Source organism: Parendozoicomonas sp. 209JJ7-1, from assembly GCF_058147085.1.
Genome location: NZ_JBYVJU010000006.1, coordinates 115,344 through 230,686 on the forward strand (window position 1 = coordinate 115,344; position 115,343 = coordinate 230,686).

Annotated in this window: 109 protein-coding genes and 1 pseudogene (2 of these 110 cut by a window edge); 56 read left to right on the top strand and 54 right to left on the bottom strand. The window is 49.9% G+C overall.

From position 1 onward, the window contains the following. Both hemB and ppk1 read left to right on the top strand, forming a co-directional pair. Positions 1-206: the end of a porphobilinogen synthase gene (gene hemB, locus ACY2RQ_RS07795; RefSeq protein ID WP_490112398.1), read on the top strand. Its footprint begins 802 nt before the window's first position; 206 of the gene's 1,008 nt are visible here — the last part of the coding sequence; its start codon lies off the left edge, out of view; its stop codon occupies positions 204-206. Between the two features lie 59 nt (positions 207-265). Then, positions 266-2,389, top strand: coding sequence for a polyphosphate kinase 1 (gene ppk1, locus ACY2RQ_RS07800; protein ID WP_490112399.1), 2,124 nt, complete (start codon positions 266-268; stop codon positions 2,387-2,389). An 18-nt stretch (positions 2,390-2,407) separates the two neighbouring features. Here the strand turns inward: ppk1 and ACY2RQ_RS07805 are convergent, their stop codons facing one another. After that, positions 2,408-3,262, bottom strand: a complete 855-nt coding sequence (locus ACY2RQ_RS07805) for a hypothetical protein (RefSeq protein WP_490112400.1) — start codon at positions 3,260-3,262, stop codon at positions 2,408-2,410. Between the two features lie 19 nt (positions 3,263-3,281). Further along, positions 3,282-4,769, bottom strand: coding sequence for a YifB family Mg chelatase-like AAA ATPase (locus tag ACY2RQ_RS07810; protein ID WP_490112401.1), 1,488 nt, complete (start codon positions 4,767-4,769; stop codon positions 3,282-3,284). 76 nt (positions 4,770-4,845) lie between these two features. Between ACY2RQ_RS07810 and ACY2RQ_RS07815 the strand changes: the two genes are divergently transcribed. Genes ACY2RQ_RS07815 through ACY2RQ_RS07830 form a run of 4 tightly spaced genes read left to right on the top strand, consistent with a single transcriptional unit; the run spans position 4,846 to position 9,968 of the window. After that, entirely contained in the window at positions 4,846-5,985 is a 1,140-nt protein-coding gene (locus tag ACY2RQ_RS07815) for a hypothetical protein (RefSeq protein ID WP_490112402.1), read from the top strand. Positions 5,986-5,994: 9 nt separating this feature from the next. Beyond that, positions 5,995-7,626: a hypothetical protein gene (locus ACY2RQ_RS07820; protein WP_490112403.1), complete on the top strand. Its 1,632-nt coding sequence runs from the start codon at positions 5,995-5,997 to the stop codon at positions 7,624-7,626. 51 nt (positions 7,627-7,677) lie between these two features. Then, positions 7,678-9,579 carry a hypothetical protein gene (locus tag ACY2RQ_RS07825; protein WP_490112404.1) on the top strand — a complete coding sequence of 634 codons (1,902 nt, stop codon included), beginning with the start codon at positions 7,678-7,680 and terminating at the stop codon, positions 9,577-9,579. Positions 9,580-9,593: 14 nt separating this feature from the next. Continuing rightward, positions 9,594-9,968, top strand: a complete 375-nt coding sequence (locus tag ACY2RQ_RS07830; protein WP_490112405.1) for a hypothetical protein — start codon at positions 9,594-9,596, stop codon at positions 9,966-9,968. Positions 9,969-9,992: 24 nt separating this feature from the next. On the opposite strand, the gene mltA is transcribed toward ACY2RQ_RS07830, so the two are convergent. Together mltA and ACY2RQ_RS07840 are read right to left on the bottom strand one after the other, a co-directional pair. Continuing rightward, positions 9,993-11,186 carry a murein transglycosylase A gene (mltA, locus tag ACY2RQ_RS07835; protein WP_490112406.1) on the bottom strand — a complete coding sequence of 398 codons (1,194 nt, stop codon included), beginning with the start codon at positions 11,184-11,186 and terminating at the stop codon, positions 9,993-9,995. Positions 11,187-11,400: 214 nt separating this feature from the next. Further along, positions 11,401-11,979 (bottom strand): hypothetical protein, encoded by a 579-nt coding sequence (locus tag ACY2RQ_RS07840; RefSeq protein WP_490112407.1) that lies wholly within the window; start codon positions 11,977-11,979, stop codon positions 11,401-11,403. 527 nt (positions 11,980-12,506) lie between these two features. Here ACY2RQ_RS07840 and ACY2RQ_RS07845 point away from each other — a divergent pair. Further along, entirely contained in the window at positions 12,507-12,995 is a 489-nt protein-coding gene (locus ACY2RQ_RS07845) for a glutathione peroxidase (protein ID WP_490112408.1), read from the top strand. A gap of 77 nt (positions 12,996-13,072) precedes the next feature. Here ACY2RQ_RS07845 and ftnA read toward each other — a convergent pair whose 3' ends face one another. Continuing rightward, the gene (gene ftnA / locus ACY2RQ_RS07850) at positions 13,073-13,597 is read right to left on the bottom strand and encodes a non-heme ferritin (RefSeq protein WP_490112409.1); all 525 of its coding nucleotides are present in this window, start codon (positions 13,595-13,597) and stop codon (positions 13,073-13,075) included. Positions 13,598-13,854: 257 nt separating this feature from the next. Between ftnA and ACY2RQ_RS07855 the strand changes: the two genes are divergently transcribed. Beyond that, positions 13,855-14,508, top strand: a complete 654-nt coding sequence (locus ACY2RQ_RS07855) for an OmpW/AlkL family protein (protein WP_490112410.1) — start codon at positions 13,855-13,857, stop codon at positions 14,506-14,508. A gap of 74 nt (positions 14,509-14,582) precedes the next feature. On the opposite strand, the gene mutL is transcribed toward ACY2RQ_RS07855, so the two are convergent. The 4 genes from mutL to ACY2RQ_RS07875 all read right to left on the bottom strand — a co-directional run bounded on the left by mutL (position 14,583) and on the right by ACY2RQ_RS07875 (position 18,444). Further along, positions 14,583-16,496: a DNA mismatch repair endonuclease MutL gene (gene mutL / locus ACY2RQ_RS07860; protein ID WP_490112411.1), complete on the bottom strand. Its 1,914-nt coding sequence runs from the start codon at positions 16,494-16,496 to the stop codon at positions 14,583-14,585. A 177-nt stretch (positions 16,497-16,673) separates the two neighbouring features. Then, positions 16,674-17,375, bottom strand: coding sequence for a DNA-3-methyladenine glycosylase I (locus ACY2RQ_RS07865; protein WP_490112412.1), 702 nt, complete (start codon positions 17,373-17,375; stop codon positions 16,674-16,676). Positions 17,376-17,595: 220 nt separating this feature from the next. After that, a complete protein-coding gene (locus ACY2RQ_RS07870; protein ID WP_490112413.1) occupies positions 17,596-18,258 on the bottom strand; it encodes a bifunctional 4-hydroxy-2-oxoglutarate aldolase/2-dehydro-3-deoxy-phosphogluconate aldolase in 663 nt (220 codons plus the stop codon). Positions 18,259-18,291: 33 nt separating this feature from the next. After that, positions 18,292-18,444 (bottom strand): hypothetical protein, encoded by a 153-nt coding sequence (locus tag ACY2RQ_RS07875; protein WP_490112414.1) that lies wholly within the window; start codon positions 18,442-18,444, stop codon positions 18,292-18,294. 464 nt (positions 18,445-18,908) lie between these two features. Between ACY2RQ_RS07875 and ACY2RQ_RS07880 the strand changes: the two genes are divergently transcribed. Next, a complete protein-coding gene (locus ACY2RQ_RS07880) occupies positions 18,909-21,362 on the top strand; it encodes a hypothetical protein (protein WP_490112415.1) in 2,454 nt (817 codons plus the stop codon). A gap of 215 nt (positions 21,363-21,577) precedes the next feature. On the opposite strand, the gene ACY2RQ_RS07885 is transcribed toward ACY2RQ_RS07880, so the two are convergent. Continuing rightward, entirely contained in the window at positions 21,578-22,111 is a 534-nt protein-coding gene (locus ACY2RQ_RS07885; RefSeq protein ID WP_490112416.1) for a hypothetical protein, read from the bottom strand. Positions 22,112-22,650: 539 nt separating this feature from the next. After that, a complete protein-coding gene (cyaY, locus tag ACY2RQ_RS07890) occupies positions 22,651-22,974 on the bottom strand; it encodes an iron donor protein CyaY (protein WP_490112417.1) in 324 nt (107 codons plus the stop codon). A 190-nt stretch (positions 22,975-23,164) separates the two neighbouring features. Here cyaY and lptM point away from each other — a divergent pair, with 190 nt between their 5' ends. Genes lptM through xerC form a run of 5 tightly spaced genes read left to right on the top strand, consistent with a single transcriptional unit; the run spans position 23,165 to position 27,073 of the window. After that, a complete protein-coding gene (gene lptM / locus ACY2RQ_RS07895) occupies positions 23,165-23,347 on the top strand; it encodes an LPS translocon maturation chaperone LptM (RefSeq protein WP_490112418.1) in 183 nt (60 codons plus the stop codon). Continuing rightward, entirely contained in the window at positions 23,347-24,624 is a 1,278-nt protein-coding gene (gene lysA, locus ACY2RQ_RS07900) for a diaminopimelate decarboxylase (protein WP_490112419.1), read from the top strand. Before lptM ends, lysA begins: the two co-directional genes overlap by 1 nt. Next, the gene (gene dapF, locus ACY2RQ_RS07905) at positions 24,615-25,445 is read left to right on the top strand and encodes a diaminopimelate epimerase (protein ID WP_490112420.1); all 831 of its coding nucleotides are present in this window, start codon (positions 24,615-24,617) and stop codon (positions 25,443-25,445) included. The genes lysA and dapF overlap by 10 nt, the downstream gene beginning before the upstream one ends. After that, entirely contained in the window at positions 25,442-26,146 is a 705-nt protein-coding gene (locus tag ACY2RQ_RS07910; RefSeq protein WP_490112421.1) for a DUF484 family protein, read from the top strand. Before dapF ends, ACY2RQ_RS07910 begins: the two co-directional genes overlap by 4 nt. Before the next feature lie 24 nt (positions 26,147-26,170). Continuing rightward, entirely contained in the window at positions 26,171-27,073 is a 903-nt protein-coding gene (gene xerC / locus ACY2RQ_RS07915; protein ID WP_490112422.1) for a tyrosine recombinase XerC, read from the top strand. A gap of 20 nt (positions 27,074-27,093) precedes the next feature. Here xerC and ACY2RQ_RS07920 read toward each other — a convergent pair whose 3' ends face one another. From ACY2RQ_RS07920 to ACY2RQ_RS07940, 5 genes are all read right to left on the bottom strand, one after another. Next, a complete protein-coding gene (locus ACY2RQ_RS07920) occupies positions 27,094-29,118 on the bottom strand; it encodes a M13 family metallopeptidase (protein ID WP_490112423.1) in 2,025 nt (674 codons plus the stop codon). Between the two features lie 105 nt (positions 29,119-29,223). Beyond that, the gene (locus ACY2RQ_RS07925) at positions 29,224-29,688 is read right to left on the bottom strand and encodes a DoxX family protein (protein ID WP_490112424.1); all 465 of its coding nucleotides are present in this window, start codon (positions 29,686-29,688) and stop codon (positions 29,224-29,226) included. Positions 29,689-29,702: 14 nt separating this feature from the next. After that, complete coding sequence (locus ACY2RQ_RS07930; protein WP_490112425.1) at positions 29,703-30,494, bottom strand: HvfC/BufC family peptide modification chaperone; 792 nt, start codon at positions 30,492-30,494, stop codon at positions 29,703-29,705. After that, entirely contained in the window at positions 30,491-31,393 is a 903-nt protein-coding gene (locus ACY2RQ_RS07935; RefSeq protein ID WP_490112426.1) for an MbnB/TglH/ChrH family RiPP precursor modification enzyme, read from the bottom strand. The genes ACY2RQ_RS07930 and ACY2RQ_RS07935 overlap by 4 nt, the downstream gene beginning before the upstream one ends. A gap of 27 nt (positions 31,394-31,420) precedes the next feature. After that, positions 31,421-31,699 carry a BufA1 family periplasmic bufferin-type metallophore gene (locus ACY2RQ_RS07940; RefSeq protein WP_490112427.1) on the bottom strand — a complete coding sequence of 93 codons (279 nt, stop codon included), beginning with the start codon at positions 31,697-31,699 and terminating at the stop codon, positions 31,421-31,423. 451 nt (positions 31,700-32,150) lie between these two features. On the opposite strand from ACY2RQ_RS07940, the gene ACY2RQ_RS07945 reads away from it, so the two are divergent. Beyond that, on the top strand, positions 32,151-32,309 hold the full coding sequence (locus tag ACY2RQ_RS07945) for a hypothetical protein (RefSeq protein ID WP_490112428.1): 159 nt from the start codon (positions 32,151-32,153) through the stop codon (positions 32,307-32,309). A 169-nt stretch (positions 32,310-32,478) separates the two neighbouring features. Then, positions 32,479-33,216 carry an HAD family hydrolase gene (locus tag ACY2RQ_RS07950; RefSeq protein WP_490112429.1) on the top strand — a complete coding sequence of 246 codons (738 nt, stop codon included), beginning with the start codon at positions 32,479-32,481 and terminating at the stop codon, positions 33,214-33,216. 410 nt (positions 33,217-33,626) lie between these two features. On the opposite strand, the gene ACY2RQ_RS07955 is transcribed toward ACY2RQ_RS07950, so the two are convergent. Both ACY2RQ_RS07955 and ACY2RQ_RS07960 read right to left on the bottom strand, forming a co-directional pair. After that, the gene (locus ACY2RQ_RS07955) at positions 33,627-35,216 is read right to left on the bottom strand and encodes a flavin-containing monooxygenase (protein ID WP_490112430.1); all 1,590 of its coding nucleotides are present in this window, start codon (positions 35,214-35,216) and stop codon (positions 33,627-33,629) included. A gap of 448 nt (positions 35,217-35,664) precedes the next feature. Next, on the bottom strand, positions 35,665-36,831 hold the full coding sequence (locus ACY2RQ_RS07960) for a hypothetical protein (protein WP_490112431.1): 1,167 nt from the start codon (positions 36,829-36,831) through the stop codon (positions 35,665-35,667). 202 nt (positions 36,832-37,033) lie between these two features. Between ACY2RQ_RS07960 and ACY2RQ_RS07965 the strand changes: the two genes are divergently transcribed. Continuing rightward, a complete protein-coding gene (locus tag ACY2RQ_RS07965) occupies positions 37,034-37,546 on the top strand; it encodes a hypothetical protein (protein WP_490112432.1) in 513 nt (170 codons plus the stop codon). 230 nt (positions 37,547-37,776) lie between these two features. Continuing rightward, on the top strand, positions 37,777-38,559 hold the full coding sequence (locus ACY2RQ_RS07970) for a hypothetical protein (RefSeq protein WP_490112433.1): 783 nt from the start codon (positions 37,777-37,779) through the stop codon (positions 38,557-38,559). Between the two features lie 130 nt (positions 38,560-38,689). Here ACY2RQ_RS07970 and ACY2RQ_RS07975 read toward each other — a convergent pair whose 3' ends face one another. Then, complete coding sequence (locus ACY2RQ_RS07975) at positions 38,690-38,965, bottom strand: hypothetical protein (protein WP_490112434.1); 276 nt, start codon at positions 38,963-38,965, stop codon at positions 38,690-38,692. Here ACY2RQ_RS07975 and ACY2RQ_RS07980 point away from each other — a divergent pair. Then, the gene (locus ACY2RQ_RS07980; RefSeq protein ID WP_490112435.1) at positions 38,952-39,443 is read left to right on the top strand and encodes a hypothetical protein; all 492 of its coding nucleotides are present in this window, start codon (positions 38,952-38,954) and stop codon (positions 39,441-39,443) included. The genes ACY2RQ_RS07975 and ACY2RQ_RS07980 overlap by 14 nt on opposite strands. Before the next feature lie 160 nt (positions 39,444-39,603). On the opposite strand, the gene thiD is transcribed toward ACY2RQ_RS07980, so the two are convergent. Next, complete coding sequence (gene thiD / locus ACY2RQ_RS07985; RefSeq protein WP_490112436.1) at positions 39,604-40,419, bottom strand: bifunctional hydroxymethylpyrimidine kinase/phosphomethylpyrimidine kinase; 816 nt, start codon at positions 40,417-40,419, stop codon at positions 39,604-39,606. A 304-nt stretch (positions 40,420-40,723) separates the two neighbouring features. Between thiD and ACY2RQ_RS07990 the strand changes: the two genes are divergently transcribed. From ACY2RQ_RS07990 to ACY2RQ_RS08005, 4 genes are all read left to right on the top strand, one after another. Then, positions 40,724-40,816, top strand: a complete 93-nt coding sequence (locus ACY2RQ_RS07990) for a DUF7687 domain-containing protein (protein WP_490112509.1) — start codon at positions 40,724-40,726, stop codon at positions 40,814-40,816. Between the two features lie 68 nt (positions 40,817-40,884). Continuing rightward, entirely contained in the window at positions 40,885-41,622 is a 738-nt protein-coding gene (gene nfsA / locus ACY2RQ_RS07995) for an oxygen-insensitive NADPH nitroreductase (RefSeq protein ID WP_490112437.1), read from the top strand. A gap of 107 nt (positions 41,623-41,729) precedes the next feature. Continuing rightward, positions 41,730-42,869, top strand: a complete 1,140-nt coding sequence (locus tag ACY2RQ_RS08000; protein ID WP_490112438.1) for a glycerate kinase — start codon at positions 41,730-41,732, stop codon at positions 42,867-42,869. Positions 42,870-42,969: 100 nt separating this feature from the next. Continuing rightward, positions 42,970-43,617: a potassium channel family protein gene (locus ACY2RQ_RS08005; RefSeq protein ID WP_490112439.1), complete on the top strand. Its 648-nt coding sequence runs from the start codon at positions 42,970-42,972 to the stop codon at positions 43,615-43,617. Between the two features lie 249 nt (positions 43,618-43,866). On the opposite strand, the gene ACY2RQ_RS08010 is transcribed toward ACY2RQ_RS08005, so the two are convergent. The 8 genes from ACY2RQ_RS08010 to ACY2RQ_RS08045 form a co-directional block, all read right to left on the bottom strand. Then, positions 43,867-44,781, bottom strand: coding sequence for an N-acetylmuramoyl-L-alanine amidase (locus ACY2RQ_RS08010; RefSeq protein ID WP_490112440.1), 915 nt, complete (start codon positions 44,779-44,781; stop codon positions 43,867-43,869). A 106-nt stretch (positions 44,782-44,887) separates the two neighbouring features. Beyond that, positions 44,888-46,231: a DUF58 domain-containing protein gene (locus ACY2RQ_RS08015; protein WP_490112441.1), complete on the bottom strand. Its 1,344-nt coding sequence runs from the start codon at positions 46,229-46,231 to the stop codon at positions 44,888-44,890. A 27-nt stretch (positions 46,232-46,258) separates the two neighbouring features. After that, positions 46,259-47,221: an AAA family ATPase gene (locus tag ACY2RQ_RS08020; RefSeq protein ID WP_490112442.1), complete on the bottom strand. Its 963-nt coding sequence runs from the start codon at positions 47,219-47,221 to the stop codon at positions 46,259-46,261. Beyond that, a complete protein-coding gene (locus ACY2RQ_RS08025; protein WP_490112443.1) occupies positions 47,218-48,552 on the bottom strand; it encodes a DUF4350 domain-containing protein in 1,335 nt (444 codons plus the stop codon). The genes ACY2RQ_RS08020 and ACY2RQ_RS08025 overlap by 4 nt, the downstream gene beginning before the upstream one ends. After that, positions 48,549-50,093, bottom strand: coding sequence for a DUF4129 domain-containing protein (locus tag ACY2RQ_RS08030; protein ID WP_490112444.1), 1,545 nt, complete (start codon positions 50,091-50,093; stop codon positions 48,549-48,551). Before ACY2RQ_RS08030 ends, ACY2RQ_RS08025 begins: the two co-directional genes overlap by 4 nt. Then, complete coding sequence (locus ACY2RQ_RS08035) at positions 50,090-51,076, bottom strand: stage II sporulation protein M (RefSeq protein WP_490112445.1); 987 nt, start codon at positions 51,074-51,076, stop codon at positions 50,090-50,092. Before ACY2RQ_RS08035 ends, ACY2RQ_RS08030 begins: the two co-directional genes overlap by 4 nt. Further along, complete coding sequence (locus ACY2RQ_RS08040; RefSeq protein WP_490112446.1) at positions 51,073-51,810, bottom strand: RDD family protein; 738 nt, start codon at positions 51,808-51,810, stop codon at positions 51,073-51,075. The genes ACY2RQ_RS08035 and ACY2RQ_RS08040 overlap by 4 nt, the downstream gene beginning before the upstream one ends. Positions 51,811-51,818: 8 nt before the next feature. After that, on the bottom strand, positions 51,819-52,577 hold the full coding sequence (locus ACY2RQ_RS08045) for a hypothetical protein (protein WP_490112447.1): 759 nt from the start codon (positions 52,575-52,577) through the stop codon (positions 51,819-51,821). 528 nt (positions 52,578-53,105) lie between these two features. Between ACY2RQ_RS08045 and ACY2RQ_RS08050 the strand changes: the two genes are divergently transcribed. Further along, positions 53,106-53,921 (top strand): isochorismatase family protein, encoded by an 816-nt coding sequence (locus ACY2RQ_RS08050; protein ID WP_490112448.1) that lies wholly within the window; start codon positions 53,106-53,108, stop codon positions 53,919-53,921. Positions 53,922-53,994: 73 nt separating this feature from the next. On the opposite strand, the gene ACY2RQ_RS08055 is transcribed toward ACY2RQ_RS08050, so the two are convergent. The 4 genes from ACY2RQ_RS08055 to ACY2RQ_RS08070 form a co-directional block, all read right to left on the bottom strand. Then, positions 53,995-54,354 (bottom strand): hypothetical protein, encoded by a 360-nt coding sequence (locus tag ACY2RQ_RS08055; protein WP_490112449.1) that lies wholly within the window; start codon positions 54,352-54,354, stop codon positions 53,995-53,997. A gap of 45 nt (positions 54,355-54,399) precedes the next feature. Next, entirely contained in the window at positions 54,400-55,971 is a 1,572-nt protein-coding gene (locus tag ACY2RQ_RS08060) for a hypothetical protein (RefSeq protein WP_490112450.1), read from the bottom strand. Positions 55,972-56,040: 69 nt separating this feature from the next. Continuing rightward, entirely contained in the window at positions 56,041-56,856 is an 816-nt protein-coding gene (mutM, locus tag ACY2RQ_RS08065; RefSeq protein WP_490112451.1) for a bifunctional DNA-formamidopyrimidine glycosylase/DNA-(apurinic or apyrimidinic site) lyase, read from the bottom strand. A gap of 93 nt (positions 56,857-56,949) precedes the next feature. Beyond that, a complete protein-coding gene (locus ACY2RQ_RS08070) occupies positions 56,950-57,525 on the bottom strand; it encodes a hypothetical protein (RefSeq protein ID WP_490112452.1) in 576 nt (191 codons plus the stop codon). A gap of 172 nt (positions 57,526-57,697) precedes the next feature. On the opposite strand from ACY2RQ_RS08070, the gene trpS reads away from it, so the two are divergent. Then, positions 57,698-58,711: a tryptophan--tRNA ligase gene (gene trpS / locus ACY2RQ_RS08075; RefSeq protein WP_490112453.1), complete on the top strand. Its 1,014-nt coding sequence runs from the start codon at positions 57,698-57,700 to the stop codon at positions 58,709-58,711. Positions 58,712-58,797: 86 nt separating this feature from the next. Here trpS and ACY2RQ_RS08080 read toward each other — a convergent pair whose 3' ends face one another. Continuing rightward, positions 58,798-59,541: a hypothetical protein gene (locus ACY2RQ_RS08080; RefSeq protein ID WP_490112454.1), complete on the bottom strand. Its 744-nt coding sequence runs from the start codon at positions 59,539-59,541 to the stop codon at positions 58,798-58,800. 306 nt (positions 59,542-59,847) lie between these two features. Between ACY2RQ_RS08080 and ACY2RQ_RS08085 the strand changes: the two genes are divergently transcribed. The 8 genes and pseudogenes from ACY2RQ_RS08085 (at position 59,848) to ACY2RQ_RS08120 (ending at position 64,731) form a co-directional block, all read left to right on the top strand. Further along, positions 59,848-60,690 (top strand): hypothetical protein, encoded by an 843-nt coding sequence (locus ACY2RQ_RS08085; protein WP_490112455.1) that lies wholly within the window; start codon positions 59,848-59,850, stop codon positions 60,688-60,690. 99 nt (positions 60,691-60,789) lie between these two features. After that, a complete protein-coding gene (locus ACY2RQ_RS08090; protein ID WP_490112456.1) occupies positions 60,790-61,644 on the top strand; it encodes a hypothetical protein in 855 nt (284 codons plus the stop codon). A 113-nt stretch (positions 61,645-61,757) separates the two neighbouring features. Beyond that, a complete protein-coding gene (locus ACY2RQ_RS08095; protein ID WP_490112457.1) occupies positions 61,758-62,615 on the top strand; it encodes a hypothetical protein in 858 nt (285 codons plus the stop codon). A gap of 113 nt (positions 62,616-62,728) precedes the next feature. Beyond that, positions 62,729-63,439: a hypothetical protein gene (locus ACY2RQ_RS08100; RefSeq protein ID WP_490112458.1), complete on the top strand. Its 711-nt coding sequence runs from the start codon at positions 62,729-62,731 to the stop codon at positions 63,437-63,439. Between the two features lie 272 nt (positions 63,440-63,711). Beyond that, positions 63,712-63,888: pseudogene (locus ACY2RQ_RS08105) on the top strand (hypothetical protein); the annotation flags it as partial. 54 nt (positions 63,889-63,942) lie between these two features. After that, the gene (locus ACY2RQ_RS08110; protein WP_490112459.1) at positions 63,943-64,191 is read left to right on the top strand and encodes a CopG family ribbon-helix-helix protein; all 249 of its coding nucleotides are present in this window, start codon (positions 63,943-63,945) and stop codon (positions 64,189-64,191) included. Then, positions 64,188-64,457, top strand: a complete 270-nt coding sequence (locus ACY2RQ_RS08115) for a type II toxin-antitoxin system RelE/ParE family toxin (protein ID WP_490112460.1) — start codon at positions 64,188-64,190, stop codon at positions 64,455-64,457. The genes ACY2RQ_RS08110 and ACY2RQ_RS08115 overlap by 4 nt, the downstream gene beginning before the upstream one ends. A 10-nt stretch (positions 64,458-64,467) precedes the next feature. Then, on the top strand, positions 64,468-64,731 hold the full coding sequence (locus tag ACY2RQ_RS08120) for a hypothetical protein (protein ID WP_490112461.1): 264 nt from the start codon (positions 64,468-64,470) through the stop codon (positions 64,729-64,731). On the opposite strand, the gene ACY2RQ_RS08125 is transcribed toward ACY2RQ_RS08120, so the two are convergent. After that, positions 64,712-65,317, bottom strand: a complete 606-nt coding sequence (locus ACY2RQ_RS08125) for a hypothetical protein (RefSeq protein ID WP_490112462.1) — start codon at positions 65,315-65,317, stop codon at positions 64,712-64,714. The genes ACY2RQ_RS08120 and ACY2RQ_RS08125 overlap by 20 nt on opposite strands. A gap of 193 nt (positions 65,318-65,510) precedes the next feature. Between ACY2RQ_RS08125 and ACY2RQ_RS08130 the strand changes: the two genes are divergently transcribed. The 7 genes from ACY2RQ_RS08130 to ACY2RQ_RS08160 all read left to right on the top strand — a co-directional run bounded on the left by ACY2RQ_RS08130 (position 65,511) and on the right by ACY2RQ_RS08160 (position 73,507). After that, positions 65,511-66,338 carry an inositol monophosphatase family protein gene (locus ACY2RQ_RS08130; protein ID WP_490112463.1) on the top strand — a complete coding sequence of 276 codons (828 nt, stop codon included), beginning with the start codon at positions 65,511-65,513 and terminating at the stop codon, positions 66,336-66,338. Positions 66,339-66,448: 110 nt separating this feature from the next. Beyond that, complete coding sequence (gene dbpA / locus ACY2RQ_RS08135) at positions 66,449-67,828, top strand: ATP-dependent RNA helicase DbpA (protein ID WP_490112464.1); 1,380 nt, start codon at positions 66,449-66,451, stop codon at positions 67,826-67,828. A gap of 68 nt (positions 67,829-67,896) precedes the next feature. After that, the gene (locus ACY2RQ_RS08140) at positions 67,897-69,414 is read left to right on the top strand and encodes a hypothetical protein (RefSeq protein WP_490112465.1); all 1,518 of its coding nucleotides are present in this window, start codon (positions 67,897-67,899) and stop codon (positions 69,412-69,414) included. An 85-nt stretch (positions 69,415-69,499) separates the two neighbouring features. Beyond that, positions 69,500-69,721: a DUF2835 family protein gene (locus ACY2RQ_RS08145; protein WP_490112466.1), complete on the top strand. Its 222-nt coding sequence runs from the start codon at positions 69,500-69,502 to the stop codon at positions 69,719-69,721. A gap of 132 nt (positions 69,722-69,853) precedes the next feature. Beyond that, positions 69,854-70,732: a phospholipase A gene (locus ACY2RQ_RS08150; RefSeq protein WP_490112467.1), complete on the top strand. Its 879-nt coding sequence runs from the start codon at positions 69,854-69,856 to the stop codon at positions 70,730-70,732. Positions 70,733-70,873: 141 nt separating this feature from the next. Beyond that, a complete protein-coding gene (gene speB / locus ACY2RQ_RS08155; RefSeq protein ID WP_490112468.1) occupies positions 70,874-71,836 on the top strand; it encodes an agmatinase in 963 nt (320 codons plus the stop codon). Positions 71,837-71,935: 99 nt separating this feature from the next. Continuing rightward, positions 71,936-73,507, top strand: a complete 1,572-nt coding sequence (locus ACY2RQ_RS08160; RefSeq protein WP_490112469.1) for a BCCT family transporter — start codon at positions 71,936-71,938, stop codon at positions 73,505-73,507. A gap of 99 nt (positions 73,508-73,606) precedes the next feature. Here ACY2RQ_RS08160 and ACY2RQ_RS08165 read toward each other — a convergent pair whose 3' ends face one another. From ACY2RQ_RS08165 to ACY2RQ_RS08185, 5 genes are all read right to left on the bottom strand, one after another. Then, entirely contained in the window at positions 73,607-73,882 is a 276-nt protein-coding gene (locus ACY2RQ_RS08165; RefSeq protein ID WP_490112470.1) for a nitroreductase family protein, read from the bottom strand. Positions 73,883-73,939: 57 nt separating this feature from the next. Continuing rightward, on the bottom strand, positions 73,940-74,191 hold the full coding sequence (locus ACY2RQ_RS08170; protein WP_490112471.1) for a YfhL family 4Fe-4S dicluster ferredoxin: 252 nt from the start codon (positions 74,189-74,191) through the stop codon (positions 73,940-73,942). Positions 74,192-74,335: 144 nt separating this feature from the next. Beyond that, positions 74,336-74,815: a pantetheine-phosphate adenylyltransferase gene (gene coaD / locus ACY2RQ_RS08175; protein ID WP_490112472.1), complete on the bottom strand. Its 480-nt coding sequence runs from the start codon at positions 74,813-74,815 to the stop codon at positions 74,336-74,338. Positions 74,816-74,926: 111 nt separating this feature from the next. Continuing rightward, a complete protein-coding gene (locus tag ACY2RQ_RS08180) occupies positions 74,927-76,543 on the bottom strand; it encodes a GMC family oxidoreductase (protein WP_490112473.1) in 1,617 nt (538 codons plus the stop codon). Positions 76,544-76,577: 34 nt separating this feature from the next. Next, the gene (locus tag ACY2RQ_RS08185; RefSeq protein WP_490112474.1) at positions 76,578-77,183 is read right to left on the bottom strand and encodes a hypothetical protein; all 606 of its coding nucleotides are present in this window, start codon (positions 77,181-77,183) and stop codon (positions 76,578-76,580) included. Between the two features lie 271 nt (positions 77,184-77,454). Here ACY2RQ_RS08185 and ACY2RQ_RS08190 point away from each other — a divergent pair, with 271 nt between their 5' ends. Further along, positions 77,455-78,174: an isochorismatase family protein gene (locus tag ACY2RQ_RS08190; protein ID WP_490112475.1), complete on the top strand. Its 720-nt coding sequence runs from the start codon at positions 77,455-77,457 to the stop codon at positions 78,172-78,174. A gap of 180 nt (positions 78,175-78,354) precedes the next feature. Here the strand turns inward: ACY2RQ_RS08190 and ACY2RQ_RS08195 are convergent, their stop codons facing one another. After that, entirely contained in the window at positions 78,355-79,809 is a 1,455-nt protein-coding gene (locus tag ACY2RQ_RS08195) for a coniferyl aldehyde dehydrogenase (RefSeq protein WP_490112476.1), read from the bottom strand. A gap of 174 nt (positions 79,810-79,983) precedes the next feature. Between ACY2RQ_RS08195 and ACY2RQ_RS08200 the strand changes: the two genes are divergently transcribed. Further along, complete coding sequence (locus ACY2RQ_RS08200) at positions 79,984-80,682, top strand: TetR/AcrR family transcriptional regulator (RefSeq protein ID WP_490112477.1); 699 nt, start codon at positions 79,984-79,986, stop codon at positions 80,680-80,682. A gap of 47 nt (positions 80,683-80,729) precedes the next feature. On the opposite strand, the gene ACY2RQ_RS08205 is transcribed toward ACY2RQ_RS08200, so the two are convergent. The 4 genes from ACY2RQ_RS08205 to ACY2RQ_RS08220 all read right to left on the bottom strand — a co-directional run bounded on the left by ACY2RQ_RS08205 (position 80,730) and on the right by ACY2RQ_RS08220 (position 85,771). Beyond that, entirely contained in the window at positions 80,730-81,725 is a 996-nt protein-coding gene (locus ACY2RQ_RS08205) for a hydrolase (RefSeq protein ID WP_490112478.1), read from the bottom strand. After that, the gene (gene rsmD / locus ACY2RQ_RS08210; protein ID WP_490112479.1) at positions 81,722-82,360 is read right to left on the bottom strand and encodes a 16S rRNA (guanine(966)-N(2))-methyltransferase RsmD; all 639 of its coding nucleotides are present in this window, start codon (positions 82,358-82,360) and stop codon (positions 81,722-81,724) included. The genes ACY2RQ_RS08205 and rsmD overlap by 4 nt, the downstream gene beginning before the upstream one ends. Positions 82,361-82,453: 93 nt before the next feature. Further along, entirely contained in the window at positions 82,454-84,313 is a 1,860-nt protein-coding gene (locus ACY2RQ_RS08215; RefSeq protein WP_490112480.1) for a hypothetical protein, read from the bottom strand. A 204-nt stretch (positions 84,314-84,517) separates the two neighbouring features. Next, positions 84,518-85,771, bottom strand: coding sequence for a cation:proton antiporter (locus ACY2RQ_RS08220; RefSeq protein WP_490112481.1), 1,254 nt, complete (start codon positions 85,769-85,771; stop codon positions 84,518-84,520). 245 nt (positions 85,772-86,016) lie between these two features. On the opposite strand from ACY2RQ_RS08220, the gene ftsY reads away from it, so the two are divergent. From ftsY to rpoH, 4 genes are all read left to right on the top strand, one after another. Beyond that, positions 86,017-87,180: a signal recognition particle-docking protein FtsY gene (ftsY, locus tag ACY2RQ_RS08225; protein ID WP_490112482.1), complete on the top strand. Its 1,164-nt coding sequence runs from the start codon at positions 86,017-86,019 to the stop codon at positions 87,178-87,180. Positions 87,181-87,209: 29 nt separating this feature from the next. Beyond that, positions 87,210-87,875: a cell division ATP-binding protein FtsE gene (gene ftsE / locus ACY2RQ_RS08230; RefSeq protein WP_490112483.1), complete on the top strand. Its 666-nt coding sequence runs from the start codon at positions 87,210-87,212 to the stop codon at positions 87,873-87,875. Then, positions 87,872-88,951 (top strand): permease-like cell division protein FtsX, encoded by a 1,080-nt coding sequence (gene ftsX, locus ACY2RQ_RS08235; RefSeq protein ID WP_490112484.1) that lies wholly within the window; start codon positions 87,872-87,874, stop codon positions 88,949-88,951. Before ftsE ends, ftsX begins: the two co-directional genes overlap by 4 nt. 365 nt (positions 88,952-89,316) lie before the next feature. After that, entirely contained in the window at positions 89,317-90,174 is an 858-nt protein-coding gene (gene rpoH / locus ACY2RQ_RS08240; RefSeq protein ID WP_490112485.1) for an RNA polymerase sigma factor RpoH, read from the top strand. Between the two features lie 88 nt (positions 90,175-90,262). Here the strand turns inward: rpoH and ACY2RQ_RS08245 are convergent, their stop codons facing one another. From ACY2RQ_RS08245 to rep, 7 genes are all read right to left on the bottom strand, one after another. Next, positions 90,263-90,667: a type IV pilin protein gene (locus ACY2RQ_RS08245; protein ID WP_490112486.1), complete on the bottom strand. Its 405-nt coding sequence runs from the start codon at positions 90,665-90,667 to the stop codon at positions 90,263-90,265. Between the two features lie 60 nt (positions 90,668-90,727). Beyond that, the gene (locus tag ACY2RQ_RS08250; RefSeq protein WP_490112487.1) at positions 90,728-95,443 is read right to left on the bottom strand and encodes a pilus assembly protein; all 4,716 of its coding nucleotides are present in this window, start codon (positions 95,441-95,443) and stop codon (positions 90,728-90,730) included. 21 nt (positions 95,444-95,464) lie between these two features. Beyond that, positions 95,465-95,923, bottom strand: coding sequence for a pilus assembly PilX family protein (locus ACY2RQ_RS08255; protein ID WP_490112488.1), 459 nt, complete (start codon positions 95,921-95,923; stop codon positions 95,465-95,467). Continuing rightward, positions 95,920-96,846: a PilW family protein gene (locus tag ACY2RQ_RS08260; protein WP_490112489.1), complete on the bottom strand. Its 927-nt coding sequence runs from the start codon at positions 96,844-96,846 to the stop codon at positions 95,920-95,922. Before ACY2RQ_RS08260 ends, ACY2RQ_RS08255 begins: the two co-directional genes overlap by 4 nt. Further along, on the bottom strand, positions 96,843-97,277 hold the full coding sequence (locus tag ACY2RQ_RS08265) for a type IV pilus modification PilV family protein (protein WP_490112490.1): 435 nt from the start codon (positions 97,275-97,277) through the stop codon (positions 96,843-96,845). The genes ACY2RQ_RS08260 and ACY2RQ_RS08265 overlap by 4 nt, the downstream gene beginning before the upstream one ends. Next, positions 97,274-97,783 (bottom strand): GspH/FimT family pseudopilin, encoded by a 510-nt coding sequence (locus ACY2RQ_RS08270; RefSeq protein WP_490112491.1) that lies wholly within the window; start codon positions 97,781-97,783, stop codon positions 97,274-97,276. The genes ACY2RQ_RS08265 and ACY2RQ_RS08270 overlap by 4 nt, the downstream gene beginning before the upstream one ends. Positions 97,784-97,922: 139 nt before the next feature. After that, a complete protein-coding gene (gene rep, locus ACY2RQ_RS08275) occupies positions 97,923-99,929 on the bottom strand; it encodes a DNA helicase Rep (protein WP_490112492.1) in 2,007 nt (668 codons plus the stop codon). Positions 99,930-100,236: 307 nt separating this feature from the next. Between rep and ACY2RQ_RS08280 the strand changes: the two genes are divergently transcribed. After that, on the top strand, positions 100,237-101,625 hold the full coding sequence (locus ACY2RQ_RS08280) for an MFS transporter (RefSeq protein WP_490112493.1): 1,389 nt from the start codon (positions 100,237-100,239) through the stop codon (positions 101,623-101,625). A gap of 12 nt (positions 101,626-101,637) precedes the next feature. Here the strand turns inward: ACY2RQ_RS08280 and ppx are convergent, their stop codons facing one another. Then, entirely contained in the window at positions 101,638-103,158 is a 1,521-nt protein-coding gene (gene ppx, locus ACY2RQ_RS08285; protein WP_490112494.1) for an exopolyphosphatase, read from the bottom strand. A 204-nt stretch (positions 103,159-103,362) separates the two neighbouring features. Here ppx and trxA point away from each other — a divergent pair, with 204 nt between their 5' ends. Beyond that, positions 103,363-103,686 carry a thioredoxin TrxA gene (gene trxA / locus ACY2RQ_RS08290; protein WP_490112495.1) on the top strand — a complete coding sequence of 108 codons (324 nt, stop codon included), beginning with the start codon at positions 103,363-103,365 and terminating at the stop codon, positions 103,684-103,686. Positions 103,687-104,224: 538 nt separating this feature from the next. Further along, positions 104,225-105,484, top strand: a complete 1,260-nt coding sequence (gene rho / locus ACY2RQ_RS08295) for a transcription termination factor Rho (RefSeq protein WP_490112496.1) — start codon at positions 104,225-104,227, stop codon at positions 105,482-105,484. Positions 105,485-105,569: 85 nt separating this feature from the next. On the opposite strand, the gene ACY2RQ_RS08300 is transcribed toward rho, so the two are convergent. Further along, a complete protein-coding gene (locus tag ACY2RQ_RS08300) occupies positions 105,570-106,370 on the bottom strand; it encodes a class I SAM-dependent methyltransferase (RefSeq protein ID WP_490112497.1) in 801 nt (266 codons plus the stop codon). Positions 106,371-106,484: 114 nt separating this feature from the next. On the opposite strand from ACY2RQ_RS08300, the gene ubiD reads away from it, so the two are divergent. The 7 genes from ubiD (at position 106,485) to ACY2RQ_RS08335 (ending at position 114,333) form a co-directional block, all read left to right on the top strand. Continuing rightward, the gene (gene ubiD / locus ACY2RQ_RS08305) at positions 106,485-107,951 is read left to right on the top strand and encodes a 4-hydroxy-3-polyprenylbenzoate decarboxylase (RefSeq protein WP_490112498.1); all 1,467 of its coding nucleotides are present in this window, start codon (positions 106,485-106,487) and stop codon (positions 107,949-107,951) included. A gap of 179 nt (positions 107,952-108,130) precedes the next feature. Then, positions 108,131-108,844, top strand: a complete 714-nt coding sequence (locus tag ACY2RQ_RS08310) for a hypothetical protein (RefSeq protein WP_490112499.1) — start codon at positions 108,131-108,133, stop codon at positions 108,842-108,844. A 105-nt stretch (positions 108,845-108,949) separates the two neighbouring features. Then, on the top strand, positions 108,950-110,245 hold the full coding sequence (locus tag ACY2RQ_RS08315) for a CinA family nicotinamide mononucleotide deamidase-related protein (RefSeq protein WP_490112500.1): 1,296 nt from the start codon (positions 108,950-108,952) through the stop codon (positions 110,243-110,245). A 147-nt stretch (positions 110,246-110,392) separates the two neighbouring features. After that, entirely contained in the window at positions 110,393-111,226 is an 834-nt protein-coding gene (locus ACY2RQ_RS08320) for a hypothetical protein (RefSeq protein ID WP_490112501.1), read from the top strand. 201 nt (positions 111,227-111,427) lie between these two features. Beyond that, complete coding sequence (locus tag ACY2RQ_RS08325) at positions 111,428-112,261, top strand: hypothetical protein (RefSeq protein ID WP_490112502.1); 834 nt, start codon at positions 111,428-111,430, stop codon at positions 112,259-112,261. 202 nt (positions 112,262-112,463) lie between these two features. After that, on the top strand, positions 112,464-113,297 hold the full coding sequence (locus ACY2RQ_RS08330; protein ID WP_490112503.1) for a hypothetical protein: 834 nt from the start codon (positions 112,464-112,466) through the stop codon (positions 113,295-113,297). A gap of 202 nt (positions 113,298-113,499) precedes the next feature. Continuing rightward, a complete protein-coding gene (locus ACY2RQ_RS08335) occupies positions 113,500-114,333 on the top strand; it encodes a hypothetical protein (RefSeq protein WP_490112504.1) in 834 nt (277 codons plus the stop codon). A 181-nt stretch (positions 114,334-114,514) separates the two neighbouring features. Here ACY2RQ_RS08335 and parC read toward each other — a convergent pair whose 3' ends face one another. Then, positions 114,515-115,343, bottom strand: partial view of a DNA topoisomerase IV subunit A gene (gene parC / locus ACY2RQ_RS08340; RefSeq protein WP_490112510.1) — the 3' portion only. It continues 1,424 nt past the right edge of the window; the window shows 829 of its 2,253 coding nt (coding positions 1,425-2,253); its start codon lies beyond the right edge, outside the window — the gene reads right to left on this strand; its stop codon occupies positions 114,515-114,517.

A 115,343-nucleotide genomic window follows, 5' to 3' on the forward strand; every position in this document is an offset into this window, starting at 1 on the left:
GCCTGGTAAAAGACGGTTTTAAGGTACCGACTTTCGTGTACCAGGTCAGCGGTGAATACGCGATGCATATGGCCGCGGCGGATAATGGCTGGCTGGATGGCGACGCCGTGATGATGGAAAGCCTGACAGCTATGCGCAGGGCGGGTGCTGATGCGATTCTGACGTACTTCGCCCCCCGGGCTGCCCGTTTGATGAAGGGAGCCTGATAAAATCAACGGAATGGGGCAGCATGGAAAAAAAATTAGAGTCTGTGAGCGGGAGTATTATGGAAAAGTCAGCAGAGGCTGTAGAACGGGATATCGTGGAACCGGTTAAGCTCCTTACGGATTACAATAACCCTGATTACTATTTGAACCGTGAACTCAGTCATCTGCAGTTCAATATCAGGGTGCTTGATCAGGCTTTAAATGAAGAGCACCAGCTCCTTGAAAGGCTGCGTTTCCTGCTGATTTTTTCCAGTAACATGGATGAGTTTTTTGAGATTCGGGTATCCGGTCTCAAGCAGCAGATTGAATTTGCCCGGGAGCAGGTTGGTCTGGATGGTATGCGCCCGGAAGAGGTGCTGAAAGAAATCAGCCGGGTGACTCACCAGCAGGTTGAGAAGCAGTACAACATCTTGAATGAAGTACTGCTCCCCACTCTGCGAGAGCAGGGCATACGCTTTCTGCGCAGAAATGAGCTGACCGATGCCCAGAGAAGCTGGATTCGCACCTTCTTCTTCCAGGAAGTGATGCCGATTATCAGCCCTATCGGGCTGGACCCGGCTCACCCCTTCCCACGACTGGCCAACAAAATACTCAACTTTATTGTTCAGCTGGATGGTAAGGATGCTTTTGGCCGGGAAACCGGTATGGCTATTATTCCTGCTCCCCGTTCATTACCGCGCATTGTTCGTTTGCCCAGACATGTATGTAAAGGCGACGGAGATGATTATGTATTCCTGTCGTCCATTATCCACGCCCATGCGGAAGATCTGTTCCCGGGCATGAGAATTATGGGTTGTTACCAGTTCCGCCTGACCCGGAACAGTGACCTCAGCCTGGAAGACGACGATGTTGAAGATCTGGCAACGGCTCTGCAGGGTGAACTGCACTCCCGTCGTTACGGTGATGCCGTACGCCTGGAAGTGGTGGATAACTGTCCCCGTTATTTGTCCGACTTTCTGTTGAATCAGTTTGGCCTGACGGAAGATGAGCGTTACGAGATAAATGGCCCGGTCAACCTGACCCGGCTTATGGATGTCTGTGACAGTGACAATCATGCTGACCTGCGCTTTACACCCATAGTGCCCGGCTATCCCAAAGGGTTGCCGACCAAGAGTGACCGGCTGCTGGAAGCTATTCGCAAGCATGATGTTCTGCTGCTGCATCCGTTCCAGTCATTTACCCCTGTTGTGGATATGTTGCGCCAGTCGGCTAAAGATCCCCAGGTTCTTGCGATCAAGCAGACCCTTTACCGAACCGGTTCCCGCTCTCCCATGGTGGATGCGCTGGTGGACGCGGCCCGTCATGGTAAAGAAGTGACCGTTGTCGTAGAAATTCGGGCCCGCTTTGATGAGGAAGAGAACCTGATTCTCGCCCGTCGTTTGCAGGAAGCCGGAGCGGTAGTCGTGTATGGTGTGGTTGGCTATAAGTGTCACGCCAAGATGATGCTGGTGGTGCGTCGGGAAGGCCGTAAGGTTGAGCGTTATGCTCACCTCGGAACCGGTAACTATCACCAGGGTAATGCCCGCCTGTATACCGATTACAGTCTGTTGACCTGTGACCCGGCTATTACCAGCGATGTTCACAAGGTGTTCCAGCAGCTTACTGGCATGGGTAAGGCTCTGCGGGTGAAGAAGCTGTTCCATGCTCCGTTCACTTTGAAGAAAAACCTGATTGAGCTGATCGGTAAAGAAGCTGAACGTGCCCGCAATGGTGAGAAAGCCCACATCATAATCAAGGTGAACTCGGTGACAGAGCCGGTCACTATCAAAGCCCTTTACAAAGCCTCCCAGGCGGGCGTGAAGGTCGATATGGTGGTGCGTGGTATCTGTTGTCTGCAGCCGGGTATTCCCGGCCTTTCTGAGAATATCAAGGTACGTTCCATTGTGGGCCGCTTTCTGGAACATACCCGTGTCTTCTATTTCTACAATGGTGGCGAAGAGCAGGTTTACTGTGCCAGTGCGGATCTGATGATCCGTAATCTGGATAAGCGTGTGGAAACCTGTTTCCCCATCAGCAACAGCAAACTGGTTATCCGGATACGCAAGGAGCTGGAAGTTTATCTTACGGATAATACTCGCAGCTGGTCTCTGGGGGCTGAGGGCGTTTATACCAGGAACCGGCCGGTGCGTAATCAAAAAGAGCGTAATGCTCAGCAGTTCCTGAGGGAGACTCTGTCTAACTGATCAGGGTAGCGACAGCTGTCAGACAGTTGTTTCAACGGAAGAGTCTCCGCTATTTGGCGGGGGCTTTTTACCATGTGTTGCTGGAAATTCAGAAGCGGATGAAGGGGCTTCTTCCAAAGGTTGGTTCTCAGGGTACTTATCTTCTTTTGGCCGTGGAGGTGCAGGCTGGGGAAACAGATAGACCTGAAGTTCAGAATTTTCTGTGCACCACTCTTGATATATATCCGGAAGTCTTTGAAAACCCGCTTCTGAGGCTACAGCGCCCAGGCTTTTCAGCATTCTGCACTGGCCATCTGTTTTTTCAGGCATATATATGGGATTAAGGCCCGAAGATTTGTGCTGTGTCGCTTTTTCAGTCATCCAGCGTTTTAAAGCATTTGCATGAGATGGGGAGACTATTTTTACAAGCTCACTTCTTCCGTCATCTTCCACAATGGCCAGAATACATTCCAGGCGACGGAGAATATCTTCACATGGAATGGGGTTAACCGGGTTTTCCAGATGTACTATTTTTTCCCGAAAGCAGTCTTCCGGTGTTTTCCCCCCTGAAGGAAATTTGAGGGATAGCAGTATAGTTTTGGCTTTTTCCAGAATTCCGTGAGCGAAATAGTCGGTGGAAGTAAAGTGAACCTTTCTGTTTTGGAGAATCTTTTTTGCCTGGGAGACAGTCAATTGTTCAGGGAGGTTAGAAGAATATTTCTCTATAAATTTCCGGGCGCGGTTGATACCTGCCACCGCTGATTTTGAGAACTGTGCAGAACGTCCGGTGCTTCCTGGATTGCCGGAATTGTCGAGGGTAAGAAACTCATTACTGTCTGGAAGATTTAATATTTGAGTCCTTGATGAGTTTGCTGCCTGGGATGATGGGTTCATAGAGGTAAAATGTACCTTATCAGCGAAAACTTATGGCTTCCATAATATGCGTGCAGGAAACCCCTTCCTTTTCCTCCATATCGGCGATTGTCCGTGAAACCCGAATCAGCCTGTGCAGGCTGCGTCCGGAAAGGTGCAGTTTTGTGGCAGCTGTATCCAGAAGACTTTTTTCCTTATCCCCCAGCCCCGCGTTGTCCATCAGCTGGCTTGCGGGAAGATGGGCGTTCAGGCAGGTCTGTCTTTGCTGGATAAACCGTCTGGTTTGCAGAACCCGCTCTCTTATCTGTTCCGAGCCTTCCGGTGGTGTTGGTGTGGGGTCCAGCAGTGTTTTGATGGGTAGTCGTGAAACTTCTAACTTCATATCTATGCGATCCAGCAATGGTCCGGAGAGTTTACGCTGGTAGCGCTGGACCTGTTCCTGGGTGCAGCTACAGGTTTTCTCCTTATCCCCAAGAAAGCCGCAGGGGCAGGGGTTCATTGCGGCAATAAGCTGGAACCGGGCGGGAAAGGTGGTTTGTTGTTTGGAGCGGGAAATCAGGATTTCCCCTGACTCCATAGGTTGGCGAAGAATTTCCAGGCTGCGGCGGTCAAATTCCGGAAGTTCATCAAGGAACAGCACTCCTCTATGGGCCAGGCTGATCTCCCCCGGGCGAGGGTGGGAGCCTCCACCCGTAAGCGCGGCGCAGGAGGCAGTGTGATGGGGGGAACGCCAGGGTGGCTGCTTCCACTGGGGTAACTGCTGGCTTGAAAGTGAGTAAATACTTGCAACCTCTAGAGCCTGCTGCTCAGAGAGGGGCGGTAAAATGCCGGGCAGACAGCGGGCCAGCATGGTTTTACCCGTTCCCGGAGGGCCGCTGAGGAGCAGGCCATGGCCTCCGCAGGCGGCGATTTCCAGTGCTCTGCGGGCCTGGAAGTGGCCCTGAACGGCTGCGAAGTTTTCTCCGGTGGAGAGAGCTGGCTGTGGTTCGGGATGAAATGCCAAGACAGGCAAAGTCTGGGTGCCATTCAGGTGGGCTGTGGCTGAAAGCAGACTGCCCGCAGCAAATACAGAGGCTTTTGAGCACAGGCGGGCTTCATCAGTTGAACTGTCCGGAATCAGGATATACCTGCGGGCCTTTGTCGCGGCCATGACAGCGGGGAGAATCCCCGGAACAGCCCTGAGTTCACCGCTGAGGGAGAGTTCTCCCAGGCATTCATAGTTCTTCAGGCTGTGTGCAGGAAGTTGCCCGGAAGCCAGAAGTATTCCCAGGGCTATAGGCAGGTCAAAGCGTCCGCCTTCCTTAGGCAGATCCGCTGGGGCAAGGTTGACGGTTATTCTTCGGGCCGGGAACTCAAATCCCGCATTCAGCAGGGCGCTGCGAACCCTATCCTTACTTTCCCTCACGGCTGTTTCCGGCAGGCCGACAATATTAAGTGCAGGCAACCCGTTGGAGAGGTGGATTTCCACCTGAACCTCAGGGGCACTGATACCCAGGCGGGCTCGGGTATGAACAACGGCCAGTGACATAGAAAGACTGCTCCGGAATCTTGGGAGCGGCAAGTCTAGGCCGGGTAATGGTTATTCGCAGGGCAGGAATAATTTCATGGCAGGTGGTGTTCAGGGGCCGACTCAGCCCCACTATCAGGGGATTGCTAACCAGACATCCCAGAAAACCGGGTTAGGGACGTTTCTGAGCAGGCATGTCAGCAAAGTGGTGGTTGATATAAAAGCTCTGCTGGGTATGGCCCAGAAGCCGTTGCCCTATAATCCTCAGAGTCTTTCCAGTTACCAGTGCCAGCCAGCACCTGCGGTCACTTATATAACATTGCCGGTGGTTCAGCCCGGCGGACGTTCAGTTGCTTCACATATACCGACGACTGTTTATCTGGTATCTACTTATCCACCGCCGCCACAAAAATCTGTGTATCAGCGCCCTGTTTATCGGTTACCCCAGCCGACGTACCAGATAAGCACTTACCAGCAGTCGGCTCCCCTCCCTTACCAGCAGAAAACAAAGCAGGTTGTGCAAAACCAGTCCGCTACGCCTGAACAATTCAGGCAGGCGGTTAAGCCAGAGCATCAAAACATCCAGCCAGTAGATAAACCAAAGTCGTCTCCGGGAAAAGAGGTTCCGAAGAAGGACGTTCCGAAGAAGGAAGTTCCGAAGAAGGAAGCTCCGAAGAAGGAAGCTCCGAAGAAGGAAGCTCCGGAAAAGAAAGCTCCTGAGCAAATTAATACCAAGCCCGCGACAAATAATAAGCCTGAAGTTTCAGTTATCAAGAGTGAGCCAGAACAGCCTGAATCGATCATTCCCCCGGCTCCACCGCCCCCACCCCTGCCTGGGGACAGGGCTGGCAAAGTGTCTGGAGCCAAAAAAACGGAGAATGGCAATGTCCCTTCCCCCCCGCCTCCCCCACCACTTCCTCCCATTGGTGGAAGGTTGCGCGCGTCTTCCGCGCCTGAAGCGCCAGTTGAGCATAAGGAGAAGGTTAAAACGGAAAGAGCAGGCGGTGGTGTGCCCTGGAGCGGCGATGAACTGGCATCGCACTACGAAAACATTAAAAAGAAATCTGAGGCTCGACGGGAAGCAGAGAAAGACATTGGGCCAGCGTTGAAGCCTAAGCCAACCGGACATTCGGTAGCTGAGATATTACAACGTCAGTTAGGTAATAAATTTGCCAATGCTCAACCAAAGGACCCGGACAGGGATGATCCCGAAAATGATGATACAGACTGGTCTTAAGACGTGAATATGGATAGTGGCAGAGTCGGGCATACACCAGCGTCATCTGTGACCGGAGATATCACTTTCTCAGAAGAAGAGAGAACTGGCTATGGACTGAACAGAAAGATCGCTCCCCACCCAGGTGAAGTGATTCTGGGACATAAGGTTGAACAGGCTCTTATAGAGCTGAAAACCCTGGGACACCGCTCAGTCAGGTTGATGGATACCCATAAAGAATGGCTCCTGCAAAGGGGGGCCGGTGGTGTTGGTGGAAATGACAGGGCCACCACGACCCTTGATAAACAATCTCAAAAAATCACTCAGCAACAGAAAAAGATGGATGTTGCCCGGAAGGGTTTTGCCCAGGCATCCAAAGCACTGACACAGGCCCGCTCTGAGGCAGGATGGGAAACAGTGGATACCCGTAAGAATGGCTTACAGTCTGCACAGGTTCGCTTTGATAAGGCTGAGAGAAATTTTCATGCAGTCAGCCAGAAGCTTGCCCAGATGATGCAGGGAATGGAACAGGGCCTCGCTTCGGTAAAGGATCAGAAGAGCGCACTTAAAGGGTTTTATGACAGTACGCCAGGCAAATGGATAGGAAAGCAGGATAAAGTCATTCAGGAAATCAGAAAAGGTGCCTGCCAGGAGATGGCGAAAACACTGAACAGAAAGCTGGCTGGGGCCCTGGAGAAACAGCAGTCCGGAGATAAGGCCGCTGAAGCAGAGGTTGTTCGCTTAAGGCAGCAGCTGACTGAAGTTGAGGTATCCCTTCCGGGGTTGGATGCAAGGTTGGGAAAAGAGAAAGGTTTTCATGCATTAGCTCCTTTCAGTTCCCGCAGTCGGGAAGCCAAAGCTGAATTGGAAAGTAAACATAAAGTGTTTCAGAACAAACTGGAGAAAATGGCTGCTGCCAGAGTGCGGTTAGATAAGTCCACTCTGGCACAGAGAGGGGAAGCCGGAAGCCTGTCCCTCAGTAAAGGTGTTAAAGCCCGCCAGCAGTCAGAAAAGAAGTACCGGCAGGCAGAACAGGTCGCGCACCAGGCTGCCCGGGATGTAAAACAGGCAGAACAGAATCTTGTCAGTGCCTTGAAACATGATCGCGCCGCATTTAAAAAAGCGCTCAAATCCGCCAGAGCTGCCGATAAAGCTGAGACACCTCTTGTTCCTCGTTCTTCACAGGTAAAATCATCGGGAAAACAACTTTCGAACGTGCAGAGAAAAAACCCAGCCCCCTTCCGTCGCCAGGCAGAACCAGAAACATCCATTGGGAATGCAGCGAAGAAAAAAACTGTGACGGACCAGATTCGTTCAGAGTTGATGGCAGGGCAGACTGATCCGGTAAAACGGATAAAAATGAGGGCTATGATAGAGCGGATAGAGCATATGAAAACCGCCAGGGATGTTGAGCAAACTCGGGTGTCCATTAACCAGCAGAGAGGCTTTAATGCCAGTGAACAAGTCTCCCTCCGCTCTCTTATGGATTACCGGATTATAAATATGATGGGAAGTCCCCAGTTTGCCCATAGTTGCGGGGAGAGTTTTATTGATAAGAACGTTTATGCAGCCAGTATGCAGGGTTTTATCAGTGGTATCCGCCTGAAAGCACTGGACAGGTGGCTTGAGATGCGCCCCGGAGGGGATTTAAAACGAGGTTAGGCTTTAATTATTGCAATAGAGCAAACTATCAGAATCTGGCAGGGACAGGGAATGGGTTATCAGGGAGGTCCGGGAGGGATTCAGCCCGGAGTGCAGGGAACAGGCTGGTATGGAACTGGAAATGTTCAGGTACATACCCAGAGTTATGGCCAGTTTGGAGGACATACTGTACGTGTGAATCACCAGCCGGCTACCCAGTGGCCGAAAGCTCCTGATCTGCAGATTCACCCTTTATCCAGCTTTACCGTCACATCCTTTAATCCGACCCGACCGCTGGTCAATGTTTTCACCCAGCCGGCTGCCCCGGTTTATCAATATCAGCAGCCAGCCTGGCAGAATAACTACCCACCGTTTCCACAGATGCCGACTGTGCCGGGATACTCTGGATATCCCCAGCACAGCCCATGGCAAACACAACAGCCTTATTCGGTTTATATGCCCCAGGCCCGGCCCGTTTATCCTGCTCAGGTGCCCTGGGTGCAGCCACAGCAGGGGAATTATCCCCAACCCCGGGCCGTGACAGAAACACAGACCGTAAGGTCTCGTGCTGCTTCCAATCATTATTCATCAGATCCGGTAAAGCCTGAGCCAAAATCTTCTCCGGTCTCAGAACAGGTACAGGAAAAAAATGTTCAGAAGAATACCGCGGAGAAACCCAGGACGAGAGGGCCAAAACCAGAGGTTGCTCCAAAGCCGGATCACCTGAAAAAGGCCCCTTTGGAGAATTCACCCCAAAAGGTTTCTACATCTGTAGCAAACGCCGACGCAAAACCTGCGGATAAATCTAGTCAGGCGGCTATACCCCAGCCGCCTTCTTATTCTCCCCCTGGAAGTACTGAAGCCTCTGGCTCTTTCCCTGATATTCAGGAAGACAACAGTATTTATGAAGCTATTGATGTTGATCCTGTTTATTCTGAGGCTGGTCAGCCTGAGGCAGTGACTCAAAGAGAGGAGAAAGCGGCGAAAGAAGATTCTTTTGTGGTGAGAAAGCTGAAGGCGTGGTTGAACCTCAAGGGGAAAGGATCATCGCTGTTTGAAAAACTGGCCAGATCATTACCGTTCAACCTTGATAGGGGCAAAGCTACCTCTTCCAGATCAGGGATGTCTTCTTCAGATATACAGAGTCGCCCTCTGCCACCGGTTCCTCCTTCGGAGCAAGCATCTGAGGGCGTGGATATAGCCCTGAGAAATGACGTTTACGGAACAGAAGAGCAGAATGTTTACGATGTTCCCCGGTCGGCTGCACTTTCTAAACAGGTCGCCAGTTCAGAGCCTGAGTATGAAAACTCTGCAGAGCTGCGGGCAGAAATAGAGAAAAAGCAGAAAAGTGGCGAGCAGCCTCCGGATGAATTGCCTGATATTCCTGACAATCATATTTATCAGAACCTGGATGAAATCCGGGATGAATTGTCTGATCAGCCTGTGTACCAAAATACAACGCAAGCCCTGAATGAAACTTTGGATGAAGTCCCTGAAGAGGATTATATTCCCAGTGAAGCTTTTTCCCAGGCACTTAATCAATGTAAGACAGTGGCCCATGGTTTTATGGAAAAACATCAGGCCAATGATAAGTTCTTTGAAGAGTTTCTGGTTACAGTTGCTAAAACAAAACAATCAATAGAACCAGATAAAACAGGGGAACATTATAAACGCGCTGGTGATGTTTTCAATATGGTTGGGGGTATCACCAGTTATGCCAGGGAAACCTCTGCCCGGCTTCAGCATATCCGTCTTGCTGAGGCTGACGTTATCAAAACCATGGCGGCTTATGGTGATGTTGCTCCTGAATGGTTTGATGATCTGCAGCAGGCCAGAAAGGCCGAAGAACAACGCCTGGTAGACGTGAAGAAATTTATACAGAAGGTGAAGACAACAAAGGGGCGACGCCCGGCAAATATGATTCAGGCATCACAGTTATTGGCCACCAGGCTTCGGAAGAATAGTAACGCGTAATTTAAGGAGGAATTATGCCAGGGATAGGGCCTGTTCAGCGGGAAACCAACCCATGGTGGAAAATGGGTTTTTTAAAGCATCTCTTTTCGGGACAGAAATCCCAGGGCAGAAAAGCTGAAGTGCTGGAAGGGCAGTCAATTATTCCCCGAAAACAAGGCAATCAACTCCAGGGAAAAGCTCTGAGGGAGAGAGGTGTCAGTATCAATTACGGGCTGGAAGTGATGCGGGAGCACTCTCTTATTCAGCAGGCACAGACAAACGATGAGCTGGACCAGCTGCAGAACCGTTATTTGGCAGACAGGGATATGGATACAGACAACAGGCAGGCTCTGCTTGATGCAATAAACAACAGACGTGAAGTTATTAGAGCAAAGCAGGTCAGGCACTGATGCCTGACCGTTCCCAAAACCGGCTTATATGCTTGCGGGTAGTATCAGTGAAGCAGGCTCCGCTGGTTTGGGAACTATGATAAACAGCTGACCGCCTGCATTCTGGTAACCTGCTCTACGGGCGGCTTCTTTTCCCGCACCGAAGAAAATATCCGCCCGGACTTCTCCGCGAATCGCTGAGCCAACATCCTGCGCCACCATCGCCCGGGAAAAGGGCTGGTTGTTATTGGCAGTCAGTGTTGTGGAGAGCCATAGTGGCGTGCCCAGGGGAATAACATCATCGTCAACCGCCGCACTGTGTTCAGGAATCAGGCGTGTTCCCTGGGCACCAATGGGACCGGGTTTATTCTGTCGGGCAAAGAAGATGAAATCCGGGTTGGTATTAAAGACTTCGTCCTGTCGTTCAGGGTTATCTTCGAGCCACCGACGTATGCTCTGCATGGAGACTTTATCCAGCATACCCTGCTGTTTCATATAACGACCAATGGCGAAATACTCCTGACCATTGCGGCCAGATATACGGACCTGAACGTCTTCTCCGGTATCCAGCCGGACGGTGCCGGAGCCCTGAATCTGCAGAAAAAAACGGTCTATTCTGCTGTCCAGCCAGAATAGTACTGAGTCGTCGTACTCGCCGTTTGCGGTTCTGCGATTAATGTTCTCACGGTCGTCATAGGGCACCATCCAGCGATTGCGAACCTTGCCGGATAAAATACGGTTGGGCTTGTCTTCCACCCTCTCCAGATCGAAGTCCCGGGGGTTGAACCGTACCAGATCATCGGGAACTTCCAGCAGGGGAACGGAATAACGGGTGGAGCGGGTGCGGCTGCCACGGAGCAGAGGAGTGAAATAACCGGTAAACAGCCCCGGTTGCCAGGGGGCGACCTGGTAAACAGTAAACTGGCTTTCAAAAAACTCCGGCAGGGCCTCATTTTCCAGAACCGGCAGAGTCTCGCATATTGGATGCCACTGTTCAAAGGTACCAAACAGGGGATTGTCTGAAACAGGGCCGGTGCGTTTGGAATAGACCGTGCAGCTTTCCTTCAGAGCAGTGGCTAGCCCCTCGGCTTGCTCCGTGTTCCAGCCATTAAGAGACTTGAAACTGGAGGGGGCAAACGTATTTGAAGGCTTCAGCAGGCTGCATCCTGACAGAAGTGCCAGCAGGGAGCAGACAAGGACTTTTACAGGAGTTTTGGGAAATGCCATTCCTTTGAGCATGGGCCGGACCTGTGAAGATATTTTTCCATACTCTACCTGAGCTCTCCTTGAATTTGCATTATAAAACCTCAACAGTCCCTGACACTCAGAAACCGTCTGATAAGTCATTCATGAGGCCAGGCGTCGCACCAGGATAGGGATCATCGTTAAATGAATCATTTCCTCTGTAATCAGGTAATTAATGAGGATCCTTTATATTACTGCTTTCAGATGGTTAATTTTTCCGACATGTTTTTAAAAAACGTTGCTCTCGTCGGGGAAGCTTATCAATAGGGAGGTTCTCCTGGAGAATGGTCACCCTGCATTGCAGTTGCAGGATAGAGAGACTGTCATCTATAAGCTTATTGAGTTCTTGCACCGTTTTTGGTTTTGCCAAAGGTTGCTCAAAATCCCAAGAATTATAAATAACCGAGTTGGTGTATCTGCGTTCTCTTAATGCAGCCTTTATTTCGCGGTTATTAAATTCATGAGGATTGGCACCATAACTTAGCAAGGCAATAATTTTGTTAAAGTCAGTTGTGTACTCTAAATATGTTTGTTTACGAAAAACACCTGTACCCAAAAACATAGTATGAACATTGGCACCGGATTGTAAAAAAATCAGCACAGACTCCACGTCTCCATATTGAAGGGCTTCCATCAAGGGCGAAGAATCAGGAGGGTTTACCGATTCGCCAGCATGGATCAACCGCCATATTTCGCCGTGATTATTACTTTTAATAGCAGGCGTGAATACCGATGCTGATGAGTAGCAACAGATAAACAGCATAAGAAAAAAGAACGGACGGATCATTACACGGCATCCTGTAATCATAGATGCTGTGTAGTTTAGCTATGGACATAAAGACATAAAACATCCTGATTACCACTGAACCTACGCCAACTAACAGCACGCTGTCTACGGGAACTACAAGGCATGTAGTCGTCCAGAATACGGTATCTCTTCATATCCTGGACAAGAACTGTTCTTTACCAGCCTATCAGTAAATAAAGCGACAGTACCAAAACACTAAAGCTGGATTCAAGCAAGGTTTTGAACACAAAGGTTTTCAGAGAGTTGGGTTTCGCTGAAAGCTGGCGTAGGAATAATGATAATCAGGTAAAATATAAAGGACACCATTGCCCCATTGCCGGTTATGTTGAAAAATTTCCAAGAAATCAAAAGTCTCGATTCTCCGGACAGAATTATGCTGCCAGGGAGTAGAAATATTCACACTGCGACGCCTGGCCTCAAGAATGACTTTTCAGACGGTTTCTCAGGGGGATTCTCCAAAAAATTCTTGATAGTGTTGACAGCTGGTCTTAAGCGGGAGGATAACAATGAGCATTTACGACTTTTCAGCGAAAACTATAACAGGGGAAGAGGTATCTCTCAGTCAGTACAAAGGCAAAGTCCTGCTGATTGTAAATACTGCCAGCAAGTGCGGATTTACACCTCAGTACAAAGGGCTGGAGGCTCTTTACCAGGAGCTGAAGGAAGAGGGTGTTGAGGTTCTTGGTTTCCCCTGTGACCAGTTTGGCCATCAGGAGCCGGGCAGCGACAGTGACATCAGTGAGTTTTGTGAACTGAACTTTGGTGTAACCTTTCCGTTGTTCAGCAAGATTGAAGTTAACGGAGAGAATGCCCATCCGTTGTTTGTCTACCTCAAAGAGCAGGCTCCGGGGCTGCTGGGTTCCAAGGGAATTAAATGGAACTTTACCAAGTTCCTTATCGATGGGGATGGCAATGTGCTGAAGCGCTTCGCCCCGAAAACAGAGCCGAAAGCCATACGGGATTCACTGGTCGCTCTTTTAAAAGAGAGTGCCTGAAAGAAATGATCTGAAAGAAACGGTCTGAAAAAAGCCCCGCAGATCTGGAAGACCAGCGGGGCGGATTAATTACTGGATCAAACCGACATTTCACTTGCGCCGGACTCATGGGCATTGGCCTGATTGGCAATTTCCTGGTCAATAAAGTACAGCCCCTTGCCTTCTGAACCGATCATGAGGATCTTGTCCAGGATAGATGTGAACAGCTTTTCTTCTTCATGCTGCTCAGCCACATACCACTGCAGGAAGTTAAAGGTTGAGTAATCCTTGGTAGTGAATGCGGTATCTACCAGATTATTGATCCTGCTGGTCACCAGCTTCTCGTGCTCCAGAATGCGGGTAAAAACGTCTTCAATACCGTCAAAGTCACAGGCAGGGGCCTCAATCGCACCGATAATGGCCATGGAGCCCGTCTCGTTCACATAGTTGAACAGACGGTTCATATGCTCCATTTCTTCGGTCGCATGGGCACGCAGAAAGCGCGCGCAGCCGTCCAGTCCTTTGTTTTCACACCAGGAGCTCATCTGTAAATAAATATTTGATGAGTAGAACTCCAGGTTAATCTGGTCATTCAGACTTTTTATCATTGCTTCGCTGAGCATCTGTATCTCTCCTGATTAGGCTCTGTTGTCCCCTCATTCTGCCAGTGGGAGCTGTACTTCGCATTGATTTGTGTCTCGTTTTGGCGAATTTTCAACTCAGTGCCTAGACTGGCAGATCACTTGGTCCCGTATAACACGTACGGGGATAGCAAACCGTAATCATTGATTCGGGATTTACTTTTGGCCACAGGAGGTGGCGGTTTACTTTCGCATGAGGTGTAACTGTGATGCTGTACAAGAAAGCGATTGTTCCCCTGTTGGCAGCAGGTGGCCTGCTGGCCTCTTCTGTGCCGGTACTCGCTGATCTTCAGGCCGAGGATGTTGGTCTGAAAATTGGCGGATTTTATGTTTTACCCAATGATCCCTCCCCCAAACTTGAATTTGAGGGAAAATCAGAGAAGATCAAGCTGAAGAAAGATAAAAACCCGTTCACCGTCGGCATTGACGCAGTATTCATGACAGACGACAATATCGGCGTGAATATCGGCACTCTCTTACCAGCCAAGATAAAACAGAAAGCAGATACAGCCACAGGTAAAGGTGAGCTGGAATACAAATTATTACCGCTGCACGCCACCCTGCAATATTATTTTATGACTCCTCAGGATGAGTTTCGCCCTTATGTAGGAGCCGGTGCACATTATACTTTTGTTAAAGACGTAAAAGTCAGCCATGAGAAGATCAAGGACCTGAAGCTTAATGATGAGTTTGGCTTCCTGTTCCAGTTAGGTGGGGTGTACAGCTTTGACGAAGGCATGTTCCTTGATTTTTCAGCCCGCTATTTTTACCTGGAGCCAGGTGGTGGCAAAACCAAGTATAAAAACATGGATGGTACTCATGTAAAAGGCAAAATCAAGAAATTAGATATTAGCCCATGGATGTTTAACGTCAGCTTTGGCTTTAAATTCTGATTATATGAATGCGGGTCCAATAATTGGACCCGCTTTGTTTTTATAGCTATGCATTGGAATATTCTGCCAGATCTTTAACGACCACGCATAAACAGTTTATCAAGTTCCGACATTGTGAGTTGGGTCCAGGTGGGGCGTCCGTGGTTGCACTGCCCGCTGCGTTCGGTCTGTTCCATATCCCGTAGCAGGGCATTCATTTCCGGAATTGTCAGCTTGCGATTGGCTCTTACGGAACCGTGACAGGCCATGGTACCGAGCATCTCATCAATATGGGCTTTTACCTGATCACTGGAGCCATGTGTGGAAAAGTCTTCCAGCAGTTTGCGAACAAGGTCGTCGACATTTGCGCCCCGTAATAAAGCGGGAATCTGCCGTACGACAATGGTTTCCGGCCCCATACGTTCCAGGGTAAAACCAAGTTTGGAAATATCTTCTCCAAACTCATCAACTGCATCGGCCTGCTCCAGACTGACAGCAGTGGCCTCCGGTACCAGCAGGGGCTGAGCAGTAATACCGGCACCATACCATGCGTTTTTCATGCGCTCATAGGTGATACGCTCATGGGCCGCATGCATATCTACAAGAACCATACCACTGGCGTTTTCAGAGAGAATATAAATGCCTTTCAGCTGGGCAATGGCAAAGCCTAAAGGCGGAACTTCTTCATTATCGCTTTCGGGCAGTTTCTGGACCTCTGTACCCGTTGCCGGTTCATGGAGCTGTTTATAAACATTCATATGCTCTTTTACCGCCATGGGAGAAGGCTGCGGTTCATTGTGAAACATATTGGGTGCCGGCATGGCTGGTGCAGCGGCAGGGCTTCCGGGCATAGCAGAAGCCCCTTGCTGGACAGGTATGGCAGGATTCAGGTTCATCCGCTCCTGGGCCGTAAATTGCCCCCCTTGCAGGCCACTTGCTGATGTGGTGGATGACTCTGACGTCTTAGAAGATGAACCCATTACCGTCGGTGGCAACTGGTCTTCCGGGCGTACAGAAGCCAGAGCCCGGTTCAGGGTACTGAACAGAAAGTTATGAACAGTGCGACCATCCCGAAAACGGATTTCATGCTTGGTCGGGTGAACATTGACATCCACCTGGGAAGGGTCAAGTTCAAGGTAAAGAACAAATACCGGGTGACGACCGTGATACAGCACATCCCGGTATGCCTGGCGAATAGCGTGGGCAATCAGCCGATCCTTTACTATGCGACCATTGACGTAAAAATACTGCAGATCAGCCTGGGCCCGGGAAAAGGTTGGCAGGCCAACCCAGCCCCACAGTCGCAGGCCGGAAGCTTCCATATCCACCACAACAGCATTGTCCATCAGCTGCGGACTGGTGAGGGTCGCCACCCGGCGCTCCATCTCAGCCCGGGTTTTTGCCGGGCGAAGCTGGTGGATGGTACGCTGGTTATGGCGAAGGCTAAAGGCAATATCGTAATGACCCAGGGCCAGGCGTTTGACGACCTCTTCCAGGTGGCCAAACTCGGTTTTCTCCGTGCGCAGAAACTTGCGCCGGGCAGGCGTATTAAAGAACAGATCCCGCATTTCCACGGTGGTGCCTACCGGGTGCGCTGCAGGAGAGGAAATGGTTTCCATATCCCGTCCTTCCGCAAACACTTTCCAGCCGGATTCCTGGCCTTCAATGTTAGAAGTCAAAGTCAGCCGGGAGACAGAGCTGATACTGGCCAGGGCTTCACCACGGAAACCCAGGCTGGCAACGGCCTCAAGGTCTTCAAGGGCGCTGATTTTGCTGGTGGCATGGCGGGACAGGGAGAGGGCAAGATCCTCCTTGGGAATGCCTGAGCCATTGTCCCGAATGCGAATCAGACGAACACCGCCGTTTTCCACTTCCACGTCAATGCGTTTGGCACCGGCATCAATACTGTTCTCCAGTAACTCCTTAACAACGGAAGCCGGACGTTCAACCACCTCACCGGCGGCAATCTGGTTGGCAAGACGGGGGCTGAGCTGCTGAATGTTACGCATGGATGATGGCTGAGATCCTGAACAGGGAAACCGACAGTTTGTCGGCTTTTCAGGCGTCTGTGAAGGGATAATATCTTTAACTCTTTCCTGGGAGAGTTCTCCGATATAGTCACCATATGAAGCACGATGCTGATATTTTCGACTTATATTTCATTTTTATGTAAGCAGGTGATTTGTTCAGGCGGTCTCAACCTGAATCCGGTTTTCTCCGGTTGCAAAGGAGATCAATCGGCTCAGTTCGCAGAGGCTGCGACCGCTTTCCTGCTGGAGGTTATTAAAGAATGCCTGAATAGCTTTCAGGCTGCGCTGGCTGGTCAGCCCACCATCGATAATCGCCCGTTCACGGAAAAAGGTTTCTACATCCCGGCTTAGCAGAAAGGTGTTTTTACCCAAAGCTCGCAGAGCATAAGGGCCGGTGTTACCACCCAGACGGGTACCATGTTGTTTCAGGTACTGCCACAGCCCGATAATATTTTCTTCAGGCCAGTTGGCAATAAAGGCGGGAAAACTGCCTTCCCTGTTGCGGACATCCTGAATCATCAGGGCATTCTCTCGAATGCTCCAGACCTTTTTAAGGTTGCGGATAATAGCCGGGTCTGCGGCTTTTCTCTCCAGCATGTCGTCGGGCATCATCAGGAGTTTGTCCACATCAAACTGCCAGAATATATCCTCAAATGCCGGCCATTTGTTATCGACAACCCTCCAGACAAAACCGGATTGAAAAATTTTGCGGGTAAACTCTGCCAGAAACCGGCTTTCGGGAAGGTCAGCAAGATGCGGGTTGGGAAGATTTGTAGTCAGCAGGGTTTCAATATTATCGTCCCCACCTTTGCGAGTGGACGCAAGCTGGTAGATGGCCCGGTATTGTCCTGAAGGCATGATCTGTTCCGCCGGAAAAGAGAATATTTTTATTCTACCTTCAGGCATTTCACTTAAAACAGACCCTAACCCGGATATTTCATAAACATGCTCCCGATCTCGCTTGTTCTTTGCTAAGCCTTAAAGTGCACATCCGCTCCTCCCCGAAAATGACAGTAGGAACCAGAGGTAAAAGCCAGAAAAGCCAGGTGTAAAGTCAGTGCCAGAGACAATGGTACCGTTACCGCAGCCCGATTGGGGGTGCTCCCAGATTTGAAGCTTCACGGGCCAGCCTGGTTACGGTTTCCCAGTCACTATTGGTGACAGCCTGTTTGGGCAGAATCCAGGAACCGCCTACGCAGGGAACATTGGAAAGGCTCAGGTAGTCATGGACATTATGCATACCGATACCGCCGGTGGGGCAAAAGGTGACCTGTCCAAACGGACCGGAGAGGGCTTTCAACATGGCTGCGCCGCCGGACTGTTCCGCAGGGAAGAATTTCATCATGGTAAAGCCAGCCGCCAGACCCTGCATAACGTCACTGGGCGTAGAAACGCCGGGGATAAAGGCCAGACCTGTCTCTTTCGCGGCATTAATCAGCTCATCGGAAATGCCGGGAGAAATAACAAAGTTACCATCGGCCTTGGCAACCTCGCGAAACTGGTCACTGTTGATAACGGTACCGGCACCAACGATGCAGTCAGGCATCTCTTTTTTAATAAGAGCAATGGCTTTGATGGCGCAGTCCGTACGCAGAGTGATTTCAAAAACTGTGATACCACCGTCGTTCAGTGCCTGGGCCATCGGTAAAGCCTGATCGATGCTGTTGATAACCATTACCGGCATAACCGGTGCTGCCTGGGCCACGATTTCAGTCAGTTGTTTTTGCGATTGTTTTGTCACTATATGTGTTCCTGCATCTTTTCAACCAGTGAGTCAGTTATTTCCTGAGGGGTAATGGTGCCCTTGTATCGGATAACTGTTGCTGCCATGGCATGCGCCCTTGTCGAGCATGTTATCGCAGCTCATAACGGTAAATGGCGGCAGGTGGCAGACCGCAAGGTTTTGGGCAGTTTTAGTGTTCAGCATCTTACTATATCCATTCGTTTTCCGGCTGCATGTGCTGGAGTATCTGGCAGGTTAGTCAATTCTTTTGCCGGGCGACCTGGCATTTATCAAGATCCTGATAGTCACTACATATTCAGGTTATAGAATACAGCAGGACGCACAACATCAGCCTGGTGATTTCGATGAGCAATGACCATATACCTGACAAGTCAGTTACGCCGGTGAGAATGATCCTGATGGATGGTTGTCAAAGATCATGTATTACTTACCGGTAGAATGGTGGAGACGTTTGGGTCATGGAAAAGTCATCACAGGTGCCCTTTTGTTCAGGGCCTATGCTGCAAAAACCACCTCCACAACACAGTTCTCACAGGCATTCAGCAACTCCGGGAGAGGATGCAGACTATCTGCAAAAGATTTCCCGAGATGGTGGGCTTCAACATGGTCAGCATGGCCAACCTCTAACTGGCCGTAACGCAACAGCTATGGGGCCACTAGAAGAAGAAAAACTTCCCGCAGCATTTGAATATGTTCGTATGGATGCTCCTGATGGGGCTGACCTACCCCCGGCTAGGGTTGAAAACAAGGAGAGCAAACAACAAAAGAAACGTCGGAAAAGGCGGGAAAAGAAGCGCGAGAACGAGCAACAAGAGATAAAAGCGGAAGGGGAGAGTTCAGGAAAAGAGGAGCTCAGGGATGAAGCTCAGGTGGCTCGTACAGAACCGACTGCAGATAAGCCCGTTTCCTCAGTTCAAAGCAAAGAACTCCAGCAAGCTGAACAATCTACGCCACGTAGAATAAGACGCTCACGGAATCCTGGACACGCCCAACAGTTGAAGAAATATGTCCATGGAAAGGATATTCGGCAGGTCGTCAGTGATGTGGAACAGTTGCTGGGCATGGAAAAAGAAGCCCGTGTTCTGAAAGGCCAGATTCAGGGTGCCATAAAAAAGCAACAAAACCCCAAGGAACACGACCCAGAATTGATTGGCAAACTTCAGGAACTCCAGGAGCGTTATGAGAAATATCTTTCCCAAAGCCGTTGCCGGGGGGAGTCATACTTTTTTGGAACAAAGATTGCTGAAAACCCCGCAGTTTCCAGGGCACATCATACTCTGAGCGGGTTGGCGATTGATCTTAAAATCCTTTGTCTGCCTGATCTTGATGAACTTCAGAAAATAGGAGAAGAGTTGTTCCTGCAGGAGTATGACCAAGACAGAAAAGCAGAAAGAAGCACGAGAATTTTTTCAGATTTAAGGCATTCGGTGGAATGTTACCGGGATATTTTTTATGACTGGAACACCCTGAAACGTATTACCTTCACACTGCCTGATGAAGGCTTCAATAAAAAGGCTCTGCTTGGGACTATTGATTCTGAGCTGCAGAGGTGGTCTTTCAGTCTGGTGCAGGTGCTCTCTATCAGTCTGTCCTATCTTCCTTGTTTACCTGATGGCGCTGAAAAGAGAGTCTTTTTGGCGTCGGTGAGAGGAGTCGTTACCCATTACGGCATTGATATGAATCGTGCCTGGGAGAAGGAAGTTAGCAGTCAGGCTCTGAATTTCTGGCAAAAGCGCATGGACTTGGCGGCTCTCTTCAGTCAGTACCATGATATTTCCACCATCCTTAAACACCTTGACCTGAATCTGGAGTTTATAGATGAGGTTCCTTTTCATTGTGACAGAGAAATGAGCAGGGTGTTTGTGGCGATGTTGAATTCAGTGTCCACAGATCTTTTGAATGAGCAATACCATATCGTCCGCCTGCAGGCACTTCAGATCCTGGAGAGTATTGAGCGCAGTCTGGTATCAGGATGGCTGCAAAGTCGACAGCACTCAATTTTTGGTACACCCAAAGAGGGGGAGGGCAAAGAGGAAACTCAAGATGCCCAGGGCGCAGCGGCCCCCCCATTGTCTATAAAAGAATCTGTTACTTGTCTTCTACAGGGGGCACGGGCACAGGAAGAGTACTATAAAAAGCTGGAACAGCAGGAAAAAGCACGGATTGAACAGGAACTGGCTCTGTTACGAGATTCGTTGATTAAAGAAGAGGACGCGGAAAAAGAAAAACAGGCAAAACGTGAAATGGTGCGGAGAGGAAGGAGGAAAGGGCGACGCAGGGGGCAAAAAGTACAAGGTGCCTCGGCAGCAGGAGCAGCAGCTTTACAAGCATCCCCTGATGGAAGTGATACCGAGGTACACTCAGATCATTCCGCTCATTCTGATAGTCAAACAGATGCTGATACAGCTATTGATCCACTGACACGAAAAATTCGCGCCGTCGGAAACCGCCTGGCCAGCCATCATGAACAGGATATCCGTGATGCAGAAGAGGAGTTGCGAAGACTGCAGAAGAACAGTGGGCTGACCAGTTTGCAGAAAACAGAGATTGCGCTCTGTCTGGCGGAGGCACATCTGCATATCGTTATCAGCCTGTTATCGCGGATGGTGGTTCTTCGAAGAGATCTTATTGCTTACGAAAAGAAGCTTGAAGAGGGTAAATTTGATTTCTCTTTGGAGCGCACATTTCAGAAAGCCACCACGCAATTGCCGGAGCTGGCAGACGAAATGGAGGAGCGTCTGGAAAGTGTGCAGTATGCATTTCGTGATTTCGGGCCTGCACTACAGAATGAGGCAAGGGAATCCCAGGAAGTACAGATCAGTATTGAGATGATTCTGGCACGATTACACGATTTGGAAGATAAGGCCGATAATTTGAAGAAACTCAAAATTAATATGTGCAAACTCTATAACTTGCGAGGTGAGGTGATAACGAAATGTTTTAGTCGGACTGTGCGGCCAGCTCCCAGAACTTCACAAGCCCAAAGGAAAAAAGCTACACGGCAGGATGCATTTATTGCCGATGAAGCGGACAAAGCTTTTGATAATTTATTGAAAACATGGACAAAAACAGTGATGACATTTAAAAGAAAGCTGGATTGAACCTGAATTGTCTGAACATATTGCAAACCTTGTTTCTCTTTCTTTCCCCACGAGTTTTCAATAGTCTGCCAGCATTGCGTCAATTATATTCTGGCTGACACAGAAAATAGTGCCGGGCAAGGCGGCCAGAGTACAGAAATGCTTGACCGCCAAGGCAACGGATAGCCCGGAATTCTGAGTGCCAGCCTCAACAAGCCCTAATGCAGCCCAGCAGCCTATTCCTCTTCTGGCTCCCGATAAAACGCTGAGACTTTGTTTTTGCTGGGGGCGAAGGTGAGGTAACCGCTGAGTGCCCCCAGGATATCAGGAGTATTTTCTGCAATTTTAAAAATACATTGATCTGTGAGAGGAAGCGTCGGTACATCATCGTTACCGTTTACCCAGTTGCTGATTGTCAGGGTATGTTTTTTTTCATCTATGACCAGGGCACTGGTAAATTTTTCCGGGAAGACAAGTTTTAACAGGAGGCTGCTGTTTTGGGTCGCAGTGAAGTCAGCAAACCATTTATTATGCGAGTCCTGATAAACTGTGGCGTTATAGTATATTGCGGCTTTTATCGGGATAGTTACCTTATTGTGACTACTGGGTTTAAGATCCTGTTCAACAAAATATACGGCCATCCACTTGTTTGTCTGATGAAGCATCTCCTCAATTTCTCCACAGTCAGAAAACCCTTTGAGTGGGAAAGCGCATAAGAAAACGACAAACAGTTCTGGCCAGGGAAAACGGCGCGAAGAAGCAAATAACATAACCAGTGTCTCCTGTGATGATGAAGATGCTGGGAAGGGAGAATAGTAGAGGGTGCGAAATCTTGCGTGTTTCCGTTGTCTGAAGATGGAATGATACTGTTGAGGTTGTAGCGTGCTCTGGCATGTTCGAATTGATCAGAGAATGGTGCACTTTCCCGCAGGTAGAACAGGAGCTACAGACACTACAGCTTTCGGGTGCCCCAGGGTTTTGTCGCTGTAACAGGCTGCGAGGTCCCCCCGTTTTACCTTTATACTGTGCTCATTGAAAAACTCTGCCAGAGTTGTCGCAAAGTCATAGGGGTGAAAGCAGCAGGGTCAGGACTGAATCGATCAGTACTACGGACAAAACGACCATGACACACAGAAAACCCTGTATGGGCAGGCTCTGGATTTCTGTTACCGAATCCATCGGCACATACCGGACAAAGATCATTGGAACCCTTGTATAGCCAACAACCTGTATAAACTACAAAAGGGTTATGATAGGCAACTTCCCTATAAGAACGACAGGTGGCTGTTACTGCTGAGAGGGGAAGGCATCAAAAAGACAAATGAACGCTCTCCTCCGCCTGCTCAGAGGCATACTGGCTCAGCATATCCACAAATCTGTCACCAGAGCTGTCACATACCCAGGCCTCCTGCTCTTTATTGAAATCAAAATGGAAACCACCGGCCCGGGCGGCCATCCACAGCTGGCACAGGGCACCCTGGCGGCTCAGGATAATCTGGCTGCCATTGTCAAAGGTGAGGGTAAGAATGCCTGCGGCATTTTCGTAATCAATATCGGCCCCGGAATTATCAATGGCATCTTCAATAGCCATCATCAGGGTATCCAGCTGATCATTAAATTCGGATTCGGTCATGGAAGCGAAATGTCCGGCTCATATCTGGTAGTGGAACATACTCTGGCTGTGGATTGTCGTACAGAGTATTCAGCAGGGCAATCCCTCAAGAGGCTCCAGGGCGTGGAAACCGTTGCGGCATCTGTCCTGCCTGGGTGTGCACAGGTATACTTTGCTTTTAACAGGTATAGAAATAGAGCGGGAGACCACCATGAAGCGTACGCTGGTGCTGATTATTTTTGGACTGATAATTTCGGGCTGTGGCCAGAAGGGGCCTCTCTATCTGCCGAAAGAGCCTCAAAAAACCGGATTTATCCAGCATGATGCCAGCCAGCAGGTGGTTGCTAACAGCCGTATTAATAACAGGGAAGTGACCGGAGGCGCAGTAATTTAATGTCCGTGCTGTCTGAAAACGCCTTTTGTTACAGGAATGGCGGTCTTTACGCAGAGGATGTATCTCTTGCAAAACTGGCGGAACAGGTCGGTACGCCGGCTTATGTGTATTCCCGTGCTGCGATGGAAAGCGCTCTGAATGGCTATATTAAGCCTCTGGCTGATATTCCCCATCATGTCTGCTTTGCAGTGAAGGCAAACTCTAATATCGGTGTTCTGAATGCCCTGGCTGAAATGGGAGCCGGATTTGATATTGTCTCCGTGGGGGAGCTGGAACGGGTTCTGGTGGCTACCGGTGACGATGCCAGTAAAGTGGTATTCTCCGGTGTTGGCAAGCAGGAACATGAAATGCGCCGGGCTCTGGAAGTGGGTGTCTGGTGCTTCAATATCGAATCCATTCCCGAGTTAGACCGCCTTCAGGCTGTTGCTGTGGATATGGGCAAGACCGCCAGGGTTTCCCTGCGGGTTAATCCGAATGTCGATGCCAAAACCCATCCCTATATCTCCACCGGCCTGAAGGACAATAAGTTCGGTGTGGATATTGACCGGGCCGATGAGATTTACGAGCGTGCCAGCCAGATGCCTAATATTGAAGTGACTGGTGTGGATTGTCATATCGGTTCCCAGCTGACTACCCTGGAGCCTTTCCTGGACGCTCTCGATATTCTTCTGGCTCTGGTAGATCGCCTGGCGGAGAAGGGCATTCATCTTTCCCACCTTGATCTGGGTGGTGGTCTGGGCGTTACCTATAAGGATGAACAGCCGCCGGCCACGGAAGATTATATTCGCGCTATCCGTGAACGCATTGGTGACCGCAAGCTGACTCTGGTGTTTGAGCCGGGTCGTTCCATTATCGCCAATGCGGGCGTATTGCTGACCAAAGTTGAAATGCTCAAGCCTACCGACCACAAGAATTTTGCCGTTATAGATGGTGCCATGAACGATCTTATTCGTCCCGCACTGTACGGCTCCTGGCACGATATTCTGCCGGTAACCCCCCGTGAAGGCGAAGAACAGGTTTACGATATTGTTGGCCCTGTCTGCGAAACCTCAGACTTCCTGGGTAAAGACCGTTCCCTTTGCCTGCATGACGGCGACCTCCTTTCAGTGATGTCTGCCGGCGCTTATGGCATGGTGATGGCTTCCAACTTTAATACCCGCGGACGTCCGGTAGAGGTGCTTGTGTCTGGTGAGAAGGCCGATATCGTGCGTAGACGGGAGACCATAGCAGACCAGCTTGCTCTGGAAAGCCTGCCCGGGGAGGCTTCATGCTACTGAAATTTACCAAGATGCATGGCCTTGGCAATGATTTCATGGTGCTAGACGGCGTAACCCAGCATGTCCGGTTAACTCCGGAAAAGATTCAGCAGCTGGGTGACAGGAATTTTGGTGTCGGGTTTGACCAGCTGTTGCTGGTTCAACCACCCGATGATGCTGATATGGATTTCCGTTACCGGATTTTCAACGCAGATGGCAGTGAAGTGGAACAGTGCGGCAATGGTGCCCGCTGTTTTGCCACATTTGTACTGGAACGCAAACTCACAGGTAGCAAGCGCATCAAGGTTCAAACGGCTAAGGGCCAGATTGAGCTGCGGGTGGACAGGGATGGAGAAGTTACCGTCGATATGGGCCAGCCAATTCTTGAACCCTGGGAAATTCCGTTTAAGGCAGATCGTCAGTCCATCACCTATAAACTGGATATTGAAGGCCGGAATTACGAAATGGGCGTTGTCTCTATGGGTAATCCCCATGTGGTACTACTGGTGGATGACTGCAAGACAGCGCCGGTAGAAAAACTTGGCCGCAAGATTCAGCGCAGCGTCCGCTTCCCGGAAAGTTGTAATGTAGGCTTTATGGAAGTGGTTAAACCCGGAGAAGTGAATCTGCGGGTGTATGAACGGGGTGTCGGCGAAACCCTGGCCTGTGGCACCGGAGCCTGTGCCGCTGTTGTGGCCGGGCGGCTGCAGGGTTTGCTGGAACACACAGTGAAGGTCAATCTTCCCGGTGGTTCCCTGTCGATTACCTGGGATGATGAAAACCTGCCGGTTATGATGACCGGTCCGGCAACACGGGTCTATGAGGGGCAAATAAGGATATGAACGACGACGGACTGGAACTGGCAGACGCAGTTACAGAGCAGCAGGTGGAGGAATTCCTCCGTGCCAACCCAAACTTTTTCTGTAGCCGGGATGAACTGCTGTCCGGTCTGAAAATCCCTCACCAGAGGGGTGACACCATCTCTCTGGTTGAACGACAGGTCAATGTGCTGCGGGAACGCAACCAGGCATTACGTCAACGCCTGAACGATCTTCTCAACATTGCCCGGGATAACGACAGCCTGTTTGACCGTACCCGTCGGCTGGTGCTGGCGGTTATGGATGCGAAAAATCTGGACGGCATAACAGATGCCGTTGAGGACAGTCTGGTTCATGATTTCCGCATTGATTATGTTTCCCAGATGCTGGTGGCAGACAATCATCTTACCTCCCGTGTACCCTGCCACAGTAAAGTAGATATCTGCGACGGTGTGGGTCTACCGGATTTGCTGAACAGTAACAGTGTCGTATGTGGAAAGCTGCGGGAAAAGGAGCTGACCTTTCTGTTTCCCAACCATTACAAACTGGTAAAGTCCAGTGCGGTGGTTCCCCTTTACAATAACCGGGCGCTGGGTATTCTGGCGGTTGGCAGTCGGAATGAGGATGATTTCCGGTCCGGTATCGGCACTATGTTCCTTAGCTTTATCGGTGAGGTTCTATCTCTGGCGATAGAATCCATGGTGCCTGCCAGACGTTTTGAGTAAGACAAGCTTTGAGTAAAACAAGCTATGAGTGAAATTCAGAACAGGGAGCAGCAGGTTGTTTTATGGCTTACTCACCTCATTCATGAGCGGCAGTTGTCTGCCCATACCTGTTCTGCTTACCGTCGCGACCTTTTGCGCCTTCATGGTGGACTGGAGAGTGACCAGAGCTGGGAATCCCTGAAAGAGATCGATATTCGTCGTGTTCTTGGCCGGCTGCGGATGGAAGGGCTCAGCCCCCGCAGCCTGCATCGCTGGCTCTCTTCCGTACGCAGCTTTTATGATTACCTTATGCGGAAAGGGGTATCTGAGGATAATCCGGCCCGTGCCCTTCAAGCTCCCAAGTCAGACAAGCCTCTGCCAAAGGTTTTGGATACAGACCAGATGGGTAGTGTGCTGGATGTCAGCGCAGATAACCCCTTAGCTCTCCGTGATCATGCCATGATGGAGTTGTTTTACACTTCTGGTATACGGCTGTCTGAGCTGGTTGGTTTGGATCTGGTAAGCCTGGATCTGCGGGCTGGAGAAGCCAGGGTTCTGGGCAAGGGCAATAAAGAGCGTATTGTTCCCATTGGAAAAAAAGCCAGTATCATTTTGGAGAAATGGCTGAAAGTCCGCTCCACCATGGCAGGTATTCATGAGCCTGCGGTGTTTATTTCACGCCAGGGAAAACGTATCAGCCAGCGGCAGGTTCAGGTACGGGTAAAAAAGTGGGGACAGAAATACGGGCTGGATACATCCCTGCATCCTCATATGCTGCGTCACTCTTTTGCCAGCCATTTGCTGGAATCCAGCGGTGAACTGCGCTCTGTGCAGGAGTTGCTGGGCCATAGTGATATTTCCACCACCCAGATTTATACCCACCTGGACTTTCAGCATCTTGCTGATGTCTATGACCGCGCCCATCCAAGGGCACGAAAGAAAAACTGATTCCCCGGTGCCGGAGAAAATTACCAGATTTCAGTTCTCTTCTCCGGGGGCAGGAACATGGGGTCTCCGGAGTGTACAGGGAAGGCTTTATAGAACTGGTTCATATTGGGCACTGTGCCGTTCACTCTGTAGACTGGGGGAGAGTGAGGGTTAGTCAACAGGTGTTCCTGTAAGTCCTGGGATGTCTGCTTGCTGCGCCAGACTTGCCCCCAACTCAGATAGAAACGCTGCTCAGGTGACAGTCCGTCCATGCTCTGGCCAGGGTGAGTGACCAGATACTTCTGGTAAGCGTCCCAGGCTACATTTAAACCGCCAAGGTCTGCGATATTTTCACTAAGCGTCATCTGTCCATTTATATATATGCCTTTGAGTGGTTGGTAGTGATTGTACTGGTTGACCAGCCGTTGGGTTAGTTTCTTGAATTCAGCTTTGTCCCGCGTGGTCCACCAGTTGACCAAACGTCCATCGCCGTCAAACAGGCTGCCGATATCATCAAAACCATGGGTTATCTCATGACCAACAATCGCCCCCAGGGAGCTGTAAGTAACAGAGGCATCGTAATCTTTGTGGAACAGGGGAGGCTGCATAATGGCCGCTGTTGCGACAATCTCGTTAAGCCCGGGGATGTAGTAGGCGTTCACTGTCTGGGGTGTTATATCCCACATATCCTTATCCACAGGTTTATCCAGTAAATCAATAGACTGCTGGTAACTGAACTGCTGAATGCGTTTTACATTGCCTACCAGGTCATTGGTTTTCAGTAGAACATCGGGCGTGTCAGGCCATTTTTTCGGAAAACCAATTTTGATAGTAATTTTATCCAGTTTGGCGACAGCGGCCTGTCGGGTTGTTTCTGTCATCCACGTCCGGTTGTGAAGGCGCTCAGAAAACGCATCCCGAATATTGTGAACCATCTCCCTGCCAGCGTCGGCTGTCTGCTGGGAGAAGAACTGTCTGACATAAAGTTTCCCGAGGGGCCAGCCTAACAACCGGTTGCACACGTTGAGCCCACGCATATTAAGGGGAAGCCTGGCTTTAATACCTTCCAATGTAGTGCTGAAGAAGTCATTGTGAGCCTCGACCAGTGTTTCATTCAGATAAGGGGCGTATGCATTCACCAGTTTCCAGGCCAGATAATCTTTCCACTGGTTCAGGCCTGTGGTTGCGAAAAGTTTCCCCAGAGACTGATAGTTTTTCAGGCTGCCGGTGTTCAAGGTATCCTGGTTGAGCAGGCCGGCACTGTATGCAAAATCATGCCAGTTGAACGTGCCCAGAGCTGTGCTGAGTTGATTTTGGGAGGATTGTATCCTCGGGTCCAAGCCTCCCGCGTTGGCGGTTATAATTCTGGCAAGACCTGTTTCCGTCATCAAAACACGTTCGGAAGCCCCGTCAGGATCAGGGTGGCCGATAGCTGTCAGGCTTTCCCTGATTAACTCCTGATAACGCTGGAGCAATTTTTTGTTGGCAGGGGATGTGCCCAGATAAATAGAAGGATCCGTCAGGCTAAGGCCACTGATCATCAGATAAACCTGGTTGCGGTCTGGGTGATAAACATCAGCCATTATCAGATAACCCAGAGGGCCAGGGACTCCATCTCGTAACAGGTCTGCCATCAGTTGGGGAATCTCACCTTTGGTGCGCAGGGACATAATCCTGCTATGGTCATCCGCAAGAGGAGTGGTGCTGAGTAAGTCACGAAGCTGTACATTCATATAACTGTCAAAGAGGGTGATAAGTTTCCCCTCATCTGAGCTGGGTGGGTGGTTGCCCTGCTTTTTCAACTGGGCCAGTACACTCAGAAGATCCTGGTTAACCTTCAACATTGTTTGTCCGAACAAGTTGATGGAAGGAACGTTTTTCGGGATGGTTGTTGTTTTTATCCAGTTGCCATTGGCGTGTAGGTAAAAATCCTTTCCCGGAGGAACAGATGCATCAATGGCTGATAGATCAATACCGGAGGCGGATTTTGCAGACCAGGCATTGGATATGAAAATTGTACATAGCAGGATGAATAATGCACGACAGGTGCAGTGAAATCTGGACATGTTGCTTAACTCGGAAGAGCACGCAGGGAAGTGCAGACAGGATAGACGACTTGTGATTATTCGGTATGAAACGGGGCTGGTTGTCCAGCCTCAATGGTTGCAGGGTTAGGCATCAGATGTGCTGGATCTTGTCAGAGCATCCAGGGAGAGCAATCCCGCGCCCCAGATCACTACGGCACCCAGCAATACGCCCCAAAGTACATGCAATGTGAATGCTGCAGGAGCAACAAACTCCAGGCTGAGCACCGCAACAATATTTACGATGGATAGACCAATGGCTGCAGGGCGGCTGAACAGACCAAAGACCAGCATAACCGGGAAGACCAGCTCACCAAAGGTGCCCAGGTAAGCAGCAATTTCCGGAGAGAGCAGGGGAACTGCGTACTCTTCCTCAAAGAGAAACAGGGTTGTTCCCCAGTCATCCAGTTTGGTTAACCCGGAGGCGAAGAACACCCAGGCTACATAAAGCCGTGCCGCCAGAAGAGCCAGGGGCTGCAGACAATCCAGCAGCCGGGAAAGGGCTGTGTCTGCACTAACAAAGTAATCGAAAAGAGAAAATATTCTGCTCATGGTAACTCCGTTTATCACGATAAAGGTTTGGTCTGTGGAAGAATAAAACTGGTTACCAGATGGTTGCTTATGGCATCGGGCAGCCAGGTGGAGAAGTCAAAACCGCTGTTATTGTCATCTTGTGCGTTGAGGGTGTTTTCCAGGGCCTGCTCTAGACTCTTGTCTTGCTGTTGCAGCAGGGAAAGCCAGTGAGCTTCGGCTGGTGATGCTTCACGAACCAGAGCCTGCCACTGCCTGCGCCAGACCAGTGCCGTCTGTCCTCCGCCCTGTTCCAGCTTGTCTCTGGCTTTGGTCATCCGCTCGTTTCTTTCGGCCTCATCAACATTATGAGCGATCCAGATATCGACAACAGGAAAATCTGAGTGCAGTACAGACAGGGTTGGATTGCATATAAGCTGCCCGTGCCCGGATTCCGTTGATGCCAGTTGCTGAAAAGACTCTGCGTCCACAGAGATATCCGCAGCCCGTTCACACTGATGGTGAACCCAGTCCAGTTCCGCACAGCTGCTTAAATAAGGCAGCTCTTCACTGATGGAATGATCGGCAAGCCATGAGGGAAAGCTGTCTCCCCACTCTCCCCAATCCCCGACAGAGGAAGGTGAAAACTGCATATATTCCCGACAGAGCTTTGCAAACAGTTCATCACCCACAAGCTGGCTGACCACGGGCAGGCTGATGGCCAGACCCCGCGTTGCGTTAGCCTGCAGGTTACGCTGATAAACTTCCAGGCCTTTACACTCCAGGACATTGGTGTTTGACTGAATAGCTTCCATCAGTCCGGACTGAGTGGGATACATACTGCTCATGCTGTCTGTGCCCTGTAATAACTGACTTCATTAGCAATGGCGCGGGCTTTGGCTGCTTCCGCCAAAAGCACAGACCATTCCGGCAGAGCGGTATCCCATTCCACCAGTGTGGGAATATTGCCAAAGCGCACCAGGGCCAGACGGTAAGCGTCCCAGACAACATCGGACACCTTCTGGCTGTGGTCGTCTACCATAATCTCGCCGGGTTCTACCGGTGTGCAGCCTGCAAGATGAATTTCACCTATGGCATCGGTAGGAATAGCATCCAGCCAGTTGCCGATGCTTTCCAGAATATTATCTTCGCCAGCATTGGAGGCATTGACCGCCAGGTTGTTCAGATCGACCAGCAACTTGCAGCCGGTGCGAATAACCAGGGAGCGAAGGAATTCAGTTTCGGTAAAGGTACTGCCTGCGGGCGTGATATACGCCGACAGGTTTTCTATCAGAATATGGCGTCTTAGCCGTCTCTGAAGCCTGTTTATGTTCTCGCTCATCACATCCAGAGTCTGCTCATTAAATGAGATGGGCAGAAGATCTCCGGCATGGTGAAGGGTGTCGCTGCTGTTGAGGGGCGAGTGCAGATGTCCCCAGGTAAACGCCGCGTGTTCAGACACCAGTGCTGGTGAATAGCGTTCAACCAGTCTGGCTATGGAATTGATATGTTCGTCGGGTACACCGCTTATGGAACCCAGTCCCGTGGATGTGCCATGGAGGCTGATGGGGTAGTGTTCAGCGACCTGGTCGAGAATATTCAGGGCAGCGCCGCCCTGTGCGAAGAAATTCTCTGCATGCACTTCAATAAAATCAATATCAGCAGGGCTGGCCAGAACATCATGGTAATGGACATGCCGCAAACCGACGCCAACAGGTGTCTTTGTCGTATTCCAGTGATTGCTCATGATGTCTGACCCTTCCTGTCTGCGTGCTTAGTTGTTTTTGGCCAGCAGTTTCTTTTTGGCTTCTGTCTTGGACAGACCGCCCATTTCAGTGCAGGTGCCTTTCTTCACAGTCTTCCATTCGTCGATAGCATTATCGGCTTTGGCCTGGCCTGCGCAGGAGTGGGTGCCCAGCAGGTTGGCGCAATCGTTCTGGCCAGCTTTGGCAATGCCGTAGCACTTCTCTTTGGAAGCCGCCTGAGCAGTGGAGATGGCTCCAACAGACAGGGCAGCAGCGAAACCGGCACAGATGAGAGCTTTGTTGTTCATGGTGAAATCCTTTGATGTTGTTATTAACGTTTGGCTATTAAGATTTAAAACGTTTGAGGGTTTCCATATGGCGGGGTCGGAGTATCCGTCAATCTGGCCTATCACCTCCCCTCTGTATATCAGTACCAGAGTCAGAACGGCACGGATAGGAAAATGATCAGCCAGCTCTCGGTGATGTCGGAATTGGCTTTTACTGCTGCCATATTTCCCTGAAAGCGTGAGGCTATGCGGTCAAAACCGGGAGCATCATCTGACAGGGAGCACACCAAGTATCTCAGAAATCTACAATAACCCCGTCTTCATTTGAACTGATAGTTTCAAAGTGATGGCTGGTTTTCAATTCCTGCATACTCATTCCTTTGCCCTCACTTCTTATTACGCGTGCCCGGCTGATAGGGATTCACATCCCCCGGTTTTTTCTGAACAGTTATTATTTTGAGTCAATTTTTATATGGGGCTATCAGTTAAGATTGTCCGTCTGAGAGGGTTTGATTCCTGGAGACAGGTTGTTGGGCAGGGGCAGGAAAGAAGTCTCTGCCGGGAAGTGGCGGGGCAGACACCGGGAGATGACCTGAACGACAGGCGGCTGGAAGTGGCGAAAGCCTGCTGAAAAAGCATAAACCTGTAGGTTGGATAGCAAATAAGGTAGGTTATGAAAACACTTCGGCTCTTGCCTGGGTGCTTTGAAAAAAGACAAGTTATGCCCTTAGCCAGGATGTTTATGAAGCATCCTGGCTAAACAGTGGTTAAAGCTGCAGGACGAATAATGGGCTGATGAGATGATAAAACTGATTACCTTTGATCTCGACGATACCCTTTGGGATAACGGCCCGGTGATTCGCCGTGCTGTTCGTGAAGGATATACCTGGTTGTTCAACCGTTGCCCTGAACTGGTGGAGGTACATACGGTTGAGTCCCTTGATGCTCTGAAAAGCAACCTGAAAGAGACTGTGCCTGAACTGAGACACCGGGTGAGTGAAGTGCGTATCGTCGGTATGCAGCAAGCTCTGGAACAGATTGGTTATAAATCTGCCGAAGCTTTAAATATTGCCCGGGAAGCCTTTCAGATTTTTCATCGCTGGCGGCACGAGGTGGAGTTGTTTGATGGTGTTCATGAAGTCCTGGAAACTTTAGCTCTTGAATACAGGCTGGCTGTTATCACCAATGGCAACGCCAGTGTTAAACGACTGGGGCTTGGGGACTATTTCCAGTTCACTATCAGTTCTGAAGACATTAACCGCAGTAAGCCGGATCCGGAAGTGTTTAAGCTGGCACTGAAGGCCGGGAATATAAGCGCAGATGAAGTGATCCATATTGGAGACAATATGATTACTGATGTCCAGGGTGCCGCTGAGGTCGGCATGAAAACCATCTGGTTTAACCCTGCAGGGGAGGAGTGGTCCCTGGAAGCATGTCAGCCAGACAAAGTGGTAAACTCCCTGGCTGATATTCCGGTCGTTGTCCGCACTATTGCGGACGGCACGGCATTAACGGAAGTGAAGAGTCAGGAAAGTTAAAAGTTAGGAGAGTTAAAAGTCATCATCCGTAAAAACTTCTGTCCGGATACTCGCCGCATCAGCAACAACATAATGGTGAGCGGAAGGGCGGAAGCCATGTGATAAATGGGGGCGGGTTCATTTAAACGGGTTAGTCTTTGCTTCCGGTGTTTGAGAAAGAGATGGTTTGACTTTTAATGGTGGCGCATATAAAAACGGCATATAACTCCCCTGCTGTTTTCTTGTCGTGCAAGGCAGTGTCGCAAACTCACGGACCCGTACCTAAATCAGTTGCAATAAAAAACTCCTCCAAGTACTGCGTGAAGTCACTATCAATCCGTTTGTTACTCTGCATTAGTCATGGTTTAAAGGTAGAGGATTAGAATACAATCAATCACCTGAAAAACCATCAGATTCACGCAGTATACGAATTAAATATCTTTTCCTCGCTTGAATTTATTTTCTATATACATGGACAGCATTTTTACCATATTTCTTCTCAGCCAGTTCATTGTATGCCAGGTTTCACTTAACATAACTGCATACAATGGATTATCGCGAAGCCCTACCATTTTCTCGCGTGCAGCTTTCCGAACATACCTTCTTGAATCATGCAGGCGGTATTGGTATGGAGACCAGATCCCAAAGGATAAGTCAAATAATAGTCTTGGGTGGGAAAATAGTATTTTTAAATATGAAGGGCATTGGTTTATCTGTTTTGCAATGAAATCCATGTACTGGTACGGGTCAACAAGAAATGGTTGTGATTCTTGAAATTGGTTAAAACGTTTTGAAAAGTAAATTTCATCAATCTTTATGGTCTTTATCATGCCTTCCCGGTCAGGCAGGGAACACGCGCCTCGAAAATATTCAGCTATCCAACGGGCTTGCATCTCTGCCAGCATAGGTATAGATGTAACATAAGGTCGGATATAACCAATAAATGCAAGCTGATTATTATCTGGATGAAATACATTCTTATATAACTTTTTTAATGGCGTAGAGAATTTAAAATTCAGGCCCGCTTTATATCCCGTACACATAATAATCAAATCGAAATATTGCCCTTCCGCCACATCTGCAAAATACACATTATTACCAATTATTTTAACAATTCCTTTTTGAGGGGTTATTTTTCCTTTTTTAACTCCCTCAAGTAAGTGACAGCTTTTAGTCCATGATGAACCAATGTAGTAATCACTTGAATACCATTGAGGTATGCCTGAACCACATTTCCCCGTTTCTTTCTCGAACCTTCTTACAACTCCACATCTCTCAGGAGCATCAAACCCCAGGGACCTCAATAAATAAAGCTGAAAACGATTAGTCATCAAATCTGCAGGCAATCCTCCCTGGTCTTTTTTGATAGGAAAATTGTAATAACTGGCAAGCTTTGGATTGAACCATGTACCACGTCTCATGCTCACTGTTACACTGGCTGCATCCTTTAACTTAGAGGCGATATCAGAAGCTGTATCTGAACCACCAACTATAAGAATATTTTTATTTTTCATGTTGCCTGTCACTGACTTAAAATCAGCTCCATGCATTATTTCCCCAGAAAAATTTTCAAAAAGTTCTTTCTCTGGATAATTAGAATTCATTCCTGTTGCGACAACTAAAAAATCGCTTTTATATTCACATGTTTCAGTTTTTATAACCCAACACTTTTCATCTTCTAAAAAATCCGCTGACATCACATGCCTATTACAGCTAATGCAACCTTGTAGATTAAATTTTTCTACATAGCTTTTTATATATTCATTAATGTGATCAGCTTTCGGGAAATCCGGGCAATTTTCAGGTAGTGGAAAATCTGAAGCCTCCATAAATGTTTTTGAAGATACTGCTTCAGTATCAGGCAACACCCCACCAGAACAATTTTCTCTAAAAACCCACTGGCCTCCAACAGCATTCGTTGACTCAAGCAAGATAACATCCATTTCATGCTCGATTGCATGCTTGAGCATATAAATGCCTGAAATGCCGCCACCAATAATAACAAGCCTGTATTTACGCATAAGCACCTCATTAGTTCTAAGCACTTAACCCGTATGTTTCACGATCTCAATGGGCGATCTCATTGGCCATGATCCCGTCTGCTGTCTGTTTGCGACTATCTCTCGCGACCATCACTGGAGTTTTTCATGCGCAGTAATAGCAATACTGCCGAGTGTCGGCAACACAGAATTCAAAAATACATTCAACACAGCAGCCTGGATGAGTAGAGTTGACTGTTGGCTGAGCCAGTGTTTGAAGCCGATTGTAGTGGGGTAATGGCCTGAGCGCTTTGAAACCCCGGCGCTCAAGCGAAGGAAAAAACTTACCCGCTGCTGATAACGTCACGAGCCGTCGCCAAGATGAGGATTAGAACCCATGGTCACCCGAAAAAGCTTAAGTAAGTGCCATTCGGGTCATGGATAACATAAACATCTCCGCTTCAATTTCTAATGGTGAATGCACTGGTCGCTATCCCACGGGTTTAGCAAACAACACAATGAATAACATGGCGACCCCGACTGCCGAAAAGCCTAGGCGATGGCTGTTTTTTTGTGCGATCAGTACGGCGATCAGACATTGCAAGAAGTAGTACAGCGCGAATGCTTTCGAAGCTAAAGCGAGGATTTGAAAGGTGTCTGCCAGCCAGGTTAATGTTATCGCGAGAATTCCGATCGATAGATAGATGATCTTTGGATGAATTTTTTTCTGAGATACTTCTGTCACATTGCCTTTTGCAGCTATGGTGTCTGCAACTGCCGCAGAAAATTGGCTCAGTAGTGCTGCAATTACTACACCGGCAGAGAGGAAAGGTATCGCTGTATACGTGACTAATTTGATTAGAAGGTGATCTGTGTACTGGCCTTCAAGCTCATGAATCAGTGGGATTGCGAGGAATACAAACGCAATGTAGATAGTAGAGGAGATAATTTGAGACCAGCGTGAACTCCAAATGCGGAGATTTGCGTTATAGGTATTTCCTAGAAAACGTGGGGTTTCAAAGCCTTGGACTACAATCAGTGTACCGCTGACAACAGTGACAATTTCCCACCAACTTGCTGTAGGCATAGGGATGCTCTGTATGCCTTGCTGAATACTCGTGCCATCGTATTGAATGAACCCCAGTAGAATTACAGTTACCAATGCAAGCGTAGCCATCAAGGACCATGTTTCTAAGAAATTCAATGTACTTAGCCCACGAGTCAAAGCCACTACGACAATGGTGATAATGACAACGGTAGTAGATATGTCCTGATAGAACTGTGAAGTAAGATTGAAACCGGCAAGTAAAAATGAAGAGAGTATTTGTAAATATAAGGTAATTGAAATGACATATGCGATGGATATCGAGACGTCAGAGATACGATCTATTAATGAGACCGTTGTATTCTCGCCTTTTGCAATTATCGGTTCAGCGCGTTTAATGTTGAACCGAATTGCAGCCCCAACAGCATAAGCCAAGGATGTGACTACCATAATGGCCACACCCATCCAATAGCCTGTGGCTGTTGCCAGTACCGGCAAGATGACCAAGAAACCACTCCCAAAAATTGAGGCGAGCGGGGTGGCCAGGAGATTTAATCGAGTCTTGGCGGTACTTTGGTCGTCGGCGATTTGGTTAGAGATGGTTGTATTCATACAATTCCTTTGTGAAGGGTATAGCTGGATTCAAGCAATAAGTGCAATTGATTGAAATTTCAGATGTGAGCCAGCTGCGGGTACATTTCGTAGTTCTCACACTCAGAAATGGAAGTCAGGAATGAGTAAACAAGCCGGACAATACAAGCAGCTGACTCTAAAGTGACGATACCAGATTGAGGCTCATCTTGGGACAGCGAGTATGCAAAAAGAAATTGCTGTTCTTGTTGGCATTAGTGAGAGTGCCCTGTCACGAGAGCTGGGCCGCAATAGTGGAGAACAAGGCTACTGCGCTGAGACCGCTCATGCACTGACAACCAGGCGTCGTACGACAGCCAAAAAGCACAGTAAATCTGATGAGCGATCCTACAGGGAAGTCAGCTCAAAACCGAATTTCAAGCAGTTATTCTGGCGCACATCCGAAGCCCTCCCTAACAGCAAACATCACCCTTACAGCAATGAAGACTTTCGCAGTCGTCATCCTTCCTGCAGGGGCAATCGACTTGAGCGCAGAATGTCTGGCAAGTGTTATATTTATAACCCAGTTCGACATTATTGCAGCACTCGGAACATTGGGGCATGTTATAGCCACCGCATGCTGTACCATCTGGAAGACAACTCCATGCCACGTTTGCCAGGCCCAGGGCAGCCAGCCCCACAAAATGCTGCCACAGTCTATTTCCGTTCATCTCTGCATCTCACTCTTCAAGGTTAACCAAACGACAGGTAACGCTGTTCTGTATGAGAGTTGAGTATTGCTCACTGCAGGGCTGGCGTTGGCGTCAATGCTGCTTGCCTGAATTAAAAGCTATCGTGGACGTATAATGTTGCAGAAGATAGCGGGCGGAAAGTTTTATCGGAAGAATCTACTAGAATACATTGGCCGTTCAACAGCGGTTCCATAAGACGCCCGTCTTACCCGTTTGTTTCCAGAGGTTGTAAGCCATGACTCCCACCACCTTACTCCCCTCCCGCTCATCAGTCTCGCCTGTCTTGAAAAACAGAAGAAGCAGAAGTTTCAGCACAGCCCTGTTGTGTTTTCTGGCCACACTGCTCATGCCTTCTGCCGGATGGCCCCGGTGCAATCCTTATACTCAATTCCAGGTATATTCGTTTGCTCCTTTCGAGGTAGGTGTTTATGCTGCGATTCCAAAGTTTGACAAACACGGGAAAATTGTATCCTACAGCCAGGGTAATGTACTGTGCCCCTATTTTACTGTCTCGGATGAATGCTGCGCAGATTTGAGCAGAGATCCCCTTTGGGTGCAGGCCGGTATTATCCCTTACAACTACCTTATCATCGACAAGGAACACCTCTTGAGGGCTACTGCCGATATAATTAGAGGAATTGGTGGAACGATATGGGCAGATAACTATATGCTGGTACCTGATTCTCTTTGTAAATGGGAGCATGAAGTAGCGGTTGTCAATGCGCTGGATATGGCTGTTGATTTGGGCCTGTCTTTCTCAGGGAGCTATAACTCATATCCAGCACCACTCAATACAACCAACCTCGGTCGATTTGATGCAACCTGTGTTATAAAAAATACAGATACTCGCGATCATGAGCTTACAGTGCATTACAGGGATAAACAGGGTGTTGATCATATCGTTAGGCTTGGAAAAGTTGTTGCAAAATATTGTTTTCTTCATACAGACAAGCCGGGGGAATCTCTATCAATGACATGTTACGATAGTCTTCGCCCCGATGCCCCTCCTGTCCATTAAAATGTTCAGCCAGTGTAATTAGAGCCTGTTCATAATCTTATCGTGGGATGCAAATGCCGAATGAACCGGCTCTTCGTGTTTATTCGTGTAAATATCACTGAAAAAAGATAGAAGGATTACTCCATAAATGTTACTTCCTGTTTTCCTTTATTAAAAAAAGGATTCGGAATCTGTGATAGTCAAGGTTCTTGTATGAATGTCGATATTCTCCAAGAGCAATTACAGAATAACCTCCCATGTCCATTAAATTCTCGTCCTCTGCGCTTGTTATCTGCTTTTCTCTCAGTTTTTTCAGCCTGTTTAAAGCGGTACCCGTTGCAGGGGAGTCTATTATAGGCCCATTACCTGGCAATGAGATTGTTATAACACCTGAGGATGTCAGGACAACGGGAATGAAAGAGGTCACCGTCTCTATCCGGATTATTGAGCCAGAGACTTCTGACTTTATTGTGAAGCCTTTTACTCTCAGTCTTGAATGTAATACCTATAAGTTCTGGGACATTTTTCTGGGTTTCGGTTCAGAGCCCTATAAGGTGAGCTTCAACTGTCCGGAATCTACAGAACGTAATCCTATTGGTTGCCAGCAGGCAGTGACCATGGAGAGTTTGAAGGCCTTGCGGAAGATAGAAGGATTCAGCTGTAAGGCCCGTGTTGAGGTTGAGGGGAAGCAGTATTTATTCTCTGAGCATGATTATCGTGCAAACTCACTTAGAACACCGCTCCCTGTAACTGGAGTCTCGTTGGGAGGGGGGGATGTGCATCAAGCGCCCTCATACGACACAATTCTGCATGATACCTGGAATTTTCCCCTGAACTTTCCGTACATCAGCACAACCCCCGATATTCATTTGAAGCTGGAAGATAAGTACCTGGAAATTCCTTGATTTCAAAGGAGTGATTTTAAAGGGAGAGGAGTCATTCTTTAACAATAATGGCCTTGAGTGCGGTCAGGAGCTTCTCTACTGTCGCAAAACGGTCGCTTTTGTCAATCGCCAGACCATAGGCCCGGGCGAAGTGCATAAGGAACAGATAATCCTGCTGTATTCATTGTTTGTTTTCCCAAAAAGCATGGAAGTGATGGACCGGACCGTGGCCTTTGCCGATGGATAGCAGATCCGCATGGGCAATGGCTTCCGCGATATAGCTTTTGGCTTTATAAACAGCATCTTCGAGCCTTTCACCCCGGGCCAAAAGGGCAGTAATAGCGGAGGAGAGGGTGCAGCCTGTACCGTGGGTGTTCTCCGTAGCGATACGGGGAGCCGTTAACCGGTGCAGGGTTGTGCCATCGTGGAACAGGTCGATGCTTTCATCACCGCCGAGATGGCCACCTTTGACGAGTACCGAGTGACTGCCGAGTTTCAGCAGTGGCTCAATCATGGCCTCCATGCCGGAAACAGTATCAGGTACATCACAGCCAAGCAGAACTGCGGCTTCAGGAAGGTTGGGGGTAATAACCGTGGCTTTGGGAATCAAACACTCTTTCAGGGTTTGTATAGCGTTGTCCTGCAGAAGTTTGTCGCCGCTGGTGGCCACCATCACCGGATCAAACACAATCAGCTCGGCATTATGGGCCACCAGAGCATCCGCAACGGTATGAATCACCGGCTCTTGGCTGAGCATGCCGATTTTTACCGCATTCACAGCAATATCAGAAAAAACTGAATCCATCTGTTGTTGAATAAATTCGGGAGTAACATCAAAAATGCCCTGCACGCCACAGGTGTTTTGGGCGGTCAGCGCGGTGATAACAGTACAGCCATAAGCACCAAGGGCAGAGAAGGCCTTCAGGTCGGCCTGGATGCCGGCACCACCACCGCTGTCGGAGCCTGCGATGGTAAGGGCAATAGGGGTATGGTTCATCGTGAACAACAATGCCATGAAACAATGCCATGAAGTGAAAGGGAAATTTGTAGCCCCGACAGTGTAAACATCACCGCACAAAGATAGAAGGATTGTTCGGTAAAAGAGAAGGGTTGAAATAGCAGGTGTTTTTTGGGTTGGGATAACCAGCAGGGGCTCAAAGCCCCTTTTTATCAATTACATAGACTCCTCTGTTTTTGCAGTCCGCGATAACTTCCAGTAGATGTTCTTCTTGAGGAAGATTTAAGTGAGAGTGAATCTAAGGTTTCTGGATCAGCCTAAGAATTTTTGGGTAATTGTTGATATGTTGCATATGGGCTATGTGACGGAAGTATTGTTTGGTCACGAAGTGGTAGAGAGACTACCAGGAATAGTCGATAGCTGGCTTGAAGAATAAGAAAGGAATATAAATACCTCTCGGTTCCGCAGCAATGCCAACAAGAAAGACCAACAAGAGAAATCATAATGTCCGGCTCCGTTATTGATCTGCTGAAATCCCACCGTTCCATTCGAAAATTTTCCGCGCAACCCGTCAGTGATGAACAGGTCAGGCTGTTTATTGAAGCAGGCCAGAGTGCGGCGACCTCCAGTAATCTGCAGGGTGTCAGCGTGATTCGAGTACGTAATCCGGATACCCGGGCGAAGATGGCGGAACTGGCCGGTGGCCAGCCTTATGTTGCCGATGCCCCTGTATTTATGATGTTCTGCGCTGACCTCAACCGTTCAGGCTTCTGTTGTGAACTCCATGATGGTGAGCTGGCTGATGGTATGACCGAACACTTTATGATTGCCACCATTGATGTAGCGCTGTTTGCCCAGAATGTTGTGGTGGCGGCTGAATCTGAAGGGCTGGGTGCCTGTTATATTGGCGGTATTCGCAATAACCCCGCGCAGGCCAGTGAGCTGCTGAATCTTCCGGGTAATGTGTATCCTGTCTTTGGGCTGTGTCTGGGATATGCGGATCAGAACCCCGGCATAAAACCCCGCCTGCCTGTGGATATGGTTTTGATGGAAGAGACCTATCAGCCAGTCAATACAGACCTGCTGGCGGAGTACGATAAAACCATGCGCCAGTATTATCTCGACAGAACCGGTGGCAAGCTGGACCGCACCTGGAGCAGTGATATGACAGCTTTGCTGGGTAAAGAGTCCCGTCCCCATATGCGGGAATTTTTACGCAGCAAAGGTTTCAAGATGCGTTAATGTTCTTAGAGCCTGTTCATGGTCTTTCTCGGCATTTTCAGCCCACGATAAGATTGTCAACAGGCTCTTACATTCCTGAACTGCCAGAATGGACGGGAGGCCAGACCATGAAGATTGTAATCGCGCCGGACTCTTTCAAGGAAAACCTGACCGCTGCCCAGGTGGCTGATGCTATTGAGCATGGTCTGAAACAGGTTTTGCCTAATGCTGAGTGTGTAAAAGTGCCTGTGGCTGATGGTGGTGAAGGTACTCTTCAAGCCCTTGTGGATGCGACAAAAGGGCGACTGGTGGGAGTCACGGTAACAGGCCCTCTTGGAAAGCCTGTTCAGGCGAGCTTTGGCATTCTCGGTGATGATAAAACGGCTGTTATTGAAATGGCCAGCGCATCGGGACTTGAGCTGGTTCCTCCATCCGAAAGAAATCCCCTGATAACCACAACACGGGGCACAGGAGAGTTAATACTCCATGCCCTGAATGCCGGAGCGAAAACAATTATTACCGGTCTGGGGGGCAGCGCAACAAACGACGCCGGCGCGGGTATGATGCAGGCTCTGGGTGCCTCCTTTCAGGATGGGCAGGGCAAAGAACTTCCGATGGGTGGAGAGGCTTTAGCAGAACTTGCACGGGTTGATTTAACCCGCCTTGATAAACGACTGGAAACAGTTGAATTTATCGCGGCCTGTGATGTGGATAATCCGTTAACCGGTCCACAGGGAGCATCAGCAGTTTTTGGCCCCCAGAAAGGCGCGGATAACGCCATGGTTCAACGTCTGGATAAAGCTCTAGGGCGTTATGGGGAGGTTATTCGATCGCAGCTGAATAAAGATGTTATTACCGCTTCAGGAGCCGGTGCCGCCGGTGGCATGGGGGCTGCTCTGCTGGCCTTTACTGATGCCCATCTGAAACCGGGCATTGATATTGTGATAGACGCAGTCAATCTGAAAGAAAAGCTTCGAGGGGCGGATCTGGTCATTACCGGAGAAGGGCGTATCGATGGCCAGACCGCCCAGGGCAAAACCCCGGTAGGTGTCGCCAGAATGGCAAAGGCCCAGGGTATTCCTGTTGTCGCTCTGGCTGGCTGTGTGGGGGATGGTGTGGAAGCCGTTTATTCGGAAGGCATTGATGCGTTGTTTTCCGTGGTTCACGGGGCGGTTTCTCTGGAAGATGCATTCAGGCTTGCATCTGAGAATTTAACCAGAACAGCGAGGAATCTGGCGGCAGTTTTCACTCTTGGACAAAGTTTATAATAAACAGGTGTTGGGGGAGATTTTCTATATCCTGTATCCATTTGCTTCCAGGCTTTCGTATAAACTACCCATTTTTAAAACATTAAAGGAACAGCAGTTTATGCTGAGTGTAAGTAAACCGAATATTGCCCTTGGTCAGCTTCTGCTGACTTTGCTAGTGGTGATTCTTATTGCACCTTCAATACCTGATACGGATATTATTTTCGGTCGTATATTCAGTGGTCTGATTATGTTTAGCATGACTACATCTATTCGGCCTCTGGTACCTGGCAGGAAAAAGCTGCAATTATTTATCCGGTCTATAGGCGTCGCTCTTACCCTGATGGTGTTGTTTCTGCCGGAAATGAGTGAATGGTCCAAACGTCTTGGCGTAATTGTTCTGGGGGGGGTGATTATCTTTTCCGTCGGGATGATGGTGGGGTTAATGGCGCATCTGTTCAGTAAGGCAAATCAGTCGCAGAAGCTGCTGGCGGCAGTTAACTTCTATCTGCTGACGGGCCTTGCCTTCAGTTATATCTATCTGTTGGTAAATATCTTTGAGCCAACCGCTTTTAATATTCCCAATAATGATATTTACAACTGGTCACAGTATCTCTATTTCAGCTTTTCCACGTTAACGACTGTAGGCTATGGCGATATCATTCCAGACATTCCTTTTGCCCAGAGTCTCAGTGTAATGGAAGCGGTTATCGGGGTTCTGAGTCCGACGGTTATGATTGCCCGGTTTGTGACTGCTGGAGCTGATTAACCCGGCCCGGGTCGATTCTCTGTTTTTCCAGCGTTATCTTTCCAGCGTGGCCTGAAAGTGGGAATCTGCCCGATGATCAGAAAAGTGGTCTACACCGGAAATTTTCAGTTTCCCGCCCTCAAGCGTCCATGTCCCTTCTCATAGCGTTGAACTCCTATGACAGAACCATCGACAAAGGTAAAAGTCTCTGGAATATAGCTTCTATGTCGTCTTCTTCAAGAGGTCAAAAGAGCTACTGACTGGCATAGGCTACTGAATAGCAAAGGCCGCGGCCTTTTGCGGATAGTACTTCTCCAGCAGGGCAAACAGCGTGGAAATCGTTATCAGGTCCGCTTCTCCGTCAATATTCCAGGGTAAAAAGTGAGTTTGGAATGCGGTGAGGGTATTGGTGGTCTGGCGGTCGTACTCGCCGGTTATCTCAAGCTTATAGCCGTAGTCATTCAGGGCCTGCTGTACCAATTCCGGAGAAGGACGGTTGAGGGCGAACATATGCCAGTATTTGTTCACCGTTTCCGTGTCATACCAGGCACCGATACCGGCTTTATAAAGCTGATGCCAGGGAAAACGGGGGCCGGGGTCGCTCTTTCTCTGGGGAGCAATATCCGAATGGCCGAGAATATGGGCGGGTTTTATCCGGGGGAACTGCTGCTGTAGTTGTTTAATCAGGGAGATCAGCAGCTGAATCTGTTCCGGGTCATAATCCGTGTAAAAACACATTTTGTGGGAGTATTCTGCGCTGCCTGTGAGTTCCCGGGGCAGTATTTCTCCGATATGGGTATGGCACTCCGGCGTATTGACCAGCTCAATACCAATGGATAGATCGTTAAGGCCGTCCTGGCCATTCCAGTGGCTGACACCGGCATGCCACGCCCGATAAGATTCATCAACCAGTTGGTAAATCCTCAGTTCATCCCCCGGATAGCTCTCGTCATGGTTCTCAGGAATCAGGTAATGGGCGCTGACCCTGTTGCCATCCACCAGAAACTCCATGGACTTTTCATAATTGGCAGCGGTGTAGTGCAGAACAATATATTTCACCCTGCTGTTGTAGTTCTGGCTGGGCAGGTACTTGATGGGAAGTGAGGAGCAGCCTGTAAGCCACAATAGCAATGCCGCTGCTATTAGCTTCTGATAGCGAGATTTTTTGGCGAACAATGCTTTCATTCCGTGAATGCTGTTGCTGTGTTTATTTATTCAGCATATCAGGGCATGGAATGTTCGACTGTGAATTTTCAGTAGCGTCGTGTCTCTATGGCTTTAAGGAACGGGGCTAGAACCGCCCGCTGCTTTTCAGTTGCAGATACTGGGTCACCATATCCATATGCAGAGTATCTGGACGTGCATCCACAACCAGAATGCCTGAGCTGCGCAGTTCCCGCATCAGCTTCTGGCGCTGATCCAGGTACTGGCGGGTTCCTGTGTAATTCATGGCCTGTTCAAAGCCATCTACAGGATGCTGAACTATCTGGTCCAGCACCTGTTCCCTAAGGCTGGCGACCATCACCATATGTTTGGCAGACAGAAGCCGTGTAGCCGCCAGCAGGTCGTTCCTGTCTTCTTCCCGCACATTACTGACCAGAATAATCAACGCCCGTTTACGGTGCCGGGCAATAATCTGTTCAGCGGCTTCGAGAAAGTCACTGCTGGTTGTGGTGCTGTGGAGGTCGTAGGTCTGCTGCAGAAGCTTGTTAACCGTGGTCTGGCCTTTGGTGGGGTGCAGCCAGCGGTCAGGCTGCTCTTTGCCACCGGCAAAGCTTTGAAAGCCCACGGCGTCTCCCTGGCGAAGGGCTATCCAGGATGTGAGCAGCATGGCGTTAAGGGCATGGTCAAAGTGGCTGAGGCCATCATCCCTGGCGCGCATACGACGGCCGCAGTCCATTAGGAAAACAATATCCTGATCCCGTTCCAGCTGGTATTCCCGTGAGATCAGTTTCCGTAGTCGGGAACTGGCTTTCCAGTCCACCTGACGCAGCACATCCCCTTGACGGAACTCCCGCAGCTGATGGAAGTCCATCCCTGTGCCCCGCTGCTGCTGACGATGGGCACCAAGACGGTTGATCTGCTGGTCAAGGCTGAGAGCTTCGGCATTAAAAATAGGAGCAAAGTTGGGGTAAACATGTGCTTCCGAAGGTTCTCCCCTTTGCAGGCGAAGATCCCAGAGTCCGGCGGGAGAACGTACCCGCATATCTATCAGCCCGGAGGTTAACAGTCCCCGCCTGTTGGCCTGCAACTGGTAGTGAATATCCGCTTTGTTCTCCGCCGGAAGAATCATATTCAGGGGCAGCCCGGAGATTTCCGCAGCGGCAGGCCACTGGTCAGTAATGGTGACACGCAAGGCCCGGGATAAAGGGTTATTCACCACCAGAGAGACCGGCTGGTAAACACCAACCGCAAGGGTTGCGGGCAGATGCCGCTCCGCCATCACCTGCTTCAGTTTCTGGCTGCGATAAAGGTCCAGCAGGGCATAAACCACCAGAACCAGCCCGGCCAGCCACCACAGGCGTGAGCAGATACCGGCTGCCTGCGCCATATCAAAATAGCGCAGAGCGGCAATGGGCAATGACAGAACCAGCCAGCCTGCCAGCAGCCAGAGAAAAGTCTTCGACGGCCTCATACTTACTCTTTTCCTTTCACCCGGCTCTTAAAGTCGTGGCGCTTCCACTTGTTCGAGAAGGTCTTTCAGCAGAGCATCAGTTTCTACACCTTCAATTTCCATATCCACCGAACGGGCAACACGATGACGCATAACAGGAATGGCCATAGCTTTAATATCATCGGGAAGCACAAAGTCTGCGCCACGGAGCAGGGCATAGGCACGACCGGCATTGACCAGAGCGATGCAGGCACGGGTTCCTGCACCACGGGCAAACACGACGCTGTCCCGGGTGGCCCGTACAAGACGCACGGCGTATTCCACGACCTGGTTGTCTACGGGTATGGAAGCAACGGCCTGTTGGAGCTCCTGAATCTGTTCAATGGTAAATACCGGTTCAACAGAGGAAGCAACTGGCGTTCCGCCATCGGAACCACTGATACAGCGGGTCAGCAGAACCTCGTTATCCATTGAAGGGTAATTGATAAATATCTTCATCAGAAAACGGTCCAGTTCCGCTTCCGGCAGGGGATAGGTGCCTTCATGCTCAATGGGATTCTGGGTGGCCATGACCATAAACGGCGTGGGCACATCGTGGGAAGTACCTTCGATGGAAACCTGATTTTCCTGCATCACTTCCAGCAGGGCCGCCTGGGTTTTTGCGGGAGCACGGTTAATCTCATCCGCCAGCAGCAGGTTGGTAAACGCCGGGCCTTTACGTACCTGGAACTCACCCTTGTTCATATCGTACAGGGTGTGGCCGGTAATATCGGCGGGCATCAGGTCGGGGGTAAACTGTACACGGCGAAATTGCCCAGAGATGGCTTCTGAAAGGCTGCGCACCAGCAGGGTTTTCCCCAGGCCGGGAACACCTTCAACCAGCACATGGCCACCGGCCATCAGCGCAATCAGTACCTGGTCAACAACTTCAGGCTGACCGATCACCATGCTGTTGATACGGTTGCGCAGCTGTTGAAGCTGGGGGGCATACCGGGTGTTGTCGTTGCTCATATCGACTCCCTGATCTTTTGCAGGGTTTTTACCCTGTGGACAAATTCTGATTCGTTACCGGGCATGCCGTCAGCTAAAGCTGTGGCCACCTGTTCCGGTTGTGTGCGGCTGTGTTCGGCCAGCCACTGGTATTGTTCCTGTGGAGAGAGCTTTTGCCAGCTGGGGTTAAGCTGCTGGCAGCGTCGGGCAATTTCATTTATTAGAGGCTCAATAAGAGCCTCCGGTTTGTTACGACGCCAGAGATAATCAGTACAGGCCCGAATATGTTCGATAATGGCCCGGCGCTGGGTAAACGACTCTTCTCGAATAGCTCCGAAACGTCGGCCTCGGTACACCAGCCAGGCCAGCAGCCAGAACAAAAAGCCAAACAGCAGCTCCGGCGCGTTCTCCTGAAAAATGGTGGAGAGGGACGGCATGCTTGTGCCGTACAGGATGCTGAAAGAATCTCCGTGGGAGAGTAGCCACAGCAGCCAGGCATTATCTTCATCGCCTATTTTTCTGGAACTCCAGATGGAGGTATCAATAATAAAAGCGACCCGGCCATCCCCTTCGGGAAACTCCATAAAGCTGACACCGCCTTCATCTCCGGCCCAGTAATCGGGGGAGTGGCCTTCGAAGTCTTTCTCTTCTTCTGTATCCAGATAAAGCCAGTCATGTTCCAGGCGAACGTCACCGGACAGGTAAACTTCCGCTGGAGTATCGATATTTTCAAAGCTGATACTGGTGACTTCACTTTCTTTGCGGCTCTGCCAGTCGTCTGAATAGTTCTTCTCAAGCCACTGGTCGAAACTCTGGCTCTGTTTGTCTTCGAGGTCGTTGTACTCCCGTATCAGATCGACGATGGAACGCTCTTCGCCGTCCTCTTCTTCCTCGAATTCAGCGTCTGCGGCTGTTACACCGAAGTGTTCCAGAAGCGGGTGGGTGCGACCATCATCAGCGCTGGGAAGCCCGACGATTAACCGACCCCCATTGCCAGCCCAATCCAGCAGCTTATCGACCCGGCTCTCGGTCAGCACCAGCTCAATATCGGTGATCAGAAGCGTGTCTGTGCCAGATTCGCTTTGCAGGTGTTTCTCCAGCTCCTGCATACGCTCAAAGCTGTGAAAGCTGAAGTCCAGCTTCTCAAGGTAGTGCTGCGCAGCGAGCCATGGATTCAGGCGGGCCTCTTTGGTCCAGCCCTTATCGGTGACTTCTTCGTATTTTTCAAAGTAGGTAAAAAATATCCATGAACCCAGCCCTGCCAAAATCAGAACAAACAGGATCACCGGCAGAAAAACCGGGAATGAGCGATGCCCGTTGTTTTGACGGCTGTTGTTTTGAAATGCGCTCATGCGGGAAATACCTCCCGCCAGTTTCGGCACAGGTGATCAAAGGCCGTTTGTGGAGGATGCCGGTGACCGTAGGCAAGCAGCTGCCACTGTTCCGTCAGGTTCTGGACAAAGTTATTCAGGGGCGTTGCCGCCATCTTGTTCTGCACAAGCTCTGCGCATTCCCGCTCCGTATAGCCGGGGTGGAAATCAAAGTTATGGCGATGGAGTAGTTCAGACAGCGTGGCCCGATACAAAAGACCAACCGCTGCCCGGTGCTGGCCATTGATCCAGAGTTTGCGGGCCTCTTCCGGCACATCATCAGGCAGACTGTTCTGGCTTACATCCAGCCCGAACAGCACCTCGGGAGCCTCGGTTGTTTTTCTGGATTTGGGCTTTGGGAGAGTGGAGAAAACTGAGCCGATGGCCTGACGGTAGTGATAGATAAACCAGACAATCGCACCACCAACTGTCAGCCATATCAGCAGCTCCAGAATCTGGGCAAAGCCCATACGGGTTTCTTCCCCTCCATACATCAGGGGTTCGAAAAACCACTCCAGAATACTCAGAAGCCAGTCGAGCAGGGTCTGTTCCTTGTTTGGGTCTTCTTTAAGTCGCCAGCCGGTTGTGGTTTCCCTGTCGTGAAAAGCGTCATCTTCAAGAACTTCCGTAATCAGTTCCCGGGAGCCTTGCTGGTCTATATGTTCTACGGCCTGTGCAGGCTGGGGAATGAATGACGCCAGCATAAAGGTCATCAGCAGACCGGTGGCAATACTGGCAGCCTTACCGGGGAGCGAAGAGAGGCTGTTACGACGCTCCTGATGTCGGCTGGCCATATCCCGAAAACGAATCTCAATATCCCAGGCTTCCAGTTCAATACGACGGTTAATGTATAAAGCGAATCCGGCCATGGTATAGAAAGGCGCGATAACCACCATGGCTGCCCAGCTGACAAGATTGTCGATAAACAACATCAGGTCACCTTCCCGGGTAATCAGACTGAAAAAGCCTTCGTCAATATGCTCAGGAAGCATCATGGCAACCAGCGCATAGCAGCCAATAGCCAGAATCAGTTCCATAGACACGCAGACAAAGGTGACCCACAAAGCACTGCTGCCAGAACGCTGGCTAAGCAGCCCAAGGCGTTTGCTGCGGGCAGAGCCGGAGAGCTGTTCCAGCCCGGTAACCGGCATACCAAAGCTTCGGAACGGGCTGAGGCGACGCCAGGTGAGCCAGCTGAACCAGTCTGGCCGCAGTAGACCAGACGCTCCGCGAATGGCTTCACTGCGGGATACCTTTTCCCCAAACAGAGCCCGGCTGCCAATTAACAGTGGCGCGCAATCCCAGAGAGGTTTCAGCCACCAGGTCAGCAGCAGTGGAATCCACATAGCCAGATCAAAGAGATAACAGAGGGCACTGGAAAGGAAGAACACAAGCCCGGATGGAATGGCCCAGGATGTTAACAGAGGTTTGTACCATGTGCGGGCAAGGGTAAAACCCAGGTCGACAGCTTCCCAGCGGCTGCGCAGGCGGGGGTTAATCTGAATACGGCCAAGATCCATCATGGCTTCAGCCTCCCTGCCCGACGGGCCGCAAAGGTGCACCAGCCCAGAACCAGGGCCCAGAGCAGCGCGCCAACGCTGTATTTCACCGCAATGGGCAGGGTGGAACTGGATGACCAGAAGGCTTCCAGAAAGGCGGCGATCAGCAGCATCAGGGTGGAGCCGTAAACAATACGGACAGCGTCTTTTGCCGCAAGACGCAGGGACGTCACCCGTCGACAGGGGCCGGGGGAAAGCAGAGCAAAACCGATTTTCAAACCCGCGGCACCACTGAACACAATGGCTGTCAGTTCAAAGCTGCCATGGCCAATCACAAAGGGGAAAAAGGTTTCATCAAAGCCGATCTGGGCGATATGTCCGGCCACGCCGCCAATAGCCAGGCCGTTGAAAACCAGCACAAAAATAGAACCAATACCAAACAGTATGCCGCTGGCAAAGGTCTGGAAGCTGATACCGATATTGTTCTTGATATAAAAACCGAACATGGCCAGATCGGTATCGGAACCACGGAGGCGTCCGATCGCATCATTGGAGGGATCGTACATGGCTTCAAATTCACGGACCTGAACCGGGTCCATCAGGGTGTAAACCATGGACTCGCTGGTCAGGCAGGCGATAAACATAAACAGCCCGGGAACAAGAAACAGGGCCGCAGAAAGCCATATATAACGGCGGTTGTCGTACAGGGCCAGGGGGAAGTCTTTTATCAGAAAACGCAGCCACTGGTAACGGAACCGGGTATTGTGACGGTACAGGGCGTTATGCATCACCAGCACCAGCCGGTTCAGGCGATCCACAAGGTGGGGGCTGTAGCTGCGCTGTTTGGCCTGGGCGAGATGATGACAGACTTCCCGGTACAGGGGCGCAAGGCGGCTGTCGTCGAAACCGGCATCTGGCCGGGCTTTCAGGGAACCCTGGGAAATAAATGTTTTCTCCAGCAGTGCCCAGGTCTGGTTATGTTTCTGTTCAAAGGCCTGTTGCTTCATGTCTTTTCATGGCCTCCCAGTAACCAGACACCCATGCCCCGCAGTTTGTTGACGGATGTTTCTCCGGTATCCGCTTCCGGGTTTTGGTTGTTAGAACCGCTACCAAGAACAGGCTCAAGAATATTGGCCAGTTCCTGCTGGCGGGCATCGCTCAACTGGTCGTGACGGCGGGTAAAATCGATAACGGCGGATTGGTCTTCACTGTCCAGGGGAACTTTGGGCGGTTGCGGACAGGCTTTGGGCAGTTTGTCTTTGTTCTGTTCCGGCGGCACATGGATAACCAGAGTACCAGCCGCCAGATCACCCAGACGGCGGAACTGACCATTGACCAGCATGCAGATAAGGCCACCCATATAGAAAAATGGCAGGAAATCAGCGGCACGGAGCAGATTACGAATAAACGACGTGCCGGGCATAACCGGGGTCAGGTCATCGTTCACCACAACAAGGTTGAACTGACGTTTACCGGGTGTCTGGCCGCTGCGGAGAACTTCAAAAAAGACTGGATAAAACCATTCCAGCAGAAAGGCAGCAATCATAATAATGCCCTGGCCCGCCATTCCCCAGAAGGAAAGGGCGAGGGACAGAACCAGAAGAACTGCGCCGCGAATCAGCAGATCAACAAGGTAGGCCAGGACGCGCGGAACTGGCCCTGCGACTTCAGCCTGCAGATCTATGCCTTCAGGCGTTTCCACATGCCAGGTGGTATCAATCTGTTGTACAGGTGCTTTCATCAAATCAATCAGGCTGCAGTGGCTGGCTCAACACCGAACATATTGCGGTAAGCAATACCCATGGCTATTTGAGTCATGGGTATTGTCCAGATCAGGCCGATACCCAGAGGAATTGCAGCAAGAAGATTGATGATCATGAGCAGGAGCAATAAGCCGACGAAGCTGAACCAGCGTTTGCTGATCGCTTTACGGGATGTTTCCAGGCTATTCCACACACCAAGATTTTTATCCACCATCAGGGACATGGCAAACATATAGGCGAACGTAAGGTATATACCGGGCAGTATGAGAAGTAAGAAACCGACGGTGATAAAGACCGTCATAACAATATACAGCCCTAAAAGTGGCAGTATTTTATGGAAGAACTGAAGGACAGTTGCGGCTGAAGTTGAAACACTTACAGACTGGCGTAAGCCCATAATGAACAGGCCCATAAAAAGGGGCATACCTATAGCTGTTACTGTAATTTGCTGCGCAAAAGAGCCAGCCAGGATTGCCCCTGTGCCTGCGGATGATTCGGGAGAAGCTGCCAGAGCTTCCAGAATCAGGCCGGTAATCAATATCGCACCAATGTAAATTCCTATCGCTAACAGGAAGCCAAGAAGGATTGACAGTTTCGCCCCTTTGGTTTTTTCCCAGGCTTCGCTGATAATATCCCCAATCGAGAAGTTGTAGTCTCCGGTAATACCTTTTTCCAGAGAACCATAATTCTGTTCCGTTTCCTGGATGATTTCTGATGTGGGTGCCTGGTAAATAGACGATTCCATGAACAAATATCCCTCTTCGTTACTCTCTTATATTTCTTTCTTATATTTTTCTCTTGTATTTATCGGTATGGCTCTTTTTGTGTTATAGATGGCCAGATACCGAATTGATAAATTATGAGATCGGTTTATGTATGACAGATGTCATATATTTATCAGATCAGAGGATACCTGTTTAGCCCAGGCTGCCGCAAGGAAGTTGGTTATAGAGGCATTGTGCTGTCTTTCATTCCTATCGTCCTGGTGCTTTGGCTGACAATTCAGCAGACATAAAAAAGGGCCGTAAGGCCCTTTTTTATGATCTTTCCTGCGGCACTGGTGATTTTCAGGCCACCCGCCGCCTGGACGCTATCGACAAACGTTTATTATTGAAAGGGTCTACTCTATACACAATTCCCCTGGTTCAGTTTGCCCCCTACATCTTCTGTTCTTCAGGAGACACTTACACCCTTCGGAAGTAGACACGCACACCTCTTCCCTGATAGCCCCGGAAAACCTCTTCATAAGCATCCGTTCAAGAGAATTTCAGCTGTGATCACATGCAAAGACCAAACCTCTCTACCCCAGAAAAATACTGGTTCAGAAACAGGAGCATCGCTGGCATGGTCGGGCGTCGGCATCATAAGACGATATTGCAGAGTTTTTCTTTGCCTGATTAGTCTGTCATTCGGCGTCAGCGGAAACTGGGAGGATACAATTTATCATATTGAGGGTTTAGTTCGGGAAGGTAAAACCGTAGCGGTGATGGTTATTGATATGCAGCACATGTGCCTGTGGACTTATGATCAGGATGAGGCTGTCGCAGTGATTTCTGGACAGGAAAAGGTTATTGAATATTTCGCCAAAAACCCGAAAGTTCATTTCATTGATATTAATTACATTAGCAAAGACCGCCGTTACGGAGAGACCCTCCCCGACCTACTGGCTTCGATGAAGGTCAATATCAAATACAGAAAAATCACCAAGACAGAAGATAATGCTTTTGACTTGAAAAGCCAGTGTTGTGATGTGTCAAGCCAGAAGGTACTTGTCGACTATTTACGTACCAACAGCATTAGTGATCTGATGATTATGGGATGTTACGACCAGGCCTGCGTATTAAAAACATCCACTGGTGCCCTGGAAAATGGCTTTAACGTCCACGTCGATCAGGATCTGAATATCTCTGCATCAACAGAAACATATAAAATAATTGATGAAGGCTTTGCCGTGTTTGGTATCAATGGTCGTGAGCATATGAAGAGAGTCTGTGAGCAGGCGTGGCGCGAACTCGCTGAGAAGAACCCGGGAATGAGCCTTATCCAGAAAAGACCATCCCGCAGTGCTCAAATGTGTACCAGTCCATAAACTGGCAGGGAATAAAGAAAAGCCCTGTTGCCGGCGCAACAGGGCTTTCTTATGTCGGAGTGTAGCGAAAGGTTTAATAATCCTTCGGAAATGAGCACCCCAGGCAGCGTTTGAAGGTTGCGTTAAAGGGTTCAGCTACCAGGGTTTTACCAGCGCCTTTAATGTTACCGCCCAAAGCAGAGAATGGAGAGCTCACAATAAAAACTGCGGCTCCAACCACGGTGGTGGCCAGCATCAGTGGGCGGGAGACGATAAGGTCACCGGCCATGGCGAAGAAGCTGGGATCTTCCTGAAAATCTTCATTCAAACGGGGATTGGCGAATGCCGTCATACCGCTCAGGGACGCAGAGACCGTCAGGGCCAGTAATGTGGTTTTGAGTCGGTTCTTTCCGGTTTCCATAATTTTTATGTCCTCCCGGACGTTTGTGTTCATGAACACTATTCAATATATGAAATTTTGCTGATTTTGCTCTGATTCTTATTTCAGCTGCGGCTGGGGCAGGCCGTTGGAGAGAATAACTGTCGCTTCCCTCATTCTGCTTCCGTAAAAACCGCGCCAGTACTCTTTGTCCCTGCCACCATCACTGAATTCTATGTACCGGGGAATACCTGAGTACCCTCGAAAGACGTAGAACTCCTTTGTCCAGGTGCCTTCACTCCACTCACAGGGACCGGACACGGTTTTCGTATTGTTATCTGTCGGCCAGCGGGCAATTTCTTTTCGGTCTTTATCCAGCAGGCGTATGGTCAGGTGGTATCTGTCTCCGCCGCAGTAGGTGCGGTTAAATTCTTCGCCCACGTAAATATAGGGGCGTCTCAGGCTCTTGCTGGGGGCGTTGCTCAGAAAGTCCCCGAGATCAATTTCCTGGGTTCTGCGAACGTTATAGTAGGGCGTAGCAAAGAAGCCGACGGGCGCACCGTCGTAGGCCCATTTCACCTGGTTGTGCAGAAACGGTCCCAGCCTGGTTCTTGGCCGCTCTGCTTTCCAGGTGTCCCTGAAGCGACCGTAGTTGTTAGGGTTCTTGATAAGGTTTACGTTGTAGCCAGTCTGATGATGCTCAAAGCCTATATTCCCGTAGACAACATCCAGCGGTTTTCCCTGGATGAGGGCTGCGCCAACGGTAAAGTAGGGGCCAATGTTATCGTTGCTGCCTATGTCTCCGTTCCAGGTAACAGTTTGTCCAAAGCTCCATGTCACCCGTCCGGGAATAGCAACAAGACCCTCATATTTGGACCACACCACCTGAATTGTGGAGGTAAACAGTTCCCCCGGCTTCAGCTGCCCCTGTACGGGGATTTTGCTGATAAGAGTGACTTTTCTGGTTTTTCCGCACTTCCGTGAACTGCCGTCTTTCAGCTTGCGGATACTCTTGAAATCACAGTTATCGTCCAGGGTCAGGTTTTTGGTATCTGAACGGGCGATAAGGGCCAGAAAGCCTTCCCGAATCTCCAGGGTCAGGGGATTGAACGTGTTGATTTCAAATTGAGCGCCACTGTCGGACAGGGACTGGTAGGTTTGTCCTGCCTTAAAATTAATATCGTCGGATATGCGGGAGTTCAGGCGATGCCTGAATAAATCCGGTGTGGCCTTCCAGGTGGCAAGCTGTATACGCTCCTTGACTTCGGGAATACGGCTGAGACTGAAGCTGAACCGGTACTCATTAAGGGTACCTGGCTCTGCCCGTTCCTGGCAGTGGCGAAAGATTAACTGCCGTGCCTGAAGAAAATCACGTTTGGGCTGAAAGTATCCTGACAGAACATCCTCTTCTCCTTCCTTAAGAAAACAGCTGCTTAACCAGGTTTCCCTGCCCGGCTCCTCCAGTGGAATAGTGACTTCCGGGTTTTGACTCTGACCCTCTTCAACCTTCAAGCCTGCCTGTGGGTTCTGGGTCACGATGGGCACAAACCTGTCGGCAATTATCAGGTTTTTGGGGGCGAATTCCGCACCGTGGAACACCCGGTCTTCAACAACTTCGGTTTGCGGAAGTGGTGCACTCAGGAGAGGAAAGGAGAAAATTAAAGCCAGAAATGCCAGAACAGTACGGAACATGGGGTATCAGCCTGAATTGGGACGTTGTTCTGTCTATCGGCATGGGGAAAAGGCTGTTTAGGCTCTGGCCTATGTCTGGCATTTGGGGCAGAAGCAGGTGCTGCGGTTATTCAGGCGAATCTCTTTGATGGTGGTTCCGCATACCTGACAGGCTTCTCCGGCCCGGCCATACATGGTGAGTTCAATGGCAAAATATCCGGGCTTGCCATCTCCGCCAACAAAATCCTTCAAAGTGGTGCCGCCCACTTCAATAGCCCTGGCCAGAACCTGTTTAACCGCTTCAGCCAGACGCTCATAACGCTTTCTGGAAATACGCCCGCAGGCTTTGTCTGGCCGGATGCCCGCCTGGAACAGGGCTTCGTTGGCGTAAATATTTCCTACCCCCACTACATTGTGGTTATCCATCAGGAATGTTTTTACCGGTTGTTTCCGGTTGCGGGAACGCTGGAACAGCCGTTCTCCGGTAAAGTCATCGGACAGTGGTTCTGGGCCGAGGCTGGCCAGCAGCCTGTGCTCTTCCGGGGGGTTATCTGTCCAGACCATGGCTCCAAAGCGGCGGGGGTCGGTCAGACGCAGCAGCTCGCCGTTATCAAAGAGCAGATCTATATGGTCATGTTTTCCGGTCGGGGTATTGGCAGGCAGCACCCGCATGGAGCCGGACATACCCAGGTGGCCAATCAATGTGCCGTTGGGAAACGTCAGCAGCAGGTATTTTGCACGGCGGGAAACCTGCTTCAGAACCTGTCCCCGTAAAATCTCAGGAAGGTCGCTGCGAATGGGCCAGCGAAGCAGGGGCTGACGGATAATCACGTCTGATACTTTATGACCGGTGATATGGGGGGCTATGCCCCTGCGGGTGGTTTCTACTTCGGGAAGTTCTGGCATAGGGGCGGGTGCTGGCTTATCAGATTTGCTGTTTTTCAGGCCTGCAGCACAGTAACAGAACTCTGATAACAGGTGTAGCTGTCTCTTAGGGTATTAAAGATCGATACGCAGTATCTCAAGATAGACGCTTGTTTTGCATTCCTGGGGCAAGTAAAAGCCGTATCTGTAAATAACAGAATCGCAGGACATGGATATTGCGCCGTCACCTTCCCACTCGTTGGGAATCTGTAGTTCAATGTTTATGATTCTTTTTGGCCAGAGAGATGACGCCGTCGCTTGCAGGGTCATGACGCTGTCCTGACCAAAAGAGTAATGGCAATCTATCTGCAGGGAATCGTCTTCTGGATTTTTGCTGACGGTCGTTCGGTTAAGGCTATAGCTTTTCAGGGCTGTTCTCAGTCTTCCTTTGGCCCAGTAATTTGAACGGGGGTTTTTCAGGGCTTCCGTTCTTTTCCGGATAAATGGGGGGAGGTGCATGGAGAAAACCAGCTTATCCATGCGGTGATATAACTTCTTCTGCTCCAGGCTGCCGTAGAGTTCCGTAGCCCTGGGGCAGGAAAATGGCACCAGATCTGTATAGATCGGAGCGCCCTGGGCCAGCCCGCAGGAAGTCCAGAAAATGAGCGCGGATACCAGGCGAAATATAACTGGCTTTGGCATTGTCTCCATATTTTCCCTCGTTTACAGAAATGAAATCGTTCTACAACAAATAGGACTCCGGTCGAAGGGGTTCAGCTCATGGAATGTCAGTCGTGCTTGCCGTGCCGGCAGGGTTCCTTATAATCCTGAACCTTTGTGGGCTGCTGGCGGCCTGAACCGGAATTTCAGACAGATGAACCCCATGAGCAAGATAAAGACGCTTACAGGCATTAAACCCACGGGTACTCCGCATCTGGGGAACTACGTTGGCGCTATCCGTCCGGCCATCGAAGAGAGCCGCAGGGACGATATTGAGTCCTACTACTTCCTGGCGGACTACCACGCTATTATCAGCAGCTGGGACCCGCAGCAGGTCCATGAGTCCACCCGCAATATCGCCGCCACCTGGCTGGCCCTGGGTCTGGATACCGACCGCGCCACGTTCTATCGCCAGTCCGATATTCCTGAAATTCCTGAACTCTGCTGGATGCTGAACTGCATGGCGGCCAAGGGCCTGATGAACCGTGCCCATGCCTATAAAGCCGCTATGGACGCGAACGTCGCTGAGGGCAATGATCCAGACAAGGCCGTTACTATGGGTCTGTACAGCTACCCGGTGCTGATGGCAGCGGATATCCTGATGTTTAACGCCAACCGTGTACCGGTGGGCCGTGATCAGGTTCAGCATATTGAAATGGCCCGGGACATTGCGTCCCGCTTCAACCATGTTTACAAGGGTGAGCACTTCGTTTTGCCTGAAGCGGTTGTGGGCGAAAATTCTGCTGTTCTGAGTGGTCTGGACGGACGCAAGATGAGCAAGAGCTACGGCAATGTGATTCCCCTGTTCTGCCCCGAGAAGAAATTCCGCAAGTTTATTATGAAGGTTGTGACCAACAGCCTTGAGCCTGGTGAGCCTAAAGACGCTGATACCTGCACCCTGTTCCAGATTTTCTCCGCCTTCGCCAAAGACGAAGCCGAGATTGCCGCCAAGCGTAAGCAGTACGAAGAAGGGGCTGGCTGGGGAGCACTGAAGCAGGAACTGTTCGAGTACCTGAATGAAGAGCTGAAAAGCCCCCGTGAAGAGTATGACCGCTTGATTGCTGATCCAGCCTTTATTGAAGCCGAGTTGAAAAAAGGTGCGGAAAAGGCCCGGGAAGAGTCTGTTCCTTTTATTGCCGGGCTGCGTGAGGCTGTAGGTTTACGTTCCTTGTCATAACAGCTGGCGTAGTCAAAGCAGAAACATGTAACGGAACCGTAAAGTCAGCACTTAGGGGAACAAACCAATAAGCGGATCAGGCGCTGTCAGTCAGCGGTGCAGCTTTTCATTTTGCCGAGTATATTGGGTTCAGGAACAGCCTTGGGGTTGCCCAGATGCTGTTGAACCAGAAAATCTCCGGCTGACGGTGGAAAGCGCCCTTCAGTCAGAAAGCCTTCTACCGGAATCGACATGCCAGGAGCCCTGGCATCGTCGCCCAGGCGAAACCAGGAGCGGTCGACAGGATTTTTTTGCGAGGTGAATGTGTCTGTCCAGATAACGCCCTTAAAACCATTGACCTGAATATCACTGATTCCCACCTGCCTGAGGCCCTCCATAAAACGGGGAACATGATAATCTCCACAACAAATATGCAGGTCAATCCTGTCTACCTGGAGAGCATTGCTCTTCACAAATTTACCTATCACAGCACCATAATTTTCAGGTGTTGTGACTGATAACGCGCCAGCTTTGCCAAAATCAAAAATTATCTGTTGATTCTCACCATGGGCCATAAGAATCAATCGTCCATTGAAAGCCAGCGGCTCTGAGGCTCTGTCAAACACGGCCATGAAGGCGCTGGCTCTATTGATTGAGATGCTTTCTTTGTCCGTAGCCAGTACACCAGGAGCCAGACGGTGATCCACAGCAAAAATATTAAGGAAACCGATTTCATTCCAGGGGGTATGCATGTTCGGGTCAAGCAAAACCGTAGAGGCATGAGTCCAGGTACTGATCAGCAGGGGTTTGGCTGAAGATTCAAAAACAGGGTCGTTCAAAAAACCATGCATGATAATCGGCGCCCGGGCCGACGGACTGCAGAGCAGGATAAAGAGCAGGATAAAAAGGCACAGGAGCGGGAATAACTTCATGAGGGCAATGTCCGCGATAGACGTCAGCGCCATCCTTATCAGGCCGAAGGAGAGGCTGCCAGTGCAAAAGCTGTTCAGTAATATTTAATAATGTTCAGTCAAGAGTTTAGGCCGGTGTCACGCGACCTTCTTAACACATAACCTTCTTAAACAAAGAAAAGCACCTGCCCCCGTTATGATATCTATACTCGCGAGCCTGAATCTGTAAATTACAGGTGTCGTGTTATGCGTGTATGTCTTCTGGCTGTCTGCGGGTTTGCTGCCTTCAGCGCCTGGGCTGGCGAGGTTTCCGTGATCGTCGATCTGCCACTGAAAACCAGCCTGGGGACGGTTCAGAATCTCCACCAGCTTCGAATTGACGAGGCATCTTCTTCTCCTCCGCTGTTTCCTTCTCCGTCCAGCAATTCTGAAATGACGGAATCTGCTGAACCTATTAAAAAGACAGTTTTTCTGACGACCAACGCGACAATGGACGCACGACCGATCACACATAAGGTGCAGATGCAGGAGGGGAAGCAGTACCAGATTCATCTGAAGACAACAGAGGAAAACAAAACCTGGTGGCATACCAAACCCTTTACATATATGCCTGATCACAATCAGAGCCAGAGCACCATTTCGGTTTCTGGCGGCAGTACGCCCGTTTTCCTGTCCATAGGCGGTCAGCCCACAGGCGGCTTTTACGATGCCAATGACTGGGTGGGTGCCACATTCTCCTGTGGCGGTGCTTCTCTTGTTGTTGGAGGTTATGAATGCACTATCTGGCCCGGTAGCGGGGGGTTTTTAAAATATGCAGCTCAATCTCATGGTATTTCTATTGGTGGTGGTCATGGCTCAGGGGCCGTTGATCTACAGACCATATGCAGCACAATAAAATCCTCTGACAACAAGAAGGATTTTTCCCTATCTGTTGTCGATGCCGTGTTTTACGAACATCTGTGGTTGATGAGCATAAGTCCAGAATTCGATATAGGTTACGCGAATTTGGGAGGGTTATTTTTAGCGGGCGGGGCAAAGGGGTTTGGCAGTATGATTAAATATACGGCCTGTGATGTAAAAAACAAATAGGATCAGAAGGTCAGGAACACTTTATAGTTTAAAAGTACGTTTTCCTGTTTGCGTATCTATAATTGCGAGGCTGAATCTGTAAATTACAGGTGTCGTATTATGCGTGTATATCTTATGGCTGTCTGTGGGCTTGCTGCCCTCAGAGCCTGGTCCGGTGAAGTTTCCGTCACCGTCGATCTGCCCCTGAAAACCAGCCTGGGGACTGTTCAGAATCTCCACCAGCTCCGGATTGTAGAAGCACCCTTTTCCCCGCTTTCCCAGTCTTATACTCCGTCTTCCAGTAACATTGAAGACAGTGAAAATACAGTATTCCTGACAACGATGACCAGCAATACCATTAACGACGCCCGACCGATCACACATAAGGTACAGCTGCAGGAGGGGAAGCAGTACCAGATTTATCTGAAGACAACAGGGGAAAACAAAGCCTGGTGGCATACTAAACCCTTTACCTACATGCCTGGCCACAGCCAGGATAAGAACCGGGACACCATTTCGGTTTCTGGCGGCAGCACACCCGTTTTTCTTTCTGTTGGTGGTCAACCCGCAGATGGCTTTTACGATTCTAATGGCTGGGTGGCTGCCCGTTTCTCCTGCGGCGGCGGCGCTCTTATTGGTGGAGGATGGGGATGCTCTATCTGGCCTGCAAGCGGGGGGATTTTACAATATTCAAGTGCAAGCATGGGCATTGGTATTGGTGGAACTCATGGCTCCGGGGGCGTTGATCTACCGTCTATATGCAGCACAATTAACAATAAATACGACAGTAAACAACAGAAAAGATTTAACCTGTTATATTATGCCGTCGTATTTTATCAGCATGTTGATTTAAAATGCCTGGATGTAAAGGGCAGTGTAGGTTATGCGGATATGTACGGGGTAGCTTTAGGCGTGGGAATTTCGTGGGGTAATATGATCAAATACACGGCCTGCGATAAACTGAAAACCAACTGAAAATCAAATGGAGGCAAGTGTATTTTGCCTTTCAAAAGAACCTGAAAAGCACCTGCCCCCGTTTTGATATCTATACTCGCGAGACTGAATCTGTAAATTACAGGTGTCGTATTATGCGTGTATGTCTTATGGCTGCCTGCGGGCTTGCTGCCCTTAGAGCCTGGTCCGGTGAAGTTTCCGTCACCGTCGATCTGCCCCTGAAAACCAGCCTGGGGACTATTCAGAATCTCCACCAGCTCCGGATTATCGAAACACCCTCTTTTCCCCCGCTCTCCCATTCTTATTCTCCGTCTTCCAGCAACACTGAAGACAGTGAAAATACAGTATTCCTGACAACGGTGACCAGCAGTACCATTGACGACGCCCGGCCGCTCACTTACAAGGTGCAGATGCAGGAAGGGCGGCAGTACCAGATGTATCTCAGAACAACAGGGGAAAACAAAGCCTGGTGGCATACCAAACCCTTTACTTACATGCCTGGCCGCAGCCAGGATCAGAACCGGGGCACCATTTCGGTTTCTGGCGGCAGCACACCCGTTTTTCTTTCTGTTGGTGGTCAACCCGCAGATGGCTTTTACGATTCTAATGGCTGGGTGGCTGCCAGTTTTTCCTGCGGCGGCGCTGCTCTTGTTGGCGGAGGATGGGGATGCTCTATCTGGCCCGGAAGCGGGGGGATTTTACAATATTCAAGTGGAAGCATAGGCATCGGTATTGGTGGAACTCATGGCACCGGGGGTGTTGATCTGCCGTCTATATGCAGCACAATTAACAACAAATACGACAGTAAACAACAGAAAAGATTTAACCTGTTATATTATGCCATCGTATTTTACCAGCATATTGATTTGAAATGCCTGGATGTAAAGGGCAATGTAGGTTATGCGGATATGTTAGGGCTAGCTTTAGGCATGGGAGTTTCGTGGGGTAATATGGTCACATACACAGCCTGCGATAAACTGAAGACCAACTGAAAACCAAATGGAGGCAAGTGTATTTTGCCTTTCAAAAGAATCTGAAAAGCACCTGCCCCCGTTTTGATATCTATACTCGCGAGCCTGAATCTGTAAATTACAGGTGTCGTGTTATGCGTGTATGTCTTATGGCTGCCTGCGGGCTTGCTGCCCTCAGAGCCTGGTCCGGTGAAGTTTCCGTGATCGTCGATCTGCCACTGAAAACCAGCTTGGGGACGGTTCAGAATCTCCACCAGCTCCGGATTATCGAAACACCCTTTTCCCCTCTTTTCCAGTCTTATACTCCGTCTTCCAGTAACACTGAAGCTGTTGAAGATGCAGTATTCCTGGCGACCAACACCGCAATAGACGCCCGGCCGCTTACATATAAGGTGCAGATGCAGGAGGGGAAGCAGTACCAGATTCATCTGAAGACAACAGGGGAAAACAAAACCTGGTGGCATACCAGACCATTTACCTACATGCCTGGCCGCAGCCAGGATCAGGACCAGGACACCATTTCGGTTTCTGGCGGCAGCACACCCGTTTTTTTTCTGTCGGTGGTCAGCCCGCAGGCGGCTTTTACGATGCCAGTGGCTGGGTGGGTGCCAGTTTCTCCTGTGGTGGCCTTACTCCTGTTATTGGAGCATATGGGTGCACTATCTGGCCCGGAAGCGGCGGGCTTTTACAGTTTTCAGGTTTATCTGCTGGTCTTGCTATTGGTGGTGGTCATGGCTCCGGGGCCGTTGATCTGTCGACTATATGCGGCAGAATCAGAAAAACCGGCGAGAATGATTTTCTCATCGCATTTATCGAGGCCGTGTTTTATGAACATATATGGTTGATGTGCGAAGAGCCGGACCGCAAGGTCGGGTACGCAAATCTGGGAGGATTATATTTACTTGGCGGAGGGGGGTTGAGTGGAAGTATGACCACATATACAGCCTGTTATGTCAAAAACTGAAATACGGCCTTTGACAGCTGCCGGGCTTTCTACGATGTCTATATACTCATTTTGTAACTACTCCTACCCTCATGCCTAACCCAAAAGACCCACTGGAGCCCCTGACCGTCAGGTTTCCCAAGAGTGTGATCCGGGGGGCATAAGTCAGCCAAGAAGAACAAACGCTCGATCAATGACGAGTATGTGCTCCGCATGGAAGAGTCTTTATCCAAGGACGGGGAACAGGAACGGCTTATGCGGGTATTGATCAAACAGAACATCAATCTGCAGGAGCGGGTTGATGAGCTGCTGGATGTTGTGTTTAGGCTTGAGGAAAGCGGAACAAAATAGCCCTCCCACTGTCTCTGTATTACACTGTATATTCAATGTGATCGGAGATCCCCCATGCCCATGACCGTTAAACCTGTCCGCTTTGAAGAGGATACCCTCACCAAACTTGATGAACTGGCTGCTATCGAGGACAGGGATTCATCCTACCTGATCCGCCAGGCTGTTGATGATTTGCTGGAAGCTCATGAATGGCAAGTGCAACAGTCTCTGGAGACTCTGGCGAAAATTGATGCGGGAGAAATGGAAACAATCCCTCACGAGGACGTGAAAAAACACTTCCAGGACATGAGACGCCAAGCATGATCGAATGGTCACAAGACGCTCTTCGAGACCTTGGCAAGCATTATGAATATATGGCCATGAAAGGTGTCTGGCACCCAGACAATGTGATAAACCGGCTTTTTTCCGCTGCCGATCAACTACTCGACAATCCCAAAATTGGGCGACTCATTGCCGGTGATCTCTACAAGCTAACTCTTCGTGATCCTCAATATGTGATTTACTACCGGGTCAGAGACAAGATCATCATTTCAAGAGTTTTTCATCACCGCCAACAAAGAAACCTGTAAAGGTAATCCCATGAAGACACGTTTTGCTGTCGTTGTTCTTGCTGCTGTCCTGGGGGGCTGTGCCACAACCATTCAGGAACCACTGAAAACAGGAAAAGACAGCTATTACCTGACCATTAAAACTCATGTGTTATCAGGGGGGAAAGATACTTCCAGGCAAGCCGCTTTTAAAAAAGCTGAGTCCTTCTGCCGGGAACAGAACAAAGATTTTGAAGTACAAGGCATTGCCGATCAGGGCTTTGGCCGCATAGCCATCAGGTTTGAATGTCTCTAGGGTTCAGACTTTGGTTTCCACTCGTTATAAGCCGCCATCCCACCCATACCGATAACGGTGCCTGCCGCACCATACATCGCGTTCCGTTCCATCTGGGCGGGCAGCCTGAATCCCTGCTCCACTGCTGGCCAGTGCGCTGTTGAGGTTGGGCGCTGGTCGCTGTTTGGTTCCGGCCTAATTTCACTACATCCAAAGCGCCGCCGTATTGCTTGTCTAACGCCACCTGAGAGCCTGCCATACTGGCCATGCCTGCCCCTGCTCCGGACGCCCCAGCGGTATTCTGAGAACTCATCATGAACGTACCACTGCCCGGTTTCATTCCCGGCCCTGCCAGTGCGACACCGGAGTTGGTCATTTTGGATGCCGACACGGCTTCATTCTGCTTCTGGGTCTTGTAGGCTTGGGAACCGTACAATTTGTTCTTCTTCATCCATGCCTTTTCCAGTGGCACAAAGGTGTTCCGGTATTCCAGCAGACGGTTTTCTGCCTGGTTAAGCATTTCGGTTTCATAGGGGGACGTTTCAGGAGCATCGGTATCGCCAGCTCTCCGCAATCCATAACCATAACGATAAAGAAAAAGAGCCATTTTTATTTTCCAGCAGACATAGCCTATTTTTTACTTCAACTTGTAACAGGGGTAATCAGCTATGTTCTTTATAAAAACACTGGTTCGTGTACGATCTTTTCGAACGAGTAGCGGGAGCAGGGGAGTGTGGCGGGTCCTGGGGTTGCTGGTCTTGCTGAACGGTTTCTTGAGCGGGCAAAGCTTTGGAGGTGGAATGACGTCAGCTGTAGATAAAAATTATGCTGATGGCCCGGAGATTGAACTCCGGTATCAACAGGCAGAGAAAATTGTCAGGGAAGCGGGTAAAAAAGCTTCGGCGTTTTTCCACAGGCTGGGTGAGCTGGTGGTTGAAGAGAAGGGCGTGCAGGATTTTGTCTCCCAGGCAGACCGTGAGGTCGAAACTTTCGTATTCAGCGAACTGAACAGATTGTTTCCCGAAGATAATTTCCTGGGAGAAGAGTATGGCCTCAGGGCGGGAACGGCAGGAAGTACCCTGACCTGGGTAGTTGACCCTATTGATGGTACCGGCAATTTTGTCCGGGGCATTCCCCTCTACTGTGTGCTGTTGGCGCTGGTAAAAGATGGTCAGCCGGTTCTTGGCTATACCTATGACCCGGAACGGGATGAGATGTTTGTTGCCAGGCTGGGGCAGGGGGCAAAGTTGAACGGTGAGGTTATTACTCCGGATCAGCGTCGTTCTGAGCAGGAAGCTATTATCGCCATAGAGTCTCCCCTTGGCGGCAGGGAATATCGGAGACACTACGCTGCTATGCAGAACAGACTTCTGGAGAAAACAGAGATAGGTCTTCGACGCCTTGGAAGCTCTGGCCTCGCTCTGGCCTGGACAGCGGCGGGGCGTTTGTCTGGCTACTATGGTGCGTCTCTGAGTAGCTGGGATGTTCTGGCAGGTGTTTTGCTGAACAGGGAAGCCGGGCATATGGGCTGGTTGACGGAAAAAGACCTGGATGAACCAAAGTGGAGTGGATTAACGGCAACGCCAGAACTGTTTGATCTTTTGAAAGAAATATTTTCACCCCGGTAATTCAGATTTCTGGTCAGTGTTTTTCCGGAGGGAAGAGCCAGTGAATCAGGGCAGGACTTATTGTCTCAGCCTGTTATGATTGCCGGCTCTTTTATTCTCGATTACCCGCCATGACTGATTCCCGTTTTTCCTCACTGTCATTATCCCGGAGCATGCTTGCCAATCTGGACTCTCTTGGATACAAAACCATGACTGAGATTCAGGCCCGCAGTCTGCCTTTTATTCTGGAAGGGCGGGATCTTCTGGCGAGGGCAAAAACCGGCAGCGGCAAAACAGCGGCATTTGGTATTGGTCTTCTGTCCCGGTTGAATATGAAACGGTACCGGGTTCAGACACTGGTGCTTTGCCCCACCCGTGAGCTGGCGGATCAGGTCAGCAAGGAACTGCGCAGGCTGGCCCGTTTTACCCACAATATTAAGGTTCTCACCCTGTGTGGTGGCATGCCTTTCGGGCCTCAGATAGGTTCTCTTGAACACGGTGCCCATATTGTTGTGGGCACTCCGGGGCGGGTGCAGGAGCATGTGCGCAAAGGTACTCTGAAGTTGGACGATATTTCCACGCTGGTTCTGGATGAAGCGGATCGTATGCTGGATATGGGCTTTCGGGACGCTATCTTTGACCTGGCTTCACAGACTCCTGAAAACCGGCAGACACTGTTGTTCTCCGCGACCTACCCGGAAGGGATTCAGGATATCAGTCGTGACTTTCAGCATAACCCGGAAGAGGTAGCGATTGAGTCCCACCATGATGACCAGATTATTGAACAGCGTTTTTTCCTTACTTCCCGCTCAGGCCGTAAAGACGCGCTGATTACCCTGATGCGTCACTATCAGCCGGAATCCTGTGTGGTGTTCTGCAATACCAGAGGGGAATGCCAGAAGGTCGCGGACACACTGTCCGATGAAGGTTTTCATGCCTGTGCGATTCACGGAGACCTGGAGCAGAGAGAGCGGGACAGGGTACTGGTGCAGTTCTCCCAGAAAAGCAGTTCAGTGCTGGTGGCCACGGACGTCGCTGCCCGGGGATTGGATATTAAAAACCTGCAGGCGGTGATTAACTATGAAGTGACCCGTGACGCAGAAGTGCATGTTCACCGTATCGGGCGCACAGGCCGTGCCGGCAGTACCGGTCTTGCCCTGAGTCTGTATACAGAGAGTGAACAGTACAAACTTGAAGATATAGAAGCTTACCAGATGCGCCCAGTAGAATATGGCGATCTTGATAAGCTCAATAATGATCCGGTTAAAATAAAGCCGCCAATGATTACTCTCTGTATTGATGGCGGCCGTAAAAACAAAGTGCGCCCGGGGGATATTCTCGGGGCGCTAACCGGCGATGCGGGGTTGGCCGGTAAGTCTGTAGGCAGGATCGATATTTTTGATTTTTGCGCTTACGTAGCCATTGAACGGGCTGTGGCCAACAGAGCCCTTAAACGTTTACAGGAGGGGAAAATCAAAGGGCGTCAATTCAGGGTAAAAAAATTACGCTGAAGCTTTCCTCTCACTAAAAAATAACAGTCTACACTGAGCCACCCGAATATTCTGGATATTGGGTGGCCATGTTTAATCGTCTGGGAGCTCTGGGTATTTGCCTGTCTCTTGCTGGAACGGCGCTGTTTTCAGTTCCTGCTATAGCTGGTGGCTTTGGGGAGAAATCACTGGGAATACTCGGTAGTACAATTCAGCCTTTTTTTCATAGCACGGAATTAGCTGACGAAGAGCCTGTTACAGCAGAACTGCTGACAAAAGAAATTAACAGTATTTATCCAGGCGGCCCAAATCGTGATGCTCTGAAAAAGTTGTTGCAAAAAGAAGAATCACCGCAATTCACCGCTGAAATCAACCCATTGCAAGTTTTATTTGCAACAACTCCTGTTGTCAGCCCCGCAGTATCCAGGGCCATTCTGTATGGAATCAGTCACTGGAAATCCATAAGGCACACGTTGTATTCCAAATTAAAGAACAAGGATCATGGCATCCAGGCAATGGCTCTTACCCTTGCCAATATGTGGGGCGTATTACCGTCTGCTTATAAGCTAAAGAAAATAAAAGTAGAATCTGGGGGAGTTGTGTATGAAGAGTCAGTGAATCGAATATTGAGATACTGGTTCCAGAATAATCGTATTGATTCTGTTTCCTTCGCTACTGGCTCTGTTCCAGTAAAAACAACAATGTTTTCTGTTCTTGCCAGACCTGTTGGCACATTTTCTGACACTGAAGTGCATTTGCCACCTCTGCCCGGCTCGGACAGTTTGGTCGGGAAAATGACGGAGCTGACAGTGGGAGAGAAGCAATGGCCACTTTCGGCTTTTATCCGTGTTAGTTTTAATTGTTTTCTGAGTCAGAAATATCGTCTTCCTGGTCAGGATCCGGATTATGATCTCGTCTATAACGCATTGGATATATATCAGCAATATTTGAAAATCGACTTTTCTCCCCGTGAACTTGAACTTCAATTAATGGAACTTTATCCCTTCCCATTAAAAAAAGAAGCCCAGGAGCAGGTGGGAATATTGAAACATTTGTTAAGCGCTGAGGGGGACTTTGACAGCGATGTAAGCAGTAATAGACTCTGGTTGACAACGTTTAAACGATTAAGGCCGGAGCTGTCACGGGCTAATGCTGATGCCCTGGTGACCAGATTTCATCGAAGAGGAATAATTGCAGATGAAGTGGTCGCTCAGCACCGGCTTGCCACAGTACGTCCTGCTTATAACAAAAGTCCTGCTCGCGATGGTGATAATTCTTTCACACCAATGATTGGGCAAGCTGCCCCGGCTGTTGTCTTTCGGCCGGAAAGATTTCATCAGTCAACAGATGCGACCCGTAAAGTTGTTGATTATGTAATCGAACGGTTGGAGGCGCTTCCACCCAGAGAGGCTTTGGAGGCCTTTTGTCAGTTTACCCAAACGGACTGGTGCAATGGTCGGGAATTGATTGTCAGCCATACAGGCTTTAATTACGCCCTGCAGATGCTGAGGGATGAGAAAGAGAAGCCTGGAAGCTGCTTTGCGAAGATACTAAGGGAACCCTACAAATATAACTGGGCTTTTACAGCAAAGACTACAAAACCATAGATAGATGCAGGGCATTAGAAGAATGCTTTTGAGGATATATACTGTTTATCAGGGCTGGTAAAAGGAGCCAGGGAGCGGCACAGGTATGAAAAAATCAACAGTTTCCATCAGTTTGAACTCAGAAGAGGTGTTGCAGTTTTATAAACGCCAGAAAGAGCGTGTACGGGCTATTGCCGATGATGGAACCAGCATCAGTATTCCATTCGATATTATTGGCCGGTTTGTGACCCACCATGGCATTCATGGACGTTTTGAAATCAGCTATGGCAGTGATGGTAAATTCAAAGGAATCCATAAAGTCGGTTGATATTTCGGAACATTCTTTGAGAGAACATTTTTCTGGCTAAGTCATTTTTTATATTTTATACATCTACCCTTAGAGGCTTTATCCTGCGGGTTGTCTCCCATGAAGTCTGCGGTATACATCTTGTGCAGTATATTGAGTGTTTGTCTGTATGGAGTCAGTGGCAGTTATGCAGACGAAGGGCAGACTGATTCAGCTCCCCTGGAAAAGCGCCTGCAGGCGCAGAAAAGTACGGAAAATAATACTTTTGTTATCACTCCTCTGGACAGGAATTATGTGCTTCCTTTGTCGTATAATCCTCACCCTAATAAAAAACCTTATGAGCCTTACTTATCCAAGTACAGGAAACTGGATGATGTTGAAGTTAAGTTTCAGCTAAGCATTGCGATTCCCCTGGCCCATGGATTATTCGGAGGTCGGGCGGACCTGGGGGCTGGCTATACCATGACATCCTGGTGGCAGGCGTATAACAAGCGTATGTCCAGCCCTTTCCGGGAAACCAACCACAGGCCGCAAATTTATCTCTCGTTTCCGGTACACAAAGATATCCTTGGCTTACCCCTGCGTCTCGTAGAAGGTGGGTTTATGCATGAATCCAATGGAAAGGGAGGGTCGCTTTCCAGAAGCTGGAATCGTATCTATATGGATATTATTTTTGAGAATGGCAACCTGGTATGGGGACTCAGGTCCTGGTACAGAATTCCAGAAGATAAAAAGAAAAATCCCCAAGATGCGCAGGGGGACGATAATCCGGACATTCTCAAATATATGGGCTACGGCGATCTAGGCATGAGTTATAAGCGGGGACAGCAGAATTTCGGGATGATTTTCCGGAACAATCTGCGCCGCTGGGAGGATAATAAAGGCGCCATACAGCTGGACTGGTCTTTTCCCTTCTGGGGTCGGCTTCGGGGATATGTACAGCTTTTTAATGGTTATGGAGAAAGTCTGATTGATTATAACGTCAGTACAACACGTATCAGCCTTGGAGTATTACTGACGGACTGGTTATAGCAATGCGTACCTTTTCCCAGCCTTTTCGCTTGCCACGAAAGCTCATGAACAGACTCTCAGGATGCGTTGAGTTTTTATAATCAAGCTCAACATAAAACCTCAACTAGACTAAAGCAGTTTTTTGTTTGAGGTTAACTGACCATGGATAATGGGTACGAAGCTGGACGTCTGAATCTGCCATTTGTCGGACACTGCACCTTTGCCAAAGCACCGATCTGTACCGACTGGGACAACATCAGCGCTGATGTCGCTGTTCTCGGTGTTCCCAATGATATGGGCACCCAGTGGCGTTCCGGCGCGCGTTTCGGGCCTCGTTCCGTACGTGAAGCTTCCACCCTGTTCTCCTTTGGTCACTCCGGTGCCTATGACCATGAAGATGATATTCTTTACCTGACCGAAGAAGAGGTAAAGATGGTAGATATGGGCGACGCCGACATTGTTCATACGGACATGGCCAAGAGTCACGCCAATACCGAGTACGCGGTACGCAAGATTCTTGATGCCGGCGTTATGCCCATTGTTATTGGTGGTGACCACTCAGTAACCACTCCCATACTGCGAGCCTTCCATGACAATGGCCCGATCCATGTTATCCACTTTGACGCACATTTGGATTTTGTTGATGAGCGCCACGGAGTTCGTGAAGGCCATGGTAACCCCATCCGTCGCGCTTCAGAGATGGATCACATCATCGGCATGACCCAGATGGGCATCCGCAATGTCTCCTCTTCCAACCGGGATGACTTTAACGCAGCCCGTGCTGCTGGCTCTGATGTGATGTCAGTTCGGGATGTTAGACGCCTGGGTGTGGAAGGTGTGCTTGAACGTATTCCCGAAGGCAGATCCTACTACATCACCATCGATATTGACGGCTTTGATCCCTCCATCGCACCGGGCACCGGCACCCCGAGCCACGGTGGCTTCCAGTATTATGAAGTGGTGGAAATTATCCAGGGTCTGGCCAAGCGCAGCAAAGGCAGTATCGTGGGTATGGATCTGGTGGAAGTTGCACCGACTTATGACCCGACTGATTCAACCGCTATTCTTGCAGCCCAGGTGCTGATGAACAGCATTGGTTTTATATTCCACGCACGAAACGCTTGATTAATCAAAAGACCAGTAATACGGCATTGCTGGTCTTTCTTTTTATGGCGAAGAATATAATTCACGGCCACCATTTATTTTCAGAAGGTTTCATACGACATGGGAAACACGACTGAAGCTAAACATGGAGACAAACAGATAGTGATTGTCTGTTTGTTGTTTTTGGGATGTATTATCGGCTTCGGCCTTATGTCTCCTGAAGCCCTGACTGAAGTTGGCCTGGGAACCATGAATTACATTATTGATAAGTTTGGCTGGGTTTATGCTCTTGGGACTTTTTCTTTCGTTATCCTGCTGCTTTGGACTGCGTTCAGCAAGTATGGCGACATACGTCTCGGGCCGGATGACGTAAAGCCGGAATTCAGCACTTTCTCATGGCTGGGCATGCTGTTTTCTGCCGGTATGGGAACAGTGATGATTCTTTGGGGTGTGGCTGAACCGGTATCCCATTATGTGAACCCCATGGCGGACATCACTCCGGAAACCCCGGAAGCCGCTTCTTTCGCTTTCCGCAAGTTCTTCCTGCACCAGGGGGTTCAGGCGTGGTCCATGTTCGCGGTTCTGGGTCTGGCTATCGCCTACCTGATGTTCCGCAAAAATCGGGACGCCATGATCAGTAATATCCTCCTGCCCTGGGGGGAGGATAAGACCCGAGGCCGTCTTGCCCGTCTGATCAATATTATCTGTGTGCTTGCGGCAGCGTCCGGTGTTTCGACCTCAATAGGTTTTGCGGCCTTAACCATTAACAGTGGACTGAGTCACCTTCTGGGCGCTCCGGATACCATGACCATCAAAACCCTGCTGGTTATGGGTATTACCGCTGTTGTCATGGCCTGCAGCATTACCGGTGTGAAGAAGGGTATTAAGGGCGTTTCCGATATCTTTGCTGTGCTGGTTATCGTGATGATTGTGATGGTGTACACGCTGGGTGAAACGACCACCATGGTGAATGTGCTGATCACCTCCACCGGTAACTACATCAGCAATATGTTCAGGGATGGTCTGGAACTGCCCACCTTTACCGATAATGCCAGCTGGTACGGCAAGTGGACACTGTTCTACTATGCCTGGGCGATTACCTGGTCTCCGTTTGTTGGCCCGTTCGTCGCGCGGATTTCCAAAGGCCGGACTGTGCGTGAATTTATCCTGGGAGCTATCCTGACTCCGCCGGTGGTGATTTACATCTGGGGTTCCGGTTTCGGTACAACAGCCCTGCTTTCCGACATTAACGTGATTCGCCTGGCAGCAGAGTATCCGCCCATTGCCAGTTTCCTGGTATTTGAGCACTTTCCGCTGGGTTCCCTGATCTCCTGCGGAGTTATTCTGGCGTTGTTCCTTGGCCTGATTACGTCTCTGAACTCATCCACCTATACGCTGAGTGCGATTTCTTCCAACGGTGATTTGAACCCGACACGTAAGATGATGTTGCTGTGGGGTGTGGTGCCTTCCGTGTTGTCCATTGTTCTGATGTTGTCTGGTAACAGTGGTCTGGCACTGTTGCAGAGTATCAGCCTGATCTTTGCGTTGCCGCTGATGTTTGTACTGATCACGGCAATGGTTTCTGTTATCAAAATGTTGAGGGCTGAGTTTGCTCTAAAGGCTGAGCAGCCGGTGAAATCTGCAAAGGAAGGGCAGGATATCAGTGCGGAAGCATGTACGACTGTTGTTTGAACTCAGGGTATGCAACTCAATTAATCCACTGAACAATATTCTCTTTGCTGTGGCGGGTTTTCGGATAGGGTTCGTTTTCCCGGTAACCGAATGCCACCATCAGCTGACACCAAATTCTTTGCTGTCTATTAACCCTTCCTGAATCAACAGCTCTTCCAGAAGTTCACGGTCAAAGCCTTCGATGGGGCAGGAATCTATGCCAATCTGGGCCGCGACACTCATCATATTACCCAGGGCGATGTAGGTCTGCTTGCAGGACCAGTCGAACATGGCCCGGGGAGATTCGGTCAGTTTGAAATGTTCTTCCTGAAACTGTTTGTAGAAGCCGCTTCTCAGATCAATCACGTCTTCCGGTAGCTTGAACACATTGGGCATATGGTCCTGAATGAAGACGCCAAGGCCGCGGTCTGAGAGCGGCCTTTGGCTGTGAATTTATGCCTGGCCGGTAATGATCAGGTATTTTTCCTGCAGCTCTTCTTTGGTTTCCCTGTTATCAGGGTCCAGGGGAATGCAGTCGACCGGGCAGACCATCTGGCACTGTGGTTCGTCGTAATGACCAACGCACTCAGTGCACAGCAGAGGGTCGATTTCATAAATCTCTTCACCGGGAGAGATCGCGCTGTTGGGGCACTCCGGTTCGCAGACGTCGCAGTTAATGCAATCGTCGGTAATAATCAGGGCCATAACTATCTCTTGGCAACTGGGCTCTTGGCAACTGGACTCTTAGCAACAGAGCTCTTAGTAACAGAGCTCTTAGTAACAGAGCTCTTAGTAACAGAGCTCTTAGTAACAGAGCTCTTAGTAACAGAGCTCTTGGGGACTGAGCTCTCAGGAATTGAACTTCTTTCTCAGCGCGACTTCAACATCCCTGGATACGAATTTGGAAATGTCGCCGTTCAGGGCAGCAATTTCCCGCACCAGCGTAGAAGAAATATAAGAGAATTTTTCTGAAGGTGTCAGAAACAGGCTTTCCAAGTCAGGTGCCAGAACTCTGTTCATATTGGCCAGCTGGAATTCGTATTCAAAATCCGACACTGCCCGAAGGCCCCGAAGAATAACGCCGGCACCCACATCACGGGTAAAGTCCGCCAGCAGATTGCTGAAACCCCGCACCTCAACATTGTCCAGGTGGCTGGTGGCTGTCCGGGCAAGGGAAACACGCTCTCCCATATCAAAGAGAGGTTTTTTCTTGGGGCTCTCGGCAACGGCGATAATTACCCTATCGAACAGCAGGGAGGCCCGTTCCACAAGGTCACAATGCCCCATGGTTATGGGATCAAAGGTGCCTGGGTATATAACTGTTCTCATCAAGGCCTTCAGGTCCTCTTGTTCTCTTACTTCAGATGTTGTCATACACATTGAATAAAGCCAGCGATGCTAACGAACACGGCAGCATCGCACAAGGGCTACAGGGTCAGATTAACCCGCAGCAATTACCGGTGCTCCCAGTATTGACGCCAGATTCACGGCCATTCGCGCGGCCTGGCTATAAACAGATAACTGAGGATTGGCACCGATACTGGTGGGGAATACCGAGCCATCAATCACCGAGAGATTCTCCAGATAATGGTGCTGACCCGTGCTGTTCACCACTGTCTTTTCTACATTTTCCCCCATTGGGCAGCCGCCCATGACATGAGCCGAGCCGACCATGGTGTCGTAGGGTCTCAGGGGCATGGTGGCAATATACTCTTTAGCTTTTGCGAAGCTGCTGAAATGGGGCGACCCATATTGCATAGGGCGAACGGTTCTGGCTCCGGCAGCGAACTGAATCTCCGCCATATTTATCAAGGCACGTCTTACCCCATCCCAGATATAGTTATTCAACGGGTAATCAAGTACTGGAGTTCCATCATTGCGCAGCTGAACTTGTCCGCCCTGGCTTTGGGGATGGAAACCATCCCTGAGCAGGGCAAGGATCAGATTGGCATAGGGCAGTTGTTCCATATCCCGGGCCAGGTCATCACCCTGGCTGCGCAGAACGGAAGATGCCAGCATCGGCTGCAGAGGCGGAACCTCCAGCTTGTAACCCATAGGACCACTGACGCCGTCTATCCACTGAAAATGATCACTGTGGATTGACTGGGGCGCGCCATAATACCCATCAACCTTCTCCGGCATAATAGCCAGGGAGAAAGGTACAGGGTGCAGGAAGGTGCGTTTGCCCGTGATCCGATACGGGTCGGGCGCTGATGAGCGCAACAGTATAGCGGGGGTGTTGATAGAGCCACCCGCCAGCACCACATGACGGGCATTGATGCGAATCTTTTTACCCACAGGTTTTACGCACTTCTCATCCAGGGCATCACAGACCAGCCCGGTGACTTTATCTTTGTCGTATATCAGGTGCTGGGCACGGGCCAGGTAAAGCAGTTCGGCATTTCTGCGCAGGGCGCCAGGAATTGTGGTCACCAGCATGGACTGCTTGGCATTGGTAGGGCAGCCGGTACCGCAGTAACCGATGTTCCAGCAGCCTGCCACATTTCTTGGAATAACACCCCACTCATAACCCAGGGCTGCACAGCCTTTTTGCAGAACGCTGTTATTGGCATTGGGGGGAACGGACCAGGACTCAACCTTCAGACGTTCTTCCCGGTCAACAAACCAGGGGGCCATGGCTGCAGGAGACACGTCTCTGGTATCAAACTCTGCGCTCCAGTATTTCAGGGTTTGCTCCGGTGTGCGGAAGCTGGAGGTCCAGTTAACAGTGGTTGAGCCACCGACACAACGACCCTGGAGAATTGTCATGGCACCGTCTTTTGTCGCTCGGGAAACAGATTCCTGATAGAGGGTTTTGTAAGCTTCTGGTTCTTTCATATTGAAGTCGTTGGAAGACTGTAACGGGCCTTCTTCCACCATCAGCACTCTCAGGCCAGCTGTGGCCAGAATTTCCGCTGTGGTGCCGCCGCCGGCTCCGGTGCCAACAATCACCACATCGGTTTCAAGGGTTGTGTCTCCATCAAGTCTGGATGCGTTATATACTTTCCAGCCGCCTTCGACACCTTCGGCAAACAGATCTTTAATCGCCCCGGTCATGGTGTTGTTACCTCAATTAGGTATTTTACCTGAATTAATAGTTATTCGGTTGGGTGACCAGAAGTTGCCTGAAAGGCACTCCGGGGTAGTGACACCATGTAAAGGATTCGGGCAGTCCATACCAGGACATAGCCAGCAGCTGCACGATGGAGGTGTGGGCCATGCGGAATAAAAACAGGCTGCTGTTTTGCCAGCGGTTAAGGAACTGGTTGGTTTCCTGGACAGATACATCTGCCCAGTTTTTCCATACCCCGGTGGCCAGGCCTTTGGTAACAGGCAGGGTGGCAATATCGAACAACTGTCTGAGAACTTTCTGCTGTTCAGCGGAGATATAAGTACAGTAGTTATCAATTTGCTGAACAGCGGCGGTGAGCGACTGTTCCCGTTCTGGCTCTGAAGCCGGCATGGCTTCACCGATAACAGCCTGGAACAGAGCTTTGAGGAACGGAATGTCAGTGTCTGTAAAGAATGCCCAGGTCTGGCTTTTGGGAGCTGGCGTACAACCCCCAAGGCTGAGGGTCACACCGGACATAGTCAGAATGGCACCACCGAGAAGACCTGTGCGAAGGAAGCTTCGGCGATCCATATTCGGCGGAAGATTTTGGGTGCTCTGACGTTTAATTATATTTTTATCAGTCATTGGGTCCTCTGATGCCTGCTCAGAAAATACGCTGTTTTTATTGGAGTGGTATATGTGTCCACGTCAGGGGTCTCTTCGACCAGCCTTTGAAGACTCTAGTCTCTCAAAGACCGGGCGGAAAGGGCAGTGCTTCTTAATGGGGGCAGGTACATTTATTCACGCAGCAGAATGTGTAGCCAGCAAAAAATCTTTTGATCCGTCGATAACTGGATATAACCCGTGAAAAATAAAGTGCTAATATATAGTATCCTTTCTGTACCCTGTTCGTTCTATGCCAAAGATCAAGTTTACTCTTATTGGCCTATTATTAATCATGCTTTATGCAGTAGAGTGCTTTGCAAGTGCCCAGGATATAATCAATTATATTCAACGTATTTTAGACAGAAGTAGCGATAAGAAAATAGCAATATTGTTAATCGATATGCAGGAAAATTTCTCCAGTGATTTTCTTGAATATGAATTAGATACTGTGTTATTGGAACAAATGAAAGTAGTCAACTATTTTGCAAAAAACGAAAGAGTTTTATTAGTTGATGTTAATTTCAATGAAGAAGGAGCAACGCTTGAGCCTCTTCTGGAATATTTGAAAATTGCTAAAAGGAAAATGGTTTATCGTAAATTTTTTAAGGAATCTTTTGACACATTTCAATATCCAGCTGTTGATAAAAACTCTGAATTCCCTGAAATAATAACTGGGAAGATTGGGGATTACCTGAAAAGTGAAAATATTGAAGACGTAATGATAATGGGATGCTTTTCTGATGGCTGCATAATCTCAACAGCCAAGGGAGCCTTAAAAGAAAACTTTCATGTAATATTTGACCCCTCTACGACAATTACCGCTACAAAAGACGACATACAAGATATGGGCTGGTCACGTGTGAAAGAATTAGTGAACAAAAAATGGTCTAAGTTAAAATCGACTAACCCTAATCTAACACTTCTCACTGATGAAGGTGAGGGTTCCCCTCTATGTGAAAATAATAGATAAGTCCAGATGAGCTAACAAAAGCATCCAGTGACCCCTTCGGTGTATCTGATGCAGGCATTAGCCATAGGACTTACGCGAAGAGGGGGCAGGTCCGCGAGTTTGGGAAGTCTTAAAGAGTTATGCCAGCGCAACTGCGCTGGCATATGTTTTATTGCTTAATATCAAACCTTAACAGGGGGCTTAACGCAGCGACCAGTCAAAAATCATCTTGGACAGCTTGCCACCGTAAGGAGGGTACATGAACTTGGTCGTATTGAACTTACCCTTCTTCAGTACGCCTTTGGCTTTGGAGAAAGCCTGGAAACCTTCGTAACCGTGGTAATGACCCATACCGGAAGGACCGATACCGCCGAAAGGCATATCGTCAACGGCCACGTGCAGCAGGGTTTCGTTCAAACAGGCACCGCCGGAGTGGGTGTTTTCCAGAACATGCTTCTGACATCTGGTGTCGTGGCTGAACAGATACAGGGCCAGGGGGCGGGGGCGATCTTTGATATAATCCAGGGCCTGGGTCAGATTGTCGTAAGGCACGATGGACATAATCGGGCCAAAGATCTCATCCTGCATAAGTGTGAGGCTTTCGCGGGCATTGGTGATGATGTACATGGGCATACGACGGCTGCCGTCGTTGATGTTGTCTTCACCAATAACATGAACACCCGCACCGCTTTCCCGTGCTTCATCAACCAGCTTCTGCAGGCGCTGATACTGACGCTCGTTGACGATGCTGGTGTAGTCACTGTTACCAGACAGGGTCGGGTACATGCGTTCAAAGACTTTGCGATAGGCCGCGATAAACGCGTCCTGCTTGTCACGGGGGCAGAGAATATAGTCGGGTGCGACACAGGACTGACCGGCGTTAAAGGACTTACCGAAGCAGATACGCTCTGCGGCTTCTTCCAGGTCTACGTCTTCAGCAACAATTGCGGGTGACTTACCACCCAGCTCCAGGGTTACCGGTGTCAGATTTTCTGCGGCAGCACGCATAACAATGCGACCAACCTGGGTAGAGCCAGTAAACAGCAGGTGGTCAAAGGGCAGTTTGCTGAAGTTGGCGGCTACGCCCGCGTCACCGTTGATGACAGAAATCAGATCTTCCGGGAAGTTTTCCTTCATCAGTTTGGCGAACAGGTCCGCCACGCTGGGGGTGAACTCAGACATCTTCACCATAACCCGGTTACCGGCCGCCAGAGCGCCAATCAAAGGCAGTACGGCGAGCTGGACAGGGTAGTTCCAGGGCACCATTACACCCACAACTCCCAGGGGCTGGTACTGAACAAAGGCTTTGGCGGGCTGGAGGTTCTGGCCAGCGTGACGCTTGCTGGGCTTCATCCATTTGCCCAGGTTTTTGCAGTTGTATTTGATGTTATCAATGATGGGCATCAGTTCGCCAAGCTTGGTTTCTTCAGGGCTTCGACCGGCGAAGTCATTGCTGATAGCTTCAATCAGGGCATCAGTGTTATCCAGGATAACCTGCTTTAGTTTCTGCAGAACGCGAATACGCTCTTCCTTGCTGGGCATCGGGTTAGCGCGGAATGCTTTCTGCTGCTTTTCGAGAACGGGCTTGAGGGTGTCTACAGCCTTCTGGGCTGTGTTCATGGTTTCAGTATTCATTGTTTCAACAGCGGTCGCCATAAGAGAATCCTCCGGTAAGGACCGCCATTGCTATGTGTTCACAGTGCAGGCGGTTATGGATTGTTGTTTTTTTTCAGGCTGCAGGATAATTTAGAGCAGCGACTCTAAAATGTAAACGTGTAAAATAGCAGTCTCACAGATTTTTCTGACTAACGGTTTTCTGGTAAGCGATATATGACAACAGGTAAGGCGGGGAAAACCCGCTCCCGGATTCTTGAAGCAGCACGGGTTCTGTTTAATGAACAGGGCGAGCGTATGGTGTCTACTAACCATATTGCAGCCTCTCTGGGGATGTCACCGGGAAATCTTTATTACCATTACAGAAATAAAACCGATATCGCCCGGGAGCTGTTCCAGCTTTATGTTGATGAAGTGCGGGGTTACCTGAATTTTCCCGACAGTCGGCCTTTCACTATTGATGATAAACGTCAGGTGTTGGAAAAAACGGTTCACTCCATGTGGCATTACCGTTTTCTGTTCCGTGATATGGAATATGTCCTGTCCGATAACTGTGAGCTCAGGGCAGACTTTATCGCCTTCTCAGAGCAGGCTACGGAAGGTGTACGCGCACTCTACCGGCGTATGAAAGCCGATGGCATGATTGCTCTGGATGAGCGGGAAACAGAAGCGCTGATCACCAATACCTGGCTGGTGCTTGTGTCGTGGATTGGTTTTCCCGGAGCAACTCTGGAAAGGAACAGAAAGGCTGTTTCCAAGGACACCATTCGTCGGGCTTTGTACCAGATACTGATGCTGGACTGGGCGTATATCATGCCGAAATACAAAGAAAGTTTTCGACTGTTGCTGGATGAATACGAACCTGTACGGGTGCCTGCGGAAGAAACCATCCTGCAAAAAGCAGGTGTTGTATAAAAACAACACCTGCTTTTTATAAGCCGGTTTTTATAAATCTGTTTTTATCAGCCTGCCGCATCCTTTAAAAACGCAGGAATACGCTGTTCCAGCCAATACACGGGTTTTAGCCCTTTATTGCTGATAAAGCCGACATGCCCGCCGTTGCTGGTAAGCTCAAGTGCAGTTGTTGCGCTGAATTCGGAGGTATCCGGCACAGAGTGGGGAAACAGGAACGGATCATCACTGGACTGAATAATCAGTGTGCGGGTGGTTATTCTGTTCAGAAACCCTCTGGAGCTGCAGCGCTGATAATAGTCTTCGGCGCTGTTGTAACCATGCAATGGAGCCGTGACCCTTTCATCATATTCGTGGAATGTCGTTAAGTCTTCCAGAGAACCCAGAGCATTCATTGTTTGCAGTCGGTCATGCCAGCCGTTGCACTCAAAGTGCTGTTTCTTCACGGCGATATAATCGGTCATTTCCTGCATAAACCTGTCCCGGTATATGCGGGAAAATCCCTGGTTGATACGCAGGGAACACTGGCCCAGCTCAAAGGGAACGGAGACGGCAACTGCTGCGTTCAATCGACTGTTGTCGTGTTCTTCGCCAAGATACTTAAGCAGAACATTCCCACCCAGAGAGTAACCCACAGCCCTTAGCAGACGATTGGGAAAGCGTGTGGAAAGAATATCCAGCACCAGTTTCAGGTCGCTGCTGATACCTGAGTGGTAACCGGTGGGAAGATCATTGGGTTCCCCGCCGCAGCCTCGAAAGTTCATGGCAACGCTGGGCAGATTCTCGGCTGCCAGTGATTCCTGCAGACCGACAATATATTTGGACTGTGAACAACCCGTCAGCCCGTGCAAAAGAATGGTGAGAGGCGCATGGTCATTCGTCGGGCCATACCAGTCAAGATTAATAAAATCGCCGTCTGGCAGTGGCAGACGTTCTCTTCTGCGTACCGGAATATCCTGCTGGCGAAACAGGGACGACCACACTGTCTGCAGGTGGGCACTGGGCAGCCAGCTTGCTGCGGAAAAGGGCTGATGGAGGGCAGTCATATTGAACCGTTGTCCTGGGGTGATGTTCTGTACAGACGACAGGCGACCTGTCCCGCGCTTTTCTCTTTCCAGAGGTTCCAGTGCGCGGGGACCTCAGGAATACCGAGTGTTGTTTCTGACTCAATATAAACCAAAGCATTGTCAGACAAATATCCGTTGTCGTTCAGTTGCCGACACACGGGGGCGACCATGCCTTTATGAAAAGGCGGATCGAGAAACACCAGGTCGTAGGTTTTCTTTGCGGGGGAAGATAACCAGTGACGGGCATCTGTCTGCAGCACCTCCGCGCTGGTGCATTTCAGGGTTTGCAGGTTCTCTTTCAATAATTTTGCGGCAACAGGGGAGAACTCCAGAAAGGTTATTGACTTTGCGCCACGGGATAAAGCTTCCAATCCCAGTGCGCCTGTGCCTGAGAAAGCGTCCAGGCAGTGGGCGCCGGGAACCCAGCCGGTCAGCCAGTTGTACAGAGTTTCCCGAATGCGATCCGGAGTCGGGCGCAAACCTTCTACAGCTGCCACAGGCAGTTGTCGGCTGCGCCATTCTCCGCCGATTATGCGCAGGCGTCCGCCACTTCGTGGGGCGCTGGATGGAGTACATTGTGCCGTTGCGGGCTTTCTGGAAGGGTGTCTGGGCATGGATAAAAAGAAGCATGAATAAAAAGAAAACAGGTTAAATCACCGAAAGGAGCATACGATGTTTTTTCCGGCAACACGACATAAAAAGGGCTGTCAGGTTGCCCCTGTCGTTGCAAGAAGAGGCTGGGCTTCTGCTTTTCTTGACCTGAGTTTTCTGCTGAAAGAAGCCATTGAATTCTTCATATCCCCATACAGCTCCCCGCAGAAATCAAGAACCTGTCGAAATTCTGGCCCAAGATTGGCCGTATGAAGAAACGCGCCAATAGCGCCAACAGTAGGCAGCACTATAGAAAGAGATGGTATGCCTTTCAGGCAGATGTCGCCTCCCAGATCTGTTTGAATACCCCCGAAGGTTGACAGGGTAAAGCTGGCGCAACAGGCAGAAGAAAAAGTAAACAGCACACCATTGAGTAAGCTTGAACCCCAGCTTCGAGGCGGATGAGAACAGCAGCGACGCTCACGGATGGCTTTGGGGGTTCTTTTCAGTAATTGTCCTGCTGCATGCAGGTTCTCATAGGCAAGAATGGCTGTTGTGATTGTCTGCCCAATACCGAGACACGCCAGGCTTAACTGCCACAGTCCATAGACAGTCTGCTGAGGCAGTGTTTGACAGCCTCCCAGCCAATGAAAGACGTTGGTAAATAATCCCAGCATGGCTGAATTGTCGGTAAAGGTATAACCAACACACATCACGGTCAGGCCCAGCAACAGGCCTTTTGCAATGCCTTTGGCGAAACACCCCGTCGTTCGTGCCTGACGGGCTTCATAGTAGAGTCCCTGCAGTGTCAGCTGGTCATCAGGTTGTTGGGATGCACAGATTCGTTCCTTGAGGCTTTTCAGAACATTTTTCACTTTGTTCTGTGGAGAATACAGGGCAGTCCAGCGCAGCAGTTTTCTTCCTATAGACTGCCCTTTTACTGAAATTACCCGCTCGGCGAGTTGCTTGCCAGACAGATCTGGATTGCCTGCTTTGGCCTTGAGCAGTTTCTCAAGCGTGTAAAGCGTGCGATCCAGTGTCTCCTCTTTTTTTGCATCTGTTCCCCGCCATATATCAACCATGTGGTGAATAAGTGCCCAGTAATAGGGGTAATTGCTGATCAGATCGATGGTACCCAGCAGTAACCCGATAGCCAGGGGCGCTCCAAAGCCTGTTGTCAGCGCCATGTATCCTGAAACCGCATCAATAATAGAAGGCATAAGCGCAACAAATGCGGAGGCTATATCGGAGAGTTTGAAGTAACCTTCGAATTCTGACCGGTTAATACCATAAGCCCCCAGCATATTAGCCGTCATAAAAGCCATGGATGTCACCGCTACAGCCAAACCATAAGCCGGGCCTGCGGCTATTTTGAATCCCTGGAAAAAGCCAGACAGTCCGGTAACTCCCAGAAACTTTTCACTGCTGCTGAAGAAAAGGAACATCAGGCCGAGTCCAACTCTGACTGGCAGGTGGTGTCTGAGACTGGACACCGGCGTTTCCTGAACCGCGCTGTTCAGCATAGTGTCAACGTCTTCTTGAATGTTATGGCTGTTGGGGAATGCCTGACGAAGAAGTTCTTGAGTTATTTTGTTTTGTTTAAAGCGTTGCCTTAGTTCCGGGTTAAGAGCCTCCCAGTATTGAGCGATATGATCTGGTTGTTCTCTCGGGGCGGATGGTGTTCCAGGGTTGCCAGTTGATAGACTTTCTCTGTTTACCGCCTGGGTTTCCGGCTCTTCTGGTGAGCCTTTCTGTCCCGTAGCAGGGGAAGATACCGGTTTCACGTGAGAGACCGTTCTCTCCTGCACCGGAGCAGGGGATGGCGAACCAGCCTGCCCAGGCTCTGGATTGACTGCCTGAATGGAAGCTCCGGTCGAAGCCAGCTGGATATTACTGCTGTGGCCAGAGGGCAGTTTTGGGGAAGACGATGGAGATGCCTTCACAGCGATGGGAGAATTTAATGGGCGGACTTCCATAACAGGGCTCTTCTTTAAAAAATTCAAGCCATCTAGAGCCTGTTCCCCTTCTGAAGTTCATAACCAATAGCCCCAGAAATACCAACTGCTCTGTACAGGCAGGGGTAAGCACATTCGTTTTTGTTGTTCTGCTTATTTCTGCTGTAACTGTTTTCTGCTGTAACTGTGTCAGGTGCAGCCTGATATGAAACAGGTGACATTCATTCAGCCGGATTTTTGTCCCGGTAAAAGGTGTTTCAGCAGGGGCTTCATGGTTGTGCCCTGAATAAGCAGGGTCCAGAGAATCACCGCCAGCGTCATATTGAACACTATGCCCCGCTGGGGAAAGTCCGGAGGCAGTGACAGCACCAGTGCCATGGGCACAGCGCCCCGTAAGCCACCCCAGAACATTACAAAAGGCGTGTTGCCAGTGATTTTTCTCTCCTGGCGTGTGCACAGGTTATAACCGGGAATCAGCAGGTAAATAATGACGAAGCGGGCCGCCAGTACCACCAGAATGGCAATTATCAGCCAGGACAGCATAGGCATGGCCCTGGTGCGCAACAGCAGTTCTTCTTCAAGACCAAGGAGCAGAAAAACATAAGTGTTAGCGATAAATGTCGCATAGGCCCACCACCGTTGGGCAAACATAAGCACGCGCATACCAAGCCGGGTTCGGGCGTAGTAACCACACACAAGCCCGGCCGCTACGCAGGCCATTACCCCGGAAAGCCCCATAAAATGATCCGCCAGCACAAAGCTGCCCCAGGCGCTGACAACTGACAGGGTGATCTGTACATAACGGTCATTGGGTTGGATGCTGGCAATCATGGAAGTTATGGCCCCAATGATTGCTCCTACAACAGCGCCGCCAACAAATATCCGGATAAAATCAATAGTCGCATCAGTTATTACAGCGCTGTTAAAGACTGGCACAGCCATTAATCCAATCAGCACCTGAAACATCACGATGGCGGTGGCATCGTTAAACAGACTTTCCCCGTCCATTAACAAAGTCAGGCGTTCTGGAGCTTTCAGTTCCCTGAACAGCGCGATAACAGCTACCGGGTCGGTGGCGGAAATAAGAGCGCCAAAAACCAGGGCCGGCAAAAGATTCAATGGGGTCATCCAACTGATCAGACCGCCGACAATGGCAGTGGAAACCAGCAGACCGATAGTGGCCAGAAGCAAAATAGGGGCAAGGTTCTGTTGTAACATGCGGGCGTCCATAGCCAGGCTGGCTTCATACACCAGGGGAGGCAGCAGGACATAAAGAATAAGGTCATGGCTGAGAGCAATCTGTGAGCGGATGGCTCCGGCGGCAAAATAATCTGCCACCATGCCCGTCAGCAGGCCGGCGATCACCAGCCCAATTGTGTAAGGAAATTTACACCGTTGCAGCGCCATTAAAATAACGACGGCAAACAAAAGCATGCTGCTTAAAATCAGCATGGGCTGAGCGAGGCCGGTATGTTCCATAACCCGATTACTGTTTATAACAAGAAAGGAAAATGGCCTGACAAGAGGGAATTAAGCCAATTCCCCCGGCAGGGTGGGACTATCGTAGACCATCAATTCAAGGCTATCTCATAAGAATCTTTCAGGAATGTGTTTAAGACTCACTGCCCGCCGGTTGTTGAAGGTGTTAATATTGTCTGCGATTTCAACCCGATTTTAATTCGCTGCCCTGAATGGGTAGCGGAATGCCGGAAATAGACGAAACGATGTTTGATTCGAAAAAAGATGAGAAATCGGCGGGTGGAAAACGCCGCTTCTGGCCATTCGGTCATAAATCTGATGGAAAAAAAATTCAGACTGAAAAATCTGTCGCTGTTGAGCAGGCCCCTGAAGCCGCAGAAGAACCGGTACAACTAAAAACTGAAACTGTTTCTGAAGCAGCGCCTGTTCAGGAAGCCCAGCCCGCTGCTGAAGTTGTTGCGCCGCAGCCTGCCTCTGATAAGAGTGGTTTCTTTGCCCGGATGAAATCCGGCCTTTCCAAAACCAGGGCCTCCCTGGTTGATGGCGTAACCACGCTGTTCATCGGTAAGAAAGAGATTGATGATGAACTGCTGGAGGACCTGGAAACCCAACTGCTGGTTTCTGACGTAGGTATTGAAGCGACCCGTCGCATTATTGATGGCCTGACCCAGCGAGCGGCTTATAAAGAGCTGGATGATGCTGACGCCCTTATCAAAGCTCTGAAAGATGAGCTGGGCAATATTCTCAAGCCGGCGGACAAGCCGATGGTGATTGATACCAGTAAAAAGCCCTTTGTGATTCTGGTTGTGGGCGTGAATGGCGTGGGTAAAACCACCACCATTGGTAAGATGGCCCGCCAGTTCCAGATGGAAGGTAGAAAGGTGATGCTGGCGGCCGGTGATACCTTCCGTGCTGCGGCGGTTGAACAGTTGCAGGTATGGGGTGAGCGTAACGAAATTCCCGTGGTGGCCCAGCATACCGGCGCAGACAGCGCTTCCGTTCTTTACGATGCCTTTGAAGCGGCGAAAGCGCGGAATATGGATGTGCTGATCGCTGATACTGCAGGTCGCCTTCATAACAAAGACAACCTGATGGAAGAGCTGAAAAAGGTGAAGCGGGTTCTGGGCAAGATTGACCCGGACGCACCCCACGAAGTGCTGCTGGTGGTAGATGCGGGTACCGGTCAGAACGCCCTGAACCAGGCCAAATTGTTTGATGAGACCGTTGGCCTCACCGGTATGGCTCTGACCAAGCTGGATGGTACGGCAAAAGGGGGGGTGACCTTTGCCCTGTCTCAACAGATGCAGCTGCCCATTCGCTTCCTGGGGGTGGGGGAGCAGATTCAGGATTTGCGTCCGTTCAAGGCCGGGGAGTTTGTTGACGCCCTGTTCGCGGATATTGACGTGTAATAGCGTGATTTTCAGGCAGGGAATCGCTGGTGATTGTCTTTGAAAGTGTTAGCAAACGTTTTCCTAACGGACATATCGGGCTTGACAGTATCAGCTGTCAGCTTGAACGGGGAGAGATGGCCTTTCTTACCGGCCACTCCGGAGCTGGTAAAAGCACCCTGCTGAAACTGATCATGCTGATGGAGCGCCCTTCCAGCGGATATATTCGCGTGGGGGGGCACAGTCTGGCGCGTTTACGTCGGGCCCAGATACCCGCCCTTCGCCGCAATATCGGTGTTGTTTTCCAGGATCACCAGCTGCTGTTTGACCGGACTGTGTTCGATAATGTTGCCATTGCTCTGTTGGTGGCCGGATTTAATCCAGTGGATATTGGCAAAAGGGTAAGGGCAGTGCTGGATATGGTCGGCCTGCTGGATAAGGAAAAACTCAATCCCCTTGCCCTTTCCGGCGGTGAACGACAGCGTGTGGGCATTGCCCGGGCTATGGTTAACCGACCGGCGGTTCTGTTGGCGGACGAACCTACCGGTAATCTGGACCCGGATCTGTCCGCCGACATTATGCAGCGTTTCCACCAGTTCCATCAGGCGGGCACGACCGTTCTGATTGCTACCCACGACCTGGATCTTGTACACAGAATGGGACACAGGGTTATAACCCTTGAACGAGGACGCCTGATCAGTGAGGTGGCCCCATGAGCCAGAACAGAGTAAAGCCTGAACGCAAGGCGGCGGTCACAACCTGGCGCAAAACCCAGCCGGTGTCGGATGAGGGCAAGTCGCAGCCTGCAGGAAAGAAGCGGGTTGCGGGAAAGACAAGAAAAAAACGACAGTCTGTCGGTAAGGTTTCAACATCCACTGCCGGCCAGTGGAGAAATCTCTGGGCACTCCACAAACACATGGCCAGGGAAGCGTTTTCCCGTATCGGGATGACTCCGATAGCCAGCCTGATGACTATCTTCGTGCTGGGCATTGCTCTCTCTTTACCTGCTGCTCTTTCCATGACCCTGAGCAACTTTCAGCAGGCCCTTGGAAATACCACCCACACGGTACGTCTCGCGCTCTATCTGGACAGCAATGTCAGTGATGCCAAAGCAGCCAGCATTCGCAGAGAACTGGCCAGGGATAAAGCTGTCAGAGAGGTGATTTATATTTCTCCAGCCCAGGGCTTGAATGAGTTTCAGCAGACCTCCGGCCTTGGCAAAGCCCTGAGTGCTCTGGATAACAATCCTCTGCCAGGGGTGCTGGAAGTTGAGCCTGTTGACACGTCACCTCTGAGTGTCAGTAACCTGAAGAACCGCCTGTTACGCATTGGCGGCGTGGATGATATCCGGGTGGATGATGAATGGTTGAAGCGCCTGAGCGTCCTGCTTGAGTTGGGTAACCGGATTCAGCTGGGGCTGTCTGTACTGATTGTGGCCACGGTGCTGCTGGCGGTGGGCAATACCATTCGCCTGCTGGTGATTAACCGGAAGGATGAGATCCGGGTTATCAAGCTGGTTGGTGGCTCCGATGGTTATGTGATTCTGCCCTTCCTTTACAGTGGTTTCTGGTATGGTCTGGCGGGCGGTCTTCTGGCCTGGCTGTTGGTTGTAGTACTCTGGTTGCTGTTTTCAGGGCCGGCTGAGGAGCTTGCTGTTCTTTACCAGAGCTCTTTCCGCCCGGGTTTTCCTGATCTGGGTCTTTCGCTTACATTGATTGTCGGTGGCGCGGTCATGGGCATTGCCGGTGCCCTGCTGGCCAGCTGGCGTCAGCTGCGGGATATTGATCCCTGAACACCTGATGAACAGGGCTGGCAGCCTTCCATTGTCAGGGGGGGCGACACCAGCGTTATCTTATCTTTCTTCCTGCCCGGCCCTGTCCCACAGTGGGAAACTCAGAGGCGTTTTCGCTGTCGATAGATCTGATGATACTGGGGGTTTTATTACCCGGCTGTATTCCGGTGGTCAAAATTCCCCGGTCAGGCTTTAATTACCTGGCCTGAGAACCTCCATTTAAGGAGTGTCCAGAGTCACGGATAATGATTTTCTGCTCCGGGATATGACTGAACGTAATAAACTGTAATAAGAACGTTTTCCTGTATAATAAACAGGAAAAAGAGTGCTAAAGTAGACAAATATTTAAATCTCGGAGTGCTTTAATGGGTACCAGCCTGCGACCGGTTGATATGCTGACCCCAGGACAGAATCTTGAGTCCTACATCCATGCTGTCAGCAGCATAGCAGTGTTGTCTGTTGAACAGGAGCGCGAGCTGGCCGGTCGTCTTTACTACGACAATGACCTTGATGCGGCCCGACAGCTGGTTATGTCGCACCTGCGTTTCGTTATTCATATTGCTAAAAGTTACGCTGGCTATGGCCTGCCCCAGGCAGACCTGATTCAGGAAGGTAATGTCGGTCTTATGAAAGCCGTAAAGCGTTTTAACCCGGAAATGGGCGTACGGCTGGTGTCTTTTGCTGTGCACTGGGTTAAAGCCGAGATGCATGAATTTATTCTGCGTAACTGGCGGATCGTGAAAGTTGCGACCACCAAAGCCCAGCGCAAACTGTTCTTTAATCTGCGCTCCAGCAAAAAACGCCTGGCCTGGCTGAACAGCGCAGAGACTGAAGCTGTTGCCAGGGACCTGGGCGTCGAATCCGCAGTTGTGCAGGAAATGGAAAGCCGTATGGCTGGTCAGGATACCGCTTTTGATGGTTATGCCGACGACGATGACGATACGGGTTATCAGGCACCGGCCCACTACCTGGAAGACCGCGCGGCCGATCCGTCCACCATGGTGGAGAACTCCGACTGGAACTCTGACTCCACTCAACGCCTGCAAAATGCCCTGGCGGGACTGGACGACCGTAGTCGTGATATTCTCCAGAGCCGCTGGCTGGATGATGGAAATAAAGCCACCCTCCATGAACTGGCTGCCCGTTATGGGGTATCTGCGGAGCGTATTCGGCAGCTGGAAAAGAATGCGTTGAAGAAGCTTAAGGGTGTGCTGGTGGCCTGATGAGGGCTGTCTCATTTCGATAAAAAGGCTGCCTGTTAAGGCAGCCTTTTTGTTTATGAGAATTTTTTACTTGTAGTGATTCGTGTCTTTAGCGGCAGCTGAATGTGTTGTTTCCCCCAACAGTGCCTGCGCCTGCCTGGGTAAGGGTGAGTACGGGAAAATTTCTGCCGGGTACGGGGGTTGCCGTTAACAAATATGTGGTAACAGTTTGATTGCTGATGGCTATGTTGTAATTAGGGCTGCCATCGACAGGGCTTTGATCAGGGAAATCAGTACCGCTGTCTGCGTTTAAATAAGTGCGGTTCTCTGCTCGAAAGCGCTCAAGGGCTGCAGCCGAAGCCAGAAGTGTCCCCCGGGCATCTTCACAGGCATTGCGTTCGATATATTGCGTATAAGATGGGAAGGCTATCGCGGCCAGTATACCAATAATCGCTACAACCACCATTAATTCGATCAGGGTGAATCCTGCTGTATTTATTATCTTGGTGTTCATAAACATATATCTGTTGAGACACCAGACCACACCTGAACAGGCATAGTCTGGCGAAAGTGATTATTCATCTATCCAGCCGGTAGTCTCTATAGCAAGGTCGTTGCCAGTCTTTACAAATTTTGTTCCCACACCCTCAACAGGTACCAGGCCCACACTGCCCCCTGATCCGGCAAGATCACCTTTATTGACAACAATCAGGCGAGTAGAGGACACAATGCCTGTATTTTTGATGATTGTACTTCGCTTGCTATCCGGAGCTGAACCATCATTGGCGCTGACGCGGTAATACCGGTTAACACCAACAATTGCCTTGCAGCTGTTAGCATTGGTCGTTGGTTCATAGGTCGCCCAGCTGAAATAACCATTGATAAGTGAAATATCGGACAGCGCCTTTTCACCGTCTTTGGTTAGACGGATATACCATCCTCCATGCTGTTTCGGTGGCAATGCATTTCCGTTAGAGTCAGTTTTCGCAGTGCCGTCGGAATTTGTTGGAATCAGGCTGAGGGCTCGTTGAGCCGCTGCTTTTTCTGCATCTGTACCCGTTTGTACTTTGTTATCCGTTGCATCATAAAGATCACTTTCTGTGAGGGTCCTGGCGGACGCTGGATTATCAAAGGTGTAGGCAGATTTCAGAATATAGACCCGATCATCAATGGTTTTATCCAGAGGATGAGCCCTGTATCCAGAACCTACGGCAATGGAAAAGAGAACTCTGTTACCTGCCCTGGTAAGCCCTGTAACAGGTTTCATATAAAAACGACGGTTATTGTTAATAGCGTTACCACTCAAGTTGGCAACGACACCTTGTGCCTGTGTCTGTGACTGGTTGCCACCAAAAGCTTCTACAACAGGTGATGAGCTGGCTTTACTGGCTTTTTGATTAATAAACAGCCTCCAGATCTGTCCGCCCATATCAGCAAAAATGATCTGATCTCCAAGACCATCAAAATTAAGGTCAATAACAGTCATATCACCAGGAATGCTGTACTTCATTTTGCTCAGCTGCAGATTGGCAGAGGAGGAATTGGTTGCTTTCCACAGCAGGTTTCCTGTCTCTGCATCAACGATAAAGACAGCGTTGCCAATGGTGTCATCATTTTTAGGAGTGCCACTTATATCGTTGGCAGGGTCATAACCACCTCCAAAAACAAGAACCCGTTTTATCTGTCCATTGATAAGGATCTTTGTACGGGCTGGTTTAGACCAGGTTTGTCCAAGCGCCTGCATGCCGGGGGAAGATGAATTCATTTTCCACTTCAGCTTTGGCTGGCTCCTGTCAGTTATATCGAGGGCGTAGTAACTGTTACCTCCGCGCCTCAAGCCAAAGTAGAGGTAAACAAAATCACCGTCACTGGGTTCTATTGCGCCGTTTTTGTTGTGGTCATAGCGCCAGACAACGGGTGTACCATCTATGCCATAAGGCTTGATTATTCCACCTCCAGTCTGTGGATTGTCGCGATAGCTGGCAAGGTTTCTCAGTAACTCTTCCGGGATATAAGAGAATATCTCACGGCCTGTATAGCTGTTGATGGCATGAAGAAAGCCCTGATTAGTACCAAAATACAAAGTAGCGTCTTCTGATGTATTGACAGCACAGCCTTCCGCTTTATTGGACGGATTTTTATAGGTTCTGCATCCGTAGCTGACCAAAGCGGGTTGAGAGTGCAGAGGGTCACCGATCTGCTGTCTGGCCTGACCGTTACTGGTGTTTTTCCCACGAGCCCATTCCAGAATCGTGTCCCTTCTCTGGTTGTTCATGGTAGCGGAACCCAGAATGGCTTTAGTGATGCGGCTGTTGTTTTTATCAACATTATTGCCTGTCAGACTGGAACCATGACTGAGACCTATATCTGTATAAATCAGACGGTTATCAGGGTCTGGCAGCTGTGAAGCGGCTCCCCCCAGGTCTGTTCTGTTGCCGTCCGGACTTGATGACCAGAAGCTTGTTGTGCTTTGAAGAAAACCGCCTGTTTCAGGATCTACCGCTTTTGCGTTGTTCTTATCTGCAAGAAAGAATACATCTGTTTCTTTTCCGGCTATGGTTTGCTTCTCGGTATCAAGCTGATACTTCTTGAGATTGCCGGTCCAGTTAACAGTTTTTTCAGGGGTAAACAGAGCGTAATAGAGCTCATTATTATGCTGATAGCTTTTGTACTGGTTGACAGAAAGACTGGGGCTGACAAAGGAGGCTTCTGTCGCCAGGATTTCCTGAAGAATGCTGCCGAATGCACGGGTAAGCGAGGAGGCATCCGTAGCGGCGTAGTAGCGGGTTCTACCCTGTTCATCCAGGGGGCTGGCTATATTCTGCAAAAAGCCCCGTGCCCTGCTGTTAGCCGCAAAGCCAATAGTATGGGTGGTAATGGTGTTGTCGCCATCCAGGGGCTGCACCATATCGTTTGTACGCATCCAGTCGGTCAGGGCTTTACTGCACTGTTGATCATCGTTAAGAATGTTGTTGTCGTTGCTGATATACCGGCACGGTTGTCCTGTCAGACTGCGAACAGAGCTGGCGATACTCTGATTGAAGCCATTGGGTTCGCCATCAGAAAGAAGAACAATATGGTTGCTCTGACATGCATTGGTTACCGGGGTATTTCCTCCGGAAAAGTAGCTTTGGGCGCGAAGGAGAGAACTCACAACCGGCGTGTAGCCCCCGGGCTGAAGCTCATTGACGTAACTTTTCAGACGGTCACGAACCTTTGCGCTTGTAACGCTTGTATCTACATCCCGATCCGTCAGCTTCATAACAAGTCTTGGGGCCAGGGTTGGAGAACCGTCCCAGGAGAAGACCGGGCGCTGGGGGCCAGAAGATATAGCTTCAAGCATAAGGGTGAGATGGTTACCTGCTGCCCAATTTGGCCGTCTGGTGATTTCTTCAAGAATATCGCTGATATCAGGTGTTCTGTAGGAGCTGTTTTGACTCCAGGCACCGTTGATACGCCATGTTTCAGAGGTGCTGGTCTTCGATCTGGAATTTATGGATGAACGGTGCTGATTAAAGGCCGGTGAAGTGTCTATATCCTCACCATAAATACGAACAGTGTTTGTTCCGTTGCTGGGTCTTTTGGCACTGAATTCTATATAGGCTTCTGCAATGCTGGCGTTCTTTTTGACCGGAAAGTTTATAAATCTCAGGCCGGTCACTCCCTTGGAAAGATCCAGTTCCTGATAGGAGAGGCTGGTAGAATTACCGAAAGTCTGGGCATCGTTATCCTGATGGGTAATCGGATATTTAATGGTTTTCTGCCGGCAGCCAGGAGTACCTGATGTCGTATATTCTATCGCCAGTTCTGGTGGAGGATTGGGGGAGTCTTCACTGACTATATCTCTGCTTCCGGACGTGCCGGACTCAGGTTTCAGAATAAAGGCTACGGCATTGCCGCCACACCAGTCACTTCTTCCTACAACTTCCTGAAGGCTGCTGGTGACATTTGTTTCGTAGCGGTTCCAGTCGCCGGTACTGTTGGTTCTCTCCCAGGGGGTAAGATTCCAGCGAGTCTGTGCGGTTGTGGTTGTACGATTACTGATATTACGGTTAGTCGTGCTGAAGGGGGCAGCATTGCCTGTATCTTCTGCTTTGACAATAAGGGTCGGTGTTGAGGAGGCATTGGTTGCAGGTGTCAGCCTCAAAGTCGCTTTGGTTATGCTTGCTCCCTGTGGGACATCAATATTGGTAAAACGAATGCCTGCGTTGTGACTGGTTGAGCCAGCACCTGATGAAGGAATACTGTAACGAACCCAAAGTCGTGGAGCTCTGGCTGGCTGGTTATCGTAGTAGGTTTCCAGATTCGTGCTGTTAGTGGTGCCAGGGTTGAACAGGAAAGTAATGCTCGTGATATCTGTATTGCGATTGTTGTTAACAACACCTTGAATAACATTTTTAATATCAGGCGTTCGGAACCAGTTGGTATTACCCAGACGCTGGGCTCCCAGGCGCCAGGACACACGACTCGCGGGGGCTATCTGAGGGCGGCTGCTGATATTACGAGCCTGCCTTTGAAGGGGATGGCCAAGTCGTGTATCTGCGCTGATGGTGACTGTATTGGTTGAACCTTGCCAGCGGGTGGGGCGAAATGCCTGAATCTCCAAGCGTGCTTCCAGGATAGTGGCGCTGGACGGAATGCGAAAACCTTCAAAGTAGTATGCATTATGATTGTTGGGATAGAGCTGGAGGTATCCAGGTTGGCTGGTGCTTCCCCCGGGCTGTTCCGTAAGAAAGTTGTTGCCGTTAATAGGAAGTTGCAGGGCATCAATAGACCCTTGTGCGATAACACCAACTTTTACTGAGCCTCTGGCAGTATTTACCTGACCGGTATTGATGTTCTCGTCGGCGTCACTCACTCCTACCTGCGGATTAACAACTTCAACAGGTATTTGGCCAATAGGATTATTGATGGGCTGAACAGCATGGTATATACCACCACTATCTCTATAACGATTATTTTGATGAAAGCGTGCTAATCCAGCATTGATGTTAAGATTTTGTGTGCTGTTCATGAGATCCGTGAAGGATGCACGCAGAACCTCCATGCGGGTTTTGTTAGCTCTGTTCGGGTCATTAAGGCAGGCTGAGTCACGGGAATCGCAGATGGGCCAGTACATGGAACCGGAATTATCCAGAATGAACAGAACATTTGGCGCTATCGCCTGCCCTGTGGACTGACCGCCAAAGAAAATTTCAGTGTCATCGGCAAAGGCGGCATTAAACGTGCCGAGTCCCATAAATGTGGAAAACAATAAGCAGATCAGTCTGCCATAATTTTTATTTTTCATGGTGTTCTTCTCTGATTCTGTTTAATCATCCGGGTTAAGCGTTCTGTATTGATAGTGCAGCGTATAAGAGCGGGTTGGGCCGTTAAGGTCCGGCAATGCAGGGTTTGAACTTGAAGGAAAGCCAACTGTCACATGCACGGCTCTGCATACAAATTTTGGACTCTGATCTCCAATAGCGTTGCCTACACTGCTGCATAATCTGTTGTTAAAATATTCAAGCTGGTTTTCTGTATTCTGATTAACAGGCTGCAGTTGGGGAGTGGCTTCAGGGTTGATGTTCAGTCTGGTAAGGGCCGTTTCCAGAAGATTATTGGCTTCGGTATAAAAAAGGCTGAACTCCTGAGCAGTCCGAACCTGTTTGTTTTGCAGAGTAGTGTTGAACAGACCGGATAATCCGATAGACGTCACGACTAAAAGCATAACCAGGGCAATGATGAGAACAGCCCCGTTCTGGCTGTGTTTCATGGGGCTGTATTTCATGGTGCTTCTGATACCTTGTTTCTTGCCAGAACCCGGGATGAAAAGACACCGCTTTCAACCTGGCCACCGGCAGGGGCACCGTCAGTATCGTTACGCAGCTCATCCAGAAAGTTCATGGTTATTGTGTAAAGGAAAAGGAACCTGTCACTCAATGCTCCTTGGTTGAATTTGTTTTGTTCTATGGTGAACCCGTTATTTTCCAGGTCGGAAACCAAGGCTTTATCTCTAAGATCATTAATGCTGTCTCCGGGCGCTTGATCCATAACCAGGGATTGAATCTGCGGGGTATAAGAAATTTCGGTTTCCCGGTATGTATATAATGCAGTACCAGGCCTTAGAGCTCCTGTTGCTTCATTGGTGAATTTTTCATTCACAGGGTTATCCAGGGTGAAGGCTCTGTCGCCCTGATTGATTTGAGGTGGGTCTATAAATGTTTTGGAAGTACAATTGGCCAGAACCAGTCGGTTTTCGTTTGTATCGGCTCGGGCACTGAATGTTAATTCGGGAGGAGAAGCAGGCGACAGGGAAATTGTTTTTCTGTCAGCTGATATGGTGAACTCGGTTCCTACCGCAAACAAAGGCTGAATACTGGCGGTGCGGATGGTTGTCCCTGTTACTCGCACGCCTTCGCTTAAAAAATCCAGTCTATCACGCCATGGCTGGGGCAAGCTTTGCGGAACTTTGGAAGCATAGTTGCAGCCGGTATAACCTCCGCGCTGGATGGCATCGCGCATCATGTCCATGGAAACCCGCGCGGAGTCCTGCAGGTTCGATTGTTGAGTCACTGTCTGCTGGGTCTGCAGGGAGTCTGCAGCATAACGGGTGATACCCAGTACCAGCAGAGAGCTGAGAACCAGCGCGACCATCAGCTCAATAAGCGACAAGCCTTTAATCCCGCTTCTGGGGATAGGGAGCACTCTCATATCCTTACCTCGCGGCTGAGTATTCTTGAATTAACAGCACCATTATTAAATGAACCGATTTCATCCCATGTCACCTGAAATCGATATACGTTCATCTGGTTTTCGACAATAGGAGCAGGGGGGCACCCGAGCATTTGTAAACGGGCTGTAGGGTCGATAAGTGGAAGCTGGGCGTTGAACGGTGCCAGCGCGTTGGGGGTGCAGATGGCTCTGCCCTGGTCTGAGCGGTCTGTCAGAATGGTTTCTTCTATGCTGTCCAGCAGCATAAGGGCAAAGGTGGCCTGTTCGGTATTAATGTTGTTTCTGACCGATTGGCTCTGGAGGGAGAGCATGCCAAGAATGCCGACCGCCAGAATCAGCATAGAGATCAGTATCTCTATAAAAGAGAATCCCCTGGCCTTGCGGGCGGGGATATAGTGTGTGTTTTTCATTCAGCTCTAGAGATGAGTCCTGCAGCACTCAATCGCAATCGAGTCGCTTGATTATTATCTCCATCCCTGACCGTAATGATGCTGAGTCCTGCGACACCATTCTCCTGAAAATCTATTCTGTTCAGTTGCCGTTCGGGGCCGCCGGGAGGCTGCTCGGCAACGATATTAATATTTTCTGCAGCTGGAATTGTCTGCAGAATGTCCCCTGTATTGATGTCAATTACTATAAAGCCGTTGCCTTGACCGTTATTTGTCTGACAGGCCGTCTGGCTGGTATTTGCGCGACATACGGCAATATTGTGGCTACGTTGTATCGCTTCTGAGCGGGCATATCGAATAATACCACTAAGGCGATTGCTTTCAGACGCGATAGTGTTGCGCAGGGTGAAGTTATTAAAAGCAGGGGCAGCAACAGCGGTAAAAATGGCAATGATGGAAATAATGACCATCAGCTCTACAAGAGTGAATCCTCGTACAGATTTTTTTGTTGTGGTATGAATATGCATAGTACTGCCGTCTTTTTCTTAATTCACTGATGCATGTACGACGACAGTACCATAGACGGTATTTGTGAAACAAAAAAGATGTGCACTGTGATGGAGCGCACACTGTGTGTTTTTAGTGCAATTTGGCAGAATTACAACATTACAACTCCAGACCTTTCAAAATGTCATCAAGCGCTTCCTGTCCTCGAGCGGCTTTCTGTTCAGGAGTAGAACGCTGATCCCAGCCTTCATAAACCAGATCTTCCTGGGGCAGCTCATCAAGAAAACGGCTGGGTGTTGTGTCCAGATTTTCTCCGTATTGACGACGGGTGGCTGCCAGGGTCAGAACCAGTCTCTGGCGGGCGCGGGTAATGCCAACGTAAGTCAATCGTCGTTCTTCTTCAATATTGTCTTCTTCAATGCTGGTACGGTGGGGTAGAAGTTCTTCTTCCATGCCCACCATAAATACATGGGGATATTCCAGGCCCTTGGAAGCGTGCAGAGTCAGCAGCTGGACCTTGTTGATATCCTCTTCTTCCTCCTGGCGATCCATTATATCCCTGAGAATCAGGCGGGTGATGGCATCTTCCAGGGTGGCATCTTCATTGCCTCGCTCCAGGGTTTGCTGGATAGAGTTCACCAGAAAGTGGATATTGCCCATTCTCTTTTCAGCAACAACATCACTGCTGGTGTTCTGGTAAATCCAGCTTTCGTAATCGCTTTCTGTAACCAGCATGTTTATGGCTTTCATTGGTTCTGACTCACCAATGCGGGAAAGGTTGTCCATCCAGGTGGTAAAGCGGCGGAGTTTTTCTACGTAGCGTTTGTCGAGGGTTTCTTCCAGCCCGAGTTCATGACAGGCCTCGTACAGGCTGATATGCCGTGAGTTGGCGTAGGTGCCCAGTTTTTCCAGGGTGGTGGCGCCAATCTCACGACGAGGGACGTTAATAATACGCAGGAAAGCGTTGTCATCATCCGGGTTTACCAGCAGTCGCAGATAAGCCATCGTGTCCTTGATTTCTGCGCGGGAGAAGAATGAAGTTCCACCATTAATATGATAGGGAATCTGGTGTTCCTGAAGCTTCATCTCTAGCAGACGGGACTGGAAATTACCCCGGTAGAGAACGGCATAATCCTTCCAGGAGGTATCGTGCTTCAAACGGTGAGCAAGAATTTCTGTCGCTACCCGTTCTGCTTCACTGTCTTCGTTGCGGCAGCGAATCACGCGGATTTCATCCCCCATGCCCAGCTCACTCCACAGGCGTTTTTCAAACACATGGGGGTTGTTGGCAATCAGTACGTTGGCGGATTTAAGGATACGGCCGGTTGAACGGTAATTCTGTTCAAGTTTCACCAGCTTCAGGGCGGGGAAGTCCTTGCTGAGCAGGTCAAGGTTCTCAGGGCGAGCGCCACGCCAGGCGTAGATGGACTGGTCATCATCTCCCACCACGGTAAACATGGAGCGGGTACCCACAAGCTGACGAACCAGAAGATACTGGCTGGAGTTGGTGTCCTGATACTCATCAACCAGCATATAGTGGATTTTATCCTGCCAGCGTTTGAGTACGTCCGGATGCTCTCGGAACATCTGCACGGGAAGCAGAATCAGATCATCAAAATCAACGGCGTTAAAGGCTTTAAGGGTACGGGTGTAATTCACATACACACGGGCCGCCAGCATTTCCTCTTCGTTGCGAACCCTGTCCAGAGCATGCTGGGGAAGAATCAGGTCATTCTTCCAGTTGGAAATCATGTGCTGAACAACATCAACACTGTCTTCGCCATCGCTGAGTTGCTTGTGCATCAGCTCGGCAATAAGCGAGCGGGCATCCTGCTGGTCAAAGATGGAAAAGCCCGGTTTGAAGCCCAGGGTTTTGTACTCTTTGCGAATAATATTCATGCCCAGGTTGTGGAATGTGGACACGGTCAATCCACGGGCGGCGGTGCCCTGAACCAGTTTGCCAACCCGTTCTTTCATTTCCCGGGCGGCTTTGTTGGTAAAGGTTACAGCAACAATGTTGCGTCCTTTCAGGCCACACTCCCGAATCAGGTAGGCGATTTTCTGAGTGATAACGCTGGTTTTGCCACTGCCCGCGCCAGCCAGAACCAATAAGGGGCCAGAGACATATTTGACAGCTTCTTCCTGGCGCTTGTTAAGTCTGGCCACAAGTTAGATTCTCCAAACGTAAAAAATGGGGAAGATGAAAACCTGATATTGTAACGGCTGGAACTGCTCTCAGGAATTGAGGCAAAAGGAAATTTTGTCAGGGTTTTTCTGGAAATACGACAGGTTTCTAGTCCGGATGTCTATAGCGGCGGGTAAAGCTGAGTCCCGGATTGGGCGTTATTTTGATTCTTCTTGCTTTGAAGAACCCGATAATTGTTTGTTTGATATTTATGCAGGTTCGGTTGTTTCTGCTAGGTTTCGTGCACCTCTTTGGCTGATGTGACATCTGGCTACTTGTCTGCGAATCATGAATTTCACAAAACTTATTCACGGGCCTGTGGGTTATAACTGCATACAGACTCAGCGTTATACGCGCTTACGTCTGCAGGTTCTGTTCGGTATTTTTCTCTGCTATTCCGCTTACTATCTGGTGAGAAAAAACTTTGTTCTTGTTCTTCCAGACCTTGTTGCTGAAGGGTTCACCAAGAAAGAGCTGGGTATGGTGATGGCCGCCATGGCAGTTACTTATGGCATAAGCAATTTTGTTATGGGATTTGTTGCGGACCGTTTAAGTATCCGCTGGTTGATGCCCGCATGTCTGGTGGTTTCCGCTGGTATCTCCCTCGCCCTGGCTGGGTGTATGTTTTCTGCCTGCTCGCTGCCGCTTATTGTTTTTCTTATGTCGTGTAATGGCTGGGTTCAGGGAGTGGGCTGGCCATCAAGCGCCAAGGTTCTGGCACACTGGTTTCAAAAGGAGGAGCGGGGCAGGGCAACGAGTTTCTGGAATCTGTCCAATAATTTCGGCGCTGGCTTGCTGGGTCCCTTGGCTCTGTTAGCACTGGGCTTGTTCGCTTTCTGGCAAAGCAAACTGGTTTTACCTGCGATTATTGCCCTGCTGATTGCTTTGCTTAGTCTGTTCTGGCTCAGGGATAAGCCCGAGGACTGCGCCCTTCCCGCCCTTATTGAAGGGGAAAGTGAGGAGAAGCTTCAACAGGACAGTCATAAGGAACCGGATCGTGAGAACCGGTCCTTTAGGGACTTCTGCCAGTGCTGCCTGAAAATGCCGGAGCTGTGGTTGCTGTCACTGCTAAATGTATGCATTTATTTTATTCGTTATGGTGTGATTGACTGGGTTCCCCTGTATATAACGGAAGCGCGTTACTTTGGTTTTGAGGTGGCGAGCTGGGCTTTTATGGTGTTTGAATTTGCGGCTATTCCCGGCACGTTATTGTGCGGCTTTTTATCGGACCATATGTTTCGAGGGCGACGGGTTCCCGTAAACCTGTTTAATATGTCACTGGTTCTACTGGCGCTGATTGGTTACTGGCAGTGTGATGGGGAGCACTGGCTGATACCTGTGTCCATGCTGGCCATTATCGGTTTCCTTATTTATGGCTGCGTTGCGCTGGCCCATGTCCATATGATTGATATTGCTCCCAGGCGCTACGTGGCGGCGTGTGTGGGCTTTTGTGGTTTGTTTGGGTATTTACTGGGAGCGTCAGGGGCAAGTCTGCTGCTGGGGTCAGTTATAGATACCTGGGGCTGGGATGGAGGGTTCCAGTTGATTACGGCATCCGGGGTGGTTGGTTTGATGCTGCTGCTGGTGCTCTGGTATCTGGATAACAATCGCCTGGGTCCGGAAACTGAGCCTGTCGATGTTACCATTGAAGGTTCAGTTTCCGATACGCCGGCCTGAGACGATAAACCGTCAGGCAACCTGCAGGGTATAACCCGCCCGGGAGAGGTATTCCACTTCCTGCTCAAAATTGGCATTGGTCAGAGGGTTTTTCTCAAGCCAGCCTTCGGGGAACTGGAGGAACAGTGTGGTACCTGATACCTGGAACTGGTAATCCGCCAGTTTATCGGAACGCTGGTGGTTCAACAGGATGGCAAGCCTGAGTAATATCATCAGCTTCAGCAGTCGCAGGCACTCAGTCCTTGGCAGTTGAAACAGGGATTGCAGGGGTAGAGAGCGCCTGTGTCCCCGTACCAGCATGGCCAGGTGTTGCTGCTGTCGTTTGGTATAACCGAGCAAATCGGCGTTACGCAGGATATAAGCCCCATGGCGATGGAACTGGGTATGGGATATATCCATGCCAACCTCATGCACTTTCGCCGCGCTTTGTACCAGTTGGCAGTCTTCAGAGCTGAGCTTCCAGCTGCTTTTAGCGGGCTTCAGAAGCAGCTTCAGGTGTTTACTTACCCGGGACGCCTGCTCAATATCCGCGTGGTAGCGCTTCTGAATGGCCTTGAGTGTCCGGTTACGGACATCTTCATGGTTGTTGCGCCCAATCATGTCGTACAGCAAACCTTCCCGCAGGGCACCCTCAGAGAAGGTCATGTGCTTGATTTTTAAACTGTCGAACAGGGCATGCAGAATGGCCAGTCCGGCGGGGAATATATTGACCCGTTCCGGTTTGAGCCCCTGGAAACTTATACGATTGATATGGCGGAAGCGAAGCAGCTCTTTTTTGAGTTGTTGCAGGTCATCACGGGTAATGCCGTCTTTTCCCCGTTCCGCGAGAATGGTGTAAACAGATTTTATTGAGCCTGAAGAGCCAATGGCGTCCTGCCAGCCATGGTTTTTGTACTCATGTTCAATGTTGAGCAGTTCGAGCCGGGCGGCGTAATAGGCTTCGTCAAACTGCTGGGCCGTAACCTGTCCATCGCTGAAGTATTTGGTGGTCCAGCTCACGCAGCCCATGTGGAGGCTTTCCAGAAGCCGGGGTTCAAAACGTTCGCCAATAATAAATTCTGTACTGCCGCCACCTATATCTACAACCAGGCGGCTTTCATTATCGTCGGACTGGGTATGAGCAACCCCCAGATAGATAAGACGGGCCTCTTCTCGACCGGCGATAATATCCACCGGATGGCCAAGGATTGCTTCGGCCCGTTGGGTGAATTCCTGACTGTTCTGGGCTTTGCGAAGGGCGTTAGTTCCTACTGCCCGGACGCGTTTTCGCGGCATATCGGCGCAGAATTGAGCCATTTTGCTCAGGCAGGCGAGGCCGCGTTCCATGGCTTCTTCGGTCAGGTTGTTATCGCTGTCCAGCCCTGCTGCCAGCTGTACTTTTTCACCAATACGCTCAACCGGGCGCAGTTCCCCGTGGTCTTCACGGGCAACAATCAGGTGAAAACTGTTGGAACCCAGATCAATACCCGCAATCAGGGGGGATTCATCGACCTGGGTGCTACTGGAATCAGAACTGGTGCTGAGTCGGCTCATGGCCACTGTCTGTCCTCGCAGGTTCGGGTTGTTAAGCATACCAGAGCTGTATCCACTGAAGGAATGTAAGCAGAGGCAGCGCGAAAAGAATATAACGGCATTAGCGGGCAGTGGGAATTTCAGGGTTTATCCCTATATTTACCCAATGCTATGATTGCCTACCAATCCAAATAGCCCTGATTAGTCATAAGAGGATCAACATCCATGAGCGAGATTGTCAAAGTCACGGATGCCAGCTTCGAGAACGAAGTGCTGCAGTCGGACTCTCCGGTCCTGGTTGATTACTGGGCAGAATGGTGTGGCCCCTGCAAAATGATCGCGCCTGTGCTCGATGAAATCGCCAAAGACTACGCTGACCGCCTGAAAGTCTGCAAGCTGAACATTGATGAAAACGAAGCCACTGCGCCCAAGTACAGCGTACGCGGTATTCCTACCCTGATGCTGTTCAAGAACGGTAATGTAGAAGCAACCAAAGTGGGTGCTTTGTCCAAGTCCCAACTGACAGCCTTCCTGGACAGCAACCTTTGAGTTGACTGGAGTCTGCATCTGCCAGCGGTCTTGCCGCTGGCAGATGCAGAATCATTTATTTCTTGCATTTCCATTATCTTCCGTACTATTTTGTGAGCACTGAGTGCTGGACGCTTCAGACGGACGGTGATAGATTTACAACAAACCGCCTCAACCACCGATAGCCGCCAAGGTCGCCAGAGAAGTTCCTGAAAGTAGAGCACTGTAAATGAATTGATAGCTATATGAATGGTTTTATAGTAATTATTTACAGGAATCGTTTACTGAGAAAGCTTGGGCAGTGAGCTGCAGGTAGTCAGTTTGCGAACAGGAAGCTCATGAATAGAAAAGCTTTCGAATAACTTCCGGAGAGAGAGTTTCGATTCAGGCATCGGGCACACAATTTTGGAAATTGCCTTACATCGTAAGATCCATAGTTTTCGTGCAGCGGTTAAATATACAGGCTAGTATCAATCCAAGTCATAAAAAGAATTCAAGCCTGAAGTTAGTTCCCAGCATCCACAAGTTTCCTTTCAGAAAGTAACCCACACGGTCAGTTATGCATCTTACCGAGCTTAAAAAAAAGAGCGTTCCAGAACTCCTGAAAATTGCAGAAGAAATAGGGCTTGATAACCTTGCCCGCTCCCGTAAACAGGACGTGATTTTTACCATTCTCAAGCGCCACGCCCGCAGTGGTGAAGATATTTACGGGGATGGGGTTCTGGAGATTCTTCAGGATGGATTCGGTTTTCTCCGCTCTGCCGACAGCTCTTACCTGGCCGGCCCCGATGATATTTATGTTTCTCCCAGCCAGATTCGCCGATTCAATCTCCGAACTGGCGACAGTATTTCTGGTAAAATCCGGCCCCCGAAAGAAGGTGAACGCTATTTTGCCCTGTTGAAAGTGAATGAAATCAACTTTGAACAGCCTGAAAACGCCCGCAATAAAATCCTCTTTGAAAACCTGACTCCTCTGTTCCCCCAGCGTCGTTTGATAATGGAAATGGGGAATGGGTCAACGGAAGACCTGACCGGTCGAATCATTGATCTGGTTGCGCCTATTGGTAACGGTCAGCGTGGCCTTATTGTTTCTCCGCCCAAGGCTGGTAAAACCCTGATGCTGCAAAATATTGCAGCCAATATCTCCAAGAATAATCCTGAATGTCACCTGATTGTTCTGTTGATTGACGAGCGTCCGGAAGAAGTAACAGAAATGTCCCGCTCCGTACGCGGCGAGGTTGTGGCTTCTACCTTTGACGAACCTCCTTCACGCCATGTACAGGTCGCGGAAATGGTGCTGGAAAAAGCCAAGCGCCTGGTTGAGCATAAGAAAGATGTTGTGGTGCTGCTTGACTCCATTACCCGTCTGGCCCGTGCCTACAACACCGTTATTCCTTCCTCCGGTAAAGTACTGACTGGTGGTGTTGATGCCCATGCTCTGGAGCGTCCCAAGCGTTTCTTCGGTGCGGCCCGTAACATTGAAGAAGGCGGCAGCCTGACCATTCTGGCAACGGCTCTGGTAGATACCGGTTCTAAGATGGACGAAGTTATCTACGAAGAATTCAAGGGTACCGGCAACATGGAACTGCACCTTGACCGTCGTATTGCTGAGAAGCGTGTCTTCCCGGCCATGAACATCAATAAATCCGGCACCCGTCGTGAAGATCTGCTGACTACAGAAGAAGAACTGCAGCGTATGTGGATTCTGCGGAAGCTTCTGCATCCGATGGATGAAATTGCCGCGGTAGAATTCCTGCTTGATCGTATGAAGCACACCAAGACCAATAATGAATTCTTCCAGTCAATGAAGCGTAAGTAATTCCAAAGCCTGATTAATTGGAAAACCATTAATGGTTTATTAAAAAGCCTCTGCGGGCAGAGGCTTTTTAACATTTGAATGGGCGTTACCCGGATGTTTTTTTGACGACCAGACGAACCTGATCGTTGTCGCCATGATCCCAAAGGGGGTAGTAGGGAGCATCTCCTCCTTGAAGCAATTCAATGGAGAAACCCTCACGCTCAAATGCGTCAGCCAGTTGATTCTTGTTATAAAAGTTGAATAACGGGAAAGGCAGCATATTGCGGTAAAAATACAAAGCCTCATCAATATCGCTTTCTGAATATTTATATAAATGAAGGCTTTCTCCAAACAGGCTAAAAATGTCTGGAGCTGGGTTTAAACATTCCGGTGATTTTTGCCTTTTATCCTGTTGTTTTTGTGAATAGTCCAGACATTCAAGAACTTTCAGTTCTTCATTGGCACAGGTAATAACGGCTTCCCCACCCGGTTTCAGAATCCTGTAAAACTCTCGAATTGTGGTGATGGCCTCATCGTGGTTAAGAAAGTGCATAACTTCCGAGCAAAGAATGCCGGAAAAGCTGGCATCACTGAAAGGCACATCGTTGGGTAACTTAAGATAGTGAAAGCTGAGGTTGTCGTGATGGTTATGCTCCTGTTCCAGGTTACGTATCGTCTCCTGTGACATTTCTCCCGCATATACCTTGGTGCCGGCTTCCACGGCTTTTATGGAGTTGTTGCAATTGCCACAGCCAATATCGAGCAGAGGAAGTTGGTTATCCCAGTTGCTGATCCAGCGATTAACCAGCACGTTAGTTCCTTTGAACGATACGCCAGCCTGGTGAGGCGTAGGTGTTGAAGATTCATTCAGGAGAAAATCTGTCATGCTCATTACTGTCATACTCATAAAAAATGCCCTGAGGGTTTACTGCTGTTTGGGCGAAGGAGTATAGGCAGCCATTCTTCGCACTTACGGGTTTTACAGATATGATATGCGCCGTCAGATAATAAAGGTCAGTCAATGAAATACCGGGACCTGCGGGATTTTATCGACCAGCTGGAAAAGCTGGGCGAGCTGAAGCGGATAAAGCAGGAAGTTGATCCCTACCTCGAAATTACAGAAATCAGCGATCGCACATTGAGGCAGGGTGGCCCGGCGTTGCTGTTTGAGAACCCGAAAGGTTCCGATATTCCCCTGCTGGCCAACCTGTTCGGTACCCCATACCGGGTGGCGCTGGGTATGGGACAGGATAATACCGATGCCCTGCGGGATGTGGGTAAACTGATGGCCTATCTCAAGGAGCCTGACCCGCCCAAGGGTTTTAAGGACGCTCTGGAAAAGCTGCCCATCTTCAAGCAGGTGCTGAATATGGGGCCAAAAGTTGTCCGCAAGGCGGCCTGCCAGGATGTTGTGCTGGAAGGTGAGGATGTGGATATCACTAAACTCCCCATACAGCATTGTTGGCCCGGTGATGTTGCGCCTTTGGTCACCTGGCCTCTGGTCATAACCCGTGGTCCGTTAAAAGAGCGCCAGAACCTGGGTATCTATCGCCAGCAGTTGCTGGGGCCGAATAAACTGATTATGCGCTGGCTCTCCCACCGTGGTGGAGCACTGGATCTGCGGGACTGGCAGGAGCGTAACCCCGGAAAACCTTTTCCTGTTGCCGTGGCCCTTGGCGCTGATCCGGCCACGATTCTGGGTGCGGTTACACCGGTACCAGACAGTCTTTCAGAGTATGCATTTGCCGGCCTGCTCCGTGGCTCAAAGACCGAGCTGGTGAAATGCAAAACCAATGACCTGCAGGTTCCCGCCAGTGCAGAGATTGTGCTGGAAGGTTATATCTACCCCGATGATTTTGCGGAAGAAGGCCCTTATGGAGATCATACCGGTTACTACAATGAGGTGGAGACTTTCCCTGTATTCACCATTGAATGCATGACTTACCGGCAGAATCCAATTTATCACAGCACCTACACCGGACGCCCTCCCGATGAACCGGCCATGCTGGGAGTTGCATTGAATGAAGTGTTTGTCCCCATTCTCCAGAAGCAGTTCCCGGAGATTGTAGATTTTTATCTGCCGCCGGAAGGCTGTTCCTATCGTATGGCGGTGGTCACCATGCGCAAAGAGTATCCGGGACATGCCAAACGGGTGATGCTGGGTGTCTGGTCGTTCCTGCGACAGTTTATGTACACCAAGTTCGTGATTGTCTGTGACGATGATGTGAATGCCCGGGACTGGAACGATGTGATCTGGGCAATAACTACACGTATGGACCCCAAGCGTGATACCACGTTTATTGAGAATACCCCTATCGATTATCTCGACTTTGCTTCGCCCGAAGCGGGGCTGGGTTCCAAGGTGGGTTTTGATGCCACCAATAAGTGGCCAGGGGAAACTAAACGGGAGTGGGGAACCGCTATCTCCATGACCGATGAGGTGAAAAAACGGGTGGATGATATCTGGGAAAAACTGGACATCCTATAGAATAGAAGCCCTGTCCTGACTGTTTTTGTTAAACCGCTTTTGTTCAGTTGCTTTTGTGAAGTTGCTTTTACTAAGTTGCTTTTACTAAGTTGCTTTTGTTAAGAAAGTGTCAGCCCTTGTAAAGGCTGGCACTTATTGCACATACTCTTATAAGACTATAAAGAATTAAGAGTACTGCTGTGCAGAAAAAGGTTCGAGTCTCTCGACTCAGTAAAATTTCCGGAGATGTTTACCAGATTATTATGCAGTCCGCAGATAATGCGGCTCTGCAGTGGGCTGCCGGGCAATATCTGGAAATTGTTATGCCGGAAGGTTCTCCCTGCGCTTACTCCATAGCTTCTGCTCCTGTTGATGGTGGGAAGGCCCTGGAGCTCCATATCCAGTGTGTTCCCGGTCACCAGAGAGCCAGACAGGTGATTGACCATCTGAAAAGTGCTTCGGTTATCACGATTAATATACCCAAAGGTGAGTGTCATATTGGCAACTGTCCCGACACGCCCCTGGTTTTTATTGCCGCCGGAACCGGATTTTCCCAGATGAAAGGTATGATTGAAGCGACTTTTTTAACAGGCCATCCACATCCGGTTCACTTTTACTGGGGCGTACGTCACCCCAGCGGATTTTATATGCCCAGCCTGCCGGTGTACTGGGCCAGTGAAAAAGGTGTACATTATCATCCGGTGGTCAGTGATCCGGATGCCGAGAGTGACTGGCATGGCCGACATGGACTGCTTTATAAAGCAGTTCTGGACGACAAAGACTCTTTTCCCGGAGCACACTTCTATATCAGCGGCTCTCCCGATATGGTGTATGCGACACTGGACGAATTAAAGGCCGCAGGCTTCCCTGAAGAACATATTCATTCGGATGTTTTCTCTTATTGTCCCCGGTAGTTCTCTCTGATTAAAAAGAGTATGGATTCAAAACCGTTTTAATGCCGTAAAATGGTATGGCACTTCTCCGTAGATGTGGGTAAAGCAGGGTACTGACGACAGATTATGAGTGATACCAGGAATAAGCCTGCAGTGGCTCTGCTGATGACCGGCAGTGAGCTGATGAGCGGTGATACCATAGACAGTAACTCTGCGTTTATTGCCCAGGCTTTGCTGGATATTGGCCTGGAGGTGAGGGAAAAAGTCACGGTGGGGGATGACCGTGCTCTGCTGTCCGGCTCTGTAAAAAACCTAACGGAAAGCCATGATGTCGTAATTATGAATGGTGGCCTCGGGCCAACCCAGGATGACCTGACCGCAGAGGTCCTGGCGGATGTTGCTGGCTGTGAATTAACCGTAAATGCAGAGGCCGAAACCCATATTCGTGCATGGTGTGCCAACAGGGGAATTGGAGTTAACCAGGCAAACCTCAAGCAGGCTCTTTTACCGGACATCTGTTCTATATATCCCGATGCGCCGGGAAGCGCGCCGGCATTCTTTATGTCTGTAAACGAGTGTCTTGTAATCGCTACCCCTGGCGTTCCTTCTGAAATGCGCAGGATTGTACGAAGGGATATTCTTCCCACACTGCAGGAGCGTTTTCCTGTGCCTTCCGGTTCTCCATGGGAGAGACACCAGCTGTTCGGGGTTGGGGAATCCCGGCTGCAGCAGTTTCTGATGGAAGACCTGGCTGGTATTAATGAAGTCCTGGAAATTGGCTTTCGGGCCGGCATGCCAACGGTTGAACTGAAGTTTAAAACCCGTTCAGGGCAGAAAGATGAAGATGTCCAGCTCTGGCGCAGAAAATTAATGGATATTATCTGCGAGCGCAGGGTTGGCTCCGGTGGCGCGACGGTTGCCCAGGGGCTGATTGAAACACTGAAAGAAAAAGGCAAAACCTTCAGCTGCGCGGAGTCCTGCACCGGTGGCCTGATTGCCAGCGAAATGACCAAAGTGTCCGGTTCTTCAGCAGTGTTCCCTGGGGGGATTGTCAGCTATTCCAACAGCCTTAAACATTCGGTTCTTGGTGTTCCTGAGGAGACCCTGGAAGAATACGGTGCTGTCAGTCAGCAAACGGCAGAGGCTATGTTCCATGGCGTGCTGAAAGTCACAGGCAGCGACTACGCTGTTGCTGTAACCGGTATTGCCGGCCCCGATGGTGGTACGCCGGAAAAGCCGGTAGGCACTGTCTGGATTGTCTGGGGAAGCAAAGAGCTGATGAACTCTGTATGCCTGCGTATCAATCTTGGACGAACCAGCTTCCAGACCATGGTGATGGCAGTTGCCCTGGATCTGGTACGCAGGCAGGCAGAGGGTTACAACATCCAGCCCGGTTACCTTAAGCGCTGGCAGGTGAACTGATACAGTTTTTCTCGACAACCAGTCTGAATGGCTCGGCCTTGAGCAAAGCAGGCACCGCAGAGGCTTGAGCTTTCAGATTAGACAACCGTTGATGTGCATTGACTACACTTGCAGTTCTATCCTTTACTGCTTGTTGGATGGTTTGTCATGCGTCTGTTTGTTGTAGTTGTTTGCATACTGGCTGCGTCCAGATCCTGGTCCGGCGAGGTTTTCATTGTCGTTGATTCGCCCATGAAAACCCGGCAGGGGGTTGTCCAGAGTTATGACCAGATCCGGGTTGTTGCAACGCCCTCTTCTCCCCTGCTTTTTCGTTCTCCGCCTTCCTGGCACCTCAAAGACACAGAGGCGGATACAGTATTCCGAGCGGTCAATACCAGAGCTGACGCCATGCCGGTCGCATACAATACGCAACTGCAGGAAGGGCAGAAATACCAGATTTATCTGAGAACATCAGAGGAAGGCGGCACCTGGTGGCATACAGACCCCTTTACATATGTACCCGGTTCGGGTCAGGACGTTATCTCGGTCACGGGCAGCAACTCTCCTGTTTTTTTGCATTTGAACGGTCAGGCCATGGGCGGTTTTTACGATGACAACGGCTGGGTTAGTTCCTATTTCACATGTGGCAGCATTGCTTTGGGTGTCGGTGGATATGGGTGCACGATTAGTCCCGGGTCCGGTGGCATTTTACAATATGGAGGTGTTGTAGAAGGGGGCGCGTCTCTAGGTGCTGCTGGTGGTTCTGGGGCTGTTGATCTGCAGCAGATATGCACACTGATGAAAAAAAACGACACAAAAACCAGGTTTTTCATTCATTACATTGGCCTCCTGTTCACCGAGTATGTACGTATCTTTTATAGTGTAGGTCCGATGAAAATTATTAAGGTGGCACATGCTCATCTGTGGGGGGCAACTCTCGGCATTGGGAACGTAGCGGGTAATTTTATCGCCCATACTGCCTGTAATACTCTTTCCCACTAGCTCTTTCCTACTAGCCCTTCCCATTAATGACAGGTAATTTTGCCTGTATCTGCAGAAAAACAATGTTGAACTGGCCTGCTGGCTCTGAGAGCTGGCAGGCGAGGATACAGTGAAAATACCTGGTTTTCAGATTAGACAACCGTTGATGTGCATTGACTACACTTGCTGTCCTATCCTTTACTGCCTGTTGGATGGTTTGTCATGCGTCTGTTTGTTGTAGTTGTTTGCATACTGGCTGCGTCCAGATCCTGGTCTGGTGAGGTTTCCATCGTCGTTGATTTGCCCATGAAAACCCGGGAAGGGGTTGTCCAGAGTTATGACCAGATCCGGGTTGTTGCAACGCCCTCTTCTCCCCTGCTTTTCCGTTCTCCGCCTTCCTGGCACCTTAAAAACACAGAGGCGGATACAGTATTCCGAGCGGTCAATGCCAGAGCTGACGCCATGCCGGTCGTATACAATACGCAACTGGAGGAAAGGCAGGAATACCAGATTTATCTGAGAACATCAGAGGAAGGCGGCACCTGGTGGCATACAGACCCCTTTACATATGTACCCGGTTCGGGTCAGGACGTTATCTCGGTCACTGGCAGCAACTCTCCTGTTTTTTTGCATTTGAACGGTCAGGCCATGGGCGGTTTTTACGATGACAACGGCTGGGTTAGTGCCTATTTCACATGTGGCAGCCTTGCTTTGTTTTTAGGTGGGTATGGGTGCTCTATTAGTCCCGGGTCCGGTGGCCTTTTACAATATGGAGGTTTTGTATACGCGGGCGCGTCTCTAGGTGCTGCTGGTGGCTCTGGGGCTGTTGATCTGAAGAGCATATGCACACTGATGAAAAAAAACGACACAAAAAGCAGCTTTATCCTTAATTACGGTGGCATCCTGATCACCGAGCATGTAAGTATCACATATAATGCAGGTATTATGGATGCTCCTGAGGTGGCACATGCTCAGCTGTGGGGGGCAACTCTTGGCCTTGGAGCCGTAGAGGGTAATTTTATCACCCATACTGCCTGTAGTTCTCTTTCCCAGTAGCCCTTTCTCACTAGCTCTTTCCCATTAATGACAGGTAATTTTACCTGTATCTGCAGAAAAACAATGTTGAACTGGCCTGCTGACTCTGAGAGCTGGCAGGCGAGGATACAGTGAAAATACCCGGTTTTCAGATTAGACAACCGTTGATGTGCATTGACTACACTTGCAGTCCTATCCTTTACTGCTTGTTGGATGGTTTGTCATGCGTCTGTTTGTTGTAGTTGTTTGCATACTGGCTGCGTCCAGATCCTGGTCTGGTGAGGTTTCCATTGTCGTTGATTTGCCCATGAAAACCCAGCAGGGGGTTGTCCAGAGTTACGACCAGATCCGGATTGTTGCAACGCCCTCTTCTCCCCTGCTTTTCCGTTCTACGCCTTCCTGGCACCTCAAAGACACAGAGGCGGATACAGTATTCCGAGCGGCCAATACCAGAGCTGACGCCATGCCGGGCGTATACAATACGCAACTGGAGGAAGGGCAGGAATACCAGATTCATCTGAGAACACCAGAGGAAGGCGGCACCTGGTGGCATACAGACCCCTTTACATATGTACCCGGTTCGGGTCAGGACGTTATCTCGGTCACGGGCAGCAACTCTCCTGTTTTTCTGCATTTGAACGGTCAGGCCATGGGCGGTTTTTACGATGACAACGGCTGGGTTAGTGCCTATTTCACATGTGGCAGCGTTGCTCTCGGTTTCGGTGGATATGGGTGCACGATTAGTCCCGGATCCGGTGGCATTTTACAATATGGAGGTATTGTAGAAGGGGGCGCGTCTCTAGGTGCTGCTGGTGGCTCTGGGGCTGTTGATCTGCAGCAGATATGCACACTGATGAAAAAAAACGACACAAAAACCAGGTTTTTCCTTGAGTACGCTGGTGTCCTGGTCACCGAGTATGTAGATATCTTCTATAGTGTAGGTCCGATGGACGCTCTTAAGGTGGCACATGTTCAGCTGTGGGGGGCAACTCTTGGCTTTGGAACCGTAGCGGGTAATTTTATCGCCCATACTGCCTGTAATTTTCTTTCCCAGTAGCCCTTTCCCACTAGCTCTTTCCCATTAATGACAGGTGATTTCGCCTGTATCTGCAGAAAAACAATGTTGGACTGGCCTGCTGACTCTGAGAGCTGGCAGGCGAGGATACAGTGAAAATACCTGGTTTTCAGATTAGACAACCGTTGATGTGTATTGACTACACTTGCAGTCCTATCCTTTACTGCCTGTTGGATGGTTTATCATGCGTCTGTTTGTTGTAGTTGTTTGCATACTGGCTGCGTCCAGATCCTGGTCCGGCGAGGTTTTCATTGTCGTTGATTCGCCCATGAAAACCCAGCAGGGGGTTGTCCAGAGTTACGACCAGATCCGGATTGTTGCAACGCCCTCTTCTCCCCTGCTTTTTCGTTCTCCGCCTTCCTGGCACCTTAAAAACACAGAGGCGGATACAGTATTCCGAGCGGTCAATGCCAGAGCTGACGCCATGCCGGTCGTATACAATACGCAACTGCAGGAAGGGCAGAAATACCAGATTCATCTGAGAACACCAGAGGAAGGCGGCACCTGGTGGCATACAGATCCCTTTACATATGTACCCGGTTCGGGTCAGGACGTTATCTCGGTCACGGGCAGCAACTCTCCTGTTTTTTTGCATTTGAACGGTCAGGCCATGGGCGGTTTTTACGATGACAACGGCTGGGTTAGTTCTTATTTCACATGTGGCAGCATTGCTCTCGTTGCCGGTGGATATGGGTGCACGATTAGTCCCGGATCCGGTGGCATTTTACAATATGGAGGTGTTGTAGCAGGGGGCTTGTCTCTAGGTGCTGCTGGTGGCTCTGGGGCTGTTGATCTGCAGCAGATATGCACACTGATGAAAAAAAACGACACAAAAACCAGGTTTCTCCTTCATTACTTTGGCCTCCTGGTCACCGAGTTTGTAGGTATCTCATATAGTTTAGATCAGATGGATGCTCTTAAGGTGGCACATGCTCAGCTGTGGGGGGCAACTCTTGGCATTGGAATCGTAGCGGGTAATTTTATCGCCCATACTGCCTGTAATACTCTTTCCCACTAACCCTTTTCCACTAGCTCTTTCCCATTAATGACAGGTAATTTTGCCTGTATCTGCAGAAAGACAATGTTGGACTGGCCTGCTGACTCTGAGAGCTGGCAGGCGAGGATACAGTGAAAATACCTGGTTTTCTGGGCTTATCTGAGAAGTAAAAGCAGCTGGCAGATATAAAGAGCCGTTCAGATTAATTGTTTACTTCCAGTCTATCCACCTTCTGGAACCCGCGGGGCAGCTTATTGCCCCTGCGACCCCGTTCACTAAGATAATGCTCCAGGTCCGCAGGTTTAAGTGTCAGGTGACGCTTACCGGCGAGGATTGTCAGGCTTTCACTTTCGCCCACCAGGGTCATAGCCACCATAAACTCTTCCCGGCTGGTGGCTCTGGCTGCCGGAATATTAATCAGCTTATTGCCTTTTCCCCGTGCCATAACCGGCAGGTCCTTCAGGGGGAACAGCAGCATACGCCCTTCATTGCTGACAGCTGCAACCAACTGGTTATCCACATCCTGCACCCGTACCGGCGGCATAACTCTTGTGAATTTTGGTAGAGTCAGAGTTGTTTTGCCCGCTTTGTTGCGAGAGTTCATATCCCCGACTGTTGTGACAAAACCATAACCGGCATCGCTGGCCATCAGGTAATGGGTTTTCTCATCATCAATCACTGCCGCTTCAAAGGTTGAGCCTGCTGGAGGGTTAACACGCCCGGTTAACGGTTCACCCTGACTTCTGGCTGAAGGTAAAGTGTGGGTAGTGATGGAATAGGTTCGGCCGGTGGAATCCAGGAATATTGTCACCTGGTTGCTACGGCCTTTTACCGCGAAGCCAAAGCTGTCTCCGGATTTGTAACTGAGTTTGGTTGGATCAATATCGTGGCCCTTGGCAACCCGTACCCAGCCTTTGGCGGACATAACCACAGTCACAGGGTCTGCGCTTAGCAGTTCCGTCTCGGACAGGGCCTGGGCTTCCTTGCGTACGGCAATGGGTGAACGACGGTCGTCTCCAAACTTCTCAGCA

Coding starts and splice junctions, on each gene's coding strand:
- ppx (WP_490112494.1), bottom strand. CDS start 103,158: ATGAGCCGACTCAGCACCAGTTCTGATTCCAGTAGCACCCAGGTCGAT.
- ACY2RQ_RS07825 (WP_490112404.1), top strand. CDS start 7,678: ATGGGTTATCAGGGAGGTCCGGGAGGGATTCAGCCCGGAGTGCAGGGA.
- ACY2RQ_RS08020 (WP_490112442.1), bottom strand. CDS start 47,221: ATGAGCAACGACAACACCCGGTATGCCCCCCAGCTTCAACAGCTGCGC.
- ACY2RQ_RS08315 (WP_490112500.1), top strand. CDS start 108,950: ATGAGTGATACCAGGAATAAGCCTGCAGTGGCTCTGCTGATGACCGGC.
- ACY2RQ_RS07865 (WP_490112412.1), bottom strand. CDS start 17,375: ATGCCTTCAGGACAATACCGGGCCATCTACCAGCTTGCGTCCACTCGC.
- ACY2RQ_RS08145 (WP_490112466.1), top strand. CDS start 69,500: ATGAAAAAATCAACAGTTTCCATCAGTTTGAACTCAGAAGAGGTGTTG.
- ACY2RQ_RS08205 (WP_490112478.1), bottom strand. CDS start 81,725: ATGACTGCCCTCCATCAGCCCTTTTCCGCAGCAAGCTGGCTGCCCAGT.
- ACY2RQ_RS08130 (WP_490112463.1), top strand. CDS start 65,511: ATGACGTCAGCTGTAGATAAAAATTATGCTGATGGCCCGGAGATTGAA.
- ACY2RQ_RS07970 (WP_490112433.1), top strand. CDS start 37,777: ATGACTCCCACCACCTTACTCCCCTCCCGCTCATCAGTCTCGCCTGTC.
- dapF (WP_490112420.1), top strand. CDS start 24,615: ATGCTACTGAAATTTACCAAGATGCATGGCCTTGGCAATGATTTCATG.
- ACY2RQ_RS08120 (WP_490112461.1), top strand. CDS start 64,468: ATGAAGACACGTTTTGCTGTCGTTGTTCTTGCTGCTGTCCTGGGGGGC.
- ACY2RQ_RS08170 (WP_490112471.1), bottom strand. CDS start 74,191: ATGGCCCTGATTATTACCGACGATTGCATTAACTGCGACGTCTGCGAA.
- ACY2RQ_RS08095 (WP_490112457.1), top strand. CDS start 61,758: ATGCGTGTATGTCTTATGGCTGCCTGCGGGCTTGCTGCCCTTAGAGCC.
- ACY2RQ_RS08110 (WP_490112459.1), top strand. CDS start 63,943: ATGCCCATGACCGTTAAACCTGTCCGCTTTGAAGAGGATACCCTCACC.
- ACY2RQ_RS07960 (WP_490112431.1), bottom strand. CDS start 36,831: ATGAATACAACCATCTCTAACCAAATCGCCGACGACCAAAGTACCGCC.
- ACY2RQ_RS07980 (WP_490112435.1), top strand. CDS start 38,952: ATGAAAGAGGTCACCGTCTCTATCCGGATTATTGAGCCAGAGACTTCT.
- ACY2RQ_RS08140 (WP_490112465.1), top strand. CDS start 67,897: ATGTTTAATCGTCTGGGAGCTCTGGGTATTTGCCTGTCTCTTGCTGGA.
- ACY2RQ_RS07805 (WP_490112400.1), bottom strand. CDS start 3,262: ATGAACCCATCATCCCAGGCAGCAAACTCATCAAGGACTCAAATATTA.
- lysA (WP_490112419.1), top strand. CDS start 23,347: ATGTCCGTGCTGTCTGAAAACGCCTTTTGTTACAGGAATGGCGGTCTT.
- ACY2RQ_RS08300 (WP_490112497.1), bottom strand. CDS start 106,370: ATGAGTATGACAGTAATGAGCATGACAGATTTTCTCCTGAATGAATCT.
- ACY2RQ_RS08100 (WP_490112458.1), top strand. CDS start 62,729: ATGCGTGTATGTCTTATGGCTGCCTGCGGGCTTGCTGCCCTCAGAGCC.
- ACY2RQ_RS07925 (WP_490112424.1), bottom strand. CDS start 29,688: ATGAGCAGAATATTTTCTCTTTTCGATTACTTTGTTAGTGCAGACACA.
- ACY2RQ_RS08035 (WP_490112445.1), bottom strand. CDS start 51,076: ATGAAGCAACAGGCCTTTGAACAGAAACATAACCAGACCTGGGCACTG.
- cyaY (WP_490112417.1), bottom strand. CDS start 22,974: ATGACCGAATCCGAATTTAATGATCAGCTGGATACCCTGATGATGGCT.
- ACY2RQ_RS08040 (WP_490112446.1), bottom strand. CDS start 51,810: ATGAAAGCACCTGTACAACAGATTGATACCACCTGGCATGTGGAAACG.
- ACY2RQ_RS07910 (WP_490112421.1), top strand. CDS start 25,442: ATGAACGACGACGGACTGGAACTGGCAGACGCAGTTACAGAGCAGCAG.
- ACY2RQ_RS08025 (WP_490112443.1), bottom strand. CDS start 48,552: ATGAGCGCATTTCAAAACAACAGCCGTCAAAACAACGGGCATCGCTCA.
- ACY2RQ_RS08320 (WP_490112501.1), top strand. CDS start 110,393: ATGCGTCTGTTTGTTGTAGTTGTTTGCATACTGGCTGCGTCCAGATCC.
- trxA (WP_490112495.1), top strand. CDS start 103,363: ATGAGCGAGATTGTCAAAGTCACGGATGCCAGCTTCGAGAACGAAGTG.
- trpS (WP_490112453.1), top strand. CDS start 57,698: ATGAGCAAGATAAAGACGCTTACAGGCATTAAACCCACGGGTACTCCG.
- ACY2RQ_RS08325 (WP_490112502.1), top strand. CDS start 111,428: ATGCGTCTGTTTGTTGTAGTTGTTTGCATACTGGCTGCGTCCAGATCC.
- ACY2RQ_RS08220 (WP_490112481.1), bottom strand. CDS start 85,771: ATGGAACATACCGGCCTCGCTCAGCCCATGCTGATTTTAAGCAGCATG.
- ACY2RQ_RS07845 (WP_490112408.1), top strand. CDS start 12,507: ATGAGCATTTACGACTTTTCAGCGAAAACTATAACAGGGGAAGAGGTA.
- ACY2RQ_RS07935 (WP_490112426.1), bottom strand. CDS start 31,393: ATGAGCAATCACTGGAATACGACAAAGACACCTGTTGGCGTCGGTTTG.
- ACY2RQ_RS08080 (WP_490112454.1), bottom strand. CDS start 59,541: ATGCATGGTTTTTTGAACGACCCTGTTTTTGAATCTTCAGCCAAACCC.
- ACY2RQ_RS08195 (WP_490112476.1), bottom strand. CDS start 79,809: ATGGCGACCGCTGTTGAAACAATGAATACTGAAACCATGAACACAGCC.
- ACY2RQ_RS07940 (WP_490112427.1), bottom strand. CDS start 31,699: ATGAACAACAAAGCTCTCATCTGTGCCGGTTTCGCTGCTGCCCTGTCT.
- ACY2RQ_RS08255 (WP_490112488.1), bottom strand. CDS start 95,923: ATGAAATACAGCCCCATGAAACACAGCCAGAACGGGGCTGTTCTCATC.
- ACY2RQ_RS08250 (WP_490112487.1), bottom strand. CDS start 95,443: ATGAAAAATAAAAATTATGGCAGACTGATCTGCTTATTGTTTTCCACA.
- ACY2RQ_RS08165 (WP_490112470.1), bottom strand. CDS start 73,882: ATGCCCAATGTGTTCAAGCTACCGGAAGACGTGATTGATCTGAGAAGC.
- ACY2RQ_RS08090 (WP_490112456.1), top strand. CDS start 60,790: ATGCGTGTATATCTTATGGCTGTCTGTGGGCTTGCTGCCCTCAGAGCC.
- ACY2RQ_RS08180 (WP_490112473.1), bottom strand. CDS start 76,543: ATGACCGGGGCGATTAAAGATCTGTTTGCCGAAGGTGTCGAAGGCGGC.
- ACY2RQ_RS08070 (WP_490112452.1), bottom strand. CDS start 57,525: ATGGAGACAATGCCAAAGCCAGTTATATTTCGCCTGGTATCCGCGCTC.
- ACY2RQ_RS08265 (WP_490112490.1), bottom strand. CDS start 97,277: ATGAAAAACACACACTATATCCCCGCCCGCAAGGCCAGGGGATTCTCT.
- rsmD (WP_490112479.1), bottom strand. CDS start 82,360: ATGCCCAGACACCCTTCCAGAAAGCCCGCAACGGCACAATGTACTCCA.
- ACY2RQ_RS08160 (WP_490112469.1), top strand. CDS start 71,936: ATGGGAAACACGACTGAAGCTAAACATGGAGACAAACAGATAGTGATT.
- ACY2RQ_RS07990 (WP_490112509.1), top strand. CDS start 40,724: ATGTTGCATATGGGCTATGTGACGGAAGTATTGTTTGGTCACGAAGTG.
- mutL (WP_490112411.1), bottom strand. CDS start 16,496: ATGCGTAACATTCAGCAGCTCAGCCCCCGTCTTGCCAACCAGATTGCC.
- ubiD (WP_490112498.1), top strand. CDS start 106,485: ATGAAATACCGGGACCTGCGGGATTTTATCGACCAGCTGGAAAAGCTG.
- ftsX (WP_490112484.1), top strand. CDS start 87,872: ATGAGCCAGAACAGAGTAAAGCCTGAACGCAAGGCGGCGGTCACAACC.
- ftsY (WP_490112482.1), top strand. CDS start 86,017: ATGTTTGATTCGAAAAAAGATGAGAAATCGGCGGGTGGAAAACGCCGC.
- ACY2RQ_RS08085 (WP_490112455.1), top strand. CDS start 59,848: ATGCGTGTATGTCTTCTGGCTGTCTGCGGGTTTGCTGCCTTCAGCGCC.
- dbpA (WP_490112464.1), top strand. CDS start 66,449: ATGACTGATTCCCGTTTTTCCTCACTGTCATTATCCCGGAGCATGCTT.
- ACY2RQ_RS07880 (WP_490112415.1), top strand. CDS start 18,909: ATGGGGCCACTAGAAGAAGAAAAACTTCCCGCAGCATTTGAATATGTT.
- lptM (WP_490112418.1), top strand. CDS start 23,165: ATGAAGCGTACGCTGGTGCTGATTATTTTTGGACTGATAATTTCGGGC.
- thiD (WP_490112436.1), bottom strand. CDS start 40,419: ATGAACCATACCCCTATTGCCCTTACCATCGCAGGCTCCGACAGCGGT.
- ACY2RQ_RS08185 (WP_490112474.1), bottom strand. CDS start 77,183: ATGACTGATAAAAATATAATTAAACGTCAGAGCACCCAAAATCTTCCG.
- ACY2RQ_RS07945 (WP_490112428.1), top strand. CDS start 32,151: ATGGGGCTATCAGTTAAGATTGTCCGTCTGAGAGGGTTTGATTCCTGG.
- speB (WP_490112468.1), top strand. CDS start 70,874: ATGGATAATGGGTACGAAGCTGGACGTCTGAATCTGCCATTTGTCGGA.
- ACY2RQ_RS08125 (WP_490112462.1), bottom strand. CDS start 65,317: ATGGCTCTTTTTCTTTATCGTTATGGTTATGGATTGCGGAGAGCTGGC.
- ACY2RQ_RS08215 (WP_490112480.1), bottom strand. CDS start 84,313: ATGGAAGTCCGCCCATTAAATTCTCCCATCGCTGTGAAGGCATCTCCA.
- ACY2RQ_RS08260 (WP_490112489.1), bottom strand. CDS start 96,846: ATGAGAGTGCTCCCTATCCCCAGAAGCGGGATTAAAGGCTTGTCGCTT.
- ACY2RQ_RS07815 (WP_490112402.1), top strand. CDS start 4,846: ATGGCAGGTGGTGTTCAGGGGCCGACTCAGCCCCACTATCAGGGGATT.
- ACY2RQ_RS08055 (WP_490112449.1), bottom strand. CDS start 54,354: ATGAACACAAACGTCCGGGAGGACATAAAAATTATGGAAACCGGAAAG.
- ACY2RQ_RS07810 (WP_490112401.1), bottom strand. CDS start 4,769: ATGTCACTGGCCGTTGTTCATACCCGAGCCCGCCTGGGTATCAGTGCC.
- ACY2RQ_RS07840 (WP_490112407.1), bottom strand. CDS start 11,979: ATGATCCGTCCGTTCTTTTTTCTTATGCTGTTTATCTGTTGCTACTCA.
- ACY2RQ_RS08335 (WP_490112504.1), top strand. CDS start 113,500: ATGCGTCTGTTTGTTGTAGTTGTTTGCATACTGGCTGCGTCCAGATCC.
- ACY2RQ_RS08330 (WP_490112503.1), top strand. CDS start 112,464: ATGCGTCTGTTTGTTGTAGTTGTTTGCATACTGGCTGCGTCCAGATCC.
- ACY2RQ_RS07920 (WP_490112423.1), bottom strand. CDS start 29,118: ATGTCCAGATTTCACTGCACCTGTCGTGCATTATTCATCCTGCTATGT.
- ACY2RQ_RS08245 (WP_490112486.1), bottom strand. CDS start 90,667: ATGAACACCAAGATAATAAATACAGCAGGATTCACCCTGATCGAATTA.
- ACY2RQ_RS07885 (WP_490112416.1), bottom strand. CDS start 22,111: ATGTTATTTGCTTCTTCGCGCCGTTTTCCCTGGCCAGAACTGTTTGTC.
- ACY2RQ_RS08000 (WP_490112438.1), top strand. CDS start 41,730: ATGAAGATTGTAATCGCGCCGGACTCTTTCAAGGAAAACCTGACCGCT.
- ACY2RQ_RS08005 (WP_490112439.1), top strand. CDS start 42,970: ATGCTGAGTGTAAGTAAACCGAATATTGCCCTTGGTCAGCTTCTGCTG.
- xerC (WP_490112422.1), top strand. CDS start 26,171: ATGAGTGAAATTCAGAACAGGGAGCAGCAGGTTGTTTTATGGCTTACT.
- ACY2RQ_RS08280 (WP_490112493.1), top strand. CDS start 100,237: ATGAATTTCACAAAACTTATTCACGGGCCTGTGGGTTATAACTGCATA.
- ppk1 (WP_490112399.1), top strand. CDS start 266: ATGGAAAAGTCAGCAGAGGCTGTAGAACGGGATATCGTGGAACCGGTT.
- ACY2RQ_RS08270 (WP_490112491.1), bottom strand. CDS start 97,783: ATGCATATTCATACCACAACAAAAAAATCTGTACGAGGATTCACTCTT.
- ACY2RQ_RS08115 (WP_490112460.1), top strand. CDS start 64,188: ATGATCGAATGGTCACAAGACGCTCTTCGAGACCTTGGCAAGCATTAT.
- ACY2RQ_RS08060 (WP_490112450.1), bottom strand. CDS start 55,971: ATGTTCCGTACTGTTCTGGCATTTCTGGCTTTAATTTTCTCCTTTCCT.
- ACY2RQ_RS07875 (WP_490112414.1), bottom strand. CDS start 18,444: ATGCTGAACACTAAAACTGCCCAAAACCTTGCGGTCTGCCACCTGCCG.
- mltA (WP_490112406.1), bottom strand. CDS start 11,186: ATGCTCAAAGGAATGGCATTTCCCAAAACTCCTGTAAAAGTCCTTGTC.
- ACY2RQ_RS07955 (WP_490112430.1), bottom strand. CDS start 35,216: ATGCGTAAATACAGGCTTGTTATTATTGGTGGCGGCATTTCAGGCATT.
- ACY2RQ_RS07930 (WP_490112425.1), bottom strand. CDS start 30,494: ATGAGCAGTATGTATCCCACTCAGTCCGGACTGATGGAAGCTATTCAG.
- coaD (WP_490112472.1), bottom strand. CDS start 74,815: ATGAGAACAGTTATATACCCAGGCACCTTTGATCCCATAACCATGGGG.
- ACY2RQ_RS08045 (WP_490112447.1), bottom strand. CDS start 52,577: ATGGAATCGTCTATTTACCAGGCACCCACATCAGAAATCATCCAGGAA.
- ACY2RQ_RS08190 (WP_490112475.1), top strand. CDS start 77,455: ATGCCAAAGATCAAGTTTACTCTTATTGGCCTATTATTAATCATGCTT.
- ACY2RQ_RS08030 (WP_490112444.1), bottom strand. CDS start 50,093: ATGATGGATCTTGGCCGTATTCAGATTAACCCCCGCCTGCGCAGCCGC.
- mutM (WP_490112451.1), bottom strand. CDS start 56,856: ATGCCAGAACTTCCCGAAGTAGAAACCACCCGCAGGGGCATAGCCCCC.
- ACY2RQ_RS08200 (WP_490112477.1), top strand. CDS start 79,984: ATGACAACAGGTAAGGCGGGGAAAACCCGCTCCCGGATTCTTGAAGCA.
- ACY2RQ_RS08010 (WP_490112440.1), bottom strand. CDS start 44,781: ATGAAAGCATTGTTCGCCAAAAAATCTCGCTATCAGAAGCTAATAGCA.
- ACY2RQ_RS07830 (WP_490112405.1), top strand. CDS start 9,594: ATGCCAGGGATAGGGCCTGTTCAGCGGGAAACCAACCCATGGTGGAAA.
- rho (WP_490112496.1), top strand. CDS start 104,225: ATGCATCTTACCGAGCTTAAAAAAAAGAGCGTTCCAGAACTCCTGAAA.
- nfsA (WP_490112437.1), top strand. CDS start 40,885: ATGTCCGGCTCCGTTATTGATCTGCTGAAATCCCACCGTTCCATTCGA.
- ACY2RQ_RS07950 (WP_490112429.1), top strand. CDS start 32,479: ATGATAAAACTGATTACCTTTGATCTCGACGATACCCTTTGGGATAAC.
- ACY2RQ_RS07965 (WP_490112432.1), top strand. CDS start 37,034: ATGCAAAAAGAAATTGCTGTTCTTGTTGGCATTAGTGAGAGTGCCCTG.
- rpoH (WP_490112485.1), top strand. CDS start 89,317: ATGGGTACCAGCCTGCGACCGGTTGATATGCTGACCCCAGGACAGAAT.
- ACY2RQ_RS07820 (WP_490112403.1), top strand. CDS start 5,995: ATGGATAGTGGCAGAGTCGGGCATACACCAGCGTCATCTGTGACCGGA.
- ACY2RQ_RS08015 (WP_490112441.1), bottom strand. CDS start 46,231: ATGAGGCCGTCGAAGACTTTTCTCTGGCTGCTGGCAGGCTGGCTGGTT.
- ftnA (WP_490112409.1), bottom strand. CDS start 13,597: ATGCTCAGCGAAGCAATGATAAAAAGTCTGAATGACCAGATTAACCTG.